This window comes from Methylophaga sp. F7, from assembly GCF_056863975.1.
Genome location: NZ_CM166511.1, coordinates 171,201 through 286,543, shown reverse-complemented (window position 1 = coordinate 286,543; position 115,343 = coordinate 171,201). Strand labels below are relative to the sequence as shown.

General features: G+C 45.0%; 117 protein-coding genes and 2 pseudogenes (3 of these 119 running past the window's edge). 39 read left to right on the top strand and 80 right to left on the bottom strand.

What is annotated here, in order from left to right; translation table 11 throughout:
- The 25 genes from AC08OG_RS01470 to AC08OG_RS01350 all read right to left on the bottom strand — a co-directional run.
- Positions 1-218 carry the 5' end (the start) of a DUF1294 domain-containing protein gene (locus AC08OG_RS01470; RefSeq protein WP_482929931.1) on the bottom strand. 415 nt of this gene lie to the left of the window's left edge, so the window shows 218 of its 633 coding nt (coding positions 1-218); its start codon is at positions 216-218; the stop codon falls past the left edge of the window.
- A 78-nt stretch (positions 219-296) separates the two neighbouring features.
- Entirely contained in the window at positions 297-3,893 is a 3,597-nt protein-coding gene (locus AC08OG_RS01465) for a DUF748 domain-containing protein (protein WP_482929930.1), read from the bottom strand.
- 118 nt (positions 3,894-4,011) lie between these two features.
- The gene (locus tag AC08OG_RS01460) at positions 4,012-6,384 is read right to left on the bottom strand and encodes an EAL domain-containing protein (RefSeq protein ID WP_482929929.1); all 2,373 of its coding nucleotides are present in this window, start codon (positions 6,382-6,384) and stop codon (positions 4,012-4,014) included.
- Positions 6,385-6,419: 35 nt separating this feature from the next.
- A complete protein-coding gene (locus tag AC08OG_RS01455) occupies positions 6,420-7,622 on the bottom strand; it encodes a tetratricopeptide repeat protein (protein WP_482929928.1) in 1,203 nt (400 codons plus the stop codon).
- A 144-nt stretch (positions 7,623-7,766) separates the two neighbouring features.
- Positions 7,767-8,135, bottom strand: coding sequence for an MOSC domain-containing protein (locus AC08OG_RS01450; protein WP_482930565.1), 369 nt, complete (start codon positions 8,133-8,135; stop codon positions 7,767-7,769).
- Complete coding sequence (locus tag AC08OG_RS01445) at positions 8,132-8,641, bottom strand: MOSC N-terminal beta barrel domain-containing protein (RefSeq protein WP_482929927.1); 510 nt, start codon at positions 8,639-8,641, stop codon at positions 8,132-8,134. The genes AC08OG_RS01450 and AC08OG_RS01445 overlap by 4 nt, the downstream gene beginning before the upstream one ends.
- Positions 8,642-8,750: 109 nt before the next feature.
- Entirely contained in the window at positions 8,751-9,092 is a 342-nt protein-coding gene (locus tag AC08OG_RS01440; protein ID WP_482929926.1) for a response regulator transcription factor, read from the bottom strand.
- Positions 9,026-9,703, bottom strand: coding sequence for a response regulator (locus tag AC08OG_RS01435; protein ID WP_482929925.1), 678 nt, complete (start codon positions 9,701-9,703; stop codon positions 9,026-9,028). Before AC08OG_RS01435 ends, AC08OG_RS01440 begins: the two co-directional genes overlap by 67 nt.
- Positions 9,696-13,133 carry a hybrid sensor histidine kinase/response regulator gene (locus tag AC08OG_RS01430; RefSeq protein ID WP_482929924.1) on the bottom strand — a complete coding sequence of 1,146 codons (3,438 nt, stop codon included), beginning with the start codon at positions 13,131-13,133 and terminating at the stop codon, positions 9,696-9,698. Before AC08OG_RS01430 ends, AC08OG_RS01435 begins: the two co-directional genes overlap by 8 nt.
- A gap of 185 nt (positions 13,134-13,318) precedes the next feature.
- Complete coding sequence (locus AC08OG_RS01425) at positions 13,319-13,888, bottom strand: HupE/UreJ family protein (protein ID WP_482929923.1); 570 nt, start codon at positions 13,886-13,888, stop codon at positions 13,319-13,321.
- A gap of 24 nt (positions 13,889-13,912) precedes the next feature.
- A complete protein-coding gene (gene ureG, locus AC08OG_RS01420; RefSeq protein WP_292403615.1) occupies positions 13,913-14,521 on the bottom strand; it encodes an urease accessory protein UreG in 609 nt (202 codons plus the stop codon).
- 16 nt (positions 14,522-14,537) lie between these two features.
- Positions 14,538-15,218, bottom strand: a complete 681-nt coding sequence (locus AC08OG_RS01415) for an urease accessory protein UreF (RefSeq protein ID WP_482929922.1) — start codon at positions 15,216-15,218, stop codon at positions 14,538-14,540.
- Position 15,219: 1 nt separating this feature from the next.
- Positions 15,220-15,720, bottom strand: coding sequence for an urease accessory protein UreE (gene ureE / locus AC08OG_RS01410; protein WP_482929921.1), 501 nt, complete (start codon positions 15,718-15,720; stop codon positions 15,220-15,222).
- A gap of 23 nt (positions 15,721-15,743) precedes the next feature.
- Complete coding sequence (gene ureC, locus AC08OG_RS01405; protein WP_292354401.1) at positions 15,744-17,462, bottom strand: urease subunit alpha; 1,719 nt, start codon at positions 17,460-17,462, stop codon at positions 15,744-15,746.
- Positions 17,459-17,767: an urease subunit beta gene (locus tag AC08OG_RS01400; RefSeq protein ID WP_292354399.1), complete on the bottom strand. Its 309-nt coding sequence runs from the start codon at positions 17,765-17,767 to the stop codon at positions 17,459-17,461. Before AC08OG_RS01400 ends, ureC begins: the two co-directional genes overlap by 4 nt.
- Positions 17,768-17,778: 11 nt before the next feature.
- The gene (ureA, locus tag AC08OG_RS01395; protein WP_292354397.1) at positions 17,779-18,081 is read right to left on the bottom strand and encodes an urease subunit gamma; all 303 of its coding nucleotides are present in this window, start codon (positions 18,079-18,081) and stop codon (positions 17,779-17,781) included.
- A gap of 27 nt (positions 18,082-18,108) precedes the next feature.
- A complete protein-coding gene (locus AC08OG_RS01390; RefSeq protein WP_482929920.1) occupies positions 18,109-18,987 on the bottom strand; it encodes an urease accessory protein UreD in 879 nt (292 codons plus the stop codon).
- 120 nt (positions 18,988-19,107) lie between these two features.
- Positions 19,108-19,797 (bottom strand): urea ABC transporter ATP-binding subunit UrtE, encoded by a 690-nt coding sequence (gene urtE, locus AC08OG_RS01385; RefSeq protein WP_292354393.1) that lies wholly within the window; start codon positions 19,795-19,797, stop codon positions 19,108-19,110.
- Positions 19,798-19,818: 21 nt separating this feature from the next.
- Entirely contained in the window at positions 19,819-20,565 is a 747-nt protein-coding gene (gene urtD, locus AC08OG_RS01380) for an urea ABC transporter ATP-binding protein UrtD (RefSeq protein WP_292354391.1), read from the bottom strand.
- Entirely contained in the window at positions 20,565-21,731 is a 1,167-nt protein-coding gene (gene urtC / locus AC08OG_RS01375) for an urea ABC transporter permease subunit UrtC (protein WP_292403603.1), read from the bottom strand. Before urtC ends, urtD begins: the two co-directional genes overlap by 1 nt.
- A 14-nt stretch (positions 21,732-21,745) precedes the next feature.
- Entirely contained in the window at positions 21,746-22,669 is a 924-nt protein-coding gene (urtB, locus tag AC08OG_RS01370) for an urea ABC transporter permease subunit UrtB (RefSeq protein ID WP_292354387.1), read from the bottom strand.
- 115 nt (positions 22,670-22,784) lie between these two features.
- Positions 22,785-24,035: an urea ABC transporter substrate-binding protein gene (urtA, locus tag AC08OG_RS01365; protein WP_292354385.1), complete on the bottom strand. Its 1,251-nt coding sequence runs from the start codon at positions 24,033-24,035 to the stop codon at positions 22,785-22,787.
- A 63-nt stretch (positions 24,036-24,098) separates the two neighbouring features.
- A complete protein-coding gene (locus AC08OG_RS01360) occupies positions 24,099-24,455 on the bottom strand; it encodes an FmdB family zinc ribbon protein (RefSeq protein WP_482929919.1) in 357 nt (118 codons plus the stop codon).
- A gap of 16 nt (positions 24,456-24,471) precedes the next feature.
- Positions 24,472-25,695, bottom strand: a complete 1,224-nt coding sequence (fmdA, locus tag AC08OG_RS01355) for a formamidase (protein WP_292354381.1) — start codon at positions 25,693-25,695, stop codon at positions 24,472-24,474.
- 46 nt (positions 25,696-25,741) lie between these two features.
- Positions 25,742-26,860 carry a porin family protein gene (locus AC08OG_RS01350; RefSeq protein ID WP_292354379.1) on the bottom strand — a complete coding sequence of 373 codons (1,119 nt, stop codon included), beginning with the start codon at positions 26,858-26,860 and terminating at the stop codon, positions 25,742-25,744.
- A gap of 199 nt (positions 26,861-27,059) precedes the next feature.
- Here AC08OG_RS01350 and AC08OG_RS01345 point away from each other — a divergent pair, with 199 nt between their 5' ends.
- The 5 genes from AC08OG_RS01345 to AC08OG_RS01325 all read left to right on the top strand — a co-directional run bounded on the left by AC08OG_RS01345 (position 27,060) and on the right by AC08OG_RS01325 (position 31,086).
- Complete coding sequence (locus tag AC08OG_RS01345; protein ID WP_292354377.1) at positions 27,060-27,554, top strand: hypothetical protein; 495 nt, start codon at positions 27,060-27,062, stop codon at positions 27,552-27,554.
- A 116-nt stretch (positions 27,555-27,670) separates the two neighbouring features.
- Positions 27,671-29,134 carry a circularly permuted type 2 ATP-grasp protein gene (locus AC08OG_RS01340; protein WP_292354375.1) on the top strand — a complete coding sequence of 488 codons (1,464 nt, stop codon included), beginning with the start codon at positions 27,671-27,673 and terminating at the stop codon, positions 29,132-29,134.
- A complete protein-coding gene (locus AC08OG_RS01335; protein WP_482929918.1) occupies positions 29,134-30,075 on the top strand; it encodes an alpha-E domain-containing protein in 942 nt (313 codons plus the stop codon). Before AC08OG_RS01340 ends, AC08OG_RS01335 begins: the two co-directional genes overlap by 1 nt.
- A gap of 10 nt (positions 30,076-30,085) precedes the next feature.
- Positions 30,086-30,967, top strand: coding sequence for a zinc-binding metallopeptidase family protein (locus AC08OG_RS01330; protein ID WP_482929917.1), 882 nt, complete (start codon positions 30,086-30,088; stop codon positions 30,965-30,967).
- Positions 30,958-31,086 (top strand): putative zinc-binding metallopeptidase, encoded by a 129-nt coding sequence (locus AC08OG_RS01325; protein ID WP_482929916.1) that lies wholly within the window; start codon positions 30,958-30,960, stop codon positions 31,084-31,086. The genes AC08OG_RS01330 and AC08OG_RS01325 overlap by 10 nt, the downstream gene beginning before the upstream one ends.
- A 15-nt stretch (positions 31,087-31,101) precedes the next feature.
- On the opposite strand, the gene AC08OG_RS01320 is transcribed toward AC08OG_RS01325, so the two are convergent.
- From AC08OG_RS01320 to AC08OG_RS01290, 7 genes are all read right to left on the bottom strand, one after another.
- Positions 31,102-31,827, bottom strand: coding sequence for a proteasome-type protease (locus AC08OG_RS01320; RefSeq protein ID WP_292411609.1), 726 nt, complete (start codon positions 31,825-31,827; stop codon positions 31,102-31,104).
- 90 nt (positions 31,828-31,917) lie between these two features.
- Positions 31,918-32,496, bottom strand: coding sequence for an endonuclease/exonuclease/phosphatase family protein (locus tag AC08OG_RS01315; RefSeq protein ID WP_482930564.1), 579 nt, complete (start codon positions 32,494-32,496; stop codon positions 31,918-31,920).
- Positions 32,497-32,620: 124 nt separating this feature from the next.
- Positions 32,621-33,982 (bottom strand): VTT domain-containing protein, encoded by a 1,362-nt coding sequence (locus AC08OG_RS01310; protein ID WP_482929915.1) that lies wholly within the window; start codon positions 33,980-33,982, stop codon positions 32,621-32,623.
- Positions 33,928-34,737 carry a hypothetical protein gene (locus tag AC08OG_RS01305; RefSeq protein ID WP_482929914.1) on the bottom strand — a complete coding sequence of 270 codons (810 nt, stop codon included), beginning with the start codon at positions 34,735-34,737 and terminating at the stop codon, positions 33,928-33,930. The genes AC08OG_RS01310 and AC08OG_RS01305 overlap by 55 nt, the downstream gene beginning before the upstream one ends.
- A gap of 131 nt (positions 34,738-34,868) precedes the next feature.
- A complete protein-coding gene (locus tag AC08OG_RS01300; protein WP_482929913.1) occupies positions 34,869-36,176 on the bottom strand; it encodes a sodium-dependent transporter in 1,308 nt (435 codons plus the stop codon).
- Between the two features lie 61 nt (positions 36,177-36,237).
- On the bottom strand, positions 36,238-36,726 hold the full coding sequence (locus tag AC08OG_RS01295; protein WP_292354361.1) for a hypothetical protein: 489 nt from the start codon (positions 36,724-36,726) through the stop codon (positions 36,238-36,240).
- A gap of 345 nt (positions 36,727-37,071) precedes the next feature.
- Positions 37,072-40,026: a bifunctional diguanylate cyclase/phosphodiesterase gene (locus AC08OG_RS01290; protein ID WP_482929912.1), complete on the bottom strand. Its 2,955-nt coding sequence runs from the start codon at positions 40,024-40,026 to the stop codon at positions 37,072-37,074.
- A 249-nt stretch (positions 40,027-40,275) separates the two neighbouring features.
- Here AC08OG_RS01290 and AC08OG_RS01285 point away from each other — a divergent pair, with 249 nt between their 5' ends.
- The 3 genes from AC08OG_RS01285 (at position 40,276) to AC08OG_RS01275 (ending at position 44,270) form a co-directional block, all read left to right on the top strand.
- The gene (locus tag AC08OG_RS01285; protein ID WP_292354357.1) at positions 40,276-41,082 is read left to right on the top strand and encodes an OmpA family protein; all 807 of its coding nucleotides are present in this window, start codon (positions 40,276-40,278) and stop codon (positions 41,080-41,082) included.
- Positions 41,083-41,168: 86 nt separating this feature from the next.
- On the top strand, positions 41,169-42,809 hold the full coding sequence (locus AC08OG_RS01280; protein WP_482929911.1) for an acetolactate synthase large subunit: 1,641 nt from the start codon (positions 41,169-41,171) through the stop codon (positions 42,807-42,809).
- Positions 42,810-42,818: 9 nt separating this feature from the next.
- Positions 42,819-44,270, top strand: coding sequence for an aldehyde dehydrogenase family protein (locus tag AC08OG_RS01275; protein WP_482929910.1), 1,452 nt, complete (start codon positions 42,819-42,821; stop codon positions 44,268-44,270).
- 75 nt (positions 44,271-44,345) lie between these two features.
- Here AC08OG_RS01275 and AC08OG_RS01270 read toward each other — a convergent pair whose 3' ends face one another.
- From AC08OG_RS01270 to cfa, 3 genes are all read right to left on the bottom strand, one after another.
- Entirely contained in the window at positions 44,346-44,816 is a 471-nt protein-coding gene (locus tag AC08OG_RS01270) for a Dps family protein (protein ID WP_292354352.1), read from the bottom strand.
- 65 nt (positions 44,817-44,881) lie between these two features.
- Positions 44,882-46,339, bottom strand: coding sequence for a catalase (locus AC08OG_RS01265; protein WP_292354351.1), 1,458 nt, complete (start codon positions 46,337-46,339; stop codon positions 44,882-44,884).
- 140 nt (positions 46,340-46,479) lie between these two features.
- Positions 46,480-47,667, bottom strand: coding sequence for a cyclopropane fatty acyl phospholipid synthase (cfa, locus tag AC08OG_RS01260; RefSeq protein ID WP_482929909.1), 1,188 nt, complete (start codon positions 47,665-47,667; stop codon positions 46,480-46,482).
- Positions 47,668-47,935: 268 nt separating this feature from the next.
- On the opposite strand from cfa, the gene AC08OG_RS01255 reads away from it, so the two are divergent.
- From AC08OG_RS01255 to AC08OG_RS01240, 4 genes are all read left to right on the top strand, one after another.
- Positions 47,936-49,519, top strand: a complete 1,584-nt coding sequence (locus AC08OG_RS01255) for a methyl-accepting chemotaxis protein (RefSeq protein ID WP_482929908.1) — start codon at positions 47,936-47,938, stop codon at positions 49,517-49,519.
- Positions 49,520-49,606: 87 nt separating this feature from the next.
- A complete protein-coding gene (locus AC08OG_RS01250; RefSeq protein WP_318988903.1) occupies positions 49,607-49,927 on the top strand; it encodes a PepSY domain-containing protein in 321 nt (106 codons plus the stop codon).
- 2 nt (positions 49,928-49,929) lie between these two features.
- A complete protein-coding gene (locus AC08OG_RS01245; protein ID WP_292354344.1) occupies positions 49,930-50,592 on the top strand; it encodes a response regulator transcription factor in 663 nt (220 codons plus the stop codon).
- Positions 50,589-51,914, top strand: a complete 1,326-nt coding sequence (locus AC08OG_RS01240) for an ATP-binding protein (protein ID WP_318988902.1) — start codon at positions 50,589-50,591, stop codon at positions 51,912-51,914. Before AC08OG_RS01245 ends, AC08OG_RS01240 begins: the two co-directional genes overlap by 4 nt.
- A gap of 219 nt (positions 51,915-52,133) precedes the next feature.
- On the opposite strand, the gene AC08OG_RS01235 is transcribed toward AC08OG_RS01240, so the two are convergent.
- The 6 genes from AC08OG_RS01235 to AC08OG_RS01210 form a co-directional block, all read right to left on the bottom strand.
- On the bottom strand, positions 52,134-52,310 hold the full coding sequence (locus AC08OG_RS01235; RefSeq protein ID WP_482929907.1) for a hypothetical protein: 177 nt from the start codon (positions 52,308-52,310) through the stop codon (positions 52,134-52,136).
- A gap of 118 nt (positions 52,311-52,428) precedes the next feature.
- Positions 52,429-52,698, bottom strand: a complete 270-nt coding sequence (locus AC08OG_RS01230; RefSeq protein ID WP_482929906.1) for a PepSY domain-containing protein — start codon at positions 52,696-52,698, stop codon at positions 52,429-52,431.
- 187 nt (positions 52,699-52,885) lie between these two features.
- Positions 52,886-53,203 carry a PepSY domain-containing protein gene (locus AC08OG_RS01225; protein ID WP_482929905.1) on the bottom strand — a complete coding sequence of 106 codons (318 nt, stop codon included), beginning with the start codon at positions 53,201-53,203 and terminating at the stop codon, positions 52,886-52,888.
- A gap of 69 nt (positions 53,204-53,272) precedes the next feature.
- A complete protein-coding gene (locus tag AC08OG_RS01220; protein WP_482929904.1) occupies positions 53,273-54,004 on the bottom strand; it encodes an HPP family protein in 732 nt (243 codons plus the stop codon).
- A gap of 88 nt (positions 54,005-54,092) precedes the next feature.
- A complete protein-coding gene (locus AC08OG_RS01215) occupies positions 54,093-54,527 on the bottom strand; it encodes a ferredoxin reductase domain-containing protein (RefSeq protein WP_482929903.1) in 435 nt (144 codons plus the stop codon).
- 2 nt (positions 54,528-54,529) lie between these two features.
- Positions 54,530-55,309 (bottom strand): globin domain-containing protein, encoded by a 780-nt coding sequence (locus tag AC08OG_RS01210; RefSeq protein ID WP_482929902.1) that lies wholly within the window; start codon positions 55,307-55,309, stop codon positions 54,530-54,532.
- Positions 55,310-55,396: 87 nt separating this feature from the next.
- On the opposite strand from AC08OG_RS01210, the gene AC08OG_RS01205 reads away from it, so the two are divergent.
- The 9 genes from AC08OG_RS01205 to AC08OG_RS01165 all read left to right on the top strand — a co-directional run bounded on the left by AC08OG_RS01205 (position 55,397) and on the right by AC08OG_RS01165 (position 65,185).
- Positions 55,397-55,837: an RrF2 family transcriptional regulator gene (locus tag AC08OG_RS01205; protein WP_292354334.1), complete on the top strand. Its 441-nt coding sequence runs from the start codon at positions 55,397-55,399 to the stop codon at positions 55,835-55,837.
- On the top strand, positions 55,834-56,394 hold the full coding sequence (locus AC08OG_RS01200) for a 5-formyltetrahydrofolate cyclo-ligase (RefSeq protein ID WP_292354333.1): 561 nt from the start codon (positions 55,834-55,836) through the stop codon (positions 56,392-56,394). The genes AC08OG_RS01205 and AC08OG_RS01200 overlap by 4 nt, the downstream gene beginning before the upstream one ends.
- A 230-nt stretch (positions 56,395-56,624) precedes the next feature.
- Complete coding sequence (locus AC08OG_RS01195; protein ID WP_482929901.1) at positions 56,625-59,594, top strand: hybrid sensor histidine kinase/response regulator; 2,970 nt, start codon at positions 56,625-56,627, stop codon at positions 59,592-59,594.
- A gap of 11 nt (positions 59,595-59,605) precedes the next feature.
- Positions 59,606-60,217, top strand: coding sequence for a response regulator (locus AC08OG_RS01190; protein WP_482929900.1), 612 nt, complete (start codon positions 59,606-59,608; stop codon positions 60,215-60,217).
- Positions 60,159-61,805 (top strand): EAL domain-containing protein, encoded by a 1,647-nt coding sequence (locus tag AC08OG_RS01185; RefSeq protein ID WP_482930563.1) that lies wholly within the window; start codon positions 60,159-60,161, stop codon positions 61,803-61,805. Before AC08OG_RS01190 ends, AC08OG_RS01185 begins: the two co-directional genes overlap by 59 nt.
- A gap of 120 nt (positions 61,806-61,925) precedes the next feature.
- Positions 61,926-62,450, top strand: coding sequence for a peroxiredoxin (locus tag AC08OG_RS01180; RefSeq protein ID WP_318988893.1), 525 nt, complete (start codon positions 61,926-61,928; stop codon positions 62,448-62,450).
- 88 nt (positions 62,451-62,538) lie between these two features.
- Positions 62,539-63,894, top strand: a complete 1,356-nt coding sequence (gene gorA / locus AC08OG_RS01175; RefSeq protein ID WP_482929899.1) for a glutathione-disulfide reductase — start codon at positions 62,539-62,541, stop codon at positions 63,892-63,894.
- A 111-nt stretch (positions 63,895-64,005) separates the two neighbouring features.
- Positions 64,006-64,077, top strand: a complete 72-nt coding sequence (gene pqqA, locus AC08OG_RS01170; protein WP_081443609.1) for a pyrroloquinoline quinone precursor peptide PqqA — start codon at positions 64,006-64,008, stop codon at positions 64,075-64,077.
- 121 nt (positions 64,078-64,198) lie between these two features.
- Positions 64,199-65,185: an NAD(P)/FAD-dependent oxidoreductase gene (locus AC08OG_RS01165; protein ID WP_292354323.1), complete on the top strand. Its 987-nt coding sequence runs from the start codon at positions 64,199-64,201 to the stop codon at positions 65,183-65,185.
- Here the strand turns inward: AC08OG_RS01165 and AC08OG_RS01160 are convergent.
- Positions 65,182-66,048 carry an alpha/beta hydrolase gene (locus AC08OG_RS01160; RefSeq protein WP_482929898.1) on the bottom strand — a complete coding sequence of 289 codons (867 nt, stop codon included), beginning with the start codon at positions 66,046-66,048 and terminating at the stop codon, positions 65,182-65,184. The genes AC08OG_RS01165 and AC08OG_RS01160 overlap by 4 nt on opposite strands.
- A gap of 67 nt (positions 66,049-66,115) precedes the next feature.
- Positions 66,116-66,523 carry a hypothetical protein gene (locus tag AC08OG_RS01155; protein ID WP_292354319.1) on the bottom strand — a complete coding sequence of 136 codons (408 nt, stop codon included), beginning with the start codon at positions 66,521-66,523 and terminating at the stop codon, positions 66,116-66,118.
- 148 nt (positions 66,524-66,671) lie between these two features.
- Here AC08OG_RS01155 and AC08OG_RS01150 point away from each other — a divergent pair, with 148 nt between their 5' ends.
- Positions 66,672-67,805 carry a WG repeat-containing protein gene (locus AC08OG_RS01150; protein WP_292354317.1) on the top strand — a complete coding sequence of 378 codons (1,134 nt, stop codon included), beginning with the start codon at positions 66,672-66,674 and terminating at the stop codon, positions 67,803-67,805.
- On the opposite strand, the gene AC08OG_RS01145 is transcribed toward AC08OG_RS01150, so the two are convergent.
- Together AC08OG_RS01145 and AC08OG_RS01140 are read right to left on the bottom strand one after the other, a co-directional pair.
- A complete protein-coding gene (locus AC08OG_RS01145; protein ID WP_482929897.1) occupies positions 67,802-69,229 on the bottom strand; it encodes a sigma-54-dependent transcriptional regulator in 1,428 nt (475 codons plus the stop codon). The two genes, AC08OG_RS01150 and AC08OG_RS01145, sit on opposite strands and share 4 nt — an antisense overlap.
- The gene (locus AC08OG_RS01140) at positions 69,226-70,686 is read right to left on the bottom strand and encodes a sensor histidine kinase (protein ID WP_292403566.1); all 1,461 of its coding nucleotides are present in this window, start codon (positions 70,684-70,686) and stop codon (positions 69,226-69,228) included. The genes AC08OG_RS01145 and AC08OG_RS01140 overlap by 4 nt, the downstream gene beginning before the upstream one ends.
- 205 nt (positions 70,687-70,891) lie before the next feature.
- On the opposite strand from AC08OG_RS01140, the gene AC08OG_RS01135 reads away from it, so the two are divergent.
- On the top strand, positions 70,892-71,269 hold the full coding sequence (locus tag AC08OG_RS01135) for a DUF4168 domain-containing protein (protein WP_292354310.1): 378 nt from the start codon (positions 70,892-70,894) through the stop codon (positions 71,267-71,269).
- Positions 71,270-71,331: 62 nt separating this feature from the next.
- Here the strand turns inward: AC08OG_RS01135 and AC08OG_RS01130 are convergent, their stop codons facing one another.
- From AC08OG_RS01130 to AC08OG_RS01075, 12 genes are all read right to left on the bottom strand, one after another.
- A complete protein-coding gene (locus AC08OG_RS01130; RefSeq protein WP_482929896.1) occupies positions 71,332-74,460 on the bottom strand; it encodes an efflux RND transporter permease subunit in 3,129 nt (1,042 codons plus the stop codon).
- A 9-nt stretch (positions 74,461-74,469) separates the two neighbouring features.
- A complete protein-coding gene (locus AC08OG_RS01125) occupies positions 74,470-75,696 on the bottom strand; it encodes an efflux RND transporter periplasmic adaptor subunit (protein WP_292354305.1) in 1,227 nt (408 codons plus the stop codon).
- 4 nt (positions 75,697-75,700) lie between these two features.
- Complete coding sequence (locus tag AC08OG_RS01120) at positions 75,701-76,432, bottom strand: TolC family protein (RefSeq protein ID WP_482929895.1); 732 nt, start codon at positions 76,430-76,432, stop codon at positions 75,701-75,703.
- Between the two features lie 45 nt (positions 76,433-76,477).
- Complete coding sequence (locus AC08OG_RS01115; RefSeq protein WP_482929894.1) at positions 76,478-76,996, bottom strand: TolC family protein; 519 nt, start codon at positions 76,994-76,996, stop codon at positions 76,478-76,480.
- 70 nt (positions 76,997-77,066) lie between these two features.
- On the bottom strand, positions 77,067-77,387 hold the full coding sequence (locus AC08OG_RS01110; RefSeq protein ID WP_482929893.1) for a hypothetical protein: 321 nt from the start codon (positions 77,385-77,387) through the stop codon (positions 77,067-77,069).
- 32 nt (positions 77,388-77,419) lie between these two features.
- Positions 77,420-77,680 (bottom strand): hypothetical protein, encoded by a 261-nt coding sequence (locus tag AC08OG_RS01105; protein ID WP_482929892.1) that lies wholly within the window; start codon positions 77,678-77,680, stop codon positions 77,420-77,422.
- A 25-nt stretch (positions 77,681-77,705) separates the two neighbouring features.
- Positions 77,706-79,094 carry a sodium:solute symporter family protein gene (locus AC08OG_RS01100; RefSeq protein WP_482929891.1) on the bottom strand — a complete coding sequence of 463 codons (1,389 nt, stop codon included), beginning with the start codon at positions 79,092-79,094 and terminating at the stop codon, positions 77,706-77,708.
- Positions 79,095-79,220: 126 nt separating this feature from the next.
- Complete coding sequence (locus AC08OG_RS01095) at positions 79,221-79,412, bottom strand: YjfB family protein (RefSeq protein WP_292354295.1); 192 nt, start codon at positions 79,410-79,412, stop codon at positions 79,221-79,223.
- A 41-nt stretch (positions 79,413-79,453) separates the two neighbouring features.
- Entirely contained in the window at positions 79,454-79,810 is a 357-nt protein-coding gene (locus AC08OG_RS01090; RefSeq protein WP_292354293.1) for a hypothetical protein, read from the bottom strand.
- 76 nt (positions 79,811-79,886) lie between these two features.
- Entirely contained in the window at positions 79,887-80,321 is a 435-nt protein-coding gene (locus AC08OG_RS01085) for a phage holin family protein (RefSeq protein ID WP_292354291.1), read from the bottom strand.
- 48 nt (positions 80,322-80,369) lie between these two features.
- Positions 80,370-80,639 (bottom strand): ElaB/YgaM/YqjD family protein, encoded by a 270-nt coding sequence (locus tag AC08OG_RS01080; protein ID WP_292354289.1) that lies wholly within the window; start codon positions 80,637-80,639, stop codon positions 80,370-80,372.
- Positions 80,640-80,718: 79 nt separating this feature from the next.
- Entirely contained in the window at positions 80,719-80,904 is a 186-nt protein-coding gene (locus AC08OG_RS01075) for a hypothetical protein (protein WP_292354287.1), read from the bottom strand.
- Between the two features lie 210 nt (positions 80,905-81,114).
- Between AC08OG_RS01075 and AC08OG_RS01070 the strand changes: the two genes are divergently transcribed.
- The 3 genes from AC08OG_RS01070 (at position 81,115) to AC08OG_RS01060 (ending at position 82,308) form a co-directional block, all read left to right on the top strand.
- Positions 81,115-81,279 (top strand): DUF1328 domain-containing protein, encoded by a 165-nt coding sequence (locus AC08OG_RS01070; protein ID WP_292354285.1) that lies wholly within the window; start codon positions 81,115-81,117, stop codon positions 81,277-81,279.
- A 298-nt stretch (positions 81,280-81,577) separates the two neighbouring features.
- A complete protein-coding gene (locus tag AC08OG_RS01065; protein ID WP_482929890.1) occupies positions 81,578-81,970 on the top strand; it encodes a Crp/Fnr family transcriptional regulator in 393 nt (130 codons plus the stop codon).
- Between the two features lie 20 nt (positions 81,971-81,990).
- A complete protein-coding gene (locus AC08OG_RS01060) occupies positions 81,991-82,308 on the top strand; it encodes a Crp/Fnr family transcriptional regulator (protein ID WP_482929889.1) in 318 nt (105 codons plus the stop codon).
- Here AC08OG_RS01060 and AC08OG_RS01055 read toward each other — a convergent pair.
- The 7 genes and pseudogenes from AC08OG_RS01055 to tpx form a co-directional block, all read right to left on the bottom strand.
- Positions 82,305-82,931, bottom strand: coding sequence for a nucleotidyltransferase family protein (locus tag AC08OG_RS01055; RefSeq protein ID WP_482929888.1), 627 nt, complete (start codon positions 82,929-82,931; stop codon positions 82,305-82,307). The two genes, AC08OG_RS01060 and AC08OG_RS01055, sit on opposite strands and share 4 nt — an antisense overlap.
- A complete protein-coding gene (locus tag AC08OG_RS01050; RefSeq protein ID WP_292354279.1) occupies positions 82,932-83,924 on the bottom strand; it encodes an XdhC family protein in 993 nt (330 codons plus the stop codon).
- A 2-nt stretch (positions 83,925-83,926) separates the two neighbouring features.
- Positions 83,927-84,577, bottom strand: a complete 651-nt coding sequence (locus AC08OG_RS01045; protein WP_482930562.1) for a molybdopterin cofactor-binding domain-containing protein — start codon at positions 84,575-84,577, stop codon at positions 83,927-83,929.
- Positions 84,578-84,607: 30 nt separating this feature from the next.
- Positions 84,608-86,136 (bottom strand): annotated as a pseudogene (locus AC08OG_RS01040) (xanthine dehydrogenase family protein molybdopterin-binding subunit); the annotation flags it as partial.
- A 104-nt stretch (positions 86,137-86,240) separates the two neighbouring features.
- Positions 86,241-86,705 (bottom strand): (2Fe-2S)-binding protein, encoded by a 465-nt coding sequence (locus AC08OG_RS01035; RefSeq protein ID WP_292354275.1) that lies wholly within the window; start codon positions 86,703-86,705, stop codon positions 86,241-86,243.
- A 156-nt stretch (positions 86,706-86,861) separates the two neighbouring features.
- The gene (locus AC08OG_RS01030) at positions 86,862-87,509 is read right to left on the bottom strand and encodes a hypothetical protein (RefSeq protein WP_482929887.1); all 648 of its coding nucleotides are present in this window, start codon (positions 87,507-87,509) and stop codon (positions 86,862-86,864) included.
- Positions 87,510-87,641: 132 nt separating this feature from the next.
- Positions 87,642-88,136, bottom strand: coding sequence for a thiol peroxidase (gene tpx / locus AC08OG_RS01025; protein ID WP_482929886.1), 495 nt, complete (start codon positions 88,134-88,136; stop codon positions 87,642-87,644).
- 440 nt (positions 88,137-88,576) lie between these two features.
- Between tpx and AC08OG_RS01020 the strand changes: the two genes are divergently transcribed.
- Positions 88,577-90,700, top strand: coding sequence for a molybdopterin-containing oxidoreductase family protein (locus AC08OG_RS01020; RefSeq protein ID WP_292354269.1), 2,124 nt, complete (start codon positions 88,577-88,579; stop codon positions 90,698-90,700).
- Between the two features lie 320 nt (positions 90,701-91,020).
- Here AC08OG_RS01020 and AC08OG_RS01015 read toward each other — a convergent pair whose 3' ends face one another.
- The 3 genes from AC08OG_RS01015 to AC08OG_RS01005 are packed head-to-tail and all read right to left on the bottom strand — an operon-like array spanning position 91,021 to position 93,329.
- A complete protein-coding gene (locus AC08OG_RS01015; RefSeq protein WP_482929885.1) occupies positions 91,021-92,367 on the bottom strand; it encodes a TolC family outer membrane protein in 1,347 nt (448 codons plus the stop codon).
- Positions 92,368-92,382: 15 nt separating this feature from the next.
- Positions 92,383-92,952: an OmpA family protein gene (locus AC08OG_RS01010; RefSeq protein ID WP_482929884.1), complete on the bottom strand. Its 570-nt coding sequence runs from the start codon at positions 92,950-92,952 to the stop codon at positions 92,383-92,385.
- On the bottom strand, positions 92,949-93,329 hold the full coding sequence (locus tag AC08OG_RS01005) for a FecR family protein (RefSeq protein WP_482929883.1): 381 nt from the start codon (positions 93,327-93,329) through the stop codon (positions 92,949-92,951). The genes AC08OG_RS01010 and AC08OG_RS01005 overlap by 4 nt, the downstream gene beginning before the upstream one ends.
- A 543-nt stretch (positions 93,330-93,872) precedes the next feature.
- Here AC08OG_RS01005 and AC08OG_RS01000 point away from each other — a divergent pair.
- A complete protein-coding gene (locus AC08OG_RS01000; protein WP_292354261.1) occupies positions 93,873-94,013 on the top strand; it encodes an entericidin A/B family lipoprotein in 141 nt (46 codons plus the stop codon).
- Between the two features lie 92 nt (positions 94,014-94,105).
- Here the strand turns inward: AC08OG_RS01000 and AC08OG_RS00995 are convergent, their stop codons facing one another.
- Entirely contained in the window at positions 94,106-94,279 is a 174-nt protein-coding gene (locus AC08OG_RS00995) for a YqaE/Pmp3 family membrane protein (protein ID WP_014705602.1), read from the bottom strand.
- A gap of 175 nt (positions 94,280-94,454) precedes the next feature.
- Between AC08OG_RS00995 and AC08OG_RS00990 the strand changes: the two genes are divergently transcribed.
- The 4 genes from AC08OG_RS00990 to tpiA all read left to right on the top strand — a co-directional run bounded on the left by AC08OG_RS00990 (position 94,455) and on the right by tpiA (position 98,236).
- Complete coding sequence (locus AC08OG_RS00990; protein WP_292354259.1) at positions 94,455-94,976, top strand: ankyrin repeat domain-containing protein; 522 nt, start codon at positions 94,455-94,457, stop codon at positions 94,974-94,976.
- 188 nt (positions 94,977-95,164) lie between these two features.
- Positions 95,165-96,235, top strand: coding sequence for a class II fructose-bisphosphate aldolase (fba, locus tag AC08OG_RS00985; protein ID WP_292354257.1), 1,071 nt, complete (start codon positions 95,165-95,167; stop codon positions 96,233-96,235).
- 76 nt (positions 96,236-96,311) lie between these two features.
- Complete coding sequence (locus tag AC08OG_RS00980; protein ID WP_292354255.1) at positions 96,312-97,316, top strand: class 1 fructose-bisphosphatase; 1,005 nt, start codon at positions 96,312-96,314, stop codon at positions 97,314-97,316.
- Between the two features lie 44 nt (positions 97,317-97,360).
- The gene (gene tpiA, locus AC08OG_RS00975) at positions 97,361-98,236 is read left to right on the top strand and encodes a triose-phosphate isomerase (protein WP_292354253.1); all 876 of its coding nucleotides are present in this window, start codon (positions 97,361-97,363) and stop codon (positions 98,234-98,236) included.
- Positions 98,237-98,354: 118 nt separating this feature from the next.
- On the opposite strand, the gene AC08OG_RS00970 is transcribed toward tpiA, so the two are convergent.
- From AC08OG_RS00970 to AC08OG_RS00950, 5 genes and pseudogenes are all read right to left on the bottom strand, one after another.
- Entirely contained in the window at positions 98,355-99,143 is a 789-nt protein-coding gene (locus tag AC08OG_RS00970; protein ID WP_292354251.1) for a DUF6671 family protein, read from the bottom strand.
- Positions 99,140-100,060, bottom strand: a complete 921-nt coding sequence (cysD, locus tag AC08OG_RS00965; protein WP_292402415.1) for a sulfate adenylyltransferase subunit CysD — start codon at positions 100,058-100,060, stop codon at positions 99,140-99,142. Before cysD ends, AC08OG_RS00970 begins: the two co-directional genes overlap by 4 nt.
- Positions 100,060-101,504 (bottom strand): annotated as a pseudogene (locus AC08OG_RS00960) (putative inorganic carbon transporter subunit DabA). The gene cysD and the pseudogene AC08OG_RS00960 overlap by 1 nt, the downstream one beginning before the upstream one ends.
- Complete coding sequence (locus AC08OG_RS00955) at positions 101,489-102,445, bottom strand: putative inorganic carbon transporter subunit DabA (RefSeq protein WP_482929882.1); 957 nt, start codon at positions 102,443-102,445, stop codon at positions 101,489-101,491. The pseudogene AC08OG_RS00960 and the gene AC08OG_RS00955 overlap by 16 nt, the downstream one beginning before the upstream one ends.
- On the bottom strand, positions 102,442-104,004 hold the full coding sequence (locus AC08OG_RS00950; protein ID WP_482929881.1) for an NADH-quinone oxidoreductase subunit L: 1,563 nt from the start codon (positions 104,002-104,004) through the stop codon (positions 102,442-102,444). The genes AC08OG_RS00955 and AC08OG_RS00950 overlap by 4 nt, the downstream gene beginning before the upstream one ends.
- 92 nt (positions 104,005-104,096) lie before the next feature.
- On the opposite strand from AC08OG_RS00950, the gene AC08OG_RS00945 reads away from it, so the two are divergent.
- Positions 104,097-104,984 carry a LysR family transcriptional regulator gene (locus tag AC08OG_RS00945; RefSeq protein WP_292402422.1) on the top strand — a complete coding sequence of 296 codons (888 nt, stop codon included), beginning with the start codon at positions 104,097-104,099 and terminating at the stop codon, positions 104,982-104,984.
- Between the two features lie 387 nt (positions 104,985-105,371).
- Here AC08OG_RS00945 and AC08OG_RS00940 read toward each other — a convergent pair whose 3' ends face one another.
- Together AC08OG_RS00940 and AC08OG_RS00935 are read right to left on the bottom strand one after the other, a co-directional pair.
- On the bottom strand, positions 105,372-105,674 hold the full coding sequence (locus tag AC08OG_RS00940) for a chaperone modulator CbpM (RefSeq protein WP_292354242.1): 303 nt from the start codon (positions 105,672-105,674) through the stop codon (positions 105,372-105,374).
- Positions 105,671-106,651 carry a DnaJ C-terminal domain-containing protein gene (locus AC08OG_RS00935; RefSeq protein WP_292402428.1) on the bottom strand — a complete coding sequence of 327 codons (981 nt, stop codon included), beginning with the start codon at positions 106,649-106,651 and terminating at the stop codon, positions 105,671-105,673. The genes AC08OG_RS00940 and AC08OG_RS00935 overlap by 4 nt, the downstream gene beginning before the upstream one ends.
- A gap of 614 nt (positions 106,652-107,265) precedes the next feature.
- Between AC08OG_RS00935 and AC08OG_RS00930 the strand changes: the two genes are divergently transcribed.
- Entirely contained in the window at positions 107,266-108,477 is a 1,212-nt protein-coding gene (locus AC08OG_RS00930) for a tyrosine-type recombinase/integrase (RefSeq protein WP_482929880.1), read from the top strand.
- A gap of 37 nt (positions 108,478-108,514) precedes the next feature.
- Here the strand turns inward: AC08OG_RS00930 and AC08OG_RS00925 are convergent, their stop codons facing one another.
- The gene (locus tag AC08OG_RS00925) at positions 108,515-108,913 is read right to left on the bottom strand and encodes an HNH endonuclease (RefSeq protein WP_482929879.1); all 399 of its coding nucleotides are present in this window, start codon (positions 108,911-108,913) and stop codon (positions 108,515-108,517) included.
- Between the two features lie 98 nt (positions 108,914-109,011).
- Between AC08OG_RS00925 and istA the strand changes: the two genes are divergently transcribed.
- On the top strand, positions 109,012-110,031 hold the full coding sequence (gene istA, locus AC08OG_RS00920) for an IS21 family transposase (RefSeq protein ID WP_482929750.1): 1,020 nt from the start codon (positions 109,012-109,014) through the stop codon (positions 110,029-110,031).
- Positions 110,028-110,813 (top strand): IS21-like element helper ATPase IstB, encoded by a 786-nt coding sequence (gene istB, locus AC08OG_RS00915; RefSeq protein ID WP_482929749.1) that lies wholly within the window; start codon positions 110,028-110,030, stop codon positions 110,811-110,813. The genes istA and istB overlap by 4 nt, the downstream gene beginning before the upstream one ends.
- Before the next feature lie 40 nt (positions 110,814-110,853).
- Here the strand turns inward: istB and AC08OG_RS00910 are convergent, their stop codons facing one another.
- Entirely contained in the window at positions 110,854-111,447 is a 594-nt protein-coding gene (locus tag AC08OG_RS00910) for a hypothetical protein (RefSeq protein ID WP_482929878.1), read from the bottom strand.
- The gene (locus AC08OG_RS00905; protein WP_482929877.1) at positions 111,428-111,841 is read right to left on the bottom strand and encodes a (deoxy)nucleoside triphosphate pyrophosphohydrolase; all 414 of its coding nucleotides are present in this window, start codon (positions 111,839-111,841) and stop codon (positions 111,428-111,430) included. The genes AC08OG_RS00910 and AC08OG_RS00905 overlap by 20 nt, the downstream gene beginning before the upstream one ends.
- A 198-nt stretch (positions 111,842-112,039) precedes the next feature.
- Here AC08OG_RS00905 and AC08OG_RS00900 point away from each other — a divergent pair, with 198 nt between their 5' ends.
- Both AC08OG_RS00900 and AC08OG_RS00895 read left to right on the top strand, forming a co-directional pair.
- Complete coding sequence (locus AC08OG_RS00900; RefSeq protein ID WP_482929876.1) at positions 112,040-112,246, top strand: helix-turn-helix transcriptional regulator; 207 nt, start codon at positions 112,040-112,042, stop codon at positions 112,244-112,246.
- A 2-nt stretch (positions 112,247-112,248) separates the two neighbouring features.
- Positions 112,249-113,955 (top strand): YfjI family protein, encoded by a 1,707-nt coding sequence (locus AC08OG_RS00895; protein WP_482929875.1) that lies wholly within the window; start codon positions 112,249-112,251, stop codon positions 113,953-113,955.
- A gap of 156 nt (positions 113,956-114,111) precedes the next feature.
- Here AC08OG_RS00895 and AC08OG_RS00890 read toward each other — a convergent pair whose 3' ends face one another.
- Positions 114,112-114,420: a helix-turn-helix domain-containing protein gene (locus tag AC08OG_RS00890; RefSeq protein ID WP_482929874.1), complete on the bottom strand. Its 309-nt coding sequence runs from the start codon at positions 114,418-114,420 to the stop codon at positions 114,112-114,114.
- Between the two features lie 50 nt (positions 114,421-114,470).
- Between AC08OG_RS00890 and AC08OG_RS00885 the strand changes: the two genes are divergently transcribed.
- On the top strand, positions 114,471-115,343 hold the 5' portion of the coding sequence (locus AC08OG_RS00885; RefSeq protein WP_482929873.1) for an 8-oxoguanine DNA glycosylase. It continues 6 nt past the right edge of the window; the window shows 873 of its 879 coding nt (coding positions 1-873); its start codon is at positions 114,471-114,473; its stop codon lies off the right edge, out of view.
- Positions 115,284-115,343: the final stretch of a nitroreductase family protein gene (locus AC08OG_RS00880; protein ID WP_482929872.1), read on the bottom strand. 633 nt of this gene lie beyond the right edge of the window; the window shows 60 of its 693 coding nt (coding positions 634-693); the start codon falls outside the window, past its right edge; the stop codon is at positions 115,284-115,286. The two genes, AC08OG_RS00885 and AC08OG_RS00880, sit on opposite strands and share 66 nt — an antisense overlap.

Below are 115,343 nucleotides of genomic sequence, written 5' to 3'. Positions count from 1 at the left end.
TTGGAAATGTCACGAGCAAATTGAATATTTTCAGCCTTATAACGATTATTATTATCGCGAGCTATTTCATAGATAATGACTTCACCATTCGCGGGTCTTCGGGATGGTGGGTTAAAGGCCTTGATATGGACAAAAGCACGCTCTCCACCACCATTTGGCACGACAAAACCAAAGCCTCGATCATCATTCCAATTTGAAATTTTCCCTTGCAGCTTCATGCTTTCCCTCGCGTTTTATATCTACCAGTTAGTATGGTGCCTCTGGCATAACGTCGATATTGCTAGCTCAAAAATTATTTAGAGTGTTACCAGTTCAAATTTCAGCTTTACCCATCCATCTTCCAATCTGGTGGCCACCGTTTCACTGCGTTTTAATTGGTCGCTGTTCACTTCCGCGTTTTGTTGAATGTACTCGATAACGGTTTGCTGACGTTGTTCAGCTAATTGTTGCAACTGCGTGGCGGATATCGACTCGGCTTCAATTAATCGCTGTTTCAGATCAGCATTGTAAGCCAGCACATCTAGTGCAGCTGTTTCCTGAGTTTCGGTCTTTACAGTGAATTCCTGTTGCAGTGTCCTCAATATTGGACTTAACCCCGCCTCACGATAAAGTGTTTCCAAGACTGTTTGTCGACGTTCTGCCAATTGTGTTTCTGGATCAGTTTGATCTAGACGCGATTCAATACGTTGCTCAACGGCAGCTTGTTTTAGCTGTTGACGATCGGCTTCCATCGCAAAGGTTGGGGGGATGTTTATCGCCAGTTGCGGACGATCGGCTAATGCTCCTGCGAGCTTCTGTAATTTTTCCTGTTCCGGTGGAGCCAGGTCACTCTCACCGGGCCGGAAACGAATATTGTCTATCGGTTCCTCGTTATCACTGCCGAATAAACCTCCAAGAAATTTGAAAGGTGCAGTCACAATATTGGTTATCGCCTGGTTAATTGCTTGAGTAATTACCGCGCTCATATCAAATTCGGGATCATTGACACTTCCGCTTACTGGAATCGTCAGATCAATCACCCCTTCCTTATTTTTGAGTAACGATACTGCCAAATCAAGTGGCAAATCTAGCGCATCGGGCGCCTCAACCCGCTCCCCAAGCTTGATATCATGCAACACAATATTATTCGTTGCAGAAAGTTCACCCTCAACAACCTTATACGTCAGCTCTACGTCGCCACGTCCTTCGTCGATACGTCTACCTGCAAATTTGATTGTATAGGGGCTCATAGCAGGCAAATCTATATTACTGAACGACAGTTTTACCGTGGCAAATTCGCGAAGGGCTAACGGTTTTATCTCACCATCTATTTCCACCAGACCAAATTCATCAACCTTACCTTCCAATGTCAGCTCTACGGGTTGTTCAGAAAGCGTAGAAAAACCGCTTATTTCGCCATTGAGTGCCTGCATATGTGTATCAAAAACTATCGGCAAACTGGCATCGGTAAAACGCGAACTCGCGTTATTAATAATCGCTTGACCAATTGCCAACTCATAGCCATTGAAGAGACTGTCTTGATCTTTATTCTCTGTCTCAGCTTTGTCGTTTGGTTGCTCCTTGAGTAGTCCTCTTAGATTGGTTTCGCCATCTTCGTTGATAAATATGCGGGCATATAGTTCATCAACGATCACTTCTGAGATAGCCAGGCGTTGTTTCGCTAATGAAAAATCAATTGTATTAATGTCCAGCTGGTCAAAGCTGAACAGTTTTTCATTGTTTTTCTGATTATCGAGCTGCACATCTTCAACCGTTAGATTAGCCTGGAGGCTAAACGGCTTTTGTTGATTAGAGGTAATCTGGGCGGTGGAGCTGACTTCACCTTTTACAATACCAACATGTGCATACTTGCTGAGATAAGGTTGCACCGGCTTTAAGGCTAAATTATCTATAGTAGCCTCTGCCTGAACGGCCAGTTCTGGAAACAATTGAATTTCACCCTCAATCCCAATATCACCTCCTGTTTGCAAACTGATATCGGTAGTAAAAGGAATCTGATTACCCTCTGCCAGAGTGAAATTCTGCATGCTGCCAGACAGCATCATTGTAAGAGTAAAGGGCGTTTTCAGTTGCTCATCCATTAACGTCAGCTTGGTATTATTGATGGCCAGATTGGCGATATCGAGCTGGAGTGGTGATGCTTGCGTATCGGGTTCATCAGTGGCTGGATCAGGCATTTTTTCCAATACTTGTAACCAGTCGATTTCACCCTGCTCGTTTAGGGTTGCAGCCAGATTGAAATCATCCAGTGAAACCGATTTTATAGTGAGCTGATTTTCTGGATAAACATAAAGCCCATTACTAATGGTCAGCTTACCGCCTTTTACTAACGCTTCACTCTCACCGGGCTGGTGAATATCTAACTCGGCTATTTCGATATCTATCTCACTGAGATCTATTTTTTTAGTATCACCGGCCAAATTGATGTCGTAAGACGTTTGCAGTTCAACTCGGCCGCTATTCAGTTCAACAGGCAGCTGACCGTTAAAATAACGATATGGCGTCTGCAAACTGAAATTGTTCAGTGTTACCTGGCCTGCTACCTGTAACGGTGACATGCTTAACTTTCCATCTGCGGAAAATTTTGCGTCCTTTTCCAGTTCGATATCTAAATCTATATTGGCGGTTTGACTGGCCTCAGTGGAAAAATCTTGTAGCTGAATATTGACCGGACGTAATACCGTTTCAAAAGGCTCCTGCGGATTTTCATCACGATAATGAATCTCACCTTCGGTAAAACTTAACGCACCAATTTCCAAGGTAAACGGTGACGTGTTTTGTTTATCGGTTTGTTCATCAGTATCTTCCACCACTGCCTCAGAATCTTTTCCGGGCAGGGCAGCTATTAACTGCAGCCAGTTGAGATCACCCTGCTGGTTTCGGGTCAAAGCCAGTTTAAAGTCAGTCAGCGAAACGTTATCCAATATGAGCTGATTTTCTGGAAAAGCATAACTGGCGTTTTTTATCTCCAGTTTCCCGTCTTGCAATAACGCTTTGGTCATGCCCGGCTGAAGAATACTAAAACCGGTCAAGCCTATATCAATCGCACTGAGATCAATATCTGCCGCTTCATCGGCAAAATCGATATCGTAGGATAATTGTAAATCCAGCCGCCCCTGGTTCAATTCAAATGGCAACTGTGCCTTAAAATAACGATAGGGCGACTGTAAACTGAAATTATCCAGCGTTATCTGACCCGATAACTGTAACGGAGACATGCTTAGCTTTCCGTCTGCGGACAATTTTGCGTCATTTTCCAGCCCGACCGCCAAATCTAAACTGGCGTTTTGACTGGCCTCCGTGGAAAAATCTTGCAGATGAATATTGATCGGACGCAATACCGTTTCAAAAGGCTCCTTGGGTACTTCATCCCGATAATGAATCTCACCATTGGTATAGTTAACCTCAGCTATTTCCAAGCTAAATAAAGATTCGTCCTGTTCGCTGGATTGATTGGCTTCGTCTTCAGCCGCTTCCTCTTTAGCTGAAGCTGCCCAGCTGTCTGCCAGTCTTGTCAGCGTATTAGCCGTTGTCGAATAACGTCGGAAATGCAGTGTTGTATCGGCCAGGTTGATTTCTTCCAGTCGTAAAGTCAGTCTCGCCAGGTGCAAAGGTTGCAGATTGAGGTAAAGCTTTTCTGATGCTGCCAGCGGCTCATCCTGCTCCGTGGTTAATTGCAGATTGTCGACTGTCGCTTCAAATGTATAGGGATTGAAATATATGTTTTCGACACTGGCCTCAACGCCCAGTCTCTGTTGCATTGTCTTCACCAACTGGCGCTCTGCCAGCCACGGAACCAGTAAAAATCCTATCAAGGTATATAACAGCAGAATACTGACAACCCAGATCAGCAAACTTCGATATTTCAGAAAGGTGTTTTTGACAGATTTCATGACTGATGGCTTATCTCAAAGGCAGAGATAAGTCAGTGTACCTAAATATTGCGACTGAGCGTAATCAATAGGCTAAATTTGATTGTTGTATTCAAGCTGCCATTCAGAATAAGCGTTATTACATCATCTTTGGTGTTTCAACCAGTTCTGCCTTAGGCATGCTGAAATAGGCACCTTGGGAAAAATCAATATCGAGTGCCTGGACTTGTTTCTGTACGGCTTCGCAGTGAACAAATTCCGCAACGGTTTTAATGCCGAGACTACGGGCAAATTGCACTACACCACGGGTAACAATAATGGCTGATTGATCATCATTGAGATTTCTTATCAGGCTACCATCGATTTTGATGAGATCCACATTGAGACGCAGCAAATGTTCAAAGTTCGAGTAGCCTGTGCCGAAATCATCAATGGCAATTTTACAGCCAAAGCCTTTGGCTTTATCGATAAACCGACGGACTTCGTTGTAATTATCAATACCATCGGATTCAAGGATTTCGAAAATTAACCTTTTTCCAACCTGATAGGTTTTGAGCTGGTCAAAAATAAACTGGGTTAATTCGGTATCCAGTAAATCACGATAGGAAAGATTAATAGAAAATTCGTAATCCAGTTCGGCAAATTTCTGGAACGATTTTTCCACCATCACCCGTGTCAGCATGCTATCCAGACGTAAATTACTGGCCACCGGCAAAAATACACCGGGACTGATAACCTGCCCATCTGGATCAATCATTCTGATCAGGCATTCATATTTGGTTATCTCACCACTTTGATTATCCATTATGGGTTGGAACCACGGAACAATCCGGTTTTGCTGTAATGCTTGTTTTAGTTGTCTGGCCCAGAACAGGTTTTGTTCGTAAATACGCTCTACATCTTGCTTACTGTCATAGATCGCATAATGCCGTGACTTATCACGAGCAATTTTTAATGCGGCTGTGGCGTAACTGATCAATATATCCGGTGAGCTGTCTTTGTCAGGGTCGGCATCATGCTGACCTGCTGCACCAAGGGTTGCCGTTATGCTGATATCCTGATCCTGCCATTGCAGTTGCTGCTCTTGCAGAAAGTCACTTAACTGCCTCAGGAATCCGGTCAGAAACTCCTTGGACCAATCAAAACCCAACAGCACAAATTCATCACCTGATAAGCGATACAGTTTGGCGCTGTCAGCGTGATTATAATCCTGACAAAATGCCCCAATGTTAGTGGTTAGGCTTTGCAAAACCGCATCACCACAATCATTTCCAAAGATACTGTTTAATTCTCGAAACCGATCGATATTCACCAGAATTAAGGTGCAGTTTTGATGTTGCTGCAAATCCAGTAATAACCTTGCCCGGTTAGGTAAACCCGTCAGCTGATCGGTATAGGAGGCTTGCAACTCCTGCATCAGCAAAGCAATACGATAGACCAGATAAGCCGATAGCAGCAAAATGACAATACTGGTTGCAATCAGGATCCGTTGATTAATCACCCGCATCGGGGCAATAACAGCATCAATTTCATTCTTGGGCACGCCCACTGCAAATAGCATCTGAGCCGGTGTGGTCGCGGCATAAAGCACATATTCAATATCTTCAACAGCAAACTGATGCGTTTGCAGCAGGGCTTTTTGCTGTTGGGATTTAAGCTGAGAAATAGCGTTGTTGGATGCCAGTTTAATAAAATCCTGGCTCATTACCGAGTCAATGATCTTCTGGGCATAACGTTCATTATTTAATCTGCTCAAGCTGGATAATTTGCGTTTATTTTTATCGATTAGCAGGGCAAAGGTATTTGGCGTGATGCTGACCTGACTGACGAGATCAATTATCTGTTTCGCTTCCCAGTCTGTTGATGCATACCCAACCACTTGCTGCTGGCTGTTCAAAATAGGTTTTATCAGCGTCAACACGGCACTGTCCGTGATTTCATTGTAATAAGCTGGCGTCCAACGGATTTCATTGCCTTTAAGTTTCGTTTTGTCTGTAACAGCAATACCTGCCAAATCGAACCATTGTTGTTGCTCAATGTTTAAGAGTCGGGAACTTGATTCAGTTAACACTTGGATGCTGTTCGTTTTATCCCGAAATACATAGCGTGATAACGGCTGTCCTTTCAGGCTGACGTATTCTGGATCAAACCAGATCCCGACCGCTAATGTGCCTTCAAAGTCTTTCAGCTTGTCCTGTAACATCATGCCTAACTCGGCATTTAACACCTGAGAGTTACTTTCTGAAGCAAATAAATCTGCAAACAGGCTGCCGATACGCGCTAAGCCATTGGTGTCACGTTCCAATGCACTTTGGGTTTGGACAATTTTGTTCAGATTACTGAAAAAAGTCTCTTCAATCTGCTTCTGGCGAACTTCGCCAATGGTATCTTCCGAATAATTCAGATTCAGTGACGATAAAATCCACATCCCGGCAATAAACAGGATGACCAGCATAAACAACATCCACAGGATGAGTTTTTTGGAAGAATCGACCAGTAATGAACGAAGCATCAGATGATGACCATTTTATACATCCTTAAAAGCCCTTAATTCTGACCGTCAAGAACGCGTTGAATTTGCTGTCGAGCCAGATTAATAGCCTCAGGATTCACTTGAGGGCGAAGATTTTCCGCCAGCTTTTCTGCCTCGGCTGAACCTTGTTGTTGGGCTACTTCATACCAGATGACCGCTTGGGCTTTTTCCTCAGTAAGGTCACTTTGTTGTAACTCTCGTCCCATCAATAAAGAAGACTCAGCATATCCAGCACGAGCAGCTTGAATCAGCCATTTTTCTGCTTGTGTGATGCTCGCTGGATTTTTATTTTGTTGAATTAACAACGCTCCCAGCGAATGTTTGGCCGGAACATAATTATTTAAGGCCGCACGTTGAAACCATTTGAGCGCCAGATCTGTATTCTGTTGGGTGCCTTTACCCATTTCATAAAATAAACCCAGCATATGTTGTGCTTCGGCATAACCATCCTGCCCAGATTTCTCAAACCATTTAAAAGCGGTTTGATAATCCTGTTGCACACCAAGCCCCAAAGCATAGAGCTCACCAATAAGATAACGAGCGCGTGGTGAGTCCTGTTCAACTTTCTCCGCCCATTGCAGAGATTGAGAATATTCCGTCAGAGCTTTATGAATAACCGCCATATTTAATTGGGAGCGCACGTCGCCATTTTTCGCCGGGGACAGACAGGCCTGTTTGGCTTCGCGAAAATTGCTGATGGTTGTCAACAAATAACAGTCGTTTAACTGTTCTTTATTCACATTTGAAACAATGGCTTTATCCACCACCACTTTTTCATCAGAGACGGGAGGTTCGGCTTGAGAAGATGCTGTGGGTGCTTGTTTGTTGGCTTCGGCCAGTCTCACAGCAAACTGTTCAACATCTTTTGGGCAGGAGTAGCTGTATCCCGCCTTATACAGATTCAATGACTCTTGAGTAAGCGGTCGAGTGAGATATTTATCGGCAATTTCCTGGCAGCGAACTTTACGTTCTGCACTGACCTTTCGTAGTGGTTCGGCACGACGTTCATCATCAATATGCTGATTGATATAATCGGTGAGCGGATCGATATAGGGCTGGGCAAATAAAACGTCAATTTCATCATCGTAATCTGCCGCCGCCCCATCACTGGTTTGTGCTAGCCACTCTCTGGATTGCGCAAAAATATCCTTTGGCTGATAACCAGCGCAGCCAAAGAGCATACTGCTAAAAAGCAGAGTTAATGCCAGTCGTTGCAATTTTAACCTTTAACATCAAATTAGAATGTATTAATGTAGGTTAATCTAATTTTGGGTAAATTTCCTTTATTTATGTAGGACATTAATTGTCTGATCGCTTATCAGCTGTCTTTATATCTAATCTCAAGTCTGTTCTATTGCAAATCATGACGCGTTTTGCAGAAAAACCTCATCCCCTAGCTGAATTACTGCACTTTGTTTGATGGCTCCATAAACACCCAGATTTTGATCGGCTTGTTTCACAATGCTGCGTAATATGCTGCTGTCGGATTCCAGTTTTTGTTGAGATCGGGTCACTGCCCCACAACGCGGTGTGCTGCTATTGCATTCAATGGTGGCACGACCAATTCGTAGTTTATTATCAATCCATGCCTGTTCAACCAGTCCTTCCATACCGGGCAGCGTTTCAATCACCAGATTGGGCCGAAAGCGTTGCACATCCCAATCGGCTTCCGGATTAAGTTGTTGCATATGGGCTAGCGTCGCAGTGGTGAGCAGATGAAAAGGTGTCACCAAAAAAACGTACCTGGGAGAGACACAAAATCCTTTGCTGCTGATGGCAAGTCATCCAGGATCTCTGGCAAAGGTTCACCGGCTACTCGATCAAACGTGGCTTTTAATTCTTCCAGCCAGGTATGGTCATCTTTTTTATGCCGCCGATAAAAATCCAGCTCGGCTAGGGGCCTCAGCGATTCAAGGGTCGAATTATGGCCGGTTAATTCAGATAACAAACTATGGATCTGGGGATCGTCACTGCCTACAACACGACCATCCGGAAAATGAATATCGACCTGATCATGTGCCCCGGTCATCTGGGTACTGCGACAACGGGCAACACAACGTAATAACTGGGGCCTGAATTTACAGCTTTGAATTTCCTGACGTGCCACATCACGCAACGCCCAGATACGATCGCCTTGCAAGCCCATATCGCCAAGATGGCAATAGTTCAGGCTTTCTCCCGCCATACCTTTCACCGGATAACGCCAGATTTGTTTTACAGTTCCTACTTTGATCATGAATGCTCCTGAAAGATTCGATACGTTCAGTTTTTCATGCTCACGTCGTTGTAATGCACGCTATTATTTTATGGCAGAGCCATCCGGAAATAGAGACGTTTTGAAACAGTTATTCTGTTCCGAAGCTATTACTGCCCGTCAGTGAACGCAGTTTATTTACGGCCAACGAAGCCGCTGCTGTACGGGTTTCCACTCCCAGTTTGGTAAACACATGTTCCATATGTTTATTGACGGTACGTGGACTGGTACCGAGAATCTCACCAATACTTTTGTCGGTTTTGCCAAGGATCACCCAGTGCAATACTTCCGACTCCCGATTGGTTAAATTGAATACCGCTCGCAAGGCTTCAATCTGTGCGGTTTCAGACTCTTCTCGTAACAGGATCAGCCATTGCTCTTCACTTTGCAGATCAGCAGGGTTAAAAATAAGTCGCCCGGTGGGTTTATGCACAATGTAAGGACGTAACCGTCTTTCTCCCCCTGATGTAACTGCAACACCCAATCCTGCAAGGCTTCGGGGGTATCCTGAATCAATAGATCGTCTTCATGACTCATATATTTTTCAATCAACTGACGCGCCAGAGGTGTCTGCCAGACAATTTTGCCGGTGCTCGGTAATACCGCAATAGCAGCCTGACCGAATGCATCCAGAGCGCCCTGCGTCTGATTGATCAAACGGGAGTTTTTCAAATGGGTATTAATCCGGGCAATAACTTCGACAGGGCTCAACGGTTTGGTCACATAATCGATGCCTCCTGCTGAGAACCCGGCTACCACATGCTCGGATTCGGTCAGACCAGTCATAAAAATCACCGGAATATGGCGGGTATTCAGATCATGCTTAAGGTGCCTGCAAACTTCAAAACCATCCATACCTGGCATTAACGCATCCAGCAGAACAATATCCGGAGTTGCGTCCAGACTGATTTTTAATGCGGATTCACCATTATCGGCCACCAGAACGGTATAACCGGATTCCACCAAAGCATCATGTAAAAGCGCCAGCGTATCGGGGGTGTCGTCGACCACCAGCACTACTGCATTAAGCGGGCTTTCAGACATTAGCTAATTTCTCTTCTATAAAGGTTTTCATGGTGCCTAATTGAAATTTTTCAGACATTTGGCGTATTTCACTAACAAACTGTCCGCAGGCCAGTCCTTGTTCATCAATCTCGGTAATCAGTTTACGGACGCCGACCAGATAGCCCATGTTGATCATCTCCAGCAAGTTATTTAAGACCTCAACCGGGGGCAGTGAATATTCCACCACGGAAGTTTCTGATACCAGTTCTTCCTTGCTCTCGATCCATTGCAGATTCAATCGTTCGCCAATCCAGTTGATCAGTTCAAATAGATTGACCGGTTTCAGGATAAAGTCTTTATCAGTAATACCCGATGAATTTTCAAGGTTTTTATCAAAGGCATTGGCTGAAATAATGCCGATTTTGACATCAGACTTATGTACATTACGGATCAGATGACAGGTTTCCCAACCGTCCATTTCCGGCATCGCTAAATCCATAAAAATGATTTCGGGCTGAAAGTCCGGATAAATCCGTAAACATTCGGCTCCCGATGCGGCTTCTCTGACGTCAAACCCCAGCGGCTCAAGAATATTTAACAGCAGTTCCCGATCCACCGGTTCGTTATCGACCACCAGTAATTTACGCCGCGGTCCCCGGTAACCCACTGGCATTCGGGTGGAGATAAGCGGCAAATCTTCTTCGACCCGCACTGAGGGTAAAAACAGTCGGACAAAAAATGTGGTGCCTTTGCCTACGTGGCTTTCAACATGCAAAACACCGCCCATCAACTCAGTGAGCAACTTGCTGATCGTCAGTCCCAATCCGGTACCACCGATTCCCTGCGCCGCACTGCCCCGAATAAACGGCTCAAAAATATGATCCAGTTCGGATTGCTTGATGCCCGGGCCGGTATCTTCAACTTCTATCGAGAGAAATTCGCGGGCATGGTTAAAGCGCAGATAAATAGCCCCTTCACTGGTGTATTTCACTGCATTACCAATGATATTAATCAATATCTGGCTTAAACGTTTGTGATCAGCACGCACGATACGAGGTAAATCCGAGCTGATCTCATATTCAAATTTCAGCCCTTTATTAATCGCCTGCAATTCAAACATACTGATAATTTGCTGGATATATTCAGGAAAACGCAGTGATTTGATATCAAATTGCAGCTTTCCACCTTCTATACGGGCAATATCCAAAGTACCTTCAATCAACGACAGCAGATGCTCACCGCTACGCAGAATGACTTTAATGGCATTTTTATTTTCTGCCGTTACATCAGCATTGTTATCCATCAATTGGGCATAGCCCAGAATGCTGTTTAATGGGGTACGTAACTCATGACTGATACCAGTTATATAGCGACTTTTGGCCTGGTTTGCCTGTTCTGCAACAACCCGTGCCTGCTGCAGTTCAGCATCGGTTTGTTCATGCAAAATGATTTCACGCTGCAGCAAGCTGGTTTGATGGTTGGATTCCTGCTGCGCCACATTGCGGCTTTGCGAAGTCAGAATCAGCCACCAGACAATAATGCCACTGACCAGAACCAGAGCGGCAAAAGCCTTGAGAAAACCCACTTGTATTTCAGGCAAAATCTGCGCTGCGTTGTCCGTGGTGGTCAGTGATATATGCAGATAGATCAATCCAAAAATGGATGCCAGTAATAACACCGTCATCCCCATCAGCAGGATGTAATGTCCTACACCATTCTGGATATAGCCCCACAAGGATTTAGGCAAGAGTTTTGTCATGGTCGCCTGCCACTGCGAATCCAGTTTGGCATGTGGCTTACAAGCATCATTGCAGCGAGCATCCAGACAACAGCACAATGAGCAGATAGCACCCTGATAGGCTGGACAATAGGCTATGTCATCAATTTCATATTCCCGCTCACAAATACTGCAGATTTCTTTGGTTTTGCCGGGATGAAACTTATACGGCTGGCGCGCCAGGTAATATTTTCCCTTGGTCCACCAGGCAAATAATGGAGAACAGATTAACGCCGTAAACATGGCGATAAACGATGAAAATGACTGCGCCTCCAGGCCAAATACGCCGACAAATGCCAACACTGAAAACAAAGAGGCGATGGCCATTGCCCCCACCCCAACCGGATTAATATCATATAGATAGGCCCGGCGGAATTCGACGCCTTTGGGACTTAAACCCAGGGGTTTATTAATCACCAGATCGGCTACTACAGCCGTGATCCAGGAAATAGCAATATTCGAATATAGTCCCAAAATCTGTTCCAGTGCCTGAAACACATCCAGCAGCATCAGCATGGTGGCTATCAACACATTGAATAATAACCACACCACACGGCCAGGATGGCTGTGGGTCAGGCGGGCAAAGAAATTGGACCAGGCCAGTGAACCAGCGTAAGCATTAGTGATATTGATCTTGATTTGTGACAGCACCACAAAAAATACTGTGACCGCCAGCAATACATCCGCGTTGGAGAAAACATAGCTAAATGCCACATGGTACATATAGGTGGGGTTAACGGCTTCTTCAACCGACTTTGCGCCATTTAACACCAGATAAGCCAATAACACCCCGGCAAACATTTTGATCATGCCGATAAAAATCCAGCCCGGACCGGCGAATATGACTCCTAAATGCCAACGAAAACGGTTTTTTTGGGTTTTTTCCGGCATAAATCGCAGAAAGTCGACCTGTTCACCCACCTGAGGGATCAATGCCATACCGATGGCAATGGCGGTACCAAACATGTAAATATTAAACGTACTGTCATAACCGGAGCTGCCGGCAAAATTCATCAAGCCCCGAATGGCATCGGGTTCTTTGGCAAAAATAAAGATAAATGGCAACACCATGAGGAACAACCAGATCGGTTGGGTGATCATCTGAATCCGACTGATTAAGGTCACACCATGCGTGACTAAAGGAATTACGATCACTGCTGAAATCAAATACCAGACATAAATCGGCCATCCAAAGTACATATTTAAGGCGTAGGCCATGATCACGGCTTCAAGCGCAAAAAGAATAAAGGTGAAGGTCGCGTAGACAAATGAAGAGATAGTAGAACCGATGTAGCCAAATCCCGCACCGCGGGTCAGCAAATCCATATCCAGGCCGTATTTGGCGGCATAATAACTGATGGGCAAACTGGTCATAAAGATAATCAGACTAATGGTCAGAATGGCCCAAAAGGCATTCACAAAACCAAAATTGACAGCTAGTGCACCGCCGATAACCTCCAGAACCAGAAAGGAAATAGCACCCAGTGCCGTATTGGAGACACGAAAAATTGACCACTTTCTGAAAGAGTGGGGTGTGAAACGCAGCGCATAGTCTTCCAACGTTTCATTAGCGACCCAGGTATTGTAATCACGACGAATTTTGACAATACGCTGTGGTGCATTATGTTCTGATGAATCCATCAAAGCTTCACTTCCTGATACATTTAGCCCAACCGATTGATGGATATCCATGCTCCAGATTAAATGCGCTGGGTGTAACTTACCCAATAACATCATAATGTACGAGCAGCGGTTTTTTATCTACGTAGTATTACGTATTGTTTTTTTCAACGCTAATAAAGCTGGGACCGATCTATCCTTTCAGTCACTTACCTGAAAGACAGACCGGTCCACTTGTCCCTGCTGTTCGTGACTGTTTACGTTATTAACAAATATGCTCCGCTCAACGTTAACAATGTCGCAAAGGCACGTTGTACGAACAGCCCCAGTTGATCTTTAAAACTGGCAAGGTAAACACCCGTGGCGAGCAGAATCATGGTCGCCATCACCATACCCGCTACAGCTGCCAGGCCATTGCCTGCAGCAACCAATTCCTGACCATGAACAAAGCCATGCAATAACGCAAAGACCGTGGTTAATGTCAGTTGCCAGAATCGATTAATTGAAGTGTTGAGTAAAATCACCAAGCCCATTGCCAACACACTGACTGCAATCGCTACTTCAACAACTGCCAGCCCGGATATCACTGCACCCAGTACCACACCACACAGCATAAACATGACAAACTGCATCGGTACCTGCCATCGTGCAGAAGACTGAGACTTTCCGGCCCAATAACCTACCGCCAGCATCACCAGCAAATGATCAATACCCGTAAACGGATGGCTGAATCCACTGGCAAAGTTAGCCATATCATGTCCGGGATGAGCAAAAGCAATGGCTGGAAAAGCGACTATACCCAGTATCGTTAAAAGCATTTTTTTCATTTCTTTTCCCTCTTGGTTAAACGGTTAATTCAACATCAGTCCCTGTTTTTCAATAAACGCCACAATCTGATCCAAACCGTCTTCCTGCTTAAGGTTACTGAATACAAAAGGCCGTTCACCACGCATACGTTTGGAATCACGATCCATTACTTCCAAAGAAGCCCCGACCAATGGGGCCAGATCGGTTTTATTGATCACCAGCAAATCTGATTTGGTAATGCCCGGACCACCTTTACGCGGGATCTTTTCACCAGCGGACACATCAATCACATAAATAGTCAGATCCGACAGTTCCGGACTGAACGTCGCAGCCAGATTATCGCCACCACTTTCAACAAACACGATATCCAACGGATCGAAACGTTTACTGAGTTGAGCCACGGCTTCCAGATTCATCGAAGCATCTTCGCGGATGGCAGTATGCGGACAACCACCAGTTTCTACACCAATAATCCGATCCGCTGACAACGCTTCATTACGGGTTAAAAACTCGGCATCTTCCTTGGTATAAATATCATTGGTCACCACGGCAATATTGTATTTGTCGCGTAGTCGCTTGCATAAGGCCAACGTTAAGGCTGTTTTACCGGAACCAACCGGACCACCGATGCCAACTCGTAAAGGTTCTTTCATTTTGTTTTTCTCTTATTCATGAACGAAATAAACGGGAATACTGGGTTTCATGTCGACAGCCAGCAATGCTCAGTGCTGGGCAGAAATTCTGTATATCGTCATCGGGTAATTGCATGGCTTGATCGACTAAAGCAGGCAAGGTCATCGCTAACTCTGACAAAATGCGTTGTCCTGCCACCTGTCCCAAAGGCACGGTTTTCATCACCGCACTGACCTGATTTTCCAGAAAAGACCAGGCATAGGCATGCAACATATCGTCAAGCGAAATCTCCCAACACAGGGCGCTGACTGAATAAATAGTCGGAAAAGCCGGTTGTTGCAGGGTGCCGCTTAATAAGACGATTTGTGGTGGCCAGGTAGCTAAATCACGTTGCAACCGCAGTAATGAATAGGCCATCTGCCGCGTTTCAGCCAATGCTTCACTGCTATCGCGACCGGCCTGATAATACTCGTCCCAGTATTGTATCTGTGGACCATCCATCTGCTGCCAGGCCTTATATAACCTCAGCAAAACCGGTAATTCATAGTTTACAAAATAGATCGACAGCACATCGCCTATCCACTGCTTCGATGATTCAATATCGATCACCTCACCGGATTCAATTGCCCATTCCAGTCCCTGTGAATAACTGTAGGCACCCACTGGCAACATTGGGCTGGCGAGTTGTAACAGACGGGAAAGCGACGCTGAACTCATCTTAGTGACTATGTCCATGTGCGTGAACATGATCATGTGAATGTTCATCATCATGATGGTGATGTCCGCCACCGCCAGCATAGGCTCCGGATTCTGGTTCAAAAGGCGCCTGTAATTCTTCAACCTGCACCCCTAACCCCAACAACATATCTTTGAGAACTGAATCCGTTTCCAGCTTCAGCCATCCATCACCAATTTCCAGAGGCACATGACGGTTCCCCAAATGATAAGCTGCTCGGGTTAAAGCCTTTGAAGTGGTAGCAGTTACTTTCATCACGGCCTGATCGGCGGCAATTACTTCAATGATTTCACCACTATCCGCCTGCAGAAAATCACCACCGCGCAAAATCGTTCCACGCTGCATATATAACGCGGCTTCTGCGCCTGATTGCAAAGTCACACGAATACGGCTTTTCTGCCGTAAATCGAAACTCAGACTGACCACATCGGCAATGACCGTGTCGGTATGAATATGATCCAGTTTGGTGGAAATCGATAACATTTTTGAACCTTGCCTATAAATTGCTAAAACAGGAAATAACGCTGCGTCATAGGCAGTTCAGTCGCCGGTTCGCAGATTAATAATTCACCATCTGCCAACACCTGATAGGTTTCCGGATCCACCTCAATTTTGGGCGTAGCATTGTTGAGCACCATATCTTTTTTACCGATATTACGGCAGTTTTTCACTGCCACCAGCGGTTTCTGTAAATCCAGTGCTGCGACCGCAGGATTGGCCAAGGCCGCTTCTGAAACAAAGGTTAAAGAGGTTTTTAAGGCTTTGCCAAAACTGCCAAACATCGGCCGATAATGCACCGGCTGTGGTGTGGGAATTGATGCATTAGGGTCGCCCATCGCTGCTGCGGCAATCATGCCGCCTTTTAATATCAGCGACGGTTTCACGCCAAAAAATGCAGGGCGCCATAACACCAAATCAGCAAATTTACCGGCTTCAATGGAACCGACTTTATGGGAAAAACCATGAGTAATTGCCGGATTGATGGTGTATTTGGCAATGTAACGTTTCACCCGGAAGTTATCTGCATCACCATCACCACGCTCGGCATCTTCTTTCAAAGGACCTCGCTGTACTTTCATTTTATGCGCAGTCTGCCAAGTGCGAATCACCACCTCACCAACCCGCCCCATTGCCTGCGAATCGGAAGACATAATGGCAAACGCACCGGTATCGTGAAGAATATCTTCTGCAGCAATGGTTTCCCGGCGGATACGCGATTCAGCAAACGCCACATCTTCAGCAATCGAAGGATCCAGATGATGGCACACCATCAACATATCCAGATGTTCATCAATGGTATTGATGGTAAATGGTCGTGTGGGATTGGTGGACGACGGAATAACATTCTCGGCTGAGATAGCTTTGATAATATCCGGCGCATGCCCTCCGCCAGCACCTTCGGTATGAAAGGTATGAATGGTGCGATCTTTAAAGGCCGCTATCGTGGTTTCAACAAAACCTGATTCATTCAGCGTATCGGTGTGGATGGCTACCTGAACATCCATCTCTTCGGCCACCGATAAACAATTATCGATAGCAGCAGGCGTGGTACCCCAGTCTTCGTGCAATTTCAGGCCGATAACGCCAGCTTCGATCTGTTCTCTGGCTGGCTCAGGCTGCGACACATTGCCTTTGCCGAAAAAACCCAGATTCATTGGAAAGGCTTCGGCGGCTTCCAGCATCCGGTGAATATGCCATGGTCCCGGCGTACAGGTGGTGGCATTGGTCCCGGTAGCCGGTCCAGTGCCACCACCCAGCATGGTGGTGATCCCAGACATCAGGGCTTCTTCAATCTGCTGCGGACAGATCCAGTGAATATGACTGTCGATACCCCCTGCGGTAAGAATCATACCTTCGCCGGCAATGACCTCGGTACCGGCACCCAATGGTATGGTTACATCAGGTTGAATGTCTGGGTTTCCGGCTTTGCCAATGGCCCAGATATGCCCATCTTTAAGCCCCACATCCGCTTTGATAATACCGGTAACAGCATCGACTATCAGGGCATTGGTAATCACGGTATCAGCAACTTCAACTGAGACTTTCTGTGATTGCCCCATGCCATCGCGGATGACCTTGCCACCGCCGAACTTAACCTCTTCACCATAGGTGGTGAGATCCTGTTCGACTTCAATCCATAATTCTGTATCGGCCAGCCGGATTTTGTCGCCCACTGTCGGACCAAACATTTCGGCATAGGCTTGCCGATCAATTTTCAGACTCATGATAAAGCTCCCATAACTCTGCCGGCAAAACCGTAAACCTGACGCAAACCGGATAATGCAACCAATTCGACGGTGCGGGTCTGGCCGGGCTCAAAGCGGACAGCTGTACCCGGAGCAATATTCAAGCGAAATCCATAAGCCTTTTCGCGTTCAAACAGCAAAGCATCATTGACTTCAAAAAAATGATAATGCGATCCAATCTGCACCGGCCGGTCGCCGCTATTGGAAACATCAATGGTGATCACCTCACGACCTACATTCATCTGTAAATCGCCCGCTTTTACTCGCATTTCTCCGGGAATCATAGTCAGTGTCCTCAGATAATTGGGTTATGCACGGTGACCAGTTTGGTGCCGTCAGGAAAGGTGGCTTCGACCTGAATTTCCGGCAGCATTTCAGCAATACCCTCCATCACATCATCCAATGTCAGTAAAGTCGCACCATAGTCCATTAGTTCCGCAACCGTTCGGCCATCTCGTGCCCCCTCCATAATCGCCGCCGAGATATAGGCAACAGCTTCAGGGTAATTCAGTTTCAGGCCTCGGTCTTTTCGTCGCTCGGCCACCAGTGCCGCAGTAAAAATAAGTAATTTATCTTTTTCTCTAGGAGTCAGTTCCATTGCTTTTTCAACCTTGTTTATCTTTGTCTAGGTAGCCCAAATGCGAGGCCGGATAGCTGATCGCTTGCCATACCACGGACGCAGGCAGTGCCATAATTTTTCAAAATATATTTTGGCTTCCTGGGCACAGGGACCAATATAACGTGCGGTGAATATATCCGGCAGTGCTGAAACGCCATAATCCGCTGAAGAATCAATCTGAATGTCCTGACAGCTTTGCAGGATCTCTGCCGGCGTAATGCCAGCGGCCACCACAAAACTGCCAAAAACCACTTGATTACGTAATCCGGCCATTGAACGCAGTACTCTGCTATCGGGATCCAGTAATGCAGATTCATTCCAGATTAACCTGCCTTCACGTTTAATCAATAACTTTTGACGAAAACGCCCGCTACCCCAACGTTCACCACTGGCCTGCCTGCCCAGGCAAACGACTTCCCAGCCAGCAAATACTGCTGTTTCACTAAGATTAACCTGAGTATTAAGCGCGACATCAGCACCATCAAATACGATATTTTCCTGTGGCAGCCATTCTAATTGGCCATTATCATCAATCGTCATCTCAATCTTCTGACTGGCTTGGCGACCGGCTGATTTATACCATTTGGTGGCACCCGGGGTGGTCAACAGTGCAGATGATTCAGTTTGCATTTGCACCGTCAATTGCAAATTATCGCCACCTGCCACACCCCCGGGAGGGTGGATAATAACGCCATGGGCAGGATTCGCGCCTTCAGGATAGAGGATTTTCTGAATCACCAACGGCCCATGATGCTGACGGCGGGCAAGGATGGTTTTGTTGGAGCGGCTATCGAACAGCAGTTTGAGACTGGCATCCCAGCCAGTCATCAACTGATTAATTACCGGTTTATCAATTTGTTGTGTTAATTCTGAGCGAACATTCATGCCAACACACTCCTTCATGTTGGACATTGATAAGCATATTTGTCTGCCTGGATCTGCTGGTCTTTCATAGCTGCCTTTGTTGTAAACCTGAAATATCAACAGAACCTAATAATATTTGTCTTAAACCGTCAAATATTTCTTTATCGTGTCGGCATCAACGTCGGCTCGCATATCTTCATGAATGAACTTACCTTTTTCAATCACAATAATACGGTCTGCCACTTCCATCGTAAAACTCAACACCTGCTCAGAAACGATAATGGTGATTTCACGCATTTTACGAATTTCATTTAAGACCTTGGCAATATCTTTGATGATTGAAGGCTGAATACCTTCCGTCGGTTCATCCAATAGTAATACTTTTGGATTGGTCACCAAAGCACGGGCAATCGCCAACTGTTGTTGCTGACCACCTGAAAGGTTACCGCCCTTGCGGTGACGCATATCATGTAATACGGGAAACAAGGCGAATATCTCATCCGGAATATGTTTCATTTTCGACACCTGCAGACCGGTTTCGATATTTTCCTGCACCGTTAATGTTGGAAAAATCATTCTTCCCTGTGGCACATAAGCAATCCCATTGGCAACACGGTTGTGACTTTCCATACTGCCAACGTCAGTCCCTTCGATACTGACTTTACCTGATTGACTGGGCAGGATCCCCATGAGGGATTTGAATAACGTGGTTTTACCCATGCCATTGCGTCCCATAATGGCCAGCGTTTCATTTTTAGCGACGTTAAAGCTGATGTCATGAATAACCTGGCTCTGGCCGTAACTTACTTGTAAATTTTCTACTTCAAACATGGTTAATCTCCCAGCTTAAAATCAATGCCCAAGATAGACTTCAATGACTTTTTCATCCGCCTGAACATTGTCCATCGTCCCCTCAGCAAGGATTTTTCCTTGGTGCAGAACGGTGACTTTACGGGCGATTTTTTTCACAAACTCCATATCATGCTCAATCACTATCACGGATCGATTCTGGCAAATCCGGTTGAGCAATTCGGCGGTTTCATCGCGTTCTTTGGCGCTCATCCCGGCGACTGGCTCATCCAGCATCAATAACTCCGGATCCTGCATCAGTAACATGCCAATCTCCAGCCATTGTTTCTGACCATGACTGAGAATCGCCGCTTCAGTCTCAAGAAAGTTTTCCAGCTGGATTTCTTTGGCCACCTCATTAACGCGTTTAATCACTTGTTCAGTGGTCTTGAAAAACAGGCTGCCAAATACCCCACGTCCTTCTGGATAAGAAACTTCCAGATTTTGGTACACCGTCAGGTTCTCGTAGATAGATGGCGTTTGAAATTTACGACCAATACCCGCCCGAACGATTTCATGTTCGGCCATCTTGGTCATTTCTTTGTTTTTAAAATTGATCGAACCGGAACTGGATTTGGTTTTGCCGCATATCAAATCCAGCAAGGTGGTTTTACCCGCTCCGTTTGGGCCGATAACCACTCGCAATTCGTTTTTATCGATATACATTGTTAACGTATCGACTGCTTTGAAGCCATCAAATGAAACCGTGAGATCTTCAATTGCCAGCAAAAAATCTGTTGTAGTCGTCATTATTTAGCTCCCTCGGTGGTGGCTTCAGATTCAATCTTCGTGGCAGATTTCTTTTCTGATTGCACTGGTTTATCAAATAATGGCTTTAGAAACTTCACTTTAGGGGCATATTTGTTGTAAATACCCGCCAAACCATTCGGGAAGAACATCACCACTGCGATAAACAACCCGCCCATCAGGAATAACCATAATTCAGGGAAAGTTTCAGAAAACGCCGTTTTACCGTAATTCACTAGCAATGTACCGTAGACCACCCCCACCAAGGACATTCGGCCACCGACAGCAGCGAAAATAACCATTTCAATCGAAGGCACGATGCCGACAAAAGACGGAGACATAAAGCCTACCTGTAAGGTAAACATCGCTCCACCGATGGCCGCAATGACGGCTGAAACACAAAATACAAAGATTTTGAAGTTCGAGACGTCATAGCCTGAAAAACGCACTCGATCTTCCTTGTCTTTCATCGCCAGAAGCAGTTGTCCTAGTTTGCTGGTGAGAATGAATTTACTCACCATAATGACGCCTAACAGCAAAATGGCATTGATAAAATAAAGGATATATTTAGAAGAATCGGCACGTATATCCCATCCATTTAGGGTTCTCAAATCGGTAATACCATTAATACCACCGGTAAACCCTTGTTGCCCCACAATTAACACCGTTAGAATCACAGCGATAACCTGCGTGATGATGGCAAAGTAAACCCCACCAACCCGACGTTTGAACATCGAATAACCGATGATAAAGGCAAAGATCGACGGCACCAGAAGGATAGCTATCAAGGTAAAGGTGAAACTTTCAAAAGGAATCCAGAACCACGGTAACTCGGTCAACTGATTCCAGTCCATAAAGTCTGGAATGCCTGGTGTAGTCTGAATACTAGTACTTTCTGGGTCAGAGGCTTCGAGTTTCAAGAACATGGCCATCGCATAACCACCCAGTCCAAAAAATATTCCCTGTCCCAAACTGAGAATACCGCCATACCCCCACAACAACACCAGACTGACCGCTGCAAACGCGTAGGTCAGATATTTTCCGACCAGATTTAACCGGAACAAGTCTAGTGCCAGAGGCAACACCACTAAAATCAGCAGTGCCAGAACACCAATGGCAATCGCCCCACTCTTACCACCTAAAAATCGCTCATAGACAAAATTCATCATTTATCTCCTGCTGGTTATTTACGAACTTTGATTGAGAACAAACCTTCAGGACGCATCATCAAAATGATGACCAAAGCCAGCAAGGTAAATACTTTCGCCATAGATCCGCTGATAAAGAACTCCAGAATGGATTGCGCCTGAGCAATGGTGAACGCTGAGGCAATGGTGCCGAACAGACTGGCTGCCCCACCAAACACAACAACCATAAAGGTATCAACGATATATAAAGAACCTGATGTCGGTCCTGTGGACGCAATGGTAGTAAATGCTGCACCGGCGATACCGGCAATACCGCAACCCAGCGCGAAGGTCAATCGATCAACCTGTTTGGTATTAATACCGACGGCACCACTCATAACCCGATTTTGTGTAGTAGCCCGAACATTCAACCCCCAGCTGGAGCGATACATCAGCAAAAACACACCGAGAGTGACCAAGGCGGTCAGACCTAATACAAACATGCCGTTAATTGGAATAAATATCGTTTCTGTTGGCATCCAGGACCCCATCAACCAATCCGGTAAGGCTGGACTGACTTCACGTGCTCCAAAAATTGAACGAAACGACTGTTGCATAATCAGGCTCAGTCCCCAAGTTGCCAGTAAGGTGTCCAGAGGGCGTTTATAAAGATGCCTGATAAGCACAAATTCTGTGATGTAGCCAAATAGCCCGGCTACCAGGAATGAAACTAATATTGCTAATAAAAAGTAGTAATCCATGAATGCTGGAAAATAGGTTTCCGTCACTACGGAGAGAAGGTAAGTTGTGTAGGCTCCCATCGCCATAAATTCGCCATGGGCCATATTGATTACGCCCATTTGTCCAAAAATAATTGCCAATCCAAGCGCCATCAGCAGTAACACACTGAACAGGCTGAACCCGGCAAAGCCCTGCATGGCTAGAATTGAAGTCAATTCCTGTATTGAATACTCACCCATAACGGATACTCCGTAACATTTACTCGTTAATCAAAGGTTGGACAACCTTTCGCTCTTCTGTCACTTGGCAGGCTGGTCAACGACCAGCCTGCTTTTGCGAACGTTCTATTTCGATTTATTGGTAACCTTCTGGGAATGGGTTTGGCTCAATCAGATCAGAGGTATAAACCACTTCTGCCTGACCGTCTTTGTTCCATTTACCGATACGGGTTTTGCTCCATAAATGATGATTAGGATGCAGTTTGACGTAACCTTCAGGCGCTGTAGTCAGCTCGATATCACCTTCTTCAGATGCGGCGACAACTTTATCCACATCAAAACTTCCAGCTTTCTCGACTGCTGCTTTCCATAACCATGGGCCAAGGTAAGCGGCCTGAGTCACATCACCGATAACGCTGTCTTCGCCGTGCATTTCTTTAAATGCTTTTACAAATGCAACGTTGTTCGGATTGTCCTGACTTTGGAAATACTTCATAACAGAGTAGAAGCCTTCCAGATTTTCACCACCGATACCCAACACTTCATCTTCGGTCACCGACAGGGTCAACAGCGTTTGTTTATCTGCTGTAATACCGGCAGCATTCAGCTGTTTGAACCAGGCCACGTTACTACCACCCACAACAGCAGCGAAGATAACGTCAGGCTTTTTCAAACGGATTTTGTTGATAACTGAACCAAACTGAGTATCACCTAAAGGTTTGTACTCTTCACCGACCACTTTACCGCCAAGTACTTTTTCGATGTGGATACGAGCGATCTTCATTGAAGTACGTGGCCAGATGTAGTCCGAACCAATCAGATAGAACGTTTTGGCACCTTTTTCTTCAGCAACCCAGTCCAGACCAGCAAGGATCTGTTGGGTAGCTTCCTGACCGGTGTAGATAACGTTTTTGGATTGTTCCAGTCCTTCATAGAAAGTCGGGTAATACAACAAACCGTTTTCTTTCTCAAAAACTGGCAAAGCCGCTTTACGTGATGCCGATGTCCAGCAACCGAAAACTGCCGCGACATTATCATTCACCAGTAACTTTCTGGATTTCTCAGCAAATGTTGGCCAGTCACTGGCACCATCTTCCTGAATGATCTCAATCTGGCGGCCGAGGATACCGCCACTTTCATTGATCTGTTTGATAGCCAGCTTTTCCGCTTCCTGGGCACCGGTTTCACTGATCGCCATGGTGCCGGTTAATGAATGCAAGATCCCTACTGTTACAGTGTCATCTGTCACTGCAAGTCCGGTTGTGTTGACTTCAGCAGTCGGATAATCCGCTGCCATTGCACTACTGGTAATAAATCCAGCAGCCACCATTGCACTTAACAGTGCTCCGGTTTTACCTAAAAATTTTCGTCGACTGAAGTAACTCATCGTGTATCTCCTGTTAGCAAATTTAGAGTGAACAGCGTTGTTCCGAACGGTTTTTCTTGGCGCTCAATGTCCGAGCATCCAGGGTCTTGCGGTTTTCTTTGTCTGCATCATCAGGCCGTTGGGATTGCTTTTGGCCTGTGCTGCCGTTTTGGCTTTATCCGTGGAATTGGTTTTACACGTGTGCGTTCCTGAGCAACCACAGCTGGAACGTCGCACTTGTTTAGGTTCATGGGCAGACTTTTCATTGCGTTCTTTGGCCACCCGAGTGTTTCGGTCCATCAAGGCGAGATAGGGGGCGGAAATAATCCTCACCGCCATCTCGCCACACTCCACACATTCCACCGAGTCACCGGCTTCGCTCATTTTGCGAAGCGCGGTGAAATCGCCACAATGCTCACATCGGTAGTCATATATCGGCATAACGTGATATCCCGTCTTAAGAAGTCGAACTTAAATCAAAACCCTGGGTGACAAATTGCGATGGGCCATCTGCCGTAGGGTTAATATTGAAATCAAAGATTTCTGTTGGGATCCACAATGTGGCACATGCATTCGGAATATCCACCACACCACTAATATGACCTTGAACTGGGGCGGTACCTAGAATGGATAGTGCTTGCTCACCGGTGTAACCGAATTTCTTCAGATATTCGATGGCATTCAGACAGGCTTGACGATAGGCAACATGAACATCCAGATAATGTTGTTTACCTTGTTCATCGACTGAAATCCCTTCAAACATCAGGAAATCGCTGTAAGTCGGTGTTAAAGGACTGTTTTTGAACAGTGGATTTTTAATACCGTATTTCTTCACGCCATCTTTAATCAGGCTGACTTTGATATCGATATAGCCGGCCATTTCGATAGCACCACAGAACGTGATTTCGCCATCACCCTGAGAGAAGTGAAGGTCACCCATCGATAAACCGCCATCTTTCACATACACCGGAAAGTAGATTTTTGAACCTTTGGTCAAATCCTTGATATCGCAGTTACCGCCATGCTCACGCGGTGGTACGGTACGAGCACCTTCTTTTGCCGCTTTAGACGCTTCATCACCCTTCAAACGGCCCATCACAGCAGCCTGTTCATTAGGTGGTAATGCCAGAGGAGGCACACGATCTGGTTCGGTTGAAATCAATTCAGCTTCACGTTTGTTCCATTCCGCCAACATTTCTTTCGATGGCAAACAACCAATCAAACCAGGATGCATAATGCCGGCGAATTTAACGTTCGGCACATGACGTGAAGTGGTGTAAATACCGTGGAAATCCCAAATGGATTTACGCGCTTCAGGGAAGTGGTCCGTTAAAAATCCACCGCCATTTTCTTTGGAGAAGAAGGCATTAAACCCCCATTGTGAATCTTCAAAAGTGCCGACATCTAAAATGTCTACCACCATCAAGTCACCGGGCTCTGCACCCTCAACACCAATTGGGCCACTGAGATAGTGGACTTGTAACAAGTCCACATCACGAATGTCATTGGCACTGTCGTTGTTACCGATCTGGCCACCGGTCCAATCCATACATTCCACCCGGAATTCATCACCCGGTTTCACCATGGCAATCATCGGAATATCGGGATGCCAGCGATTATGGATTTGACCGTCCTGTTCCCAGGGTTTTTTATCTAAATCAAGTTTTACTAAGGTTTTCATCGGTATCTCCTACGTTGAAGAAACGTTTTGATAGGTAATATTTGGATTAAAATTGCAGCTGCATTGAAACGACGAATTGATCTTGATCCGCTAAACCTTCTCTTTCCAGGTCGCGATAAACGGCGGTAACGGATGCGTTGTAGCCATCAATGAAGTAGTTCACCCCAAAATCTGTACGCTCGGTTTCGCCAGCATCAGAATCAAAACTTTGGTAGCGAACGAATGGCATAAATTGGCCCCAACCAACTCTTTGGTTGAAGATATAGCCGGTACTGACGTAATAGGCTTCACCTTGCTCTGAAAGGAAGACATCATCCGTGTCATAGTCGAAGTAGGCGGCCTCAAGAGATACCGCACCCGCGGCAAGTTTCTTCTCTACCAGAAGATCCACTGTCCATTGAGAGTAATCACCAACTTCAGTTGCTGAAGCTGAACCATCGCCTTTATGACGGCCTGCCAAACCTATAGTGAAAATATCTTTGGTACCGAGATAGTTACCTGTACCGTAATAACCTGGCTCTTTATCCCAGAAGCTGTATTGCAAACGCCCGGCATACATCAGGTCATCGTCTTGATCGGCATTATCGGTAACGTCTCCCACACCACTGAATTCAAAAATCTTGTCGGCTTCAAAAGCACCGAATGAATAAGCCAATCGTTGGTCAAATGCCGTGGCAACTAAAGCCACACCATCATCACGACCGATAGTGCCGCCATTCCAGCCATATCGAGCTGTAATGTTTGCCCAATAACCATCACCTGATGTGTAGTAAGGCCCAGCCATATTGGCGCGGCTGCTTGGTGACAGGAAACGACCTGCCCAAATCGCCATATCTGGGGTAAATTGGAAAATACCGGCAGCGTCAATAATCTGGAAAGAATCATTACCACCTGATTTTTCAGAGTTGAACATACCTTTGATGTATTTATTTAATGAACCTGAAACATACAAACGGGCACTGTCCAGTTCAAAATCATTAGAATTGCCGCCATCATTTGCCGCATCTTCAAGATTGCTATAGCTGCCACGCATACCAAATCCAACACTGACATATTGATCTTCACCAAAGGTAATCGTGCCAGCAGCATGACTAGTTGCCACAGGGGCAAGAGTAGCGGTTGTGGCCAAGGCGACCAGGTATGCGACTTTGTTCATTTTTTTCATTTTTCTTCTCCCGAAAAACTCACCAGAATTAAAGCGTTGTTGTTGAATTCGCCTCGGTGCTCATCAACCATTAAGTTCGAGAGCCATACTAGTCAGCTGGGTCTAGTGCTTAAATACGTCAAATTGCGTACATGGGTTACGTAGGGTTTCAGTTACTCTGAGAACACACTTTCAAATAACAGGTTGTTAAGGAGGAAAAATGAAACGCCAAAGCATTCACGTAATCGGTTCGCTGATTTTGTTCAGCAGCTTGTTAGTTGTTTCAGGTTGTGGAGGAGAATTCAGTTATAAACGAGGCGCTACTGCGACAGATTTTCAAAGTGAAAAAGAGCGCTGTGAATCAGAGTCAGCTTCTGAAAAAGAAATTGATCAGTGTCTGCAGCAGCAAGGCTGGTTAGTCGTTAGTGCAGATAAGCCCTTGATTCCACTGAGTCGTGGTGAAAGCAAAACCATTGCGATAGCGGATGATGCCATGGCAGAAATTGACGATAAACCCGTTGATCCCATGGAAAAATTACAGGTTAATTCATGGTGGCGAGCGGGTGCTGGACCGGAAAAACTAATGAATGACAGTGAAGCCTGCACAGCGGAATTAGGTAAAGAACACTCCCCTGAAGCGAATATGAGTCTGGTTACCCGCGGCTTATTGGGCTGTATGCAGAAAAAAGGCTGGGCTGCCTTGTTACAACAGTAACTGTTGAAAATCACATCTGAATGGCCTGGAGCGGGCTGCATTAGGGATTCGCCGGGATTTAGGGCATAACTATTGCAGTCACAGCTTCATGATTATCTGAAGAAGGGGAAATGAGCATGATGCAGCTGTGGCGTGATTATGATCCCGGTGAGTTCTACGATGAGCTGATGCATGATCAGCATCAGCCAAGACACTTCAGTTATAAACTGCTGGATTATCTGAAATCCATGCGAAAAGAGGCATTCGAGCAGCGTATCGTTGATTCTGAACTCGAAATTCTGGAGCGTGGTATTACCTTCACGGTCTATAGCGATGCCGGCAATATTGATCGTGCCTGGCCCTTCGATATCATTCCCCGCATCATTCCCAAAGGCGAATGGGATTGCACCGAAAAGGGGCTGGTGCAACGAATTCGTGCCTTAAATATGTTCATCAATGATATTTACAACGATGGCAACATTATTCGTGATGGGCTGATTCCAGAAGAAGTTGTGCTGCAATCCAAAGGTTACCGACCTCAATGTAAAGGCATGCAACCTGCACACGGGATCTGGGCGCATATTTGTGGTTCGGATTTAGTGCGTGATGACAACGGCACGATGTATGTATTGGAAGACAATTTACGGGTGCCATCCGGTGTTGCCTATATGCTGGAAAACCGCAAGACCACCAAGCGTGTATTACCGGAATTATTCAAATTACTGCATATCAGCCCGGTCAATGATTACCCTTCACACCTTTCTGCAATGCTGGCTTCGCTGGCACCCGATGACATAACACATCCAAAGATGGTTTTACTGACCCCGGGAATCTATAACTCAGCTTATTTTGAGCATGCTGCATTAGCTCAGCAAGCGGGTTTGATCTTGTTGGAAGGCGCCGATCTGACCGTTGGCAATGATGGTTATGTCTATATGAAAACCATTCATGGTCTGGAACGAGTCGATGTCATTTATCGACGCATAGATGATGATTTTATTGACCCTCTGGTGTTCCGTGAGGATTCTACACTTGGTATTCCCGGCATTATGCAATCCTGGCGCGAAGGAAAAGTCGCCATTGCCAATGCCCCCGGCTGCGGTGTTGCCGACGATAAAGTTATTTATGCCTATGTGCCGGCAATGATTCGCTATTACCTCAACGAAGAACCTTTGTTACCCAATGTACCAACCTGGATGTGTCGAGATCCGCACCAACTTCAGCACGTTCTCGACAACTTAGCGGATCTTGTCGTCAAACCTGCTAATGAGTCCGGTGGTTATGGCATGCTGGTTGGGCCGCATTCCAGTGAAGAACAAATAGAAGCTTTTCGCCAATTATTAATCGACGATCCTAATAACTACATCGCCCAACCGACCCTAAAGTTATCGGTATCCCCCACCAGTTGCGGCGATCATATTGCGCCTCGTCATGTGGATTTACGGCCATTTATCCTGTCTGGTAAAAATAACTACGTCACACCTGGCGGGTTAACCCGGGTAGCACTCGTCAAAGGATCGCTAGTTGTTAATTCTTCACAGGGTGGTGGCAGCAAAGATACCTGGATAGTGGATGACTCACATTTTGGAGGGCTTAACTGATGTTGTCGCGGGTAGCTGAACGGGTTTATTGGTTGGCCAGATATCTGGAGCGGGTCGAAAATACCGCCCGTTTAATCAATGTCCATACCGGGCTGCTGATGGATTTACCCAGAGACGTCGAAATAGACTGGTTTACCTTAGTCACCATTTTTGATGCGGAAATGTTTTATCACGCAAACTTTGAACAGATTAATGAAAATAATGTGATGCAATTTTTGCTGGCAGAACCCAATAACCCGATATCGCTACTTAATTCATTATCCGCCGTTCGGGAAAATGCCCGCACCTCGCTGGACATCCTGCCGGAAGAAACCTGGGAACAGGTGAACGAACTGTATTTATTGGTTAAAAATGAAATGGCGGCCATCAGTAACCGGCGTCGCCGTCAGCAATTGCTATTGACCATCATGGAACGCTGCCAGACAGTGTGGGGCATATTGGTCAATCATATGAGCCGGAATCATGCCTATCATTTCATGCAAACGGCCAAGCATCTGGAACGCGCCGATATGACCAGTCGGATCCTGGAAATGACGTCATTACTGATGGCTGAAAACCGCAGTGAATCGATGCGTGCAGCAGAAGGCATTTTATGGACACATTTATTACGCGCATTAAGTGCTCAGCAGATGTACACTCAGACTTACAGTTCATCCGTTAACGCCGATGGCGTATTAACTTTTCTGATTCGAGATGAGGCTTTTCCACGTTCTTTATTCTTTTCGCTTAAAGCAATTGGACGTTATTTGTGGCCTCTTCCTCAGTCAGCAAACACATTGGAACACCATCAAAAAATCATGTCTGAAATGTTTAACGAAAATCTGAAAGAACTTCCAGCCGAGATGATCTATACCCGAATGGATGAATTACAGGCAAAACTTGCTGAATTGAGTTCTCAGATAAGTCAAAAATGGTTTCACCCTGATAGATCGGTCGCATGAAACGTTTTTATTGCCATTGCGGGCAAGAAGTTTTTTTGATAATACTTACTGCAACAGCTGTAACAGTATTTTAGGTTTTGATCCTGAGCAGCAAAAGCTCATCAGTATCGAGCCTTACAAAGGCCAGTTTCGCTCGGTAAAAAATCCCGACAAACGCTATAAACGCTGCGTTCATCATCAACACCAGATGCAGTGCAACTGGTTATTGTCTACCGATGATAACTTTACCCAATGTCTATCGTGCCGGTTGACACGAGTTATTCCCAATCAAAACTATCCTTATAACGTTAAACGATGGTCGGTATTAGAGTCAGCAAAACGCAGGATGCTGTATGGCTTGCTTCGGCTTGGCTTACCTATCGATAACTGGCCAGCTGATGATATTCAACGATTACAGTTTCACTTTCTAGAAGATCAGATTAGCAATCCGATTGATGGTCATGAGCAGGTTTTCAGTGGTCATGCGGCAGGTATCATTACCTTAAATGCTTCAGAAGCGGATAACAGCTATCGCGAAGCAACCCGAGAGGCCATGAATGAGCCTTATCGTACGTTACTAGGCCATTTCCGTCATGAAATCGGGCATTTCTACTGGGAAAAACTGATTAAAAACCAGCCAATTTATGATGCGTTTAAAGCATTATTCGGTGATGACACTATTGATTATCCGCAGGCTTTGGCAGCTTATTATGAGGCTGGCCCTCCCGAAGATTTTCAGCAGGAGTTTATTTCAGCTTACGCCAGCGCCCATGCCTTGGAAGACTGGGCTGAAACCTGGGCACATTATTTGTTGATGCATGAAACACTGGAAACGGCGGTGGAGTTTGAGGTTATTCGCCCCCCGAAACAGATCGGGAATTTCATGTCTGGTTATCAGAATGGATGCAGTTAGTACTGGTGTTGAATGCGTTGAACAGAAGTATCGGTAATGCAGATGCCTATCCATTTGTGGTGTCAACCGCGGTGCAGAAAAAGCTGCAATTTATCCATGATCTAATGCATGATATTTAACGTTAACGACGTTTTTTACTGTTCACTAAACCTGGGCATCTCGGTAAAGGCCTGACGAAGCTTATCCCCCCACGCCTTTCTCAATTCAATAAGATATGGGTGCTCTACTCCAAACCGGTAGTGATTGCTAACATTGTAACTGTCTTTTTTGTACATCAGTACTTCAATGGGTGGTCCGACACTGACATTACTCTGCATGGTAGAGTCCATTGAGATCAGTGAACAAGTGGCTGCATCCAGTAAAGAAGTATCCGGCCGGATAAAACGATCCAGCACCGGTTTGCCATATTTGCTCTCACCAATCTGCAGATAAGGGGTCTCTTTGGAACTGGTAATGTGATTACCCTGCGGGTAAATCATAAACGCCTGCGGAGGACCACCCTGAATCTGACCGGCCAGCAATAACGTGGCTTCCGGGGCAAAGCCTGAAGCTTCATTTTCAGAATAACGGCGGATTCGACTACTGAGGATTTCACCGATGTAATCAGCCGTATCAGAAAGATAACTTAAGGTATTTAAATTACGTGCCTGACTTTCACGAATATCGCGATGAATCTGTTCAACCACAAATTGTGTAGTCGCCAGATTACCTGCACTCATTAATACCAGACAACGATCAGCATGGGTCTCAAACCGGGTCATCTTGCTGTAGGTGCTCACCTGATCGATTCCGGCATTGGTTCGGGAATCGGATGTCAGCACTAATCCTGCATCTAAGGTAATGGCTACACAATAGGTCATACATGCCTCTGAAGTAATCCTGACAAAGATAGTCGACATTTAGCTGCAGAGCAATGCCCAAGAGGGGTTATTTAGTGTTCTTGATAGGGATCAGAAAGCAATGTTGGCAACAAGTGGTAAATGATCTGATGCCTGTCTTGCTAAAACAGATTTATGAACTGATAGTTTAATGTTGCTGCGTTGCGGAGCAATCCAGATTCTATCCAAAGCGAAAATTGGCCAGCGTGCCGGGAAAGTAGCCAAGTGTGGTGGCGCGCTGAAGTGTCTGTGTAACCAACGCAATGGACGCCCCCATAACAACCACTCATTCACATCCCCCAGTAAACAGCTTATATCGGCTTCCTGTTGTGATTTAACATCGAGTAACTGCTTAACCTGCCAACGCCGCTCTGCCGGTTTCAATCCTAAATGGGTCGCAATCACTTGCAGTTCATAGCCGGCAACATCAAAAGTAGCTTCGATGGCTCCTCGTGGCTCGAAACCGGCAACACTTAAGTCAATATGTTTGAAGGACTTTAATGGTAACTTTGTTAACAGGGCATTTCCGTAGTGACGAGTTTCCCGAAACAATGTGGGTCCAGCAATGGCTTCATGGCCCGTCTGATAGGCCAGATACTCGAGTAGGTCCAACTCATCAATCGAATGGTGTTCGACTTCCTGTAAAGCAATAATATCGGCATCGATTTCTTTTAAAACGGCAGCGATACGCGCAGGATCAAATTTTCCATCCCCCCTATGCAGGCATGAATATTATAAGTAGCGATCTTGAGGGTATTTGGTCGTTTTATTTGGGTCACGTATCTGTCGAAATTCTGTTAAGCCATTTTTTGACACCGTACATCAAGCTACCAATCCCTAAAATCACCAATACAAAAATTATAATCTCGAAAGGTTCAGGGTGTTGGACGACTTGTATAAGTGAATTTGCAAAAACGGTTATGGCTAAAATACCCGGCAACATTCCCAGCAGAGTTCCCCAGATAAAATCTCTCAATTTGATATGGGATGCACCTGCTACCAAGTTTATCAGGGTAAAGGGAGCGACAGGAATAATCCGAACGGTAATAATTGCCATTACACCATGATTGGCCAAGCGTTTTGACAGTCGGTTTAATTTTGACCCAGCCATTTTGGACACACTTTTTCGCCCCAGCCACTCACCAACGATATATCCCAATATCGCACTCAGCATTGACCCCAGAATAGCGTATATACTGCCCGGCCATGCACCAAAACTGATCGCAACGGCCACGACTAATAAGGTCAGCGGTATTGCAAATAAACCGGCAATAGCAAAACCTGTAATCACAATAAAAGGAGTAAAGGGACTGTCGTTGAGGGTCTCGATCATAAGTTGAAGATTTTCAGCCGTTAACCAGTCATTGAGTGGCGTCCACTTCCATAAAGCGGTCATTGCAATGACGGCTAATAAGACTAATGCCGTGATAATGATCTGTTTTTTAGGGGACTTCGGCTCATCAATAGGCACCAGCTTCCGGCTCATTTCAACGGAGTCTACCGGACGCTCAGGATCGATATAGTCAGCTGTCGGGGTTAATTCATCGATACTCTCATCAACTTCACAATTTAATCTTCTCAAGGTACGTGGAAACTGTTCCCGGGAATTAATCAGCGTAAGCAGCGAATCATGTTCTGCCAGCAATTCTTCCAATACATCAACCGCAATATCAAGATGTTCACTGAGCAGTCTATGACGTAAGGCCTTTATCGCATCAGACTGTTCTGCATTGTCTGCTTCAATTGCCAAATCACATTCACTATCAAGCCCCATCGAGCGATTACTTAAATTAGCTGACCCCACTCGCAAAAAAACATCATCAACAATCATCATCTTGCTGTGCAGACTGATATAACTATTACCTAATGCTTCATGATGCGGGTAACAAATCAACAGACGGTCATGTTTATCGGCTTCACAAAGCTTTCGGCAAATCCTGGAACGCAATACATCCATCGTGTGTTGTTCAAGCCAGCCACCGGTCATGCTGGGACAGATAATCACAACTTCCGGGCCACTCTCTTCCTTCAGTCGCTGGGCTAAAACCTCTGCCACTTTCCAGGATGTAAAATACTGATTTTCTATGTATATAAGGGTTTGGGCCGCCGCAATAGCATCAAGGTAGAGTAATTCCACTTCGGTAATTTCCCTGTTTCCCTTAAATTCCGGCAGGGTTCGGGCAATGGCAATGTTGACCTGTCGAAAATCAACCTTGATATCTTCAGGCCAAATATCATCCTGGTTTGCGGAGGGGGAGCCAGCTGCTCACCCGTTGCTTTTTGCCATCGTTCCCGCGACAGTTCCGCCAGACTCTTTGCCGCTTCCCCATCGACAATCATCTGCATATCATGGAATGGAGGGTAGAGCTCATTATCAGGGTCAATACGACGTTTATCATCAGGTGCATGTTCACTGCTATCCCAGCGATGTTTACCTGGATCGATACCGCCGCAGAAAGCGATTTTATCGTCAATTACAACGACTTTTTGATGCTGTGAACCACCAAATGGGCACTCGCCATCAAGCTGATAATGTAAACGGGATTGCTTTTTCCAGCCGGGACGAAACAGGGGTAACCATTCGCGCTCAAGCGTATAGAGCATTGCCCAGTCCCAGTTGAGGATATAAATATTTAGCTCAGGCTTTTGCTCAAGAACGGCATTTATCAAATCTCCTAATTCAACAGGTAAATCCGTAGGGGTCTCACCTCTCACCAGTCTCAGTCGGCTATCAATATCCCAGGCAAGAATATAAACAGCAGATTGAGCTTGTGAAATGGCAGCATGCAAGGCGCTAAAGTAATTTTCACCATCCACCAGCACGGAGGCTCTATCAGCCTGAACATACCGCCAACAGTTTTCTTCGTGGCGGATAATTTTTTTATCATGCATATTCAGAATGAGCTCCCTGCAATAATCGATTATCAATCAAGCGTAGCATAGCAATGCTGGATTCAAATTTACTCAGGTTAACCACCAAGTGGTTATAAATACGATCTTATTCATCAATAATCTGCTAAAGATCAGAAATACTGCATGAGAAAAGTGATTAGCAAGAATATTGGCAAGAAGCGGCCCACCAGATATATTCGCCACTCCCACCAATGTGAATTGGTCCCCAGAACCGAATGAATTTTAGTTGGGGGGATAAACCAGCAAAACAAGGCGGCGCCAATGATGCCAGACAGGATAATAATATTACCGCCGGCAATCCTGTCGACCATGTCGAGCACGGGCTCACCCGCTATCTGTAAATTCATTGGAGTAAAACTCAGAGCCGAGGCCGAGCCGATAATCAACATCACTAATGCTACCAGCATAACCGCTTTAACATTCGTGATGCCGAACTCTTCGGCAAAAGCGGAGACAACGACCTTTAATCCTGCCAGCGTTGAGGTAAATGCTGCAGCAAAAAACAAGACAAAAAAAACAATGCCAAAGAACCATCCCGCTGACATTTCTGCAAACACTTTAGGCATGGTGGCAAAAGCCAACTGGGTACCTTCTTCTGGAGACAATCCCTGACTGAACACAAATGGAAAGATCATCCAGGCAGCAAGCAAGGCAATTGATGTCTGAAAGACCGCAACGATAATACACGCTCTTGGAAGGTTAGTTTTTCGCGGAATATAGCTGCCGTAGGTGATTAAATAGCCTTGGCCAATTGCCAGCGTATAAAAAGCCTGGCCAAAAGCAAAAACCCATAGTTCGCCGCTGGTTATTTTATTCCAGTCAAACTGGAAGAAAAAATTAATGGTTTGTTCCCAGCCGGAAGTTTTACTGGCCATTACCACTAAAAAAATCATTACCGCCAGTAGCACCGGCATCAGAAATTTTGACAATCGCTCAATTGATTTTAGACCGTTAATCAGGACGATCGAGGCCAATCCAATAATGACCAGAAAATACCAAAAACTGTTATAGCCCTCGGTAAACTGATCAAATACCCTTAACTCTCCTCGGCTGGCATCAATAGCATAGCCCAGAGTCCAACCGGTAATGACGAGATAATAACTGGTAATAGCAATTGTAATGGTCACAACCAGCCAGCCGTAATAGCTTCCCAGACGATTCACCTGTCTGAAAGTTGCAACGGTATTGCCATGGGTAAGACGTCCGGCTGCCACTTCGAGCATCATGATTGGTAACACGACGATAAATAACGCCAGCAAATAAGCGATGACAAATACGCCACCACCATTTTCGCCCACGATATAAGGAAACCGCCATAGATTACCAAGCCCAACAGCTGCTGCTGCCATCGATGCTATAAAGGCCGGTTCAGAGCTCCATTGTTTTCTCGATTGAATGATAAAACTTTGGTCTGGCATAAAAATCTTCCGTTTCAAACATCCGAGTTGAACGGTTTAAAGTTAGTTGAACAAAAAAGAATTACTGCGGAATGACGCGATAGTAACCGCTTTTCCCACGTATTAATAATGCCGGGGTTCTGGCGGGTAACATTTCTTCAGCACTTTCGACTGCCTGAACAATAGCAACTTTGTTGCCCGCGGGTTTATCCAGAATGTATTCAACACCCAGCTGGGACTTAATCTTTTCATCAAAGAACTGGCCAGCCAATGCCCCGCCCACCAGCGCCACAATAGTAATGGCTACGCCTGCAGGATTATCCGCCTGGGTAATTCCGTAAGCAGAAGCTCCGGCAACTGTTGCACCAACCGCAGCGCCCCAACCTGGACGTTTATCACCGAGCCCTTCAATCCTGACCATACGAGATGAAATGATCCAGACATCTTCAACCGCCATGATCTCACCAATTTCATCTCGATAGTAATTACTCTGTGTACGTGATGCACAGGCAGTGATAACCGGTAATACCATTAATGTAATCAAGAGCCATCTGGTTAAATCTCGAGACATATTTCATCCTGATTATTGTTCAAACGCATTTGAATAGATTGTTACCCATAAAGAATAAGATAGTCATCATGATTGTACTTATTTTTACGAAGAGCATTATTCGCCATATTATTTAATGCATATCATGCCTTTTTTGCATAAGTCACGTCTTTATCATGGGTAAAGTTTTCTTCGTGATGTCGCAAAATTAGCTCTGGGAGAAATTTCGGCTATTGCTATGTATTGGCAATCAAATATTCAATAATGGCATGGTTGGTGGGGAAAGTAGCTTTGCTCAGTTATGTTGAAGTATGAATGGGGGTATTAACCAGGATATTAGCTGTTTGCCTACCAAAGGCTATTTGGTTAAACGTTATTGTCGTGAAACTCTCTCCACTCAGGCTGCAATTGATACGCCTGACACCAGTTCATAATATGTTGAGCCGGCATAGGTCGGGCAATCTGGTAACCCTGTGCATGATCACAGCCCATCGATAACAGCATCAAACCATGCTCGACAGTTTCGACGCCTTCGGCAATCACTTGTCTGTTAAAGGCTTTGGCCAGGCTAATCACACCATCTACGATATTATAATCGCTGGCATCCTCTAACATATCCCGCACAAAGCTCTGGTCAATTTTTACTGAGTTAGCCGCCAAATGCCGCAGATGGGTTAGCGAGGAATAGCCGGTGCCAAAATCATCAAGTGCAATCAGAACCCCTACCCGCTCACGGCAATCATCAATAATACGACTGAGTGTGGTCACATCACCCAATGCACTGCTCTCAAGAATTTCTAACTGTAATGACGCTGGCCGTATATCGTGGTAGCGATTTAAAATCTGCTGTAAAGACTGAATAAAGTTTTTGGCATGTAAATGATTTGCTGCAATATTGACACTCACTACGATATCCAAACCACCCTGCTGCCAGTACTGTAATTGCTGCAAAGCTGAATCAATAACCCACAGTCCCAGCTCAAACTCGAGCTCAGAGCCTTCCATATCCGTTAAAAAATCGCCAGGAAACAACAATCCACGCTGCGGGTGCTGCCAGCGAATCAAAGCCTCTACTGCAATTATTTCTCCAGTTCGCATATTTATTTCTGGTTGATAATGCAGAACAAATTCATCGTTTAACAACGCCTCACGTAACCGCTGTACAACATGATGCTTTTGAATAACCTGCTGGTTTAGTTCCGGGTTGAATAATCTGGACTTATTGCGCCCAGTCATCTTTGCTTGATACATCGCCTGGTCGGCATGACGCAGCAAGGTATCCAAATCCACATTATCCATTGGATACAGGGCGACGCCACTGGAGGCACTGATGGTAATGCGCCTGTTATCTATCCAATAAGGCTCTGCAAGAGTCTGATGCAATCTGATGAGTAGCTGCTCACATTGCTCATAGGAATTGATATCACGAAATAAAATAGCAAATTCGTCACCACCAAAGCGGGAAATAGTATCTTCCTCCCTGACGCTGGCACGTAGCCGATCAGCCACTTCAATCAGTAATAAATCGCCCACATTGTGGCCATAGGTATCATTGACCGGTTTGAAATCATCCAAATCCAGAAAACAGATCCCTAACCAAGTACCTAAACGCTGACTGTGAGCCACAGCCTGACTGAATCTGTCAGCAAATAATACCCGGTTTGGCAAGTGAGTCAGCACATCGTAATGTGCCATTAGCTCAAGCTTTTCCTGCTGCGTTTTTGATTGGGTAATATCGGAAAACAAGCCTGCGTAATATTGCTTGAGGCCTTGAGGATTGGTCATCGCCGTGATGGTCAGTTGCAATGCATACAAATGTCCATCTTTATGCCGATTCCAGATTTCACCTTGCCAATGTCCGTGATTTTCCAGCTTTCGCCACATTTCCTCAAAGAAAACATCATCATGTTTGCCTGATTTCATTATGGCGGGTGTATTTTGCAACGCATCCTGAGCGGTGAAGCCGGTAATTTCAGTAAAAGCCGGGTTAACTTCCAAAATTCGCCCCTGGATATCGGTTACTACAATTCCCTCATGTGCCTGACTGAAAATCTGCTCTGAAAAGTGAATTTTCTGTTCTGCCAGCTTACGACTGGTTAAGTCATAAACCACCAGTAATAACTCTCTGTTCACAGCCGCATCCAGCGGTGAAACTGAAAGCATCACATCGCGCGGCGTACCATCTTTACAGTGAACTTTGATCTCAACAGAGTGCTCGGGTAACGCCTTGGCATCAATGGTCGAATCACACCAGGCATTTATTTTTCTCAAATATTCCTGATTGATATCGGTTTTATTCCACCAGATAGCAAGACTAGGCAGATCGGCAGTGCTGTAGCCATAGAGTTCGGTAAAAACAGGGTTAATAAAACTTACTTTCCGATCCCTTGCCACCATAATATAGGGGATGGGAGATGAGTCTATTACCTGACGAAACTTCAGATTGGCCAGAGAAGCTGTAAACATGAAGCGTACAAAAGCGGTCAATAAAGCAAAAATCCCCAATGCAACCACAAAAACCAGAATTCTGGATTGCCATACATCATTGTTAATGGTTTTCCAGCCCCCTTCAGGTTGTCCTGTCAGCAGCCAATAGCCGTCCGGTAAGGCCAGCGGCATGGTTAAGACCGGGTCTTTAAACAGGGAAGCGTCACCAAAAAATACTTCGCCAGCGGAACCAAGACCATCCTTCCCCCGAATGGCTATATCAATTGGTAACGTCTCATCCTTAAGGCCTGAGGCCTCAAAAAAGGCCTCAACGTCAATAACGGCTGAAATAATGCCCCAAAAATATTCATCTCCTTTCTCATCGTTAAGATAGACCGGAATACGAGTAATCAATCCGATCCCACCCTGTTTAAGCTCAAGAGGACCAGCCAGTACCAGTTTTCGATTTAATCTCGCACGTTCAGCCGCATCTTTTTGTGTGGGCTCCTGAAGGTAATTCAGACCAATAGCCTGTTCATTTCCTGCTATCGGGTACATATAACGAATAACCATTTCGGGGGCAGCAGCAATATTTCGCAGTTGCGTGTGTTCACCAATCAAATGCTGCATGGCAATTGCAAATTGCTGCTGGGTTAAGTCAGGATTTACGGCAAATAAGCCTGGCAGGCCACGTACGATCTGAATATGGTTCTGTAAATTTGTAACCAGATTGTTATGCAAAATACTCAGGTGCTGCTGAGTTTCCGCCAGCAAAGCATTTTTATGCCGATCCTGAATAACATAATCAAGATAAGTTGCGGCAACCAGAATCAGCAATGCGATTATGGCAATCATGCTGTTGAAAACCGGTTTAGTTGCGATAAAAGGACGCATTTGCGATCCGTGAAATAGCCAATACATACAATATATTACAGCTGGAACAATGTGATAAAAAAATGATTGCCGAACGATGTGTTACAGGTCACAACCTGTTCTAACCAACAGGATTACTATTAGGCCACTTATTGCTACGGCAAAATCTTGATTTATCATACAGTTACGGTAACAATGAAACCTCGAATAAATACTGTCCTAATTCCATCAGCCAATTATGAAGATCTGAATGAATTGGTGAACGGACAAATGACAAATCAAAAACGAACGCCGGGTACTTCGAATCGCATGGTAAAACGTAAAGCTATTCCTGCTTATATCGCTATCTTTGCTGATTTGATGACATTATTGTTATGTTTCTTTGTGTTACTTTTATCCATGTCAGAGCTGGATGTTGTGCGGTTAAAAATGGTTGCCCAATCCATGCACAACGCTTTTGGCGTTGAGCAGCCCGAAGAACCCGATCCCATCCCAAAAGGCACTTCAATCATAAGGCAAACCTTTTCTCCAAATCCTTCTGATATGACGGTCATTCAGGAGGTCCGACAGGATGCTGATCCTAATAACCCTATTCTTGAAACCTCTGATCTCAATTTATACATGCAAGCCAAGCAACAACGGCAACTGAGGGAAATCAAAGAAGCCTTAAAAGAACAAATTGATGAAGGACTGCTACAGGTTGAAACGAGAGAGGACCGGGTGGTCATCACCATTGATGAGCAAGCCTCCTTTCCTTCCGGTCTGGCCTCGATAAAACCGGCCTTTGTTCCTGTTCTGAAGACTATTGCAGATGCCCTGGCAAATATTGAGGATCCACTGGTCGTTTCAGGGCATACTGATGATCGTCCATTGAGTACATCACAATATCGTTCCAACTGGGAGTTATCCGGTTCACGTGCCACTTCCGTGGTGCATGAACTGCTTCGCTATCCAGAATATCAAGCCGAACGTTTTCGTGTTGAGGGCTATGCAGATACACGTCCAATCACAGAGAATGACACTGAATCAGGTCGAGCACGCAACCGAAGGGTAGAAATAGCTGTCCTCACTCAGTAAGGGCTGTGATGCCTTGATTATTTATGGTACAACCAAGCAACGACGCAATGTTTGCTCCGCCATCCCAGAGGACCTAGGAACACTCCATGAAAACATCTGATCTACTGGTTAAAGCGTTAGAAAACGAAGGGGTCGAATATATTTTTGGTATCCCTGGCGAAGAAAATCTCGATTTCCTTGATTCACTACAACATTCCTCCATCAAACTGATTATTACCCGCCATGAGCAAGGCGCAGGATTTATGGCGGCTAATTATGGACGTTTAACCGGCAAACCCGGTGTATGTCTGTCAACTCTGGGGCCTGGCGCGACCAATCTCATCACCCCCGCGGCTTATGCCCAATTGGGTGGCATGCCGATGTTGATCATTACTGGCCAAAAACCGATAAAGGCCAGTAAACAGGCACTCTTTCAAATTGTCGATATCGTTAACATGATGCGGCCTATCACCAAGTTCACCAAGCAGTTAGTGCATGGTAATACGATTGGTGCTGTGGTTCGGGAGGCCTGCCGTCTGGCGGTTCAGGAACGTCCCGGCGCCGTGCATATCGAATTACCGGAAGATATTGCTGCTGAAGAAGTTCAGGACAGAATTTATGTAGTCGAAAATATCCGCCGTCCGGATGCTGATAACACGGCAATAAAAGATGCGCTGGAAATGATTCGCAAGGCCAATATGCCACTGTTATTGATTGGTGCCGGGGCAAACCGGAAACGTGCCAGCAAAGCGTTAACCCGTTTTGTCGAAAAAACCGGGATTCCGTTTTTTAATACGCAGCTCGGTAAAGGCGTTATTGATGAGCGTCATGATAGTTATCTCGGTACAGCGGCATTATCCGAATCCGATTATCTGCACTGCGCCATCGAACGGGCAGATTTAATCATCAATGTCGGCCACGATGTTGTAGAAAAGCCTCCTTTCTTTATGAAAGATGGTGGGGCACCAGTTATTCATATCAATTTCCAGCCGGCTGAAGTCGATCCGGTGTATTTTCCACAACTGGATGTCATCGGCGATCTTGCCACGTCAATTAATCGCTTATCAGATGCCCTGTCACCACAGTCAAACTGGGATTTTTCCTATTTCTATCGTGTTAAACAGGAAGTTCAGCAACGCCTGGGGCTTTACAGTGATGATGATCGTTTTCCAATTTTACCGCAAAGCGCAGTCACCACCATTCGTGCAGCGCTGGGTGAAAAAGATATCCTGGCGCTGGACAATGGGCTTTACAAGATCTGGTTTGCCCGGAATTATCAATGTTATGAAAACAACACACTGCTACTGGATAACGCGCTGGCAACAATGGGGGCCGGCTTACCGACAGCAATGTTGGCCAAACTGATAAACCCCGATCGTAAAGTAGTTGCGGTCTGTGGTGATGGCGGGTTTATGATGAATTCGCAGGAAATGGAAACCGCGGTTCGACTGAAACTGGATCTGGTGGTGATTATTCTTAATGATAACGCCTACGGCATGATCAAATGGAAACAGCAGGGAATGGGATTTAAAGACTTCGGTCTGAATTTCGATAACCCTGACTTTGTGAAATATGCTGACAGCTATGGTGCCATCGGACATCGACCATCCAGCTATATTGAGTTCGATAAAATGCTGCGCGAATCACTCAATAGCCCCGGCGTACATTTGATTGATGTTGCCATTGATTATTCTCTCAACCACTCAATACTTAATGAAGGGTTGAAACAAAAAATCTGCATTCTATAAGGAAGCTTTATGTCTAGCGCACCTCACTTCGCCCTGAACCTACCCGGCGTAGCAGCCAAACAACGGGCACAGATTGATGTGACCAATCCATATAATGATCAGCTGATCGCTACCGCTGATGTGGCAGATAGCAACGCCGTCGAAACCGCCCTGCAAACTGCAAATAGTTTATTTACCGATAGAAGCAAATGGCTTTCTGTTCCACAGCGTTTGGCGATTTTGGAAAAATCGCTTGAATTAATGCAGCAGCAATCTGATGAGCTGGCCAAAGGCGCTGCTGAAGAGGGCGGCAAGCCGTTAATTGATTCCAAAGTCGAAATGGTGCGTTGTATTGATAGTATTCGGCATTGTATGGACACCTTGCGTCATCAAACGTCGCATCCGGTTCCGATGGGTGTTAATCCTGCTTCACAGCATCGCTTAACCATGCTGCACAAAGAGCCAATTGGTGTGGTGGTTGCCATCAGTGCCTTTAATCACCCGTTAAATCTGATTGCTCATCAGGTGGGACCGGCAATTGCTGCGGGATGTCCGGTAATTGTCAAACCGGCTGAAAACACTCCGTTATCCTGTTTCCGTCTAGTCAAAATCTTCCATCAGGCTGGTTTACCCGCTGAATGGTGCCAGGCTTTACTGACCGAAAATCATCAGGTTGCTGAGCAACTCGCCACCGATCACCGGGTCGCTTTTTTAACGTTTATCGGCAGTGCCAAAGTAGGCTGGTATTTACGTTCCAAACTGGCGGCTGGAACCCGCTGTGCATTGGAACATGGTGGCGTAGCACCGGTAATCGTCGATGAAAAAGCCGATATTGATGCAGCCATTCCTGGTTTGGCCAAAGGCAGCTTTTACCATGCCGGTCAGGTGTGTGTGTCAGTTCAGCGTATTTTTGCTCATCATTCGATTGCACGTGAGCTGGCTGACAAACTGGCAGTGGCAGGCAATAAAATGCAGATTGGCGACCCATTATCTGATCAAACGGAAATCGGTCCTTTAATTCGTAACAGTGAAATGACCAGGGTAAATGACTGGGTACAGGAAGCAGTAAGCCAGGGCGCAAAATTATTATCCGGCGGTGAAGCTATGGCAAATAACTGTTATGCCACGACTGTATTATTTGATCCGCCAGCAGATGCCAAAGTCTCCAAAAGCGAAATTTTCGGGCCGGTGGTCTGTGTCTATCCTTATCAGAATGTGGATCAAGCGATTGCTGAGGCCAATAGTCTGGATTTTGCCTTTCAGGCGTCTGTTTATAGCCAGAATATTGATAATGCCATGTATGTTGCAGAAAGACTGGATGCTTCTGCTGTGATGATTAATGAACATACTGCATTTCGGGTTGACTGGATGCCATTTGCCGGCCTGAAACATTCAGGGCATGGCACCGGTGGCATTGCCTACAGCATGGAAGATATGCAGATAGACAAAATGATAGTGCTCACCTCTAAAAGTATCCCTTAGGTGTGAATCCCATATTGCAGACAAAAAGAGACCGCCCGAGGGCGGTCTTAAAATTTGAGAGAGAAAAAGTACTTGCTACTGCGTCATTGCCCGTAACATCCAGGCAGTTTTTTCATGAATTCGCATACGGTCAGATGCTAATGCCGACGAAGATTCGTCATCTGCTGCTTCTGCCAATTTCAATACTTCACGGCAGGTTTTCACCACTAATTCGTGGTTATGCGTCAGAATTTCGGTCATTTCCATCGCATCTGGTACACCGTCTTTTTCCTTGATGGAGCTTAATTCAGCAAACGCTTTATAAGTACCTGGAGCTGAGACACCCAGTGTTCTGATTCGTTCCGCAATATCATCGACGGCTGTAGCCAACTCGACGTAGTGTTCTTCAAACATCAAGTGCAGGTCACGAAAGCGTGGACCCGTGACATTCCAATGGAAATTATGGGTTTGCAAATACAGGGTGTAAGTGTCTGCCAATAATTTTTTCAAACCTTCGGCGACCTTTTCTCTGTCTTTCTTATTAATACCAATATCAATCGAACTCATAAATTTACCTCCTGATAAAATTCGAAGTCTGCCGTGATATCACGGCGACCATGATCCATATTTGTTTAGTTCACATCGTTCAGCGAAATACCAATCGCATCCGCCACACCTTTACCGTAGGCAGGATCTGCTTTCAGACAATTGCGAATATGACGTTTCTTAACTTCGTCATCAGCACCATCAATTGCCCGAGCAGTATTTTCAAACAGCACTTGCTGTTTCTCTGGCGTCATCAAACGGAACAAGTTACCGGGTTGTGAATAGTAGTCATCATCATCTTCCCTAAAGTTCCAATGATCTGCAGCACCATTGATGGCTAATGGTGGTTCACTGAAATCAGGTTGTTCCTGCCATTCTCCATAGCTATTAGGTTCATAGCCTTTAGTACTTCCGTAATTGCCATCAACTCGCATTGCCCCATCGCGATGATAACTGTGATAAGGACATCTAGGCGTATTCACCGGTATCTGATGATGATTAACCCCTAACCTATATCTATGGGCGTCACCATAAGAAAACAACCGTCCATGCAACATTTTATCTGGCGAAAAGCTAATTCCAGGCACAACGTTAGCCGGTGTAAACGCTGATTGCTCTACGTCTGCATGGTAGTTTTCTGGATTACGATTAAGCTCCATTACACCAACATCGATCAGCGGATAATCTTTATGGGGCCAGACTTTCGTTAGATCAAACGGATGAACGTGATAGGTATCCGCATCTTTTTCAGGCATGACCTGCACTTTCAATTCCCAGCGAGGATAATCAGCGCGATCAATTGCTTCAAATAAATCCTTTTGATGACTTTCACGATCTTCGCCGACGACTCTGGCCGCCTCTTCATCGGTCAGGTTTTCAATACCCTGCATGCATTTGAAATGAAATTTCACCCAAAAGCGCTCGTTATTGGCATTGATAAAGCTATAGGTATGACTGCCAAAGCCATGCATATGCCGGTAACTTTTCGGCAGACCGCGATCACTCATCACAATCGTGACCTGATGTAACGCTTCTGGTAATAATGTCCAGAAATCCCAGTTGTTCTGCGCGCTACGCATATTGGTCTTGGGATCCCGTTTCACGGCATGATTCAAATCTGGAAACTTCAACGGATCACGCAAGAAAAACACCGGAGTGTTATTACCGACCATGTCCCAGTTACCTTCTTCGGTATAGAACTTAACGGCAAAGCCACGAATATCACGCTCTGCGTCTGCCGCCCCTCTTTCACCGGCAACAGTGGAGAAACGGGCAAATAATTCCGTTTGTTTTCCCACTTCAGCAAAAATTTTGGCACGAGTGTATTGGGTTATATCGTTGGTCACTGTAAACGTGCCAAAAGCACCCGAACCTTTAGCGTGCATCCGTCGTTCTGGAATCACCTCACGATCAAAGTGAGCCATTTTTTCCAGAAACCAGACATCCTGCATCAATAACGGGCCACGAGGGCCAGCTGTCATGCTGTTCTGGTTATCTACAACCGGTGCACCACCAATTGTGGTAAGTTTTTGTTTATCTGCCATGTTCGCCTCCTTGAGGGCATTAAATAAAACTCATCTTTGTGAGTTTTTAATGACTATAGGCGAAACAGATGAATCGGTAAAACAACTAATATCAATAACATTAATCGCTTTTATCAATAAACAAAAATTTTCGATATCACTTATCTTAAAGATCGGTACTCGCCTTCACGGCCCTGTTTACTTAATACGAGCTGCCACAGCTGGCCTTGTTTGGAGCGAAAGAAACCGGCACAGCTATGCAAATAATACTTCCACATACGGTAAAACCTTTCATCATAATGGGTGGATAAATCTGGCCAGGCTTTATCGAAGTTTTCCCACCACGCCATCAGTGTTTTGTCATAATCCGTGCCGAAGTTGTGCCAGTCCTCAATGACAAAACGGCTATTAAGGACTGATGCCAGTTCTGCTGCTGAAGGTAATTTGCCATTGCGAAAGATGTATTTATCAATCCATGGATCCACTTTAAGTGACGTGGCGTGAATGCCAATGGTGTGCAGTAGGAACAGTCCTTCCGGTTTGAGCAGTTTCATTGCACTGTCAAAATAGATCGGATAATTCTTGGGCCCAACATGTTCGAACATACCGATAGACACAATTTTGTCGAATTGCCCTTCTAAATCCCGATAATCCATCAATTCAATCGTCACTGGTAAACCGGCACAACGCTCTTGGGCGAGGGTTTGTTGCTCTTTTGAGATCGTAATGCCATGAACTTCTACGCCATAATTCTCTGCAGCATATTGAGCAAAACTGCCCCAGCCACAGCCAATTTCAAGCACCCGTTCACCGGGTTGAAGCATGAGTTTTCTGCAAATCAAATCCAACTTATGCGTTTGGGCCTGGGCCAGATTATCCGCCTCTGCCCAGTACCCACAGGAATAGCTCATTGTGGGGTCGAGCATCGCCTGAAAAATATCATTACCGGTGTCGTAATGTTTTTTGCCTACTTCATAAGCCCGTTTGCTGGTTTGTCGATTGAACAGGTTCTGGCGAAAGATTTCAAAATACAGTCTGAATTTGGCGATACCGCCCAGATGTTTTTCGATATCAACTTTAAGTAAGCGGTGAAACAGCTCATCCAGTTCATGGCTCTCCCACATGTTATCCATATAGCTTTCGCCAAACCCCAGAGAACCCTGCGTTAAAATCCGCCGATAAACTCTTGAATCAAACACCTGAATGTCCCAGGGCTGATCACCATTAAAACTGACACCGGCGAGATCAGCTGCCTCTTTTAAAATGGCGGGTGGGGAAACCGTTTGCGTTTGACTTTGCCGTTCTTCGCTTAACTTTATGCGAGACGCCTTTGAAGTGGATTCAGTCATAGACGGTATTGCTCCTCTACTCTTTCGGGTTTACAGCCTTACCATAGCTTAAAAATAAAATGATTTGTATAAGGGAATTACTGATTTCTCAGCTTTTACCAGCTCTGATAATGAAATTAAAATTTTAAACATCAAAAAGATAACTATTCACCTCTGTTCGCTTAAAGTCGACAATACAAATGCCGATAAACACTACAAATGAAAAAAACGTTCATTCGTAATTAAATGATGAACGTAGAGATAGAATTAGATCACCTAGGACAAGATCATGAAAAAAAACCTACCAATAACTAATAACGAAGTGACCTTTCCCGAAGGTGAAGAAATCATTTCTACCACCAGCCACAAAGGAATCATTACCAGTTTTAACAACACCTTTCAGAAAATCAGTGGATTTGAATCCGATGAGTTATTAAACAAAAATCATAATGTTATTCGACATCCAGAAATGCCTCCGGCAGCATTTGATGATTTATGGAAAGCAATGAAGTCCAATCATCACTGGATGGGAATTATCAAAAATCGTACTAAGAATGGCGATCATTATTGGGTCGATGGCTATGTAAGCCCAATGATCGATAATGGACAAGTCACTGGATATGAATCTGTCCGCACCAAACCAAGTAGAGAACGCGTTGACAGAGCAGAAAGAGTTTATCAACGAATCAATAATGGCAGTTCAGCTAGGGATGGCAGCTTCCTGGCAAGGATGGACCTGAAAACACGTTTTATGCTCGCGCATACCCTGGCCTTGTTGAGCGCTATTGTTGTAGCAGGTTTATTATTGAGCACCTCCCCTGTTTATGCCATGACCGCCGCTTTAATCATTGCCTTCTCGGTATTTTTCATATTGTCCGTATGGGCATTTTCACCGTTAAAACAAGCTGCACAAAAGGCTCGACAGGAGATAGATAATCCACTGATGGCATTGATATATACCGGTCGTTCAGACGAGATTGGGCAAATTCAATTGCCCACTGAATTCTTACGTGGCCGGCTTGGAACGACCCTGGGCCGGATCCGGGATTCTGCATCCAGTATCGAAGATGAAGCGGATGAAAGCGCCCGTTCAGTGGCTGATATTCAAACTGCTATCCGCCAGCAATCCATGCGTATGGAAGAAGTCGCCACTGCAATGACTGAAATGACTGCCAGTATTCAGGAAGTAGCCAATAATGCCGCCTATGCTGCCACCAAGGCACACGAAACAGATGAACTCTCCAAAAATGGGGTCAATAGTGCCTCTAAAGCAGTAAACTCGTTAAGTGATCTGAGTACAGCCATTGGTAATATTTCCACCGTGGTTGCGCAGCTGGATAAAGACACTCGTAATATCGGTCAGATCATTGAGGTTATTACCAGTATTGCCGATCAAACTAATTTACTGGCATTGAATGCTGCCATCGAGGCAGCCCGGGCTGGAGAACATGGGCGTGGTTTTGCTGTCGTTGCTGAAGAGGTCCGCTCACTGGCCAGCAAGACACAACTCTCTACCCAGCAAATTCAGGATTTAATCGGCAAGCTTAATGATGCGGTCAAACAGGCCGTTATAGTCATGGAGCAAAGCCAGGAGACTAGCGAAACCAGTGAGCTTCATGTTAAAGCCTCGATTCAGGCGCTGGAAACCATCGCTAATGAAGTCAGTAATATCAACGAATTAAATACACAAATCGCCACGGCCGTTGAACAGCAGAGCAGTGTCAGTGAGGATATAAACCGAAATATCGTGCAGGTGAATGAAAGTGCCGCTCAGGTAACACATGGTGCTGAGATAGCGGATAACGCTGCCCATGGTCTTTCAACTCAATCACACCACATGAGCGATATGATTAAACGTTTCCAACAGGGTTAAGTTAATGTTTGCCGAAAACGATTAAGCTTCAATTAAGCCTTCTTCGTTACCATTTTGATTAATCATAAAGATTATTTTGGGATAATTATGCAACGTTCATTTTCTTCGGTACTGCAATTAATTGGCTTAACGCTTACTTTAGGGCTGCTCGCCAGCCCTGTGATGGCTGATGATGTCAGTCATTCTGAAGCACGAATGCTGCGTGAATCCGGAAAGATTCTGCCATTAGAAAGCATTCTTGAAACCGCCAATAACTATCGTAAAGGCGAAGTTATTGATACAGAGCTTGAGCGGGATGACAGTTTGCTGGTCTACGAAATTGAAATACTGGATGATCAAGGACGGGTTTGGGAACTTGAATTTGACGCAACAAATGGCGACTTGCTCGAACTCGAACTGGACGATTAAACATGCGGATATTGCTGGTTGAAGATGATGTGCTGATGGGGCCAACGCTACAGAATGCATTATCACAAGCAGGTTATGCCGTTGATTTGTCTGTCGATGGCATTGATGCTGAAGCCCTGGGCGATATTGAGCCCTATGATCTGATTGTTCTGGATCTGGGTTTACCGAAACGTTCCGGGATGGAAGTTTTGCAAAACTGGCGTCATCGCAACAATCATGTGCCCGTGGTTATCCTGACAGCAAGAGGCAGTTGGGAAGAAAAGGTGCAGGGCTTTAAAGCCGGCGCTGATGATTACGTTGCTAAGCCGTTTCAAACAGAAGAACTATTGGCTCGAATCAGTGCGGTGCTGAAACGTAGTTCAGGTACCAGTGGAGGACCATTACAGGTCGCCGGATTACTGCTTGATGAAGATGCCCAGTCCGTTAAATTAAAAGATGGCCGTTTTTTTAACTTAACTGGGACGGAATTCCGACTGTTACGCTATTTTATGTTGCATCCAGGCCAGGTTATTTCGAAAAGCCGACTGACGGAACATGTCTATGAATATGACAGTGATAGAGACAGCAATGTTATTGAAGTGTATGTCAACCGACTACGCCAGAAGGTAGGCACAGATTTGATTCAAACCCGTCGTGGGCAAGGCTATATTTTCGGATCGGCATGAGCTCACTAAAACGCCGACTGTCGATTGGTCTGACGTTTACTCTCAGCCTGTTAATTTTGCTGCAATGGGCACTTATAACGCTGGTCATTGAACGTGTTACCGAAACACAACTCCTGGAACGGTTGGAAAGCGAGACTGAAGGGCTGCTGGCTAGCGTCGAAATTAATCCTGACGGTTCCTTCGACCTAAGCTCGCTTCGTCTCAGCAGTTTGTATCAACGACCTTTTTCTGGTCATTACTATGTAGTGTGTACTGAAAAAATCTGTAAACAGTCGCGATCTTTATGGGATGAATCATTAACCATCGAACAACTTGCCAGTGGACAGAAACGCCAAACATTAATCGATGGACCGAATGATGAAAGACTGTTCAGCCTGCAACGTGGCTATTTCAAGCAAGGACAAAGCCTGACCATTATGGTGGGGCAAAATATCAGTGAACTGAATGAAGATATATCGCATTTTCAGATGCTGTATTCACTGGTATCAGGTATTGGTCTGATTGTTCTGCTGATAATTCAGTGGTTGATCGTTGGCAAAGCATTACAACCTTTACAACGCCTCCAGCAACAACTCTCAAGATTACGCAGAGGTGAAACGGAAAAAATTGAAACTCAGGGGCCTGAAGAGATTCAGCCCATGATACAAGAGCTGAACCGTTTATTGGTGACCATGACTCGCAAAACCCAACGCTCACGTGCTGCATTAGGTAATCTGGCACATGCTCTAAAAACACGTCTTACGCTATTGAATCAAACCGCTGAAAGTAGCGAACTGAAAACGCTTCCGAATATGCAAAAAGCATTACATCAGGTCAGCCGGGATATGGGACAAACCATCGAAAGAGAATTAAAACGTGCCCGTTTACTAGGTTCGCCGATGCCGGGTCAAAAAGTCGATCTGGAACATGAGATTGCTGAGCTGAGCCGGACCTTACAGTTACTTTATCGAGATAAATCACCCGTTATCGACTGGGAAATTGAACCTGATTTACAGTTTTTTGGTGATCGGGAAGATTTGCTAGAGATGCTGGGTAATCTGCTGGAAAATGCCTGTAAATGGTGTCGTAAACGCGTCAATATTACTGTTTATCAAAACCATTATTGTTATTTTGTGGTTGAAGATGATGGTCAGGGCTGTGATGAAAGTAAATTGTCACAACTACCACAACGAGGCTTCAGAGCTGATGAGTCGGTACCTGGGAGTGGGCTTGGGCTGGCCATTGTGTCTGACATAGTAGAAAGTTATAGTGGCGAAATGTTGTTCAGTCGTTCTGCGATGGGCGGATTGAAAGTGGAAGTCCGACTGCCATTAATTGTATAAGGAACTCGCCTCGGCGGATTCCCTAGGACTTGTTGATCTTTCATCTCCGCCTCTGTTGTGAGCTGAAAAAGCGTCAATCAAGGCACGAGGAGCGCCTTTTGTGAGATACATCCATGTATCTCACCCCGAAGGGGCTTGCGCTCACAAACGTTTATCTCCATGGATGGAGTGTATGCAAAAGCAATGTCTGGAACATTGCTTGTCCTGACGTTTTTGTAGTTATTCTAAATAAGTAACGAGCAAAGCTTCCGCATCCTGCTCACGCCCCTGACCTACATCCATGTAGGCCACGCAGACCGGCGCGCGCCTCAATGGCGCGCCGGCATATGATGGGCAAGGATGCCCAAATGCCGCGATAGCAGGGATAGCGATAGCGGCCTGTCCATCCGTGGACATAAGTGGCGCTTTTTCAGTCACAACCCGCAGGGCTGGGGCTATTTTTTCGTTCTACAAGACGGAAAAATAGCCGCCAGCAGTGGAGGATATGAAAGATCAACAAGCCCTAAAAAATGCTTTAGAACAAGTCCCAATCTCGACTGACTTTTCTGACTTCACCGGTTTCTGCATTGATATAAACATCCCATTCCTTGCCATCTTTACCCAACACTTCCATTTCATAATCCCATCCACCAAAAAATGCACGGTTCTCCAGGTCAATATCATCAATGATGCCTGGCTTGGCTTCCAGCGCAATAGATTTTGCTTCCTCTATACTAATCAAACCCAGTTGTTCACTTTTTGTTTCGATCTCATGTAAATCATCTGCCAAAACGGGAAAACTCATTATAGAAACCACCGAAAATATCACTAAACTTTTCATCTTTGACCTCTTTTATTATTAACAAAATCTAAAGATATAAAAGTAAAATTAATTAAAACTGAATTTTAACTTTATATTATATTTTTTATAGATAAAAAAACGGCCCGTCAAAGACGGGCCGCTGCTTTTTACGCCAAGATAGAATTAACTATCAATCACGTTCAACCTTACGAAGTTCACCGGTTTTGGCATGAACATCAATATCCCATTCAGTGCCATCTTCCTGAACAACTTCAACTTCGTATTCCCAACCGCCGCCGTTATCAATACTGTCTAATTCGATATCTGTAACCACGCCGGATTTTTCAGTTAACGCAATATTTTTAGCTTCTTCACTGCTGATTAAGCCAAATTTTTCTGCTTTCATTTGCATAGTGGCAGGATCATCATCTGCAACAACAGCTGCCGTTGAAAACGTTAAGGCTGAAGCAAGTAAAGTTGCCAGAGTCATTTTGTTTAGTTTTTTCATTTTTGGTACTCCTTTCCGATTAAGGTGAGCCCACTTTACAAAACCAAACTTAAATCAAACTGAATAAAATTAATTTTTCATTTTCTGGTTTAAATTTCTTTTCTCTGCATGCTCTGAAGCAAACTCATATAAATCTATCAGATCTGTTTCTGAGACATCAATGACAGCCTCCATTTGGGAAAGCGCCCAATGAAAATCTTCTTCATTTAATAACGTGGTTTTATCTTTCTGTTTTATGAATTGATCGTGGTGTTTATGATGGTTATCACGATGCGGATAGTGGCGTCCTGGCAACAGATTATTAATCAGTAAAGACAAAACAAGCAGGCTTCCTGCGTTGATAGTGACAACAGCATAAACAAAAAACCATGCATTACTGCTGTGCTCCGGCATGCCAATAACCGCAATCATGGCTGTCGCGGCTGCAGGCGGATGAAGGGCATGCAGAAAATGCATGAAAAACACCGCCAAGCCCACCGCCATGGCAGTTGCCAACACCGGCTCAGCTATCCAATAGTTACAACTCACTCCCATTACAGCAGCGATTAAATGACCCGCCATTAACGGCCAGGGTTGAGCCATTGGACTATGTGGCACTACAAATAATAAGAATGTAGAGGCGCCCATTGATGCAAGTACCAGCAACTCCATTTCCATCGTCATTTGTAATTGGCTGAAAAGTGTCATAAGCAGCCAGATTGCCGTAAATGCTCCTAAACTGGCATTTAGCTTTTCTTTAAGTTTTGGGTGAGTTTGTAATAAACGTTGCTGCCACTTTTGCAGCCTGTCGGATAGCTTCATTGCTTTGTCATGTCTTTGGTTAGATTGATGATTCCGCTTAATGGCTTCGTTACCATTAAGCGGATACCTACGGAATAAATACCTGGGTTTAGTCTCTTAAGTATTGGGAAGGCCCGAAAAATTCGGCAGCTATTGATGAACTATCAACGCCACGCTCTTTTAATATGGCCATTGTGGTTCGCATCATTGCGGCAGGCCCGCACAGGTAATAATTCGCCTCAGACTCTGGTACCAGGAGATCCAGCAACGCTTTGTCTATATAGCCTTCACTATCATGCAAATACAGTGATTGAGAACCGGAAGACTGGCTGAGACGAATATGCCATTGAAAATTTGGGTAGGTACGCGCTAGTACTGAGAGTTCTTCATAAAATGGCAGAACGTCATTATTTTTAGCTAACTGTATCAGTGTAAATGAACGATCTGGTTCATGGGCCAAACCCCAATGCAGCATGGCAAGTAAAGGCGTTATTCCCACTCCACCAGCAATAAACACCAAGGGCAAATTGACTGCTTCGGGCATCCTTAATATAAAGTTTCCAATGGGGGTGCCAGCAGCAGCTGGTCACCTACCTGCACGTTATCATGCAATCTGTTGGAGACTACCCCGCCAGGATGATCTGGCAACTCACCGGCATGTTTTTTGACGCTGATTCGATAGTGATCTTCTCTCGGAGCTGAAGACAAACTATAATTGCGCATCGCCTGGCTACCGTCGGCCAGTTGAATTTTCAGCGTAATAAATTGCCCCGGCAGATAAGCCTTTAACGACTTATTATCAGTTGGTCGCAGATAGAAAGAAGTAATGTTGCTGCTTTCTGAATGACGTCGAATCAGGGTGAAAGCCTTAAAGCCATTCCAGCCATGTTTGATCAGCTGTTGCTGATATAAATCATCTTCTCTGTCGATAAAAATACCGGCTAAAACACCATAAGCCTCTGTCCAGCTCTCAATCACCTCAGTCGTTGCCGCTTCGCCAAGAACTTCACGAAGCGTTAATAACAAATTATTTCCTACGATAGGGTAATGTTCAGGTTTTATCCCCAGAGAAACATGTTTATGAAAAATAACCTCAAGCGCTTGTCGCAATTGGCCGGGGTTATCAATATGCCGGGCATAGGCACAGATGACTGAAGCCAAAGCGTGTTGCTGGGCACCTGATTGTTGATGAGCTGGATTGAAAAAAACGTTTACTTCCGGGTTATTACGGAACATATTTTTGTAAAAACAGTCTGCTAATTGTTCGCCATGCTGCTCCAGTAAAGGCACGGTTTGATGAATAATATCGAAAGTTTCAGGCTTCATTGCCGAACTCCTATTAGCTAAACAGGCATTTTACATACCTATTTAAAAACACATAGTATTGGTCCATCTTTTAGGAGTCAACGAATAATGCAACTGACAACGCATACCGATTATGCGCTTCGATTACTTGTCTATCTGGCAATACATCATGGTAAGCAAGCTGCAACCATTCAGGATGCGGCGACACGATTCGGCATTTCATCCAATCATCTTGCAAAAGTCGCTCAAACGCTGGTTCAGCATGGTTATATTGTGAGCCATCGAGGTCGTGGGGGTGGCTTGAAACTGGCTTTACCAATCAATGATATCGGTATAGGAAAACTGGTCCGGAAAACTGAAAACCTGCAATTACTTCCCTGTTTCGGTGATGAAATCGCCTGTCCTATTCAACCTGCCTGCATATTGAGAAATGCTCTGCATAAAGCCCAGGCCGCCTTCCTGAACGTACTGGACGATTACACACTAGCCGATGTGGTATTCAATAAGGACCGTCTGCAAGAATTACTGGAAATACCGGAATCTGCATGACTACCTGGCAAGAGTGGCGCAATGAACAACGCTATCGGTTAACGCAACAGCGTTTAGACACTGCAAATGATCTTCGCCTGATTCATCAGGTAGCTTTATTTGATAAATTACAGACCATACTGGATCCCTTGCCCAAGGGCACTATTGGTTTTTACTGGCCGGTACGCGGTGAAATAGATTGCCGGGATTTCATTTGCGGCCTTATCGAGCAAGGTTGGCAAGCCGCCTTGCCGAAGATTATTGGCCCTAAAGAAGCTTTACAATTTCGGCAATGGCGTCCGGAATCCATTATGCAGGCTGAAATTTGGGATATTCCGGTGCCTCAAAACACACCCATCGTAAAGCCTGATGTGCTGATCATTCCACTGGTGGGATTTGATAGTGATTTACATCGCTTGGGCAATGGGGGTGGTTTTTATGATCGTACTCTTGCCAGTCCTGTTAAACCGTTCAGTATTGGCATTGGTTTTCAGTGGATGTTACTCGACAACATCAATGCTCAACCGCATGATGTGCCGATGGATAGAATTGTTACCGAAGAAAAAATCTTTTCATAAGTTATTCTGCGTTAAGTTAATAAAGCCTGGCTATTACATTTTTGTATACTCAATGCTAGGGCTTGTTTATCTTTCATATCCACCACTGCTTGAGACTATTTTTTCGCCTAACAAGGCAGCAATAAATATAAACAAATCCTAAAACATGTGACGTTAATTTTTAATAACGTATATTCGTAGGTTCATTGCTTTTTCGTCACCCAGAGCTGGATGACTGGAGTCATCTATATATGAGTCAGAGCCTAAGCCGTTTTTTAAACAGTTCGATATTTGATGGACTGCTTTTTCTATTGCTGATTCTGGTGTTTTTGGCAGACCGTTTAACGGTCCCGGGTTTTGCGCACGGTATTCTATATACCCCTATCCTTATGCTGGCTAGTGCTGGCGGCAGTCTTCGTCGATTAAGCATAACGTTTTTGATCAGTTTGTTATTCGTCTGGTCTGGCATATTGATCATGCCGGAGGGCCAGCAGGCCATTTTACAAACTCAGTTTGTCGCAAATCGGACATTGGCGACATTCGCATTAATGGCGATTTTTCTGCTTAGCAGCTATACCATTCGCTCACACCAGCAACAGACTAAAAATCAACAACAGCTCAAACTTGCTGCAGACATCGCTAAACTGGGTTATTGGCAGCTGGATAAAACAGGACTCATCCAACTAAGCCCTGAAGCAGCCATGCTGTTAAATCAAAAATACCCCAGCCAGCTCTCACAAAAGCAATTTGTTTCCTTGTTTACGGATAATCAACAAGCAGCGTTGAATCAGGTAATAAATGCCACGCTGAACACTAAACATGCGATGGATGGTGAATTCACACTCACCCATCAGAACAATCCTAGACGGCTAAGAATAATGGCCTATCCAGACCAGCAATTCCCTTCGCATGTGCAGGGCGTCATTCAGGATGTGCATGATCGTAAACTGGTAGAAGCCAATCTGATCGAAGAACAGCGGCGTTCTCACTATATGGCTGAAACAACGCTCCAGTTTATGTGGACGGTGACTGCTGAAGGGATGCTTGACTCTGTTACCCGTTTTGCCGTTGAATTTTTTGGCAAACCAGAACCCGATATACTTCACAACTGGTTTGAACTGGTGCACCCCGATGATCAAACTGCTGCGCGTGAACGCTGGTCTCATTCAATGAGAACAGGGGTCGCCTACTCTGATGAGTTCCGGTTACGGCGGTTTGATAATGAATATATTTGGTTTCTGGCTCAAGCCAGTGCCATCCGCAACGAACAGGGAAAAGTCGTAAAGTGGTACGGTTCGAGCATTAATATCCATCAAACCAAACTGTTGCAACAACAGAGTGAGGCCTTATCACAGCAGTTGCAGAATACTCTGGACAGTATCACCGATGCCTTTTTCACCTTAAGTACTGATTTACGGTTTAACTATGTAAATAATCAGGCGGTAGCTTTATTTAATATTCCCCATTCACAACTGCTGGATAAAAAAGGTATCGAAAATACTGATATTGATCCCAGTGGCTCGCTGGTAAAAAAATTGTCATTGGCACTAATGCAGCAACAGGTGATGTCCTTTGAGCATCTGTACGAAGCAAAACAGTTATGGCTGGATATCAGGATATACCCCTCAACCAAAGGGCTTACCGTTTATCTGCGGGACATTACTCGACAACGCCGGGAAGCAGAAGAACTGAAGTTGTTACGAAGTGCGGTATCACAGCTTAATGATGTAGTGATTATTACTGAAGCTTCACGTTTTGCCCAAGAAAAGGCAAATATCGTTTTTGTGAACAACGCGTTTGAACGTATAACCGGTTACAGCCGTCAGGAAGTGATCGGTAAAAGCCTGAAAATTTTGCATGGCCCGAAAACCGAAAAAAATGAACTTCAAAAAATTAAAGCGGCTTACAGCACCTGGCAGCCATTTCGTGCTCAATTAACCCAGTATCATAAAAGTGGTCGTGAAATTGTGCTGGAGCTGAATAGTGTTCCCATTGGCCTGACCGCAGGCTGGTATACCCATTGGGTATCCGTTGAGCGCGATATAACTGAAGAAAGGCATTTACAGAAACAGTTACAACTGGCGCAGCGGATGGAAGCCATTGGGCAATTAACCGGTGGTATTGCCCATGATTTTAATAACTTATTGACCGTTATTACCGGGAATACCGAAATATTAATCGATGAGCTGGCCGATAAACCCGCTTTACAGCCTCTGGCAAAACTTATCAGCAGTGCAGCGGATCGAGGCGCACGTTTGACCAGTAATCTACTGGCTTTTGCCAGACGCCAGCCACTCTCGCCCGAAGCCGTTAATATCAATATGTTAATACGTAATATTGAGGCTTTATTACGAAGCTCATTAGGGCAAAAATACGAGTTGGATCTCAATCTTAATAGCGATATCTGGCCCGTCATGATTGATCCCGTTCAACTGGAGAGTAGTTTATTAAATCTGACCATTAATGCTCGAGACGCCATGCCTGAGGGTGGCAAACTAATGATCAGCACAGAGCGATTTAATCTTCCCACGGATCAACAAACCTCAGCGAACGAACTTAAGGCAGGCGAATACGTCAAAATTGATGTAATGGATAATGGGGAAGGAATTTCCCAGGATTTGCTGGATAAGGTATTTGAACCTTTTTTCACCACTAAGCCAGCAGGAAAAGGCAGTGGTTTGGGATTAAGCATGGTATTTGGCTTTATCAAACAGTCCGGCGGTCACATCCAGGTACAGTCTGAGCCCGGGAGGGGAACACGATTCCAGTTATTTCTTCCTCATAATGAGATGGTGTCGCCAGCACCTGTCCTGCAGGAGATTGATTCTCCGACAACAGTACAACACTCCAAACAAACCATTCTGGTTGTAGAAGACAATGATCTGGTCAGACATTATGCTATTTCACAGCTGCGGGATGCGGGTTATCAGGTGCTTGCAGCAGCTGATGGGCATCAGGCTTTAAACTGGCTTGCGTCGGCACAGCAAATTGATTTACTGTTCACCGATGTACTGATGCCCGGCGGTATTAGCGGACATGAGCTGGCAAAACAGGCAAAACAACTTCGACAAACACTTCCCGTGCTCTATACCTCGGGCTATACGGAGAAAGCACTGACCGACGAAGAAAAACAGAATGGCAGTATTCCTATTTTGAATAAGCCATATCATCGTGCAGCACTTTTGAACAGAGTCGCACAAATGCTGACCTACAAGACCTGAGAGATTAATAGATGTCGGATCATAAACTGTTGATACTGGATGACGACCAACTGACCGGAGAGACCATCCGCAATGTTGCCGAATACGCTGGTATGTCAGTGAAAGTGACCACCAATGCAATTAATTTTTTCAATTTACTGAATGAGTGGCAGCCTACTCATATTGCATTAGACCTGATTATGCCCGATATGGATGGGGTAGAAGTTCTGGGGGCATTGGGGGAGCAACTGGTCACTGCCAAAATCATTATTACCAGCGGGGTTGGCCATCAGGTTTTACAGGCCGCCGCCCGGTCAGCGGCAGCACATGGATTGAACATTGTCGGAATTTTACCGAAACCCTTTAATCCAAAAGCTTTCCGTGAAATGATTGACTTGCCATCACTTAATGCGATTGATTTGCTTGATGGCCAACAGCTGCAATCATCTTCCAGTGTCCCAGCCATTACAGCCACAGATGTTGCTCAGGCAATTACCAACCGGGAAATTACGTTGGCGTATCAACCCAAAGTAGACTGCACCAGCGGTGAATTAGTGGGTTTTGAGGCGCTAGCAAGGTGGAGTCATAAGGAATTCTGGATTTATTGCTCCGGATGTCTTTATTGCCATTGCCGAGCAAAATAATCTGATTGATGATTTAACCATTCTGGTTTTCGAACAGGCTTTACCGTGGTTTAGACAGTTTTGCCAGCAACAACGAATAAATCCGGGCACCCCTCAGTCCCATCAACTTCTTTGCTCCATCAATATTTCTGCTTTATCACTCCGCAATCTGACGCTGTTTAATCAGATTGAAGCATTGTGTGACTCTCATGACGTAAAACTTCACACCATCATGCTTGAACTCACCGAGACCGGCGCAATGGATGATCCCGTTGCATCTCTGGATATTCTGACCCGGTTAAGGATGAAGGGATTTCAACTGTCCATTGATGACTTTGGAACGGGTTTTTCGTCGATGTTGCAACTGGTACGGATGCCGTTCTCCGAAGTAAAAGTCGATAAATCGTTTGTGATGACGGCACAACAGTCACGAGAATCAAGACTGGTCATTCAGGCGATCATCGAATTGGCCCACAGCCTGGATATGAAAGTAATTGCTGAAGGCATTGAAGACTATGCCACGCTACAGTTTCTGCAAAAGCAAGGTTGCGATAAAGCCCAGGGATTTTTTATTGGCAGGCCGGTCCCCGCCGATCAGATTGGCCAATGGCTACAACAGCGCAAACTGGCACTGGAACAACAGCGACTTAAAGCGCTTGAATCCTTGAAAATTATGGACACACCTGCTGAACAGCGATTTGATCGAATTACCCGTTTAGCAAAACGCATGTTCGATGTACCGATCGCGCTGATTACCTTACTGGATGACGAAAGACAGTGGTTTAAATCAAAAGTTGGATTAGATACGTCTGAAACCCCTCGAGAACAGGCTTTTTGCAATTATACGATCGAGCAGGAAAAAAGTTTTATCGTGAACGATGCAACCCTTGATATTCGTTTCAATGATAATCCTTTGGTGGTGAATAAGCCTCATATAAGGTTTTATGCCGGTTTTCCATTCCGAGCCCCCGGTGGTGAAAAATTGGGTGCGTTATGCCTGATTGATCATAAACCACGTTATATCAGTGAACGGGATTCCCGATTATTAGGTGAACTGGCGTTAATGGTAGAAGAAGAAATCGCCACCAATCAGCTGCTGTGTGAAGATCATTTAACGGGCTTGCTCAATAGAAGAGGCTTCGAATTCAGGGCCAATCATATTCTGCAAATGTGCCGTAATCAGGACTGTGAAGCGTCGCTGATCTATTTTGATCTGGACAACTTCAAACAAATCAATGATGGCCATGGTCATCAGGCTGGCGATAATGCCTTACTGCAATTCTCAACGTTATTAAATAGCACTTTTCGTGATTCGGATTTAATCGGTCGTATTGGAGGAGATGAATTTGTTGTGTTGATGGTCAATCAGAACGATACCGATCAAACCGCCATTCTGCAGCGGCTATCCAACACGGTAGACTCCTACAATCAGTCCATCCATAGTGATATTCGCTTACATTACAGCTTTGGTATCACGACCACAAAATCATTAAGCGATTACGATTTACAACAGCTTTACACGCTGGCTGACGAAGCAATGTATAGAAATAAGCGTAGTGGACAACAATTGAATATGGCGATTGATATCAATAGTCAGACCCAAGATTAATCGCTTTTACCGATTAATAAAACCGGAATAAGTTGTTTTATTAATCATTATTGTTCCGCTACACTGCTCATAACTGAATAAATGTTCAGGAAACAACTACCCAAAAAGGAGATTAACAACATGACTCAACGAGTACCTAATGTCGTTTTTAAAACCCGTGTAAGAGATGAAAGCATTGGTGGCGATAACCCATTCCGTTGGCAGGATGTTACCACCGATGAAATTTTCAAAGGTAAAAACGTCATCGTATTTGCATTGCCTGGTGCGTTTACTCCAACCTGTTCAAGTACCCACTTGCCAGGTTATGAAGAACACTATGATGAGCTGAAAGCAAAAGGCATTGATGAAGTTTATTGCCTGTCTGTAAATGATGCTTTCACCATGTTCCAATGGGGCAAGCGTCAGGACGTGAAAAAAGTCAAATTGCTGCCGGATGGTAATGGTGAATTTACCCGTGGCATGAACATGCTGGTGAAAAAAGAAAACCTGGGCTTTGGTGAGCGTTCATGGCGTTACTCAATGCATGTGGTGGATGGTGAAGTGAAAAAACTTTTTGCTGAGCCAGGCAAGATGGATAATTGCCCTGATGACCCGTTTGAAGTCAGCGGCGTGGATACCATGCTGGATTATTTGAATAAACAATAATGCTGTATTAGCCGCATTACACCGGACCTGTGGCCATTCAGGTCCGGTATTTTTTTGTAAAGTTAAATGGCAGACAGGAGTTTTTTAGATGCAATACGATTACGATTTATTTGTTATTGGTGCCGGGTCAGGTGGCGTTCGAGCCAGCCGCATGGCGGCATCATATGGTGCAAAAGTCGCAGTATGCGAAGATCGTTATCTGGGCGGAACTTGTGTAAATGTCGGTTGTGTACCTAAAAAACTTTATGTTTATGCTTCTGAATATTCAGCCCATTTCAACGATGCCAAAGGCTTTGGCTGGCAAGTCAGTAAACCGGCTTTTGACTGGGCGACGTTACGTGATAACAAAACAGATGAAATCAGTCGTTTGAATGGTGTCTATGAAGGCATTCTGGATCGTGCCGGTGTTGAGATAATCGATGGCAGAGGCAAAATAATTGATGCCCATACGGTGGAAGTAAATGGTAAGAAATTCACCACAGAACGAATTTTAATTGCTACGGGCGGCTGGCCATTTATCCCGGATATACCCGGTAAAACCCATGCAGTGGATTCCAATGGAATTTTTGATTTGGCAGAATTCCCTAAACGCCTGGCGGTTGTGGGCGGGGGGTATATCGCCGTGGAGTTTGCCGGTATTTTTCATGGCTTGGGTGCTCAAGTCACTCAAATTGTCCGTGGTGGCGGATTACTGAATGGTTTTGATAAAGAGACGGCTGAATTTGCTGCAGAGCAGATTCAACAAAATGGTGTGCATATTCACTTTAATACCGAAGTGACATCAATTAAGAAACAAAAAGATGACAGTTTATATTTAACCATGTCGGATGGTCATCATTTAACGGTTGATACCGTGTTATTTGCCACCGGCAGGAAACCACACTTGGACGGATTGGGACTGGAAAATGTTGATATCAAGCTTGGTAAAAGTGGACATATCGAGGTTAATAAAACCTTTCAGACGTCTGAACCCAGTATTTACGCCCTGGGCGATGTAACAGGTGGTATGGAACTAACACCTGTAGCATTAGCCGAGGGTATGGCATTGGCTGGCTATCTGTTTGATAAGCAACCTTGTAAAGTGGATTACAGCAATATTGCCACCACAGTGTTTTGTCAGCCGAATATCGGTACTGTCGGTATGACTGAAGAACAGGCACGTAAGGAATATTCAAATGTATTGAAATATCGCTCAAACTTTCGCGCGATGAAACATACCTTGGGTGGCTCGCAGGAACGCACTTTAATGAAGTTACTGGTCGACGGTGATAGTGATAGAGTGTTAGGAGCACACATGGTGGGAGACTCAGCAGGGGAAATTATGCAGGGCATAGCCATTGCGATTAAATGCGGGGCAACCAAAACAGATTTTGATGCAACGATTGGCATTCATCCAACTGCAGCGGAAGAGTTTGTCACTATGCGCACCCCGGTAAGTGATTAATCAGGAAAATCCTGAGTCCCTTCGGGTGTATCACTGAGGTTTTAGTTGTTTGAACACGTTAATCTATACCTAAGTCAGCAAACGCTGATATCAAATTTGAGGAGAATGATTATGTGGACTAAACCAGAATATTCAGACATGCGTTTCGGTTTCGAAGTAACAATGTATATCTGCAACCGTTAATACGCAGTTATAAAGAAATAAGAAACCTCAGTCTTCGGACTGGGGTTTTTTTTCGCCTGTCAGAAACCTCTTCTTAACCACTCTGGTCTGATTGCCAAATTCATTACCGCCTCGGACTCACATGAGCAAAATTGCAATTATTGGCAGCGGATTGGCTGGCCTCACACTGGCTCATCAACTTAAACCCTACGCGGACATTCATTTGTTCGAAAAAGCGCAACGTGCTGGCGGCAGATTGGCATCACGTACCGCGGGCTTATTTCAGTTTGATCATGGTGCCCAATTTTTTACGGTTAAAACACCACGTTTTGCTGAATTTATTCAGCCATTAATCAAAAAGCAGGTGATAGAACGCTGGGATGCACATTTCGCAGAATTTGCCGGCGCTGAAAAAGTAGTAGAACGCCAGTGGAATGCAGACTATCCACATTTTGTCGGCAGTCCTGATATGCAGGCGTTTGCTCAGGCGCTCGCTGCCCCCTTGGATATTCAGTTTAATCAGCAAATCACCCATCTTATGCAACAGAATGGGAAATGGTGCTTATTGCACCAAGGGACGCAAATCGCGGATGATTTTGATTGGGTGATCAGCTGTCTGCCAGCGAGCCAGACCGCCGATCTTTTACCCAAGGAGTTTGCCAGCCATCATTCTATTGAGCATACAAAAATGCTGGCCTGTTACGCGTTAATGCTGGGTTTTAATGATGCCCCCGCTCTCGACTGGCAAGCCGCGTTAGTACGAGATGCAAAAATAAGCTGGATGTCGGTTAATAGCTCCAAACCTTCTCGCTCCGGTGAGTTTTCAATGGTGATACAAGCCAATAATATTTGGGCAGAAGAAAACCTGGCCGTCGAGGATGAGCGAATCAAACAACAAATGCTTGATGAAGTGCAGCGCGTCAGTGGACTGGATACTGGTAAAGTCAGTCATATCGATTTAAAGCGCTGGGGCTTCGCTAATATTCCTGCTCAAACTGGTCAACAATTTTATCTGGATAACACTTTAAAACTGGCGGCTTGCGGTGACTGGTGCATTCAGGGTCGAGTCGAGTCGGCTTTCAGCAGTGCAGAGGCACTGGGACAACAACTCATCCTGCAGTTAAGCTAATCCTGATACTTTTCAATAAATGTTGTGATTGGAGCGAGTAAAGCACCTTGTCCACGCAAAGGTTTTGCCAGCTTGGCAACCATAGCCACATGGCCGTAACCATCAAACTCCACCAATTTTACTGAATTACCATGCTGCTTGAGTTTATCTGCCAGTCGATAACTGTTACGTGGTAGTACAGTACGATCATCAGTGCCAACCAGTAATAACATCGGAGGGTGATCGTTGGTGACAAAATTCACTGGCTGACTTTGCCACTGGCTGCTTTCATCGCCAAAAATTTGTTTTAACGTGTCACTTTTCAGTGGCAGGAAATCATAGGGTCCAGCTAAACCAATCATTCCCTGCAACTGCTGTGGCTGCATATCAACCTGCTGCAAATAAAGCGGATTCACCGACAACATGGCAGCAATATGTGCTCCGGCAGAGTGTCCGGCAATAAACAGCTTTTCCGGATCACCGCCAAACTCTGCAATATGCTGTTTGGTCCAGCCCACTGATTGAGCAGCATCTTCGATAAATTGAGGAAATACGACTTCAGGGTAGACTCGGTAATCGGGAATCACCACGATGACACCCTGTGAAGTCAGGGCTTCTGCGACAAATTTATAATCCGCTTTATCGCCTGTTTCCCAGCCGCCACCATAAAAGAAAATAACCGTTGCTGGTTTCGTGGTTACTGTTGAATTCACAGGCTGATAGATATCCAGTTTCAGGCGCGGATGGTCACCATAAATCAGATCTGCTCGATGTTGATATCCTGATTCCGGCACCATGGCGTTTAATACGGTTACCGGTGAACATGCACTTAATGAGAGCGCCGAGAGACTGCCTAATAAACTTTGAATAAACTGGCGAAGCACGCAAACATTCCTTAAGTTAATAGCTTAACCAGACTGACTTAGCGAGACGGAGGTTCCTCAGAACAGACTAACGAGCATAAGAATGAAGCTTGTTGCAGACTTTCTCTGCATCTTTCAAGTTACGCTTCGCTTTTTTTACCCGCTTATCTTCAATCATCGCAATCATACCGACAACACCAATCATACTGGCAATCGCGCCGGCAATCCCACCCGATAACCAGGCAATCAGCATCGCCAGTCCAATTAAGCCAAACACTTGGATTACAGTAAATTGCGATGCCAGTTTTTCTTTTTGGCAGGTCGTTAATTTTTGATCCCAAAGCTGAATCAGTTCGGTCAGCTCATCGTCAGTCAACACATTGAAATTAACATAGTATTCCAGACCGATAATCTCGTCGTTATCATTTCGTGAACTCAGATCAATCGTTTCTGCCATCATTTTCAGCGCTATATAGGTATCTTCATCCTTTTCCATACATACTCCATCAGCATTGTTGATTCACTATCGCTTTAGCTGCAGTGGGGTCTTAGGGGTGTTCTCCTAACAGTTTATTTTCACAACCTTTTCACCCGAACAAGAACAGACTTATCATGGGAATAACTCCCAAAAAGTGGGTGAGGTTATGAATAGAACGTTATGTAAAACATTGGGATATATTCTGTCAGCGCTGACATTCACCGGCGTCTCTACCAGTCATGCTGTTCAGCCTACCATGGCTTATGTAGAAAATCTGAAGATTGATCTTATTTTTGATGATGCCGGCAGTTTTAAAAATGACCGAGCGGCAGTAATGATTGCCAATCAGGGCATAGCACAATTTGCCATGATCAATCCTGATGGCGACATTCTGTTCACCGCCGATGAAATCAATGATTTGGACAGCGGCGTCACCGCCTATCGTAAAGATAATCTATGGGGCATTGTAGATCGAAATGGAAAAATAATACTGCAGCCCACCTACCCAAAAATACAATCTTTTAAAGAGGGATATGCTGCTTTTATCAAGGATGGAATGTGGGGCTTTTTAAATACTTCTGGTCAGCAAGTAGTTCCGGCCAAATATGACAAGGTGGGCGTTTTCTCAGAAGGTCTGGCGGGTTTCAAAGTCAATGATCAATGGGGCTATCTTAATACTGAGGGAGAAGAAGTCATTAAGGCGCAGTTTGATGAAATTCAGATCTTCAGCGAACAACGAGCGGCCGTTAGAGTGGATGAAGAATGGGGATATATTGATGCCGAGGGAAAACGGTTAATCAAGCCAGCATTTGCCCAGAGCCGGGTATTTCGCGAGGGTTATGCTGCTGTATTTGTTGAGGGTAAGTGGGGCTACATCGATAAAAAAGGGGATTGGCTGATACGTCCTCAATTTGATCAAGCCAAAGCATTTGGTGAGGGTTTTGCGGTAATCAAACAAAATGGGCTATACGGTTTTATTGATTCCAGTGGAGAAATAGTAGTCAAGCCGTATTTTGATGATGCCTGGAATTTCCGCGAAGGGTTAGCCCGTGTGGAGAAAAACGCCAAGGTTGGCTATATCAATACCGAAGGCCAGATTGAAATTGAACCGGAATATGTCTGGGCATATTCATTTTCGGATGGTCTGGCGGTGATAACCTATAATTATCGGCAGTATGGTTATATTAACCGGCAGGGTGAAGTGGTTATCGAACCACAATTTGAACATGCTCAACCGTTTAATGAAGGTTTGGCGGCAATAAAAATTCGTGATAAATGGGGTTATATTTCGAGGAATTAAGCAGTATCTTCGGCCTCATCGGTTTCTTCATCCAGCCAGCGATACAACGTACGACGACCGATTCCCAGTAACGCAGCGGCGCGACGTTTATTACCGTCCACCTCTTTTAAAACCATATTTACATAACGTTTTTGTAACTGCTCCAGGGTTGGCAATACGACACCGGCCAATAACTCATCATTTTGCCTATCCATTTCAGGGCTTGCCATCGCCAGTTTTGACGGTTGATTTTCCAGTAAACGAGAGGGTAAATGCTGCGGTTGCACCCAGTCTTCGTTGCAAAAGGCAAACGCTCTTTCTACGACATTCTGTAGCTCCCTGACATTGCCCGGAAAGGCATAGTCACGAATAATGTCCAATGCTTTATCGCTGAACCCCTGAATGTTACGTCCCTGAGCAACCACCAGTTGTTGTAAAAACTGCTGTGCCAGAATTTCCCTATCCTCTTCACGGTCCCGTAAAGGGGGCACTGACAAAGCAAAGGTTTCCAGTCGATAGAATAAATCTTCCCGAAAACTGCCTTCAATAACTTTTTGTTTCAAATCCCGATGGGTGGCCGCAATAATACGGACATCCACTTTTTCTTCGGTATCATGGCCCACCGGACGAATCGATCCATCCTGTAAGGCGCGTAATAATTTTGCCTGCAATGCCATTGGCATTTCACCAATTTCATCCAGTAACAAACTGCCACCATTTGCTTCCTGTAATAACCCTTTGCGGGCTTTTTTGGCACCGGTAAACGAGCCTGCAACATGACCGAAAAACTCACTCTCCAGTAACTCTTGGGGTATACCGGCACAATTCACCGCTAAAAATGGCCCGTCAGCACGATCACTTTCTGCATGTAATGCTTTGGCGACCAGTTCTTTGCCGGTTCCACTCTCGCCATTGATCAATACCGGCCCCTGAGCCCGGCCAATGACTTTAATCTGTTCAAACAGATTACGCATGGCTTCACTGCGACCAAACATCTGATGAAAAGCGGGCTGCCGGTTGAGCTTGCGAAATTGAAACAGCTCATCATGTAATTTACGGGTAGCAACCACCCGCTCTACCGCCAGCAGAAAATGTTCCAAATCCAGAGGTTTGGTGAGAAAGTCATCGGCGCCGGCCTGTAAAGCCTGCACTGCCTGTCGCACACTGCCAAATGCCGTGATAACTATCAATCCTGGTCGTTGTTCTTCCGGCCAATGGGTGACAACCTGCTCTACCACCTGCATTCCATTGCCACCTGGCAAGCGCAAATCAGTAACAATCAAAGCCGGTTGATTAATGTTGAGCCAGTCCAGAGCCGATTGGAGCTGATGATGAATCTCCAGATTCCAGCCTTCAGTTTCCAGCTCATCTGAAATCAGCCGGGCTAATGCCTGATCATCTTCTATCAACAGGATGGGCAAATTTTTATTCTGTTTTGTGGTCATGCGCTTGTTCCGCAATCTGTAGTTAAAACCAACGGTAAAATTAGACTGAATCTGGCCCCACCCAGTGGACTATGACTCAAAATAATCTCCCCCTGATGTTCTCGCAGGATCCGTTTCACAATAGCCAGCCCCAGACCACTTCCTTCGCCCGGCGCTTTGGTGGTGACAAAGGGATCAAAAATCTGGGCTTTCTGCTCCTCGTTAATACCAGGGCCGGCATCGTCTATATGGATTTTTAACTGTTTCCCATCCTGTTCCCAACAGAGTTCAACCGGGCCCTCAGGACAGGCCTGACAGGCATTGCGTAATAAATTGATCAATCCCTGCTCCAGGCTTAATGAATCGCCTTTAATTGTTGCCATGGGTCCCTTAACAAGAGTGACTTGATAACCTTGATTGGCCAGCAATGCCTCGGCCCTCTCGATCAATGACGTCACATCAAGTTCACGAAATTCAGCACGCGATGAACGACCAAAACTGAGTAATTGCTGAATAATCGAGGTCATTCTGGCCGCCTGCTGACGGATTTCATTTAACTCTTTTACGTCGTTTTCGTTTTCCAGACGCCTTAATAATCGGCCGGCTCTTCCATCAACCACTGTTAGCGGGGCACCTAATTCATGAGCGACACCGGCCGATAATTGTCCAAGTGCTGCCATGGTTTCGGTTTGCCGGAGTCTTTCTGCCATCTGCTCCCGGGCGGAACGTTGCTGAGCTTCACTTTTCTCTGCAGCTTCAATCGCATTGAGCATGCCATTGAGTCCTTTTGCCAATTGGCTTATTTCTATCGGTCCCTGCTCTGCTGCCCGATGTTCTCTATCCCCCTGGCTCACCCGCCGCATGCTCTCAACTAATTTCTGCAATGGGGTTTCAATGGCACGCTGGTGGGAATAGGTAATGACCCCAAGAATAATTAATGACACCAGACCAAAACTACCCCAGGCCCAATATTTTAATTCAGTCAGCTCACGGTCAATATCACTGCGCCGACGAGTCACTTGTAATAGGCCATTTGGCTGGCCAGTCGCATCAAAAATAGGCATAAAAAAGGAATACACATTCCGGCCACGAATCCGTTCATATTGTGCAAATTCACCTTCGGCGATCTGTTCAAGTGCATCCGTTGCCTGTTCTTTCGTCGGATTAACGACACCAAAACTGCTTAACCGCTTGCCATTGGCATCGAATAAGTAGGCTCCATATACCTCGGTAATACCAAAAACCGAAGCCATGCTGTTTTGTAACTGATCCAGATCCTGCCGTTCCAGCGCCTGAGAAACTGGCAAATGAATAGTTCGGGCCACTTGCTGTAAATCCCGCTGCATTCTTTCCTCGATAAACTGGCCCACCATAGATAGACCAATCGCGAGGATCATCGCCAGCACCAGTAACACTGGCAATGCAACCTGCATGATCAACACTAATCGCAGATTGCTGAAAATGGATGGAAAACGCATTCAATGGCCTCTTAACAAACTTGAATTTATGGCACATGGGCCAAATTGACACATACCAAAGTACCCGTCAAGCTTCATATAAGCATTAACAGATGTAATACGAAACATTTTATAGATTAAATACAATGACTTATAAAAATACAGCTTTCTGGCACGATTGTCGCAACAACCTGTATGTGTTCCACAATCTATAAAGGAAAACACCATGAAAAAAACAGCTATTTTTGCTTCAATTTTAATGGCTCTGGGTCTAAGCGCTCCTGCTTTTGCAGAACAACCACAACAGGCAGCTCCTCAAGCTCCAATGCCTGAAACAGCTCCAGCAACTGATTTCAGTGATTCTGAGTTGCAAAAATTTGTTGATGTTCAGGGTGATCTTGAAGAAATTCGTAATGAATATTCAGGCCGTCTGGAAAGTACTGAAGATCCTGACCAAGCTGCAAAATTACAACAGGAAGCCAGCCAGAAAATGGTCCAAACCGTTCAAAACGAAGGCCTGGATGTCGAAACATATAGCAATATCGCCTTGGCTATCCAAAGTGATGCTCAATTGCGTGACAAAGTGCAGTCTATGCTTAACTAATAACGTTTCAGCTTCGTATATCGTGGAAAAGCCGGGGTTCTCCCGGCTTTTTCATTTCTGGACTACTTATCTTTTGAACTAAATCGATAGGCTAAAAAATACAAGGCGGGTAACACCAGCAACGTCAATAACGTTGAAGAAATAATTCCTCCCACCACGACTGTAGCCAATGGACGCTGGACCTCAGCACCGGTTCCCGTATTTAATGCCATCGGCAGAAACCCTAAACCAGCTACCAGTGCGGTCATCAATACAGGGCGTAACCGTTGCATTGCGCCCTCGAAAACAGCTTCCAGCAGCACCATACCCTGCTCACGCAGCTGTCGGATAAATGTCAACATCACCACGCCGTTTAAGACGGCTATACCTGATAAAGCAATAAATCCCACTGCCGCAGAAATGGATAACGGCATATCCCTTAACATCAGTGCAATCAGACCACCGGTTAATGCCATTGGTACACCGGTAAAAATCAGCAAAGCATCTTTTAATGAATTAAATACACTGAACAATAACATCAGGATCAGCAACAGTGTTATGGGCACCACAATCATCAATCGCTTGCTGGCCGATTCCAATTGTTCAAAGGTTCCGCCATATTCCAGCCAATACCCTGCAGGTAAATTGAGCTGTTGTGCATTCTGCTGCACATCCGCGATAAAGGATCCCAAATCCCTATCCACCACATTGGCACTGATAATGACATGACGTTTACCGCTTTCACGGTTTATCTGATTGGGGCCACTGATGGCTTTAATATCGGCAATTTCACCCAACGGCACATAAGATAAATCTGGATCATCACTGTCAGGTAATGCGATGGGAAGTTTGGCCAACCGGTCGGGATTCTTACGTATCTCATCATCTAATCTAACCACGATTCGGAAACGTTTATCTCCCTCATAAATCAAGCCGGCAGAAGTACCACCAATCGCCGTTTGAATGCTTTGCTGCAGACTGGCGATATCCAAACCCAACAAAGCAAGATGATCACGTTGTGGTTCAATGGATAACATCGGCAAACCGGTCAGTTGTTCCATCCTTACATCTGAAGCACCAGTAACACCTGACAACATTTGCTCAGTCTGACCGCCAAGATGATAAAGCGTCTCCAAATCATCGCCATAAATTCGTAATGCCACGTCTGCACGAACCCCGGCAATCAATTCATTAAAACGCATTTCAATCGGCTGGGTGAATTCATAGAGATTTCCCGGCACCGCTTCCACAGCTTCACGTAATTCCGCCAGGAATTCCGCTTTGCTCAATTTAGGTTCAGGCCATTGTTCAATTGAGTGCAAAATAACAAAGGTATCCGCAACACTTGGTGGCATCGGGTCGGTAGCTATATCTGGCGTACCAATTTTCGAATAAACATGTTTAACCTGAGGAAACCCGGCGATCACGGACTCAAGCTGATTTTGCATGGCAACCGACTGTTCCAGTCCGGTGCCAGTGACCCGCAATGCGTGCAAAGCGATATCACCTTCATCCAGTTGTGGCAGAAACTCGCTACCTAAACGCGAACCATAATAAACTGTGATGCTGACGATCACCGTGGCCAGTAACACAATTATAAAAGGCAGACGTAAAGACAGGCTTAACAGCGGACGATAAATCCACCGCGCTACCCGCATAATTGGATTTTCCTGTTCGGCTACCCTGCCGGTGATCAATACCGCCACCGCGGCTGGCACAAAAGTCACCGCAAATATCAAAGCCCCGGTTAGTGCTGCCACCACGGTAAACGCCATGGGATGAAACATTTTTCCTTCAACACCGCTGAGGGCAAAAATCGGCAGATACACCAGCATGATAATAAACATGCCAAATACCGCCGGATTAAACACTTCCCGGGTACTCTCAATCACCTCCGCCAAGCGTTCCTGCAAACATAATAACCGGCCCAGACGTTGCTGTGCCAAGCCCAGACGTCGCAAGGCATTTTCCACCACAATCACCGCACCATCGACTATCAGTCCAAAATCAATCGCTCCCAGACTCATCAAATTGCCCGACACTTTGTTACTGACCATTCCGGTAATGGCAAATAACATACTTAACGGAATGACCAGCGCCGTTATTAACGCTGCCCGAATATTTCCCAGCAATAAAAACAACACCACAATGACCAGTAGAGCACCCTCGAACAGATTTTTTTGTACCGTTTTGAGTGTTTTATCGACTAATGTGGTCCGGTCATATACAGCTTCAGCCACAATGCCTTCAGGCAAGCTTTGATTTACCTGTTCCAGGCGGTCAGCAACGGCTCTGGCGACCACTCGACTGTTTTCGCCAATCAACATAAAAGCCGTACCTAACACCGTTTCCTTTCCATCCTGGGTCGCCGCGCCGGTACGTAACTGTTTTCCGTAAAATACTTCGGCCACATCCATTATCCGGATCGGCGTGTCATCACGTTTGGTAATAACGACATTTCGAATATCTTCCAGAGAGGTTAACTGACCTGGGGAACGTACCAGCCACTGTTCGCCATTCCGTTCAATATAACCGGCACCCGCATTCTGATTATTACGTATTAATGCTTCGCTCAGTTCAGCCAGGCTGACTTTGTAGGCCAGCAGTTTGGCTGGATCAGGGGCTACCTGATATTCACGTTCATACCCACCGATACTATTGATCTCAGTAACGCCCGGCACTTTTACCATCTGGGGACGGATAATCCAGTCCTGTATGGTGCGTAAATCTTCTGCAGTATATGTACTGCCATCGGCTTTAAACACATCCGGTTTCGCACGGACACTGTAAGTAAAAACTTCACCCAAACCAGTGGCGATCGGTCCCATCTGTGGTTCTATGCCAACAGGTAACTCACTGCGAATTCCCTGCAGACGTTCATTTATCAACTGCCTGGCAAGATAAATATCCGTATCTTCTTCAAATACCACCGTGACCTGAGATAACCCATAGCGTGATAAAGAACGGGTGTAATCGAGATTGGGTAAGCCGGCCATAGCATTTTCAACGCTATAGGTAATTCGCTGTTCAACCTCCAACGGTGAATAACCTTCTGCTTCGGTATTAATCTGCACCTGAACATTGGTAATATCCGGTACAGCATCAATATTAAGCTGGAAAACATTGTAAGCGCCCACTCCGGCAATAAGTATTGTTAAGAATAGCACCAGCCATCGGCGGTACACTGAAAACTGTACAATTGAATGAATCATGCTTAATTCCTAGTGATCATGGCTGGCGCCGGATTTAAGCATCTCGGCCTTGAGCAGAAAACTGTTTGTCGTCACATACTGGCTGCCTGGTTTTAACCCCGAAAGCACTTCGATATAGTCCGCTCCCCGTTTGCCAAACGTGAGCATTCTGACTTCAAAAGTATTGCCATTTTGGACAAACACCACCGGCATATCCCGATAACTTTGAATGGCGCTGTGTTTTACTGCCAGCTCCGCAGGGTATTGTTCAACTGTCACTTCAGCGTTGACATGCATACCGGGTCGCCAATGCCCTTCTGCATTGGTAATTTCAGCACGAGCCCGGGCAATGTGACCTCCGGTCATTTTGGGAGAGATGTAGCTAATTTTTCCCTCAGCTGATTCATGTTGATGTAAATCCTTTACCTTGACCGGCATACCGACCCGTAATTGTTCGATATCAGCTGGGAACATCGACAGCTCAACCCAGACTCGGGATAAATCACTGACTTCCAGCAAACTGCCCATATCAGTGTGATCACCGGCATTGGCCATACGCCGGGTGACCTCACCGTTGGCCGGACTGCGGATAGAGTAGTTTTGCAAAGTGGTTTGATTACGCACGGTCACTAACACCTGACCTTTTTTGACTTTATCGCCGGTATTAACCATCACCGATTCAATAATGCCGGGGTACGGCGCATGCACCCGATACTGGCGGTCCTCCGCTACACTGACTACACCATAGAGGGAATTGGTTATTGATAGGGTTTGTGGTCCAGCTGACTCAGTTTCTATTCCTGCCAGCGTTATCATGCGATCCGATATCGTGCTGCGACCTTCAAAACTTTCATAGTGCCAATGATGGGACTTACCCTGATATTCGGCTTCCACAACCACTTCAAATGAATGTGGTTCGTCTATAACCGTATCCCCTAACAGATAATCAGCTTCGGTCGTAAAGTCGATAAGATTCTGTTCATCGTCCAGCCGAGTTAAGGTTACCGTTAAATTGATCTGCTGAGGATCGACTGGCTTTCCATTTTCATAGGCATAAACCCGCATTTCCGGCGGTACGCCCTGTTCATAAATGGTTATTTCTACCGCAAAGTTTTCATTTTCCAATAACCTTCCGCCATGCGGTCCTTCCAAGGTTTCTTCGTGATCATGCGGTTCACTATGAGCATGATCGGTCGCCGCTAGAACCACTGAACTCGACAGTGCCAGCAGGCTAAAAAATAAGATGATTAATTTCATTGGACTATTCCTGATAACTGGCGGTAAAGATTGATCGGCTTAAAGGCATCCCGGTTAACCGTTCCAGTTCAAGTAACTGGGTATGCACAGCGGTTTGTGCTTCAATCAGATCACGTTCAACAGTGAATGCTTCGCGTTGCGCATCAATCCATTGCAAGACGTTGTATTGTCCTGATTGATAACCGGTTTCGGTTTGTTTCAGCAGCTCCTGAGTCAAAGGCGTCAGTGTTTTTTGTAGCCGATCAATTTGTTGATGGTTATTCAGCATGGCCTGATAGATTTCCAATAAAGCCATCCGTAATTCAGTTTGGGTCAGCTGTTGCTGCAAAATTCCGGCTTCATAGTCCGCGTGGGCGGCGGCGATATTGCCCTGATTACGGTCGTAAAACTGCAACGGCATCGAAAAACTGAACACCAAAGCATTATCGTTTTGCCCTTCAAGACGTCGAACACCGGCGCCAAAGCTTAAATCAGCTCTGGATTTGGCTTCACTCAGACGTAATTGGGCTTCACGCAAGCGGATTAAGCTATGGCTCTGTAAGAAGGCCGGGGAATGCAGAATGGCCTGTTCCAAGGTATCCTGTTCTGGCAAAGTTGGCAGTTGCTTCAATTGCCCTTCCAGTTCGGCAAAATCGACTTCTTCTCCCCAACTGGCTGCAACTTGCTGATAAGCAAGTTTGCGTTGTCCATTTAGCTGTTGCTGTCTGGATTCAGAACGTTCAAGCAACAGTTGCATACGTAAAACATCTGCCTGACCAACCGCTCCGGCGGCAGCCCGTTTTTATATAACCTCCAGGGCCTGCTGCTCAATCTGAATACGCTTCTGGTTCCAGCTTAATAAAGCATCTATCCTTAATGCCTGCAGATATTTAGCGGTCACATCAGAAAACGTGTCCAGACGCTGGATCTCAAATTGCTGTTGCAATTGATTGGATTTGGCATCGACCAGATCGACGCGTTTTTGTCGTTTATCGCCCATTTCAACAAGCTGGCTTAACGATAAAGTGAATTCCGCACCGGAAAGACCCCGGCTATTGCCGGTACCCAGCACATTTTCCAAATCTGCCTGTAATTGCGGATTGGGTGGCAACCCAGCCTGTAGCTTCTGCGCTTCAAGTGCACGTTGCTGATAGGGAAACTGTTGTAGTCTCGGGCTTTGTAATAACGTGCGCTCTAGCGCTGTGGCCAGATTCAGGCTTGTTTGTTTATCTGCGTGCACGGCTGACGCCGCCAACAATAAAGAGGTCAGCAACAGCGGCATCAATACCCTGTCAGCGAGCGAATTTATTTGATAATTCATGATGAACTCCATAACACCACCGGCTGAAAAGCCAGCAGCTAAACATTAAATTGTTTAAAACGTTATGAAGTTAAGCGTTAGGGGGAGGTAAAAGAGGGGAATAATACAAAGTAACCAGCTGACTGCTAGTGGCTTTGGCAACGGCATCAGCCGTCCGCGCCTGAAAAAATAGTGAATAACTGACTAAATCAGCAACCAGATGCAGATGCAGATGATGATCATGATCAATATCCTCATGCTGATAGTCGTGATCAGCATGACTATGCGCAATGCTTAAATGGGCTGAATAATGATCATCTGGGAGGTGAGCAACGGACGCAGTAACGCCACTGACCATCAATAAATTGATGATAACAAAGATAGCGGTCAGTATGCGTAAGCGGTTAACCATAAAGCAATTCTAGCGTGATTGCATCGTTAAAGTCAGCCTTTTAACAACACGGCATTATCAGGAATATTCTGTTTCAATATTTCACAGTCACCCTGGGCCGGTTGCTGATCGGGAGCACGGTTTTTGTACCAGATACGGCAAAAACCCGGTGAGGGTATATATTCAGCAGGTACTGCGCTGGATGATCCCGAATAACGATCACTGTTGACTACACTATAAGCAGCACAACTACTCATAGCCGCCAGTATCGGTAATATCAGTAGTCGTTGAAGACAGGTTATCGATAATTTCATCTTGTTATTCCTTAGCAATGTCTGGCTATTGAACATCCGCCAGTTTCGCGGCTTTTGCAGCCGGTCTATCAACGCAAGTAAAGGCAATTAAGTTGGCAAAAAAACCAACAACCAAAGCATCAATCTGCCATGGCTGCTGTAATACCGCATTCCAGACAATGGCAGAACCGATTCCAGCCACCGCTCCTGCAATAAACCGTTTACGACTTACATAACAGCCCAGAATCGCCATCGTCAAAGGCACTAATACAGTTGGCGCCCAAAAGTTATACGCATAAATCAGAATATCGATCACGCTATCAATCGATAAAGCAAAAACCATTGAAGCAATGCCCACCAGTAATGTGACCACACGAGCGAGCATTAATTCTACTGTAGCCGTTAATGGTGTTTTGCGTAATGGCCTGACAATATCATTACTAAAGGCAATTGATGCCGAATTTAAAAACGAATCTGCTGAAGACATAATGATAGACACGATGGCTGCTGCCACAATACCTTGCAGGATTGGTGGCACAGCCTGTTGAATGACATAAGGCATCGCTAAATTAGCATCTAAAGAAGGCTGCATGGCTAATGCCACTAAACCAATCAAACCGGTGATGGCAAAAAACGGGATCGAGAACAATCCGCTTAATAATGACCCACGAATAACATCTTTACTGCTTTTACCAATTAACAACCGTTGCAGATAGGGTGGTACCAAGGTTTCACCCAGCATGAAAGTCATAAATAACGATAATAATGCAATAACTGCCAACGGTTCTGTGGGCAAGGTAAAGTGCGTTGCAGGTAAATTGTTTTGCATGGCTTGCCAGCCGCCAACATGCTGTAAACCAAAATACAATGTCATGGGAATGCCGAACGCCAGCACGATAAATTGAATAATATCGGTCCAGACTACGGAACGCATTCCACCAACCGTTGAATAGGCGATAACGATGCCGCAACCGATTAATACACCCCACACACGATCAACATCAAGAAACAGGTTAAACACATACCCCATAGCACCAATTTGGGCACCAAGGATCCCCGCACATAGAGCGAGCGAAAATACACCACTGAAGAGTCGAGCGCCTTTACCGTAATGTTCACCCATAATATCGCCCACTGAAATGGCATTTGGATAACGCATCATTTGCGGAGCAATATATCGGGCGACCAGAATTTCTTTTATGCTAAAGCCCCATAAGGCAACAATATTACTGATGCCAACCAGAAATACCTTTTCAGCATTTCCCATGGAAAAACCACCACCGATAAATGATGCCGATAAAGTGGCAAATATCACCAGCATGCCAAAAGATTTTCCTGCCAGAGCATACTCGTGCATGGTTTTTATGCCCCGTCCGGCCCACAAGCCTATAAGCAGTACAAAAAACAGGTAAATAATTACAACAAGGGTTTCCATATCCACTTATCCAAGAAAATGAAGTTTGGTAGAAGCTTACGTGTTTTTCAGGCATTAAAAAACCACCCGAGCACAATGTCTGGGGCGGTTTTAATTAAACTTGTAGTATGTAGCGTTAACTTCTTGTCATACTTTCACGTTAATGATGTTGCCTAAATTTCCCTGCGGCACTGGAACAGCATCCAGTAATTTCAATACCGCCTGGCCTTGGGCCTCAATCTGATCATTGCTGAGTTTAAGCGTCGCAACCATTTGTTGCTGGGCAGACTGCTGAACGGACAACTGACTTGCCATTGCAGCAACATTTGTTGTATCCATTATGCCTCCCTAAAAACTTATCTAAATGCTATATCGGCAGCTTATTTCAAAACTTTATCGGCAATTTGTTCTACAACAAACCCCAACACCTGCCGTATCTCATTTCGTGGCTGATCTTCCATCTCAGCAATCTCAGCAGCTGAGTGACCTGCAGACCAATGTTGGCGGACAATACGCATTTTTTCAGCCGTTAATGAACTGAGCACTTCTGCTGTCATTTGATCCTCTATAAATTCAGGATCGACTTCACTTAGTTCCAGCTCACCGGTTACCGGCATTCTATCCTGCTGTCCCCATCTTTCAAGTAACAGACCCGCCTTGCTAATCCGTTCCTTACGCTGGTGTTGCAACGCTTCAATCCGCACTTTACCAGCAGTACGATTCAGTTTTTTTCCCACAGCACACCTGCCTGACGTCAATGAACTGAATGTTAATAACTTTTGATGACCAGCGAATTAGCGGGTCAGAAAAGCATTATTTTTCTTCAAAGAAACGCTTAAATACGTCTTTTGCCTTATTACGCGTATCCTCATTGTAACCGACAACCAACCCGGCAAGTAAAGTCGCTAAAACCGATTTACCAGGATGCTGATGTACAAACTTGCTGAGCGCAGGAGTAATAACTGCTTGCAGCACATTCTCCAAATCATCCACATCGGGTTTATTGGAGGTCTGGAAACTTGGTGATGCTTGTTTTGTGCGGTAAACAGCAAACTTTGCTACCAACATCACCAGTATGGCAGTTAACACATAACCACCCGCGGTGATGATGGCAGCAATATCTGGTGGATAATGAATCAATAACGCAAGATAAACAGCAAAACCAGCGAAGCCAAGGGCAAATATGCCTAGCAGTGTTGCTACTGCTAGCGCGACAGTATTAATTTGTACTCTTGATCGCCAGCCCATATATTTCTCCTGTGGCTTGTTTCCATTATAGTTGAGATGGGAATGGAATTACCGATCCAAAATTTTACCGAGAACCAAACCAACACCAAAGGCGACAGCCATACTACTGTAAGGGTGGCTCTCTACTTCGCTTTGGACTTTGCCAAACGACTCTTTCACTTGGTCCTGTGCTTGTCCTGCTGCGACTTTAACACGGTCCTGGCTCTCTTTGGCATAAGCGGAGGTCATCTCTCTTAACGTCTTTGTAACTTCTGCAAAATCCTTACGTAAGTTATCCAGTTGTTCCTGAAGTTCCTGATTACTAGCTTGAGTTGCCATTTGACTATCTCCTTGAATTAGTTTTACTGATTGATACCGCTATATCTTAGACACCGGTGTTAACCCGATTACTTCAAAATTAATCGGTTGCCTCTTCTATTGCGTCTCCACTTTCTTCAACACTTTCATCGATGGCCTCACCTGCTTCTTCTGCTGGACCTTGATCCTCACACGCTGTGAGAAAACCTGCACCAGATAAAACAAAAGCCATTAACAAGACTTTGGATAAAAAGCGAAATGAATTTGAATCGGTATTTTGGAACATAATCATTTACCTCATATTAAAGAAATTAAACATCGTAAAAAGTGTATAAATTGATTATAAATTTTGAATCAGTGAAACATCTTTCGATTCACTTTTTCAAGTGTACTCTCAAGCTAACTTTTTGAGTTAAATTTCGCTTTAACCTGTGTTAAGGAGCTTTTTTTAAAAATCCTATGGTGTAACTCCATTCAACTCTAACAAGGACATACCATGATTAGTTGGGCGTTAACATTTCTTATTATTGCAATTATTGCCGGTGTTTTAGGCTTAAGTGGTGTTGCAGGAACTGCAAGCAGTATTGCATGGATTCTATTTGTGATCGGTTTGGTGCTTGCACTGATATTTTTTATCACCGGCCGTAGACCACCACTTTAACTTAACCCAATCTCCAACGATTTAAAAATTTAAATAAATAATACAAAAAATAAGGGTTAGATTATAAATCTGATCCTAGTAATAGCGCAGGATCGAAATGAGATAAAGTCACCCCAGCCATTTAATTTATTTGGTAGGCTATGCTCACCAAATTGTTAGATGGTTACCTTTTGGCACCGCCCGTTTTTCGGGTGGTGTCTTTTTTTGGATTAACGCTAATTTATTAGATTGACTTCGCATATTTCCGGGGTATATTTCATCCCCATCATATTATCTTATGTTGATATTAGGAACGCTTATGAGCTCACCTTTGACTGAGAGTTGTATAGTTCATCAGTTTCAAAAATTCGCTGATCTCAACCAACATGAAATCAGTTTGTTACAAGCATTGGAAAAAGATCCCCGAAATTTTGAGGCCGATCAGCCAATGGCTATAGAAGGCGGCAAAGCCGAACGTTTTTTCACTCTCCAGTCAGGCTGGGCCTGTGCCATGCGCACACTTGCTGATGGACAACGTCAGGTATTGGATATTTTCCTGCCAGGCCAGATTCTAGGTCTGCGTGAAATCAGTTTTGATCGAAACCTTTCAGAATTCCGTACATTGACGGAAGTAAGAGCCTGCCCGTTTCCACGCCAGCGTCTGACTGAAATTTTCGATCAAGCGCCTCGGTTGACCGATTTATTTTTTTGATCCTTGCCCGGGAGCAATCCATGCTGATTGAGCGGGTCATTAATATCGGCCGACGCAGCGCCGTGGAGCGGCTGGCTCACTTTATTGTGGAGATGAAAGTAAGGCTCAATGTCGAAGCTGACAAATTTGAATTACCCATGAATCAAACGATTATTGGTGATACCTTAAGCCTGTCTTCAGTACATGTAAGTCGTACCTTTAAAGTACTGCGTGATGAGGGGTTACTTGAGTCGAATAATGGCGATATTCATATTCTGGATCTGGAAGGTCTTATAGATATTTCCGGGTTTGATCGAAATTATTTAGAAAGTCATTCCAACTGGGCCAGAGAAGACTAAACCTTACCTAAACGCTCGATAACAGTCACATCATCGATGGAATCAACGTCAGCTAACACCCCTCTTTCAATTGTCATAATTTTGTGAATCTTATCCACTTCTCGCTGTAACAGGTTTTTGGCACCTGTATCACCCTCTAACGCCATCAGCTCATCTTTATAAACGCTATTAAATCCCACCGGGTGACCACGTTGATCATCATAATAGGGTGCCGTAATGCCGGCACCCAGCTGTAAGCTCTCACAAATCTGCCGTAATACGGCGTGTGGAATTAGTGGCATATCGGCCAAACCGATGACCCAGCCACCAGCTCCCGCTGTTGCGGAGATGGCGGCTTTAAGACTGTGGCCCATGCCAGACATTGCCTGCTCGGCTTCAATCAGATTAATTTTTTCATGCTGTTGATCCGACCAGCTAATAATTGCCTCTTTTAACAACAGATTATCCGGCCGGATTACAATGCATAATTCATCAAACACAGAACACCACAATTGCAGCGTATGTTGAATCAATAGTTGCCTTTTGTTCGCTATCGTTAGCTCATGTACCAGTTTGTCCGCACCAAAACGTGATGATTGTCCAGCGGCCAGAATGATCCCGGTGGGAGCCCTTTGCTGATTCATTTAATTACAGACAGATTGAACTTCTTCAGCCCTGAATGGCTTTCTGACCATTGTTGATCGTCTTAGCTGAATTAGCTCGGCTAATATGGCGATAGCAATTTCAGGCGGTGTTCGGCTGCCAATCGATAAACCTACTGGTCCATGCAATCGCTCAATTTCCATTGCCGACAAATCAAACATCGCCAAGCGTTGACGGCGATTGGCATTATTTTTTTTGCTTCCCAGAGCACCGACATAAAAAGCAGCTGACTTGAGCGCTTCCAATAACGCCATATCATCCAGTTTGGGATCATGTGTTAGTGCCACAATGGCGGTATGTGCATCTGGCTGCATGGCCAACACTGCATCATCCGGCATTAGATTGAGCAGCTCTACTCCACCCACGTCCCAGCTTTCCCGCATTGCATCACGCGGCTCACAGATCGATACCTGATAATCCAGCGACTGTGCGATATTTGCCAGATAAGCCGATGTCTGACCTGCCCCAATAATCAATAATCGCCATCTTGGTCCATAAACTACAGATAGCTGCTGATCAGTGATTTGCACTGGAATATCAGTTGCTTTGGCATCGCTGCAATGGGTGTGTAGCGAAGAAAGGTTTAATTCACGTTTTATTAATCGATGGCCATTAATTGCATTGAGAATTTCAGCTACCCATACGCTATTTTTAACGGGCTCAACTACCAGCTCCAATGTGCCACCACAAGGCAGATTAAAGCGTTGAGCTTCATCCCGTGTTACGCCATACACCATTACTTTGGCCTGCTCTGTTGGCAATTCACCTGACACCGCTTTATTGGCCAGATCATCTTCAATACAGCCTCCGGAAACCGATCCGACCAACACACCATCACTGCGTAAAACCAGCATGGCGCCCGGTTGACGCGGGCTGGATCCGAAGGTTTTCACCACCGTCACCAGCCATACCGTCAAATCGGCTTCCAGCCATTTCTGCAGTGTTTTAAAGACTGAAAGATCGACACTGTCCATAATCAGCTTTCCAGTTGATAGCGAATAGGTAAGTTACGGATCCGCTTACCGGTCGCAGCAAAAATAGCATTGCATAATGCTGGCGCAATCGGCGGTAGGCCTGGTTCACCTATTCCACCTAATGGCTGGCTGAAATCTTCCATCGGCAACAAATGCACATGAATTTCGCGAGGCGATTCATTCATTCGAGTCACTTGATAACTATCAAAATTATCCTGTTCAACCGCACCGTCTTTAAAACTGATTTCACCGACGGTGGCCAGGCTGACACCCATGATGCAGGCCCCTTCCATCTGTGAGCGTATTCGCTCCGGGTTTACCTGAGGCCCACAATCCACAGCAATATCTATTCTAGGGATGGTTAATTCACCCTCATCAGAAACTTCTACCTCTACAATAGCGGCGGTATAACTGACAAAACTGTAATGCGTTGCCAGCCCTAACCCTCGCCCAGCCGGTAAGTCACGTCCCCAGTTGGCTTTTTCACATACCGCTTCGACTACCCGGCGTAATCTGCCTGTGTCTAAAGGATATTTTTCCGGCGATTCCCCATAATTCCATTCATCGTTCAGCTCAACCGGATTAATTTTCCGTGCCGGTCCAATCAGTTCCAATAAAAATGCTTTGTGATCACGATCCAAATCATGGGCCATTTCAGCGATAAAGGATTGGATCGCAAACGCCCGTGGAATATTGGCCACCGAACGGAACCAGCCAATCCGGGTATGAGCTTTGGCTTCCGGGTTTTCTATTTGAACGTTGTCGATTGCAAACGGGATATTCATTACCCCCATCCCCAGTTCAATCGGCATTTGATGAACTGAAGACGCATCAAAAGTTGATGATATTGAGGGTGCTACAGTGCGATGTAACCATGCTGTGGTTCTACCATCAGCATTCACCGCGGCTTCAAGATGTTCTATTGAAACAGTATGCAGATAGCCATTGTGTATATCGTCTTCACGAGACCAGGTAACCTGTACAGCACGACCCTCCATTGCTTTGGAAATTAATGCGGCTTCGACCAAATAGTCGGGCTTAGATTTACGACCAAAGCCACCCCCAATAATGTGACATGAATGGTGACATCTACTGGTGACATTTCCAGCCATTTGGCAACGGTATCTTTACTGGCTTGCGGTGCCTGGGTGGGTGCCCACACTTCACATTTGCCATCCTGAATTCGGGCTGTAGCAACGGGAGGTTCCATTGGTGCCTGAGACAGATGCGGAATGTAATAATCTGCTTTGTAAGTTTTATCTGCCGTTTCTAACGCTTTTGCAACATCACCACTGCTACGGAGTACTTTTCCGCCAGAATTTGAAGCGGCTTCCAGCATTTTCTGGCGGTATTCATCAGTGTTATAACTGGCATTTTCGCCATGATCCCACTCGATTTTCAGCTTTTCACGCCCTTGCATGGCCGCCCAGGTATTTTCAGCAATCACGGCCACACCGCCTAAAGGATTAAATACAGCAGGTGGTGGGCTGCCTTCCAAGGTAACGACTTTAATCACGCCGGGGACTTTCATGGCTTCACTGTCATCAAACGACTTTACTTTGCCACCATAAACCGGAGGCCGGGCAATTACCGCATGCACCATCCCGTCAACTTGCACATCAATACCGTAGATAGCTTTGCCGGTAACAATATCTTCACCATCAATCAGCCTGGTAGATTGTTTACCGATATAACGGAACTGATCCGGAGTTTTTAAACGCAATGTTTCGCGTTCTGGAACATCCAATGCTGCGGCGGCTTTTGCTAACTCTCCGTAACCCAGTACTTTGCCGGAAGGCCGATGTTTGATTTGGTGATTTTCAGCGAAAACCTCATCAACTCCCACACCCCAATGAGCTGCCGCAGCCGCCTCCAGCATCATTCTGGCTGCTGCACCTACATTTCGCATCGGCATAAAGAAGTGTCTTACACTGCGTGAGCCATCGGTATCCTGATTTCCATAACGTTCTTCATCACCAGGGGCCTGGATAACGTTGACCTGATCCCAGTCAGCTTCAAGTTCATCAGCCACGACCATCGGCAGGCTGGTGCGCACCCCCTGCCCCATTTCTGAACGATGACTGACAATCGTTACACTGCCATCTTCTGCTATCGCAACAAATATCAATGGATTATCGACCCAGCCATGCGGCATGGCGTCTCGTCCATATTTAGGTGCTTCTTCATCTTCTGCAAAACCACTAAAAGGCATGCCTACAGCTAATACAAAACCCGTTAAGGCAAAGCCTTTTAACAGATTACGGCGACTGATATTAGTGATTTCAGTTTGCAGGCTTTCATTTTTCAGTGAGGTATTCATTGGGCACCTCCGTTGTTGGTGGCTGCCAATTTAATCGCATCTCGTATTCGGTTATATGTGCCACATCGACAGATATTGCCACTCATCGCATTATCAATATCAGCATCACTTGGGTCCGGATTATCGCGTAATAAAGCGGTAGCAGAGACCACTTGACCAGACTGACAATAACCACATTGCGGCACACCAAGCTCTACCCAGGCCTGCTGAATTGCCTGGCCAACTTTATCTTTACTGACGGCTTCCACGGTAGTGATTTGTTTGCCTTGTGCTGCACTTATCGGGGTTGAACAGGAACGAATTGGCTGGCCATCGAGCATTACAGTACACGCACCGCACAGTGCTTTGCCACAACCAAATTTAGTGCCGGTCATGCCCAGCACATCGCGTAAAGTCCAAAGAATGGGCATATCTTCAGGCAAATTAACTTCATGGCTCTCGCCATTGACTGATAATTTCATGAGGGCTTTTCCTGTAATTAATGAAAACGTAACGGGCCTTAGAGCTTGTTAAGTCTCAAGTCCTTGGGTCTGCTGACAACGTTATCAGCTGCATATTATGGTTAGATTAACGATACGAAATTATCGTAAAGTTGCATATAAAAGCTGTTGGAATCGCTAAGATTTAGTCACCATCGACTCCAACATGCCGTTCACAATACGAGGAGCTTCATCGGTTTTGGTGCCACGAAAGGTTGAGACCAAAAGTTTGGCTTCGTTATAAGCGGTATCTATTTCCTGACGAAATAGCTCTCGGAAACGCTTGCCACCCATGATAAAAGAACCTTGTTGCTGAGCTATCTGCTCAAAAATCTGGTTTTCAGTAGCATTATGACTTTGCACGATTAATTGTCCTGCCAGACGACTGAATACTGGAACGGCCATAACAAAGGTAATCAGTTTGTTGACTTCTCTCGGACTGCGTTGTTTCCAGTACTGGGCATACGAAGAAATTTTACGAAAGGTACGCCAGTCCACGTCGGTCAGTTGTGCTATTGGTCCAGAAGGCTGCGCGCCATCAAACAAATGCTCCAGATCAACACAAAATGCATGATAATCCGGTAACGCCGCCAATGCCAGTTGAGTCGCTATATTGGCGATATCTGCCTCCAATTCTTCACGGGGTTCCAGCGTCCGGTTATAAAAAATAACAGATGAATGAAACTCTAAAGTATTGCTGTCCTGCCAGAAACGGATAGCCTTCAGCTTCGGATGAAACTCCGCGATCACCGCCACCGAGGCAAAAAGTTGATCCAGATTATCCATATCGCCAGTTCTCTAATAATCACTATCTGTGGGACAGAACAATAACTAAAAATGTTCAGCAGGCACAGCAAGCAAACATAAAAAAATCCCGATGATCAGCATCGGGATTTTTTATCCGGCGCTACAGGTTAATCAATTCAGGACTTTTAAAGCAGCGTCATAATTCGGTTCATCAGTAGTTTCAGCTACCTGTTCGGTGTAAATAACTTTACCGTTTTCATCAATGACAACTACAGCACGGGATAACAGACCTTTTAACGGTCCGGTTTTAACCGTAACGCCATAGTCTTCACCAAAACTTGAACGGAATGCTGAACCAACCTCAACCTTATGCAGGCCTTCAGCACCACAGAAGCGGGCCAAAGCGAAAGGCAGGTCTTTTGAGATACAGACTACCGTGGTGTTATCAAGCGCCGTAGCTTTTTGATTAAATTGACGAACTGACATTGCACAGGTGTCAGTATCAATGGATGGAAAAATATTCAGTACGATGCGACCACTGATATCCGTTAAATTCAGATCAGACAGATCGTCTTTTACTACTGAAAAACCAGGCGCTTTATCGCCCACTTTTGGCAGATTACCCACGGTCTCAAATGGATTTCCTTTCAAAGTAACTGTTGCCATGATGTTCCTCCTTACTAATTATCAAACAGAACAGCGAGCCTACACCCAAGCATTGGGAAGTCAAATCTATACGTATCGGGAGAAGAAAACACACTCGCTAATGTGAAGCCCTATAGTGACTCCACCCTAGTGCGGAAGAATATTATTGTCTTTAACCTTGGTTAACCGGGTTGGTTTCGAATTAAGAATACTGACATGTTTAGCTTGCTGATTTACGCCTAAATTTACAAAGATAGGGCGATTACTCCCAATACTCAAAATATACCGCCATAAATCTCAAATCAGTAGGCTATATAAATGCTGGATCATGTATAAATTTTCCAATATAAACAATAGGGTGTAAGCTCAGAACTAGCGGTTAACAGCGGGCAAAATTCCCGTGGCAGTCTGGTGTATAGTCAAAAAATCTTATTGATAATGAGCTCGGGAGGCAAATAGCCATGGCCAGTGTAATGAAAACCACCCATCACGGCGGCTGTCCGCATGACTGCCCTGATACCTGTTCAATGGTATATGAAGTCGAAAACGGTCAGTTAATCTCAGTTCGTGGTAATCCCGAGCATCCAATGACGCGTGGTGGATTGTGCGTCAAACTCAAAGATTACGAAAAACGTCATTATCATCCCGATCGCGTTTTACATCCGATGCGTCGAGTTGGCCCTAAAGGCAGTGGTCAGTTTGAACAAATCAGCTGGGATGACGCACTGACCGAAATCACCGACCGCTGGAAAGCGATTATTGAAGAATATGGCCCACAAGCCATTATCCCTTATAGCTATCTCGGCAATCAGGGCCTGGTACATGGGTTAAACGGTGGTGATGCTTTCTTCAACAAAATGGGTGCCACAGTTTGTGAGCGGACTTTTTGTGGTGAAGGCTCATGCACTGCATGGTTGTTAACCGTCGGTCCGACGGCCGGTGTGGACCCCGAAAGTTTTATTCATTCCAAGTACATCATCATCTGGGGCTGTAACTCCGTCAGCACCAATCTGCATCACTGGCATATTGTGAAAGATGCCCAGAAACGTGGTGCTAAAGTGATTGTTATCGATCCGTACAAATCCAAAACCGCTAAAGAAGCTGATTGGCATATTTCCCCAAGACCAGGCACCGATGGTGCTCTGGCTATGGCAATGATGCACACCATCATCGAAGAAGGCTTGGTAGATCAGGACTATGTTGATAACTACACCGTCGGTTATGAAGAATTAGCCGAACGGGCCAAACAAAGAACACCAGAATGGGCCGAAGAAATTACCGGAGTAAGCGCTCACGATATTCGTCAGTTAGCTCGCGAATTTGCCACCACGCAACCTGCAGCCATCCGTCTGGGTGTTGCCCTGGAACGTAATTATGGTGGTGGTCAGGCAATTCGTGCTATCAGCAGTTTACCGGCATTGGTGGGTGCATGGCGACATGTTGGCGGTGGCGCTTTGCAGTTCCCGGTGTGGGAACATCCCTATAAATTTGATGTGATCTGCCGACCGGATTTAATCCCAGAAGGTACGCGGGTGATTAATGCCATTCAGATTGGCCGGGCCTTAACCAATGAAATGAATCTGGATATTCCGATCAAATCGATGATGTGCTGGAATGCCAATCCTGTTACCCAGGCGGCTGAAACAGACAAGATCGTGGCAGGACTGATGCGGGAAGATTTATTCTTGGTGTCAGCCGAACATTTTCTCTCAGATACGGCGTCATTTGCCGATATCGTTTTACCTGCATCGATGGGTGCCGAGATGGAAGATATGGTGTTGTCATGGGGCCATCTCTATCTTACCTACAACGAAAAATGTGTTGAGTCTCCCGGTGAAGCTATTCCTAATAATGAAATTTTCCGCCGGCTTGCAGCCAAAATGGGTTATGAAGAAGAAAACTTCAAATGGAATGACAGTGAGTGTCTGGAAAATTATGTGGACTGGGATTCTCCAGCCTGTGAAGGAATTGATTTAGCCTATCTGCGTGAACATGGTTATGCCCGCCTTAATGTTGGCACCCGAGATAACCGGGCACCGCACAAGGCCGGTAATTTTCCAACGGCTACCGGCAAATGTCATTTCCGTATTGATGATGCCACCAACTTTGTTGCCGGCCCATTCAGACAAATGTATGACGGTTTTCAGCCTGGTGAACCGCTGGATAGCCTGCCGGATTATGTGGCTTCAAGAGAAACACCACAGACCAATCCGGAACTGGCTAAACGTTTCCCCTTGAATATCATTTCACCGAAAAGTCATGGCTTTTTGAATTCCTGTTACGCCAACATAGACAACAAGCTTAAAGCACAAGGCGATCAGTTTGTCATGATCAGTGCTGCTGATGCCGATCTCAGACAGATCCAGCAGGGAGATACTGTTCGGGTATTTAATGACCGGGGTGGTTTTGATGCCAAGGCACAAATCACCGAAGATGTCAGCCCGGGTATTGTTGTAGCTACGCTGGGATATTGGCGTCAACGCAATAATGGCACAGTGAACTGTGTCAGTTCAGCAGAGTTTGTTGATATGGGGCATGCACCAACCTTCACCGATAATCTGGTGCAGGTGGAGGCTATTAGATAAATAAGCCCTAGGGCTTATTTATCTTTCATATCCACCACTGCTGGCGGCTATTTTTGTGTCCGACAAGGCGGAAAGCACGCCGTGTAGCCTTCCTACATAAGTGATTGACAACGTAGGCGGCCACAAAAATAGTCCCAGCCCTTCGGGTTGTGACTGAAAAAGCGCCACTCTGCGTTGCTCGTCACTTATTTAGAACAACTAAAAGGCGCTCCTTGTGCCTTGATTGACGCTTTTTCAGCTCACAACAGAGGCGGAGATGAAAGATCAACAAGCCCTAGACTGAAGCGGATATCCTGATTTAGTCGGATATCCGCTTTTAATTATTCTGTATCAGCTTCCTGATTGGCTACTGTAATCGCTTCTTCACGTTGTTCGATAGCCATGGTTTCCAGCAGTTTACCCATTGATTGCATCAGCCAGTAACAGGCGTATATCCGGTCATAATAGACTTCGGTATATTCAATTCCGGCGCTAAGCAATTCATTCTCAGTATCTAATAAATCAACTAAGGTACGTTGCCCCACGCGAAACTGGGACGCATACGCTTCACGGGTTTTTTCGGCAGCTTCAACCCGTTGCTGTAATCCCGGTAAACGATTGTTAGCATTTACTAATGCATTCCATGCCAGGCGAACATCCAGCCCAATTTCCCGTTTTGCCCTATTAATCAGCTCTTTTTGCTGTTCACTCAAATGTTCAATTTGTTCTACCCGGGCCATATCTGCGCCGCCATTCAACAGGTTATATTGCAGGCGGAACATCGCATAGAGACCTTTATCTTTGCCTGGCTCACCATCAAGATTGTTATTTGCTGACGCACCCAAATCCAAATCGATACGAGGATGAAACGCAGATTTAGCCGCATTTTCCTGGGCCAGAGAGGCTTCATGATCCGCCAGTGCGCTGCGCAGAGTTGGATGCTGGTTGTAGGCGATTTTTAACGCATCATCCAGCGTGGCAGGGGCTTTGTCGCAGCAATCATCACCGGGGTTACTCAGATCTTCCGGCATTGTTCCAACAACCCGTTGAAAATTGGTTCGGGCATCTTCGATATTGCCAAGTTGTGATTCAAGATTTGACTTTGCCAAAGATAAACGTGCCTGGGCCTGTTCAACATCGGCCTGACGGCCTACCCCGCTCTCAGCCCGTTGCTGGATCTGAGAAAAAATCGTTTCATGCGATTGCAGATTGGTTTGGGTCAGTTCCAAAAGATCCTGTCGACGCAGAACATCAAGATAAGCTTCAATTGCCTGCAAGCTGGTGCGTTCAGAAATATCCGTTACTGCATACCCGGCAGAGTCGGCAGCGGCGGAAGTACGATCGACCTCACTTTTGGTATAAAAGCCATCATATAACATTTGTTTTGCGGTAATGCTGGCCTCGCCTCGCGTCAGCGTCTCGCTGCCGGGGCGTGTAGCGGGATTCTTGGTATATTCACGCCCATATCCCAAATTCAGGTCAATTTTTGGAGCGTAACCTGCACGCGCTTGGTCAATTGTTTTATTCACACTCAATCGACGATATGCTTCGGCCAGAATTTCAGGGTTGCTTTGAATGGTCTGCTCGACGGCCTGAACCAGCGTTTGCGCCAGAATTGTCGGAGAAAAAGCCGTTACACCTGTCAACAAAGTGGTGCTAAGCGCGAGTACTTTAATTTTTCTGTTCATCTATCCAACACTCCATCAGCGAACGTCTATTTCAACACGTCGATTTCTTGCTTCAGCAACTTCATCGGCAGTCTCAATTAACAGCTCCGATTCGCCCATACCTCTGGTTGTAATGATATTTTCCGGAATGCCACGTCGTATAAGTTCCTGGCGAACCCTCTGTGCGCGACGTTCTGACAAGCCAATATTATATTGTTCAGACCCCATAGTATCAGTATGTCCGATAACAATCGCTTCAGCAATTTGTCTCGCTTTTATTTCATCAAAGACTTTTTGAGCCTCTGTTTCTGATTCTGGAGTAAACGTGCTGGTATCAAAGATGAAATACAGACGGGCGCGATAAGGTTCTGCAGGTAAAGCGGCCATCGCAGGTTCCATTTCAGGATCTGCTTCTACCGGCGGTTTGGCACAAAACGGTGATTCGCCCTCTGTCAGCACCATAGGTGCTTCAATCTCTTCTCGCATTTCGGAAGTAGGTGTTTCCGGACCAAATGAATTGACAGCACTGCTGTAACCGCTACATCCGGTGATGAATACGGGAAGTAACAAAAAAGATATCATTCGGAATATATGTGTCAGCATCATGGCGCTTCTTTAGTAAGTGGATCGACTTTTACTGATAATGTTGAACATGAAGCCGTCAGCGTCGTCGTTGGTGTATGGACTTTTACTGCATCCAGTCTTTTGGCAGTCAATTGGCCACCAACTAATGCCAGCGTTCTATTAACAATAGATAAGTCTGCCTGTCCTTGTTGTGATTGGTTATCAAAATGATAACTGTCAATCGAAAAACGGGTGTTGGGGCCAGCACCGATACGGGTATTGTCGTTAAACAAAATCCCTACACTGCTATTGTTATCGGTATGCAATGCATCATCAATAAAGACTTCATCTCCCAAGCCAACTTTAATAAATTCACCGGCACGAATTAACTGCACATTACCCAGCAGTGTTTTTACCACACCCACACTTTGAGCATACCCTGTCGAGCTAAAAAGCAGAGTGAATGATAATAAAGCTAAAACTATTTTTTTAGGCACCATATCTCTCAGAACCATCCATTGGTTACAGCCGTTATAACGAAGTCTAACGTTTGATTTAAACACTATAAAAGACGAGATTGCTCTAAATCACATGAATCACAAAATGGTCAGATTCATGGTTTATTCAAAAAGATTCCGCCAATACAATGTGAACTCTGTCACATTTTTTTCGAGATGACTATATTTAACAGAAAAAAAAGCTTATGAATTCAATTTCTTCAAACCAATAAACACGACACCAATTAATAATCGTTTCTTTTGGATTGACTGTTAGCCACATTATCGGCATAAATAGCATCTGGGTGAAGAAAAAATACAATAACAAAATGTAGCTCCAAACAGAGTAGGCGGCTTAATTGACTGTAAAAATTTACCAGGCAATTCGGTCAGCTTGCTTGCTCTGGTCTTAAAGATTGGGTTTCCCTAATTCTTTTTACACATTCATTTTTCTAAGGAATTAACATGAAAATTACAGCTGTATTTTTATCTTTGTTTTTTATCTTTGGACTTGCTGCTTGCAACACGATTGGAGGCATAGGCGAAGATGTAGAGGCTGCCGGTGGTGCAGTCGAAGAATCAGCAGAAGAAAATAAAAACTACTAGTTTTACCTGCTTTTTCAACTAATCTACTTAGTTAAGTTAAAAGAAAAAAGCCCTGCTGACATAACGTTCCGCAGGGCTTTTTTATCGCAATTTTAATGTTTCAAAATCACATATAACGCATGAATAATGCCTGGAATGAATCCGAGCAATGTCAACAAAATACTTAACCAAAAATGTCCTTTAAAACCAACTTCCAGGAACACCCCTAACGGCGGCAGTAAAATAGCGAACAGAATTTTGATTGGATCGGTCGCGGTAAAAGCCATATTGATTTCCTTTATTTTGGTTCGTCGATAAATTGCACCAGCAATCAGTATAGACACACTTCACTGATCCACATTAACCTGTGTTTAATTTAAATCCGGACGATTACGTTGTTAGCTACAGGTCGGCTCAACTCTGCCAGATTTTTATCAGATAGAAATCGATAAGGATAAACACGTGGATAAACCCGAAGATAATCAAAAACCTTCGCTAGATGATGAAACACTTGAACTTGCGCAACAGCTGTTTGAACTGGCACGACATGGTAATACTGAAGCATTAGAAAAACCGCTGGAACTGGGACTGGCCCCCAATATTCGCGACAGCAATGGCAACAGTCTGTTAATGCTGGCGACCTATAATGGTCACGAAGCAATGACCCGACTGTTACTGCAACATGGTGCGGATCCTGAACTCGCGAATTTACGCCACCAAACACCGCTGGCTGGAGTAGCTTTTAAAGGTTATGTAGATATTGCTCAAATATTGATAGAGCATGGTGCGGACGTTAATGCCACCACTCCTGATGGAAAAACACCACTGATGTTTGCGGCTATGTTTAACCAAACAGCAATCATGGAGTTATTACTCTCTCATGGCGCTAATGCTGATTTAAAATCTGCCGAAGGTATGACGGCAATGAGTCTGGCGCAATCAATGAATGCCCAGGACAGTATTCAGCTATTATCCGATCGCTAGTCTTTGCACCTAAACATAATTTTTTCTTATACGCTTCATAAAAATATCTAACTTCTTTTTATCCAAAAAATATGCCTAAACTGCCTATGGTTTTTATTCAGGCAAGGGCGTGATTTTGGCTTAAATCAGTTTCAGCGCCAATCCTGCTTCAAAAAACCTCTGATTTGCAAAGATAAAAAGGTAGGCTTATGGCGTTAATATCAATGCGACAACTGCTGGATTATGCTGCTGAACAACAGTTCGCGATTCCGGCTTTCAATGTCAGTAACATGGAGCAGGTCCAGGCTATTATGCAGGCAGCTGACGCCGTAGACAGTCCTGTTATTCTGCAGGGATCGGCCGGTTCACGTTCTTATGCCGGTGAACCATTTCTCCGCCATTTGATTCTAGCTGCGATAGAACAATATCCACATTTACCTGTTGTGATGCATCAGGATCATGGAGCCGAGCCTGCGGTCTGTGCACGCTCTATCCAATCCGGCTTTAGCTCAGTGATGATGGATGGCTCTTTGATGAGCGATATGAAAACACCTTCATCTTTTGACTATAACGTCGACGTCACCCGTAAAGTGGTCGAAATGGCCCATGCCTGTGGAGTTTCTGTAGAAGGCGAACTAGGCTGTCTGGGCTCACTGGAAACCGGCATGATGGGTGAAGAAGACGGACATGGTTCGGATGACAAGCTGGATCACAGTCAGTTATTAACTGATCCTGATGAAGCGGTTGAATTTATCAGACAGACCCATGTCGACGCGCTGGCTGTGGCCATTGGTACCAGCCATGGCGCCTATAAATTCAGTAAGCCACCGACTGCTGATGTGTTAGCCATCAGTCATCTGCAAAAGTTGCAACAACGTTTGCCAAATACCCACTTTGTCATGCATGGCTCCAGCTCGGTACCACAGGATTGGCTGCAAATCATTAACAATTACGGTGGTGATATTGCTCAAACCTATGGTGTGCCGGTTGACGAGATCGTCTCCGGTATTAAATTTGGCGTACGCAAAGTCAATATTGATACCGATTTACGTATGGCTACCACCGGTGCAATTCGTCAATATCTGGGTCAGCCGGAACATGCCAGCGATTTTGATCCACGTAAATTCTATAAAGCCGCTACCACAGCAATGCAGGCGATCTGCCAATCCCGTTATGAAGCTTTCGGTAGTGCAGGACATGCCAGCAAAATCAAAGTGATTTCACTGGAAAAAATGGTGAAACGTTATGCCTCAGGAGAGCTTTCCCCCAAAGATCTCTGATTTATCTCCGTAACAAATCTCTGCCTTTTTTGGCATTGGCAGTAAATGGCGTAACCGTTTTTTAAGGATAACAACCATGAAGCCACATATCAGCTTGACCCAATTTATTATTGAGCAACAACGCAGCATCCCCAACGCATCTGGCGATTTCACCATGCTGCTTAGTGATATTGCCAGTGCTTGCAAGCGTATTACTCATGCCGTCAGTCGTGGTGCAATGACGGGTCAGCTTGGCAGTGCCGAAAGTGAAAATGTGCAAGGTGAAACCCAAAAGCAGTTGGATATTATTACCAACGACATTATGGTTGATGCTCTGGAGTGGACCGGCCATCTTAGTGGCATGGTCTCTGAAGAAATCGATGAGCCGATTGTCATACCTGGGCACTTCCCCAAGGGAAAATATCTCGCTCTGTTTGACCCATTGGATGGTTCATCAAATATTGATATCAACCTGACCGTAGGCACTATCTTTTCAATATTAAAGGGCCGCGAAGGTCGTAATGCCAGCCTGGAAGATTTTCTGCAACCAGGCAACCATCAGGTTTGTGCGGGGTTTGTTTTATATGGTCCTTCAACCTTGATGATTCTCACCACAGGGCATGGTGTTAATGGCTTTACTTTGGATCCGGATATCGGGGAGTTTGTGCTGACCCATCGCAATATGACCATTCCCGAAGATTCGCAGGAATTTGCCATCAATATGTCCAATCAGCGTTTCTGGGAAGCGCCTGTGCAACGTTACATTGATGAATGCATGCGAGGCAGACAAGGCCCTCGCGGCAAGGATTTTAATATGCGCTGGGTCGCTTCTATGGTCGCTGAAGCGTATCGAATTCTGACCCGAGGCGGCATCTTCCTTTACCCACTTGATCAGCGTGAGCCAGACAAAGGTGGCAAGTTGCGTTTGATGTACGAAGCCAATCCAATCGGCTTTATTATTGAGCAGGCCGGAGGTCTTTGCTCCACTGGCCGACAACGCATTCTGGATATTCAGCCTGAGAGTATTCATCAACGTATACCGGTCATTCTCGGCTCAAAAAATGAAGTTGAACGGGTGGTTGATTACCATCAGCAAGCGTAAACAGTACCAGTGATCCAAACCGTTTTATCTAAGGTGTAAACATTATGCGTAAACCATTGGTGGCCGGAAATTGGAAAATGAACAATCCAACCGAAAGCCCACGAACATTACTCCAGAATATTTTACACAGCGCCCATATGCTTGACAGCATCCTGTCCAGCAGTGAAAACGCCCTACCAATAGATATCGCTCTGTTTCCGCCATCAGTGTATCTCAGAGAAGCACAGGAAGTGCTGTCCGGTTCCAGACTTCAATGGGGCACCCAAAATGTCTCTGCCTATGATGAAGGACCTTATACCGGTGAGATTTCGGCTTCGATGATTAAAGGCTTTGGCTGTCACTACGTTTTAATTGGCCACTCAGAACGTCGTTGCCTGTATGAAAAGCTGGAACTCGATCAGTATGTTTTAGATCAAATTGTCGCTGAAAAATATGCCCAGGCAATCAACAATGATCTCACTCCAATTATCTGCATCGGCGAAACAGAAGATGACTATGAATCAGGCAAGACGGAGGAAGTGATTGCTCGCTTACTGGATATTTTAATTGCTCATAAAGGGCCAAAAGCATTAGCCAATGTAGTGCTGGCCTATGAACCTGTATGGGCTATCGGCTCCGGCAAATCTGCTACACCGGAATGGGCTCAGAGTGTACACAGCTTTATGCGTCAGCGAATTGCCAAACATGACCAGGCCAGCAGTGAAACTGTTCGAATTATTTATGGTGGTAGCGTCAAAGCCCATAATGCTGCGGCAATCTTCTGCCAAGCAGATGTTGACGGCGGCCTTATCGGTGGCGCTTCACTCGACGCCGAGGAATTTATCCAAATCTGTTTTGGTGCGACTCAATCCTACACTTGCCAGCCTGGCCATATGAATATCCCACCAGAACTCGAAGCTGGGACTAACAAGGGATTATGAACTTGAGAATAAAGCTTCTGGAATCCTGTTTTAAGGTGGGTTTTCCCAAAACCTCTCGTAATAAGTAACAGTGTTGTGGTCTATTAGTGAAATAACACCATAAATTTGACTCTTCTTGCTATGGATTACAGTAATTACAGCAGGCTGGATTTCCATTTAAATTTTTAAGCTCTGACTCACTGTAACCACATGATTTGCAACAACTCACCAGCGCCTTGACTTCATTGGTAGGCTGGCCGCATAACGCACAAGTCGGTCCAAATTCTCTAACGTCAGGCCAAAAATCCATTTCTGCACAATTCGGACATTTACTCTGTAGCCGCTCTGCGAGGTTTAAAGCAGCTTTTTGCAGCATAATCTGTCTGAGTGGAGAATTCATTGCTCTGAGATCAGGTGTCAGATAAACAGGCCATTCTGTATAGGGTGTTTGATGTATAGCAATAACTTCGGTGTCTGAGAGTCCTTTCAAAATGCCATCCGGGCAGGTAAGTATCCATTTCTGTCTCTCAAAGTCAGCCAATTTTTGTTTCAAATCTTCTAATGACTCTGCAGTTAGCTCCCTGAGTGGTGTCGGCCCCTCAGCTTGGGCAAAAATTATCAGTTCTGGTTCTTTCTGAAACAGGCAAATTATTTCCTGATTCCAGCTCATAAAGCCCTCCAGCGGACCACCACCAAAGCTGCCTTCGCTACCGAGTCCAACGTTAATACCACTCAGTTCTACTGCTTTTTTGGCTTTTACTAAGGCACATTCTCTGGGAGATAATTTTCTGGGTATTTCCCCAGAGAAAGTGCCAAGCTGATCGGTATCAAAAAAGTCGATTTCTACCAGTTCGATACCAATCTCATACAAAACCGGTGCCAGTTGTTGAGATTTACGATGTTTGGTTAGAAGAGCTACCGTTTTCAAAAATAACCCTCCTGCTTTTTTCTCTCCATAGAGTTGGCCTGATCTTTATCGAGCATTCTGCCCTGCCGCTCACTGGTTCGTGAGTTCATCATTTCAATAATGATATCGCCCACTGTTTCAGACCGACTTTCAACCGCCCCGGTCTGGGGGTAACAACCGAGCGTTCGGAAGCGTATCCAGCGTTCTTCTATGCTGGCTTTTTCTGAGTCCGTGAGATAAGGCAAGACACGTTGATCATCAAGTCCCAGAATCTGGCCGGTTCCCTCATCCACCCATGAAAGTCTGGGTTTGGCGAAATAGAGTGGAACGATATCGATGTTTTCTTTGAAGATGTACATCCAGATATCCAGCTCAGTCCAGTTAGATAAGGGGAAGACCCGTACCGTTTCTTTGGAATTGATCCTGGTGTTGTAAATGTTCCAGAGCTCTGGACGCTGCGATTTCGGATCCCACCGATGTGAAGTGTTTCTGATTGAGAAGATTCTTTCTTTAGCTCTGGAGCGCTCTTCATCACGGCGAGCTCCGCCTAGTGCTGCATCAAAACCATGCTTATCCAGTGCCTGCTTGAGGGCGACCGTTTTCATCAAATCATTATAGACCACAGAACCAGAGGCAATCGGATGAACACCTTCGGTCAAAGCAGCCTCATTGATATGCACGATGAGATCCAGATCATGCTTGTCAATCAGTCGATCACGGAAACTGGCCATTTCAGCGAATTCCCAGGTCGTATCAATATGTAACAGCGTAAATGGTACTTTGCCGGGTGCAAATGCTTTACGGGCGAGGTGCAGCATGACAGTTGAATCCTTACCGATTGAATAAAACATGCAGGGGTTTTCAAAACCAGCAGCCACTTCACGCATGATATGAATGCTTTCGGCTTCCAGTTGCTGTAGGTGGTTGAGTGTTTTCATTACACCAGCTCCCAGTAATCGGGACGATAACGTTCAATGCTGTTGTCATCATTCCAGCAAAACAGAAATAACCAGTTGTTATCCACTAGCTGTCGAACTGTTTCATGTGAGGCGATAACGTTTTCTATCGCCGCTTTTGGAGCAGCAATGTAAACGCAGAGTCTGAGTGGTTGATGACGCCATTCATTCCCGTCGTGGATTGACTGGAAAGGCAAGCCAATCCGCAAATCCCCGCCATTCCCCTCAAAAACCCCGATATGCTGATTCACTGCATTGTGAAGCAGCTTGTTACCGCTACCGAAGAAGTCGTTATCAACCACGGACAAGTTGTATTGCATGTTTATCCAGTGCGTCACCACCATCGGTGCAGTCATGATCTGCTCCAGTAACGCGGCATCCGGATCCTGATGCCAGTCGTAATCATGCAGGAATGCTCGCCCATCAAGTGGCAATGCTCGAGTCCTGTCACGTGGTGCCACAATAAACACGGCGTTGTTGGCTAGTCCCCATTCAGGGCGGACTTCTGACCAGTCTCTGGCACGATTTGACAGCGCTTTCTCCAGTTTCTTGTCATCAAGCTCCTGCAGTCCCGCCTCCATCGTCGCTGCGCGTTCACGACGCGTAGCGTTGGAAGCCTGTTTCAACCAAGCCTCGATATCAGTGTCGATTTCCCCGAAGCAACTCACTTCATCCGTAGTGGTGTTATGCAAACCGGCAACAAAACGGGTCTTTTTGGGAATCTGAATGCCCTCTTCTTCCAGCTTCTGTCTTATTGACGCGTCATTGAGCAGACTCGCCAGCACTCGCACATTGACCTCACCGGTCTGTCCGCCACAGGCACCGCAATCGAGACCCGACGCATGGAGATTATTGCGCGTCTCACTGCCATGACCGAGCAAAAGTACGGTCGGAGCAAACTGCCGGGTAAGCCCCATGCCTTTCAGTACGCCACTGACCAGACTGGTTTTATCCTCAAGACTGAGGGGCTGATCCTGGCTCAGTAGTTCCCAGTCATGATGGTGACTTAGTGAATCAATCAGGTTCTCTTTTTTCTTGCGGAGAAAATTGTCCTTAAGTAGCTTGAACGCATATGTCCAGCCCACAGTTTCGACCATGGTGAACGCCGATACGGAGGAGTTGCCCCAACTCTTCCAGTGGCTCAGCGTGTATAGGTTGTGAAGCTGATCCTGACGCGCTTTTTCTCACTGACCTTGATGGCCGGTGCAACCAGACCGGGTAACTGAGGACGCACTGTCGGTGTGTCTGCAGGCTGATAACTGATTGGCAGCCCATAGAATCCGGCAAAGCCGATGGTCTGAATTGCCTGACTCTGATTTTCAAGTGATCTTCTGAAACGTTCGGAACGAACGTCAATGCAGAATGCTGCCTGCAACACTGGGGTAGCCTGACCGGGCCGTGCTGGAGTTTTCAAAATCTTGTGCAGCTTTTTCTGGTATTCCAGTTCCGCTGCATGCGTCCAAACCCAAAAAAACGAAGATGCTCTACATGCTCATCAATGAGTTCGTTGATTTGGAACTTCTGTTGTACCCATCGTGCCTTCAGTGTACGAAAGTCTGTTTTCGTCTCTTTGTTTTTTAACTGACGCCATACGATAAGATCCCAGGCCATTCTGATGGCAAGTAGAGACTCCACATACTGGCTTTCCTGTCCCAGTAATGTCTTTTCCCAACGCTGCCATGAGAAGTAACTGGCCCAGCCGTTGATACTTAGCAACAGCATATGTGCGTAAAGCTCCAGTTCGTAGGGGCCGAGTTCAAATTCAGCCGCAACTTCTGCAAACAGGCTTTCAAAATCACCAGGCAGGTCTAAAAACGCTTGCCGAAGATGTTTTTCGCCCATCAGCAAGGACATTCCGTAATCATGCGTGGTGAAATCAAGCCAGCGGGAATAAAGGCTTTCCAGGTTATCTGGATGTTGATTAATAAATTCGCCACAAAACTGACTAATTTGATGCACCGTTTCATCCTGCCAGCGCATCTTGTGGTGATCTCGACTCAAATCTGCAATTTCAGCAATACTCAGCCAGACATCAGGCCCGGGCTGTTTCAAACCCGCTTTCAGTGATTCGATATCGGTTGTTGTTTTATAGGCTTTTGCCGCTGTCGTCAGCGATGAGTCGGAAATCTCGCCCTTGTCATAACGGGTTAGTAATTCATCTGCAGACAAGGTCGTTTTGACGTCAGCCAGAGCCGCGAGCCTGGCGGAAACCAACTCAATGGGATGATGACGACATTCCCATAAGGCATTAACAGCGATGAAACGATCTAAAGGCCAGCTGGGCGCAATCAGGGCGCAGGCATTGTGGATGGCTGAAAGTTGTTCACTACTCGCTTCATTGACCGACTCTGCTTTTGCTTCAATCATACCCATGACTCCTCGATAGATTTTTGTTCCGTCTTGCTTTGCTTGATTTTGGGACGCAGTACGACCGGCCAGAGCTGAAGGGTCAGCCGCGTCATCATTTCATCCAGATATATGCCGGAAAATAACCAGCGATAAAGGGTTTGTGTCTGTTTGGCCTGAGGAAAAAGCCTTATCTGCACGGTCAGGGAAAACAGGCATAAGAACAAGATCATCAGCCAGATATCCATGGCTGAGAACATGTTGGTGTGAGTTAATGATGAAAACATATTCCCGAGCAAAGACTTCCCAGCCAAATAGAAACCCAACAAACCAGCAGCGATGACCAGCGCCGGTAACCAAGCACGTTTATTGCTTTGGTTAAACGCCGAAACCAGATACAGAGCTAGCGCTGTATTGACCAGAAGCCAGACACTGAGTGGCCCGTCATAGCTTGTTAACAATGGAATAGCGGCCGTAACCGCGACGGCCAGAGATAGACAGATAACAGCGCTTTCAAAACTGACCTTTTTCTGCGGTGCCAACTGCTTGAGGCCAAAGTCATGGACTGCTTCGCCGGTGCTCAGGAAAGCATAGGCCTTGTACAGTGAGTGTGTAAGCAAGTGCAGTAATGCCAGTTCATAAAGACCCAGCGCGCATTCAATCAGCATCAGTCCCATCTGGGCACAGGTAGACCAGGCAAGCCGGACTTTGATGCTGATTCTGGTCACCATCACCAGTGCACTTATCAACGTGCTCAGGCCAGCAACAATAAGTAGCGTCCACTGGGCGACCGGTGCCAGTGCCATCAGTGGCGCAAAACTGATAAGCAGAAAACCACCCAGATTAATAATACCGGCATGTAAAAGCGCACTGATAGGCGTCGGTGCTTCAACAACCTGTATCAGCCAGCCATGCAGAGGCAGCTGAGCACACTTGATTAAGGCGGTTTGTGCAATCAGAAAAGCGGCCAGCTTTTCAACAAAACTCAACTCATATGTCGCCGCCAACCCCTGGTAATGGTCAAGTAGGACATTCAGCTGGAAGGTACCATGATGAGAATACAGAAGGAGTACAGCCCCCAGAAGACATACCTCAGCCAGCCGCGCGAGAATGAATTTTTTATGTGCAGCAAAAACAGCACGTGGTCTGTCAGGATAAAACAATAACAAGCGATGGAAACATAGACTGATTGAGACCCAACCCAACCATAACAACAACAGATTATTACTCAGCACAACAACAGACACCGATGTCAGGCTCAGTAATAACCAGCGCCAGAACTTATGAGATTGCTTTTCTGAACGCATATAACCTTCAGAAAATTTAATAAGAATGATGGCCATGAAGCTGACCAGAAACAACACGGTAAGATTGATGGCATTAAGCCTTAAAAGATATTCTGAGTTTTGTTCAGTAATTCTAAAGAAAGCAATAGCCACCAGAATTGTGGATATACCTAAAGCAATTGAAATTGCTCGCAATAATATTTGCCGCTTGATTTCAGTCAGCCTAGGGTTACCTGCAATCAAGGCCCCTGCCGCTAAAACCAACGGAATAAGAATGGAAAAGAATTGACTCATAAACATACCTCCTTAGCTGGCGGAAGTATGTCAAACGCGATAACATAAATAAAATAGATATTTATTAATTAATTGATAAGTTTAACTTAACTATGGCTAAAATTAACTATCACCATCTCTTTTATTTTTGGCGTGTCGCGCTATCAGGCAGTATCACGCAAACTGCCAATGAATGTCATGTCTCACAGTCGGCGCTATCGCAACAAATTAAACAGCTTGAGAACACTATGGATGTCCAGTTATTTGACCGAGTTGGCAGACAACTCGTGCTAACTGATATGGGTAGAAAAGTACTGAACTATGCAGATGAAATTTTTACCACAGGCGAAGAGCTGCAATCATTCCTGAATAAAGGAGATTCATTCGCACAGCGTCATATCAACATTGGCGTATTAACGACTCTCTCGAGAAACTTTACCGAAACTTTTATCAGCCCCTTACTGAAGGAATCCAATGTCAGCTTCACCTTATCGACGAGAGGGATGACAAACTTGCTTAATGGATTGACCAGTCACGAACTTGACTTGGTACTCACCAATCGTTCGGTAAACGAGCAAAATGATGATGCCATCTGGCAAAATCAACTGGTTTCACGACAGTCAGTTTCAATCATTGGGCCGGCCGAACACAAACCGAAGACTAGCTTTCCGCATGGTTACGATGCCTTGAAATGGGTTTTACCAACGGAGATCACAGAAATCCGTTCTGGATTCAATGCTTATTGTTCCGCTTTAGGTTATAAACCCGAAATCATTGCAGAAGCCGATGATATGGCAATGTTACGATTATTGGTTCGGGATAGTGGTGCCGTTACAGCCCTACCTAGTGTCGTTGTCAAAGACGAAATTAGCAGTGGTCGACTAGCTGAATATCAAATTTTGCCTAATGTTTTCGAAAACTTTTATGCCATAACCATCCGCCGCACTTATATGCCAGATATCGTCAAAAGGCTGCTTCACAGTAATATTATAGCCAAATAATTTTAGGGCTAGATTATCCGAAGTGTCATAGAGAACTTCCGGTTAATCCCATGCAAAAAACCCGCAGACAAAAAAGCGGTTAACCGAAAATCGACTAACCGCTTAGTGTAATTGGTGCCCCCCCAGGACTCGAACCTGGGACCATGGGATTATCAGTTTTGAAATACAACATTAAGCTAATGTTTTTATTAAACTTTACTGATGCACTCGTTGCGCATTTTGCACCACAACGCATAACTTTTGATAACTTATCCCCGCAAAATTCCCGCAGAGCATCACTATTCAAAAAAGTTAAAAAGTAGGTGGTTTTATTTCAGGTTTTACAGTTTTCCTGCATCAAGAACGCACCAAAAAATTGAAATGCCACATTACTATTAAGACTAAACTTTAAGTAGAACGCAGCGTTTTTATCTCATCCAATAGTTCAAGTGCCAGTGCGGCACCCGCCAAATTCACCTCAAGGTCACGCTGCAGTCGAGTGGCAATATTTACCCGCACGATACTACTACTATTAAACTCCCAACGGATGTGACTTGTTTGAAAATTCAATGGCTCGATAACGCCATACTCTACCATTGTTAAAATTTCCTCTACCGACAAATCACAACAGTGACTCAGCTTAATCAATGACACCGGTTCGCCGTCATCTACAATGATCCCAGTATATGATTCAATAACATCATTATTCATCTTATACCCCCTAACTTATAACGAGGATTGAAATTGGACGATGCTTTTTGGAGCTCCTGATATAAAGACTTTTCTTTGTCACTCAATTGTTCAGGCATGGCAATTTCTAAAATGACATAAAAATCACCAGGAGATTTGCTTGGAATGCCTCTCCCCTTAAGACGCATCCGTTTACCGCTGGACGATCCTTCTGGGATCTTGAGTTCAACATTGCCCCCAGGTGTCGGTAGATTTATTTTACTGCCAAGCGCTGCTTCCCAAGGTGTAATTGGTAATTCTAGCGTGACATCTGAACCATCTACTTGATAGTGAGAGTGTGGATTGAATTCTATTTCCAGATATAAATCGCCCGATGAACCGCCACCAGTGCCAACACTGCCTTGTCCTTGCAACCTGATGTACTGTCCTTGCTTAACCCCTTTGGGTATTTTGACATTGAGCGTACGATTTTTTAATTCAGGGTGACCATTTTTATCGAGTACCGTCGATTTTATGGTGAGACTCCGGGAAGCGCCTCGGTAGGCGTCTTCAATGTCGATAAACACTTTGGCGTGAGTATCTCGTCCCCTAGCTTGATATGCGGAACGTCCATGACCACTCGCGTTGTATTGATGCCTGGCCCCAGCTTGTCCAAATAGATTTTCAAAGAAGTCACTGAAATCAGCATCTCCAAAAGTATTTCCACCTGAACCACCACCATGAAACTCAAAGCCTGCATTCCAGTCAGGCGGAGGCTCAAAGCCAGTTTGCCCAGCTTGCCAGCCAGCAGCACTTAATTGATCATAAGCTGCACGCTTCTCAGGATCTTTTAAGACCTCGTAAGCTTCACCAACTTCTTTGAATTTCTCCTCAGCATCTTTTTCTTTACTGACATCAGGATGATATTTACGCGCTAACTTACGATAGGTACGTTTGATTTCTTCTTGGGACGCATCTTTAGACAGGCCCATAATTTTGTAATAGTCCTTGTACTCCATGCTCATCCCTCTTGTTTTGATTAAAAAGCATTAACTTATAGTGAGCACTTTTGTTCTTAAATCACACAGTTCCAAGTATCTGCTTCGAAATAAAAGCTGTCCAGCCAATCCGTAGCGACTCAAGAAATAGAAAATTAAAGCCTTATGGATGGACGTGCTTCTCTAAATTCAACGAGATTGATGAAACCTTTGCTCCGGATAGCTGAGGCTGCTAATTGAAGCATTAATTTCTTCACGAACGTAAAACACGGAGTTTGTCTACATGAAATAAAAACAAAAAAGCCTCAGCGCTAAAATTAGCACTAAAGCTTTGATTTATATGGTGGGCCCACCAGGACTCGAACCTGGGACCAAGGGATTATGAGAATTATGGGCCTAAATTTGAAATTCTTTGATAGTCTTTTAATATCATTCACTTAACTCATTTTCACATGTAATCGAGTTTGACATTTTTTGCATAAAATCGCTATTATTTGAGCGCTACTGTCTACATAGTGTCTACATGGGGCCCAAAGGGATTTTTTACAAAGACTAGGATTCAAACACGTGCAAAAACCTTCATACACAAGCCATATCATATTGTTTTTAAAAACAAATATCTCATGTAGACACTCATGAGGATCACAAAATCATTTGTAGACAAGACGCTTCCACCCACGCCAAAACCTGGCCAAGTGTCTACACAGAGCTTCTATCGAGACGATTCTATTCCTGGCTTTGCTCTGAGAATTACCAGTAATGGGGCCAAATCCTTCATCGTTGAAAAACGCATTAATGGGCGTGTTAAACGCATGACGCTGGGTCGCTATGGTAATTTAACCGTTGAACAAGCACGTACCCAAGCTATGAACATTTTAGGGCAAGTCGCCACAGGCAGAGATCCCCTCTCAGAAAAACGGGAAAAGAATGCTCGCTCAATTACCTTAATAGAAGTCTTTCGAGATTACTTAGCCACTCGAAAAGATCTCAGTGATAGCACTATTCACGATTACACCCGACACATAAATACATCATTTGCTGACTGGCAGAAAAAACCCATTGCTGAAATCACCAAAGATATGGTGGAAAAACGTCATAGGGAGTTAGGCAAAAAAAGCCCTGCTAGAGCTGACGGGTCGATGAGAGTTTTAAAAGCCTTTATCAACCATGCCAAAAACAAATTTGAAGATGCTAATGGTAACCCGATCATTTTAGTCAATCCGGTTGAACGCCTGAGCCAAATTCGAGCTTGGTACAAAGTTGAGAGACGTAAAACGCTTATTAAACCTCATCAGCTTTCAGCCTGGTATCAAGCCACGCTTCAACTAAACTATGAAACTACAAGAGATTATCTGCATTTCCTGTTGTTTACTGGCTTAAGACGCTCAGAAGCAGCAAAACTACAATGGCACCAGATTGATTTTGAAGATCTGACGTTCACCATCGAAGAAACAAAGAATGGAGAAGCTCACACCCTACCTTTATCAGATTTTTTAGAGGAATTACTTAGTAGAAGGTTTGAATCAAGACAAGGATATTATGTATTCCCAAGTGACTCAAAAACTGGTTACATACAAGATCCGCGTAAGTCTTTACTTCGGGTATCAGATCTATCAGGCGTAGACTTTACACTTCACGACCTTAGAAGAACCTTTCTTACTATTGCTGAAAGTATCGATATTCCTGCTTATGCTTTGAAACGATTAGTTAATCACAAGGATCTGAGAGACGTCACCGCGGGCTATATCATTAGCAATGTTGAAAGGCTAAGAGAGCCCATGCAAAAAATCACCAATTACATATTGGAAAATTGTATGAGAAGCGAAAGTGATGCGTTAGAAGAATGATTTGCAGCCTATACTTAATCATCATCCATTAAAGACTTTAACCTTTGAACGTGTTTTGACGGTGATAGGCGAGATACTCGCTTTGCCTATCATTAAATGCACCCACATTATAATTTTCATCAAGCGGTAAATGTAGCGCAGCCAACTGCTCATGAGCTATTTTTGTTGAAATGAGCATGGCACCATCATCACTAAACGATATATAGCCTTGATCGAATAACAGATCGATACTAGGCGTAAGTAATAACCCATTATTCCCATCTAAGCGTTCATCATTGTTTTCACATAATCGCCAAGCTTTAATATGACTAGCTCGCAAGAGCCGCCTATCGGATACCCCTGTTACGCGGCAAGCACTTTCAATTTGCTCTAAATTTCTACGATAACGGCCTTGCCCTCTCCGTGCTTTTATAATGGCTTCAATTTCGGTTGTCATCGACAATGTAAAACTGCCCCACTAACGACAATCAAAAATTGACCCACCTGAGGCAAAATGGCCGTCATTTGTAACGACAGGATGGCGGTTGAAATGCGATGTTAAATCAGGAGTCATTAGTGGAAATACATGTATTACACCGGCAGGGTCACAGTATCCGCGCCATCAGTAGGCAACTCGGGATCGCCAGGAACACAGTCCGTAATTATCTGCGTGACCAAGCCCGTTCACCCAGTTATGGTCCACGCGAAGAAAGACCATCAAAACTGGACCCGTTTAAACCTTATTTACTTGAACGTATTGCGGCAGCAAAACCTTATTGGATCCCCGCCACGGTATTGTTCAGGGAAATCAAAGAGCAAGGCTTTACTGGTCAGGAAGGTATCGTCAAAAACTACATCCGGCAGTTCAAACCAACGTTACAAGAAGATGTGGTTCGGTTTGAAACCCTGCCGGGTCAACAGATGCAGGTCGACTTTACCACTATCCGACGGGGACGCAGCAAACTCAAAGCCTTTGTTGCCACACTCGGTTACAGTCGGGCGAGTTTTGTACGGTTCAGCAGTCATGAGCGTCAAGAGGACTGGCTCACGGGAATAGAAGCCGCCTTGCAGTACTTCGGCGGTGTGCCCAAAGAGATCCTGTTTGATAATGCCAAGTGCATCATGATTGAACGCGATGCATATGGTGATGGTCGCCACCGCTGGAACGACAAGTTGCTGCAGTTAGCAGCAGACTATAGTTTTCGCCTTCGTGCCTGTCGGCCCTACCGGGCGAAAACCAAGGGAAAGGTCGAGCGCTTTAACGGTTATCTGAAAAACAGCTTTATCACACCGCTGGCAGCTACTCTGAAACAAGCGGGACTGGTGCTGGATGTTGATACGGCTAATGGTCAAGTCGGTCCCTGGTTACGAGAGGTAGCACATCAGCGCTGCCATGGCACCACCGGACAGCAGCCGCAAACGCTGTTGATTAAAGAGCAGTTGGCATTGGCTGACTTACCGGCATGCGTGATTAAAGAAAAACACGTTGCTTTCCCATCTCGTCACGCTCTCCCGATTGAGAGTCTGCAGCATCCGCTAAGCACCTACGACCAGTTGCTGGAGATGAGCCGATGAACTTGCAGATGGCACGGATTGAGCGGGCCTGTGAAGAACTCAAACTCAATACGATGGCAGTGGAATGGTCAGCGGTGGCCGATACCGCAGCGGGTAAAGGCGCTACACTAGCCGACTTTTTGGAGCAGCTGCTTAACCTTGAAGTGGATGCCAGAACGCAGCGGACACGTGAGACCTTGCAGAAATTTGCCGGATTGCCAGCAATTAAATCGTTTGAGGACTACGACTTCAACTTTGCCACCGGTGCACCCAAAAAGCAATTGCAGGAACTCAATAGCCTGGCGTTTATCGAACGGGCCGAAAACATTGTTCTGCTCGGTCCGAGTGGTGTCGGCAAAAGCCATCTGGCCATTGCTTATGCTTGCAAAGCGATTCAAAAAGGTATCAAAGTACGCTTTATCACAGCAGCCGACCTGATGTTGCAACTGGCTACTGCGAAGAAGCAGGATCGACTGGAAGGTTATCTGAAACGCAGTGTGCTGGGGCCCAAACTGTTGGTCATTGACGAAATTGGTTATTTGCCCTTCGGGCATGAAGAGGCCACCTTGTTCTTCAATGTGATTGCTAAGCGCTATGAACAAGGCAGCGTGATAGTGACCAGTAATTTACCATTTTCACAATGGGCAACAGCTTTTGCCAATGATCAGGCACTCACAGCAGCATTACTCGACCGGCTTTTACACCACGCACATATTGTGCAGATCTCAGGAAACAGTTATCGATTGAAAGGAAAGAAAACTGCTGGGATAGCCCCAGTAACGTATAAACAAATTAACGAATAGTCGCCAAGGGTGGGTCAATTTTACTTTGTCGGAAAGTGGGTCAAAATTGGATTGTCGTTGACACGGTTTTATCTATGGCCGTATTTTGTGCAATCAATGCCTGAATATCATCCTCTTGAGCATCTTGTAATTCTTGATCGCCTGAGATAAAGCTTTCGGCCTTATTAATCAGCTCTCGATCATTTTGACTCATCTTGCTCATCAATACAGTCGCCATTGCATCTGGAACAAAAGCTAGATAAACACTTTGCAGACCACTTCCAGAACTCGCGTTTAAAGGTGCATATTTTTCTGGGAGCGTTGGCCTAATCTCTTCAATATGCTGTTTGGGAGTAATTGGCGTCTTAAGTGAAAACCACTTTACCGCGACTAGCCAACCGTAATTGCTCCAATTAATGCCTTGCGCACCAAATTCTTTTGGCTTGCCAGATGTTATCCCAGGTCCCTGAATAACGCCGATATCTGATATTTTTTGATTTCTGAATGAAAAAACAATATCCCCAGGCTGAACAAGTGTCATATTTTCGTAAAACTGGTTATATGCACCGTTTGAATTTCTTTTGGGCGACCACATGTAGCCCCCACTTATTTCATGCTCATACGTCTGGTTCTGATTAACCCACCAAAATGCCATGCTCTATTTCTCCCTTAATTAATTGCATTACGATAGGTAAATCAGCCGGTGCCCATTTCAATTGCTCAATTTGCTGACAAGTAAACCAACCTGCATCTGTATGCTCTCGTAGTTCAAACTTTTCATGTTCCACTTCGCAGATTACTGGGTGAAGGTCTATCGAGAAGTTTTCATAATCATGGACTATATGAGGAAGCACTTTAATAGGGTTAATAAGCATATTTAGCTCTTCCAGCATTTCGCGCTTGATACATTCGAGTAATGTTTCCCCTGATTCTATCTTTCCCCCTGGGAATTCCCAATAACCAGCAAGATTTTTACCCTTTCCCCTGCATGCAGCAAAGACTTTTCCATCCAGAAGTATTACGGCACAAGTTACGCTGAGTTTCGCCATGAGTAATTAGTCTTTAATTGCTTAGATATTCATAGTGACAAATCGCGTAATCATGCGCAAAAACTATTTTGTATTGGTTAAAAAATAACCAAAAATAAAAATAATTCCCTTATAAGAGATTCAAAAAATAATTGTTGGATCTGGCTGTTTTTCGTTTGAGGATGTTTCCGTCAGTTTAATTCACACGGAGATAACCAGATGACAAATGAACAACTTTTAAATTCACAGCAAGCAGCAGACTATTTAGGTGTTAGTAGAGCATTCTTAGAAAGGGATAGATGGGCAGGAGCAAAAATACCGTTTATTAAAATTGGAAGTAGAGCTGTGAGATATCGTCAAAGCGATCTTGAAGGCTACGTTGAACAGCAAGTTCGTTTATCTACCTCTCATCAAGGGGGTAAATAATAGTGCATAGCATAATTCTTTATAAACTGAATGAAAGTCTGTTTAAGAAAGCTATAAACAAGCTACTTTGCTCATTTTTTCGAGGTTCTTATAAGCAAAATGTTCTTATAAGGGACTATTTTTCTTTAAAGGGGGAATTTGTTTTGCATTCCTTTAAAGATAAGTCAGATGATTTTCCTTATATGGATTGGGGCAAACCTAATCCTATAGTTACAACGATACCCAGCGTGATGAACATGACGGAAGAGCTTATGCCTGAGGCTTTGAAAGATTGGTTAGTTGATGTAAGTCACAGAATGCAAACGCCAGCAGATTTTACAACCATTTCAGCCATAGTGATTTTCAGTTCAGTAATTGGTTCAGGTTGCGGCATTAGACCCAAACAAGAGGATGATTGGGAGGTGATCCCAAATCTATGGGGTACTTGTATTGGACAGCCTTCTGTCTTCCTCAAAACACCAAGTATGCAAGAAGCCGTGCGGATGATTGAAAACCTACAAGCTAAACATGGTGAAAAATTTGAAAATGAGAAAGGCTTTTATAAAGCTGAAGAGCTACAGAGAGAATTTGAAAAAAAGGATATTGAAAAAAGAATTCAGAAGCTTTCTAAGGGAAGCGGCGTCACCGGTACGGTAGATTCTGATGCAATGGCTGTATTAAAACATGATTATGCTGAAATTTATAAACAGTCTCAAGAATCACCTAAGAGGCGACTATTTAAGGCAAATGAAACCACCGTTCAGGGCATGACGCTTATTCAGAAGCAAAATGAACGCGGTTTACTGGTTTTTAGAGATGAATTAACTGCTCTGCTTGTAAGATGGGATCGGGAAGAGCATGCAGATGAAAGGTCATATTTTCTAGAAGGCTGGAATGGAAATGGCAGTTACACTGACGTGAAAATTTCCAGAGGAATTACTGAAGCAAACAATATTTGTATTAGCTTACTCGGAGGTATTCAGCCTGACAAACTTAAACGATATCTGTATCAAGCACCCCAAGGGAATAATGATGGGCTATTGCAGCGCCTTCAGCTAGCCGTATGGCCGGAATTACCTAAAACATGGGTACTTGTCGATAGGAAACCTTATAAAGCAGCTAAGGATAAAGTACAGGACATTCTTGAAAAAATTTCTGAAATCAATTTTAGAGACCTTGGAGCATGGGCTGACGATGATGAAAGTAGACCTTATTTTCGTTTTGATATAGAGGCTCAATCAATATTTAACAACTGGTTAACTCGCTTACAAACAGAAAAAATTGCTAATGAAGAGAATCCTTTAATGCAAGAGCATTTTGGAAAATACCGTTCTTTAATGCCCGCCTTAGCTTTAATATTTCATTGCTTGGATTGCATCGATAAGGGATTTAAGGGCTCTATCAAATCAGCCTCAGCCGAACTCGCTATTAATGTGTGTGAATATCTAGAAACTCATGCAAGAAAAATATATGCCATCGCTGAAAAGTCTGAAGTAACAGCAGCAATTAAGCTATGTGGCAAAATCAAAGAGAAGGCTTTACCCAATCCATTTACGGCAAAAAATGTATATAACAAAGGTTGGTATGGGCTTAAAAATAGATCCGAAGTTGAAGCGGCATGCAGTTTATTAGTTGATGAAGGCTGGTTGAAATCTCACTTATCTCACTCACCGACAAATGGCGGCCGTCCCCCATTGCCCTCCTATTTCATCAATCCTATTTATTTATGAGATGCTTAATAATGCCGCCATCTAAACCATCTAAACCTATTTAGCTGGTTTAGATGGTTAAAACTTGTGGCTCTATCAAATACTGTTTGAATAAATTAATGGCGAGAGAAATTAAGTCAAATTGCCTAATACTGATCAAAACTAAAACTAACATACCTAATCAGCAAGGGGCTGTAATGACTGAATCATTTGAGTCAGGATTTCTGATCTTTCCTTGCTAGAACCACAAAAGTCACGAACTGCAGTTGCTACATTACTAGGAATTGGAGCTTCATCTGATTTTCGATAGTTTTCGATAACACGACTGACTTTCATTGAGTTTTTACTAATTCGTTTACCACTCCCATTAATCCAACTTGATAGTTGGGATTGAGGCACTCCAGCCACCCTAGATAGCTCACTTTGACTAATACCTGTCTCATTTAGGTATGAAACTAATTCTGTTCGAAACTCTGCGATATTCATTGTATTTTTTATCGAAATTATTCTAATTTATGATACATTATAGATAATTAATGATATTTTCTAGTTTTTCTACTGATAAAAAATTCAAATTTATGTCTCACACGCAAAAAATTTTCATAGAATCAGGATATGGCTTGGTACAGTTAGACTTGCCACCTGAAAAGAATGAGGTATTGCCAAGTGTCGAGTGGGGCAATGCGACAGGTTTTCCAACAGTCGCTTATTGGCTCTATAAAGTTTTAGAAAAACGAATAACTGGGGATTTAATTAGGTATAAGCTGGGGAACTCTCTGCTTGAGGAGATTGGAGCTTGCCTGTTGGGCGGGCATGGAATACCTGCTGCTAATGGATTAGCTGCATACGAGCACCTACGTTCTAAAGGCGCTTTTGATGGAAATCTATATCGTGAAGAAGATATATATGAGTGGCTATCAGCACCAATTCCTTTAAATGGTAAAACTTTCAAATATCGTTTTGCCAAGCAGAAAGCAAAATATCTTCATTCCGCTATAAACAAAGTTTCTGAAGAGAATGCTCCTATAGAATCAGGAAAGGCTCTGCGAAATTGGCTTCTAGACATTAAAGGTATTGGACCGAAAACAGCGTCATGGATAGCTAGAAACTGGCTTGATGCTGATGATGTTGCAATTTTGGACATTCATATATATCGAGCTGGTGTATTAGGTGGTTTTTTTCATGAGAAAATGACTATAGAGAAAAACTATCAAGATCTAGAAGAGCGCTTTGTCGCTCTTGCAATGTCTATGCAAGTACGCACATCAGAACTAGATGCTGTTATGTGGTATGAAATGCAAAACTCACCATCAGTACACCGACTTCTTTCCATTCATAGTGACAAACAGTCAAATAAAGTCGACATTCCCTCCAACAACCGCCACTCCAACACCCACCAAATTGCGTTG

Excerpts from the sequence above, each read along its gene's own strand:
- AC08OG_RS01465 (WP_482929930.1), bottom strand. The coding sequence starts at position 3,893 with ATGAAATCTGTCAAAAACACCTTTCTGAAATATCGAAGTTTGCTGATC.
- AC08OG_RS01460 (WP_482929929.1), bottom strand. The coding sequence starts at position 6,384 with ATGCTTCGTTCATTACTGGTCGATTCTTCCAAAAAACTCATCCTGTGG.
- AC08OG_RS01445 (WP_482929927.1), bottom strand. The coding sequence starts at position 8,641 with ATGATCAAAGTAGGAACTGTAAAACAAATCTGGCGTTATCCGGTGAAA.
- AC08OG_RS01435 (WP_482929925.1), bottom strand. The coding sequence starts at position 9,703 with ATGTCTGAAAGCCCGCTTAATGCAGTAGTGCTGGTGGTCGACGACACC.
- AC08OG_RS01430 (WP_482929924.1), bottom strand. The coding sequence starts at position 13,133 with ATGGATATCCATCAATCGGTTGGGCTAAATGTATCAGGAAGTGAAGCT.
- AC08OG_RS01425 (WP_482929923.1), bottom strand. The coding sequence starts at position 13,888 with ATGAAAAAAATGCTTTTAACGATACTGGGTATAGTCGCTTTTCCAGCC.
- ureG (WP_292403615.1), bottom strand. The coding sequence starts at position 14,521 with ATGAAAGAACCTTTACGAGTTGGCATCGGTGGTCCGGTTGGTTCCGGT.
- AC08OG_RS01415 (WP_482929922.1), bottom strand. The coding sequence starts at position 15,218 with ATGAGTTCAGCGTCGCTTTCCCGTCTGTTACAACTCGCCAGCCCAATG.
- ureE (WP_482929921.1), bottom strand. The coding sequence starts at position 15,720 with ATGTTATCGATTTCCACCAAACTGGATCATATTCATACCGACACGGTC.
- ureC (WP_292354401.1), bottom strand. The coding sequence starts at position 17,462 with ATGAGTCTGAAAATTGATCGGCAAGCCTATGCCGAAATGTTTGGTCCG.
- AC08OG_RS01400 (WP_292354399.1), bottom strand. The coding sequence starts at position 17,767 with ATGATTCCCGGAGAAATGCGAGTAAAAGCGGGCGATTTACAGATGAAT.
- ureA (WP_292354397.1), bottom strand. The coding sequence starts at position 18,081 with ATGGAACTGACTCCTAGAGAAAAAGATAAATTACTTATTTTTACTGCG.
- AC08OG_RS01390 (WP_482929920.1), bottom strand. The coding sequence starts at position 18,987 with ATGAATGTTCGCTCAGAATTAACACAACAAATTGATAAACCGGTAATT.
- urtE (WP_292354393.1), bottom strand. The coding sequence starts at position 19,797 with ATGTTTGAAGTAGAAAATTTACAAGTAAGTTACGGCCAGAGCCAGGTT.
- urtD (WP_292354391.1), bottom strand. The coding sequence starts at position 20,565 with ATGACGACTACAACAGATTTTTTGCTGGCAATTGAAGATCTCACGGTT.
- urtC (WP_292403603.1), bottom strand. The coding sequence starts at position 21,731 with ATGATGAATTTTGTCTATGAGCGATTTTTAGGTGGTAAGAGTGGGGCG.
- urtB (WP_292354387.1), bottom strand. The coding sequence starts at position 22,669 with ATGGGTGAGTATTCAATACAGGAATTGACTTCAATTCTAGCCATGCAG.
- urtA (WP_292354385.1), bottom strand. The coding sequence starts at position 24,035 with ATGAGTTACTTCAGTCGACGAAAATTTTTAGGTAAAACCGGAGCACTG.
- AC08OG_RS01360 (WP_482929919.1), bottom strand. The coding sequence starts at position 24,455 with ATGCCGATATATGACTACCGATGTGAGCATTGTGGCGATTTCACCGCG.
- fmdA (WP_292354381.1), bottom strand. The coding sequence starts at position 25,695 with ATGAAAACCTTAGTAAAACTTGATTTAGATAAAAAACCCTGGGAACAG.
- AC08OG_RS01350 (WP_292354379.1), bottom strand. The coding sequence starts at position 26,860 with ATGAAAAAAATGAACAAAGTCGCATACCTGGTCGCCTTGGCCACAACC.
- AC08OG_RS01345 (WP_292354377.1), top strand. The coding sequence starts at position 27,060 with ATGAAACGCCAAAGCATTCACGTAATCGGTTCGCTGATTTTGTTCAGC.
- AC08OG_RS01340 (WP_292354375.1), top strand. The coding sequence starts at position 27,671 with ATGATGCAGCTGTGGCGTGATTATGATCCCGGTGAGTTCTACGATGAG.
- AC08OG_RS01335 (WP_482929918.1), top strand. The coding sequence starts at position 29,134 with ATGTTGTCGCGGGTAGCTGAACGGGTTTATTGGTTGGCCAGATATCTG.
- AC08OG_RS01325 (WP_482929916.1), top strand. The coding sequence starts at position 30,958 with ATGCAGTTAGTACTGGTGTTGAATGCGTTGAACAGAAGTATCGGTAAT.
- AC08OG_RS01320 (WP_292411609.1), bottom strand. The coding sequence starts at position 31,827 with ATGACCTATTGTGTAGCCATTACCTTAGATGCAGGATTAGTGCTGACA.
- AC08OG_RS01305 (WP_482929914.1), bottom strand. The coding sequence starts at position 34,737 with ATGCATGATAAAAAAATTATCCGCCACGAAGAAAACTGTTGGCGGTAT.
- AC08OG_RS01300 (WP_482929913.1), bottom strand. The coding sequence starts at position 36,176 with ATGCCAGACCAAAGTTTTATCATTCAATCGAGAAAACAATGGAGCTCT.
- AC08OG_RS01295 (WP_292354361.1), bottom strand. The coding sequence starts at position 36,726 with ATGTCTCGAGATTTAACCAGATGGCTCTTGATTACATTAATGGTATTA.
- AC08OG_RS01290 (WP_482929912.1), bottom strand. The coding sequence starts at position 40,026 with ATGCGTCCTTTTATCGCAACTAAACCGGTTTTCAACAGCATGATTGCC.
- AC08OG_RS01285 (WP_292354357.1), top strand. The coding sequence starts at position 40,276 with ATGACAAATCAAAAACGAACGCCGGGTACTTCGAATCGCATGGTAAAA.
- AC08OG_RS01280 (WP_482929911.1), top strand. The coding sequence starts at position 41,169 with ATGAAAACATCTGATCTACTGGTTAAAGCGTTAGAAAACGAAGGGGTC.
- AC08OG_RS01275 (WP_482929910.1), top strand. The coding sequence starts at position 42,819 with ATGTCTAGCGCACCTCACTTCGCCCTGAACCTACCCGGCGTAGCAGCC.
- AC08OG_RS01270 (WP_292354352.1), bottom strand. The coding sequence starts at position 44,816 with ATGAGTTCGATTGATATTGGTATTAATAAGAAAGACAGAGAAAAGGTC.
- AC08OG_RS01265 (WP_292354351.1), bottom strand. The coding sequence starts at position 46,339 with ATGGCAGATAAACAAAAACTTACCACAATTGGTGGTGCACCGGTTGTA.
- cfa (WP_482929909.1), bottom strand. The coding sequence starts at position 47,667 with ATGACTGAATCCACTTCAAAGGCGTCTCGCATAAAGTTAAGCGAAGAA.
- AC08OG_RS01255 (WP_482929908.1), top strand. The coding sequence starts at position 47,936 with ATGAAAAAAAACCTACCAATAACTAATAACGAAGTGACCTTTCCCGAA.
- AC08OG_RS01250 (WP_318988903.1), top strand. The coding sequence starts at position 49,607 with ATGCAACGTTCATTTTCTTCGGTACTGCAATTAATTGGCTTAACGCTT.
- AC08OG_RS01245 (WP_292354344.1), top strand. The coding sequence starts at position 49,930 with ATGCGGATATTGCTGGTTGAAGATGATGTGCTGATGGGGCCAACGCTA.
- AC08OG_RS01240 (WP_318988902.1), top strand. The coding sequence starts at position 50,589 with ATGAGCTCACTAAAACGCCGACTGTCGATTGGTCTGACGTTTACTCTC.
- AC08OG_RS01235 (WP_482929907.1), bottom strand. The coding sequence starts at position 52,310 with ATGTCCACGGATGGACAGGCCGCTATCGCTATCCCTGCTATCGCGGCA.
- AC08OG_RS01230 (WP_482929906.1), bottom strand. The coding sequence starts at position 52,698 with ATGAGTTTTCCCGTTTTGGCAGATGATTTACATGAGATCGAAACAAAA.
- AC08OG_RS01225 (WP_482929905.1), bottom strand. The coding sequence starts at position 53,203 with ATGAAAAAACTAAACAAAATGACTCTGGCAACTTTACTTGCTTCAGCC.
- AC08OG_RS01220 (WP_482929904.1), bottom strand. The coding sequence starts at position 54,004 with ATGAAGCTATCCGACAGGCTGCAAAAGTGGCAGCAACGTTTATTACAA.
- AC08OG_RS01215 (WP_482929903.1), bottom strand. The coding sequence starts at position 54,527 with ATGCCCGAAGCAGTCAATTTGCCCTTGGTGTTTATTGCTGGTGGAGTG.
- AC08OG_RS01210 (WP_482929902.1), bottom strand. The coding sequence starts at position 55,309 with ATGAAGCCTGAAACTTTCGATATTATTCATCAAACCGTGCCTTTACTG.
- AC08OG_RS01205 (WP_292354334.1), top strand. The coding sequence starts at position 55,397 with ATGCAACTGACAACGCATACCGATTATGCGCTTCGATTACTTGTCTAT.
- AC08OG_RS01200 (WP_292354333.1), top strand. The coding sequence starts at position 55,834 with ATGACTACCTGGCAAGAGTGGCGCAATGAACAACGCTATCGGTTAACG.
- AC08OG_RS01195 (WP_482929901.1), top strand. The coding sequence starts at position 56,625 with ATGAGTCAGAGCCTAAGCCGTTTTTTAAACAGTTCGATATTTGATGGA.
- AC08OG_RS01190 (WP_482929900.1), top strand. The coding sequence starts at position 59,606 with ATGTCGGATCATAAACTGTTGATACTGGATGACGACCAACTGACCGGA.
- AC08OG_RS01180 (WP_318988893.1), top strand. The coding sequence starts at position 61,926 with ATGACTCAACGAGTACCTAATGTCGTTTTTAAAACCCGTGTAAGAGAT.
- gorA (WP_482929899.1), top strand. The coding sequence starts at position 62,539 with ATGCAATACGATTACGATTTATTTGTTATTGGTGCCGGGTCAGGTGGC.
- AC08OG_RS01165 (WP_292354323.1), top strand. The coding sequence starts at position 64,199 with ATGAGCAAAATTGCAATTATTGGCAGCGGATTGGCTGGCCTCACACTG.
- AC08OG_RS01155 (WP_292354319.1), bottom strand. The coding sequence starts at position 66,523 with ATGGAAAAGGATGAAGATACCTATATAGCGCTGAAAATGATGGCAGAA.
- AC08OG_RS01150 (WP_292354317.1), top strand. The coding sequence starts at position 66,672 with ATGAATAGAACGTTATGTAAAACATTGGGATATATTCTGTCAGCGCTG.
- AC08OG_RS01145 (WP_482929897.1), bottom strand. The coding sequence starts at position 69,229 with ATGACCACAAAACAGAATAAAAATTTGCCCATCCTGTTGATAGAAGAT.
- AC08OG_RS01140 (WP_292403566.1), bottom strand. The coding sequence starts at position 70,686 with ATGCGTTTTCCATCCATTTTCAGCAATCTGCGATTAGTGTTGATCATG.
- AC08OG_RS01135 (WP_292354310.1), top strand. The coding sequence starts at position 70,892 with ATGAAAAAAACAGCTATTTTTGCTTCAATTTTAATGGCTCTGGGTCTA.
- AC08OG_RS01130 (WP_482929896.1), bottom strand. The coding sequence starts at position 74,460 with ATGATTCATTCAATTGTACAGTTTTCAGTGTACCGCCGATGGCTGGTG.
- AC08OG_RS01125 (WP_292354305.1), bottom strand. The coding sequence starts at position 75,696 with ATGAAATTAATCATCTTATTTTTTAGCCTGCTGGCACTGTCGAGTTCA.
- AC08OG_RS01120 (WP_482929895.1), bottom strand. The coding sequence starts at position 76,432 with ATGCAACTGTTGCTTGAACGTTCTGAATCCAGACAGCAACAGCTAAAT.
- AC08OG_RS01115 (WP_482929894.1), bottom strand. The coding sequence starts at position 76,996 with ATGAATTATCAAATAAATTCGCTCGCTGACAGGGTATTGATGCCGCTG.
- AC08OG_RS01110 (WP_482929893.1), bottom strand. The coding sequence starts at position 77,387 with ATGGTTAACCGCTTACGCATACTGACCGCTATCTTTGTTATCATCAAT.
- AC08OG_RS01105 (WP_482929892.1), bottom strand. The coding sequence starts at position 77,680 with ATGAAATTATCGATAACCTGTCTTCAACGACTACTGATATTACCGATA.
- AC08OG_RS01100 (WP_482929891.1), bottom strand. The coding sequence starts at position 79,094 with ATGGAAACCCTTGTTGTAATTATTTACCTGTTTTTTGTACTGCTTATA.
- AC08OG_RS01095 (WP_292354295.1), bottom strand. The coding sequence starts at position 79,412 with ATGGATACAACAAATGTTGCTGCAATGGCAAGTCAGTTGTCCGTTCAG.
- AC08OG_RS01085 (WP_292354291.1), bottom strand. The coding sequence starts at position 80,321 with ATGGGCTGGCGATCAAGAGTACAAATTAATACTGTCGCGCTAGCAGTA.
- AC08OG_RS01080 (WP_292354289.1), bottom strand. The coding sequence starts at position 80,639 with ATGGCAACTCAAGCTAGTAATCAGGAACTTCAGGAACAACTGGATAAC.
- AC08OG_RS01075 (WP_292354287.1), bottom strand. The coding sequence starts at position 80,904 with ATGTTCCAAAATACCGATTCAAATTCATTTCGCTTTTTATCCAAAGTC.
- AC08OG_RS01070 (WP_292354285.1), top strand. The coding sequence starts at position 81,115 with ATGATTAGTTGGGCGTTAACATTTCTTATTATTGCAATTATTGCCGGT.
- AC08OG_RS01065 (WP_482929890.1), top strand. The coding sequence starts at position 81,578 with ATGAGCTCACCTTTGACTGAGAGTTGTATAGTTCATCAGTTTCAAAAA.
- AC08OG_RS01060 (WP_482929889.1), top strand. The coding sequence starts at position 81,991 with ATGCTGATTGAGCGGGTCATTAATATCGGCCGACGCAGCGCCGTGGAG.
- AC08OG_RS01055 (WP_482929888.1), bottom strand. The coding sequence starts at position 82,931 with ATGAATCAGCAAAGGGCTCCCACCGGGATCATTCTGGCCGCTGGACAA.
- AC08OG_RS01050 (WP_292354279.1), bottom strand. The coding sequence starts at position 83,924 with ATGGACAGTGTCGATCTTTCAGTCTTTAAAACACTGCAGAAATGGCTG.
- AC08OG_RS01045 (WP_482930562.1), bottom strand. The coding sequence starts at position 84,577 with ATGGCCCATGATTTGGATCGTGATCACAAAGCATTTTTATTGGAACTG.
- AC08OG_RS01035 (WP_292354275.1), bottom strand. The coding sequence starts at position 86,705 with ATGAAATTATCAGTCAATGGCGAGAGCCATGAAGTTAATTTGCCTGAA.
- AC08OG_RS01030 (WP_482929887.1), bottom strand. The coding sequence starts at position 87,509 with ATGGATAATCTGGATCAACTTTTTGCCTCGGTGGCGGTGATCGCGGAG.
- tpx (WP_482929886.1), bottom strand. The coding sequence starts at position 88,136 with ATGGCAACAGTTACTTTGAAAGGAAATCCATTTGAGACCGTGGGTAAT.
- AC08OG_RS01020 (WP_292354269.1), top strand. The coding sequence starts at position 88,577 with ATGGCCAGTGTAATGAAAACCACCCATCACGGCGGCTGTCCGCATGAC.
- AC08OG_RS01015 (WP_482929885.1), bottom strand. The coding sequence starts at position 92,367 with ATGAACAGAAAAATTAAAGTACTCGCGCTTAGCACCACTTTGTTGACA.
- AC08OG_RS01010 (WP_482929884.1), bottom strand. The coding sequence starts at position 92,952 with ATGATGCTGACACATATATTCCGAATGATATCTTTTTTGTTACTTCCC.
- AC08OG_RS01000 (WP_292354261.1), top strand. The coding sequence starts at position 93,873 with ATGAAAATTACAGCTGTATTTTTATCTTTGTTTTTTATCTTTGGACTT.
- AC08OG_RS00995 (WP_014705602.1), bottom strand. The coding sequence starts at position 94,279 with ATGGCTTTTACCGCGACCGATCCAATCAAAATTCTGTTCGCTATTTTA.
- fba (WP_292354257.1), top strand. The coding sequence starts at position 95,165 with ATGGCGTTAATATCAATGCGACAACTGCTGGATTATGCTGCTGAACAA.
- AC08OG_RS00980 (WP_292354255.1), top strand. The coding sequence starts at position 96,312 with ATGAAGCCACATATCAGCTTGACCCAATTTATTATTGAGCAACAACGC.
- tpiA (WP_292354253.1), top strand. The coding sequence starts at position 97,361 with ATGCGTAAACCATTGGTGGCCGGAAATTGGAAAATGAACAATCCAACC.
- cysD (WP_292402415.1), bottom strand. The coding sequence starts at position 100,060 with ATGAAAACACTCAACCACCTACAGCAACTGGAAGCCGAAAGCATTCAT.
- AC08OG_RS00955 (WP_482929882.1), bottom strand. The coding sequence starts at position 102,445 with ATGATTGAAGCAAAAGCAGAGTCGGTCAATGAAGCGAGTAGTGAACAA.
- AC08OG_RS00950 (WP_482929881.1), bottom strand. The coding sequence starts at position 104,004 with ATGAGTCAATTCTTTTCCATTCTTATTCCGTTGGTTTTAGCGGCAGGG.
- AC08OG_RS00945 (WP_292402422.1), top strand. The coding sequence starts at position 104,097 with ATGGCTAAAATTAACTATCACCATCTCTTTTATTTTTGGCGTGTCGCG.
- AC08OG_RS00940 (WP_292354242.1), bottom strand. The coding sequence starts at position 105,674 with ATGAATAATGATGTTATTGAATCATATACTGGGATCATTGTAGATGAC.
- AC08OG_RS00935 (WP_292402428.1), bottom strand. The coding sequence starts at position 106,651 with ATGGAGTACAAGGACTATTACAAAATTATGGGCCTGTCTAAAGATGCG.
- AC08OG_RS00930 (WP_482929880.1), top strand. The coding sequence starts at position 107,266 with ATGAGGATCACAAAATCATTTGTAGACAAGACGCTTCCACCCACGCCA.
- AC08OG_RS00925 (WP_482929879.1), bottom strand. The coding sequence starts at position 108,913 with ATGACAACCGAAATTGAAGCCATTATAAAAGCACGGAGAGGGCAAGGC.
- istA (WP_482929750.1), top strand. The coding sequence starts at position 109,012 with ATGTTAAATCAGGAGTCATTAGTGGAAATACATGTATTACACCGGCAG.
- istB (WP_482929749.1), top strand. The coding sequence starts at position 110,028 with ATGAACTTGCAGATGGCACGGATTGAGCGGGCCTGTGAAGAACTCAAA.
- AC08OG_RS00910 (WP_482929878.1), bottom strand. The coding sequence starts at position 111,447 with ATGGCATTTTGGTGGGTTAATCAGAACCAGACGTATGAGCATGAAATA.
- AC08OG_RS00905 (WP_482929877.1), bottom strand. The coding sequence starts at position 111,841 with ATGGCGAAACTCAGCGTAACTTGTGCCGTAATACTTCTGGATGGAAAA.
- AC08OG_RS00900 (WP_482929876.1), top strand. The coding sequence starts at position 112,040 with ATGACAAATGAACAACTTTTAAATTCACAGCAAGCAGCAGACTATTTA.
- AC08OG_RS00890 (WP_482929874.1), bottom strand. The coding sequence starts at position 114,420 with ATGAATATCGCAGAGTTTCGAACAGAATTAGTTTCATACCTAAATGAG.